Source organism: Phycicoccus sp. CSK15P-2, from assembly GCF_016888005.1.
Classification (GTDB): Bacteria; Actinomycetota; Actinomycetes; order Actinomycetales; family Dermatophilaceae; genus Phycicoccus.
Map to the genome: position 1 here is coordinate 115344 of NZ_JAFDVE010000002.1, position 113352 is coordinate 228695.

The 113352-nt window shown below is 72.9% G+C and carries 101 protein-coding genes (2 of these 101 running past the window's edge); 48 read left to right on the forward strand and 53 right to left on the reverse strand.

Annotated elements, in window-relative coordinates; genetic code table 11:
- Together JQN72_RS01195 and JQN72_RS01200 are read left to right on the forward strand one after the other, a co-directional pair.
- Window positions 1-61: the 3' end of a bifunctional methylenetetrahydrofolate dehydrogenase/methenyltetrahydrofolate cyclohydrolase gene (locus JQN72_RS01195; RefSeq protein ID WP_204133326.1), read on the forward strand. It extends 812 nt beyond the left edge of the window; 61 of the gene's 873 nt are visible here — the last part of the coding sequence; its start codon lies beyond the left edge, outside the window; the stop codon is at window positions 59-61.
- A 200-nt stretch (window positions 62-261) separates the two neighbouring features.
- A complete protein-coding gene (locus tag JQN72_RS01200; RefSeq protein ID WP_204133327.1) occupies window positions 262-1200 on the forward strand; it encodes a type IV toxin-antitoxin system AbiEi family antitoxin domain-containing protein in 939 nt (312 codons plus the stop codon).
- A gap of 269 nt (window positions 1201-1469) precedes the next feature.
- Here JQN72_RS01200 and JQN72_RS01205 read toward each other — a convergent pair whose 3' ends face one another.
- From JQN72_RS01205 to JQN72_RS01215, 3 genes are all read right to left on the reverse strand, one after another.
- The gene (locus tag JQN72_RS01205; protein WP_204133328.1) at window positions 1470-2390 is read right to left on the reverse strand and encodes a mechanosensitive ion channel family protein; all 921 of its coding nucleotides are present in this window, start codon (window positions 2388-2390) and stop codon (window positions 1470-1472) included.
- A 119-nt stretch (window positions 2391-2509) separates the two neighbouring features.
- The gene (locus JQN72_RS01210; protein WP_204133329.1) at window positions 2510-3499 is read right to left on the reverse strand and encodes a malate dehydrogenase; all 990 of its coding nucleotides are present in this window, start codon (window positions 3497-3499) and stop codon (window positions 2510-2512) included.
- Between the two features lie 83 nt (window positions 3500-3582).
- Window positions 3583-4422, reverse strand: a complete 840-nt coding sequence (locus tag JQN72_RS01215) for an aquaporin (RefSeq protein WP_239099931.1) — start codon at window positions 4420-4422, stop codon at window positions 3583-3585.
- Window positions 4423-4542: 120 nt separating this feature from the next.
- Here JQN72_RS01215 and JQN72_RS01220 point away from each other — a divergent pair, with 120 nt between their 5' ends.
- Window positions 4543-6393 (forward strand): hypothetical protein, encoded by a 1851-nt coding sequence (locus JQN72_RS01220; RefSeq protein ID WP_204133330.1) that lies wholly within the window; start codon window positions 4543-4545, stop codon window positions 6391-6393.
- 10 nt (window positions 6394-6403) lie between these two features.
- On the opposite strand, the gene JQN72_RS01225 is transcribed toward JQN72_RS01220, so the two are convergent.
- The 4 genes from JQN72_RS01225 to cysC all read right to left on the reverse strand — a co-directional run bounded on the left by JQN72_RS01225 (window position 6404) and on the right by cysC (window position 11544).
- Entirely contained in the window at window positions 6404-8614 is a 2211-nt protein-coding gene (locus JQN72_RS01225) for an NADP-dependent isocitrate dehydrogenase (RefSeq protein WP_204133331.1), read from the reverse strand.
- A 104-nt stretch (window positions 8615-8718) separates the two neighbouring features.
- Entirely contained in the window at window positions 8719-9477 is a 759-nt protein-coding gene (locus JQN72_RS01230; RefSeq protein WP_204133332.1) for a 3'(2'),5'-bisphosphate nucleotidase CysQ, read from the reverse strand.
- Window positions 9474-10412: a sulfite exporter TauE/SafE family protein gene (locus JQN72_RS01235; protein WP_204133333.1), complete on the reverse strand. Its 939-nt coding sequence runs from the start codon at window positions 10410-10412 to the stop codon at window positions 9474-9476. The genes JQN72_RS01230 and JQN72_RS01235 overlap by 4 nt, the downstream gene beginning before the upstream one ends.
- Window positions 10405-11544: an adenylyl-sulfate kinase gene (cysC, locus tag JQN72_RS18805; protein ID WP_204133334.1), complete on the reverse strand. Its 1140-nt coding sequence runs from the start codon at window positions 11542-11544 to the stop codon at window positions 10405-10407. The genes JQN72_RS01235 and cysC overlap by 8 nt, the downstream gene beginning before the upstream one ends.
- A 109-nt stretch (window positions 11545-11653) precedes the next feature.
- Between cysC and cysD the strand changes: the two genes are divergently transcribed.
- Genes cysD through JQN72_RS01255 form a run of 3 tightly spaced genes read left to right on the forward strand, consistent with a single transcriptional unit; the run spans window position 11654 to window position 14611 of the window.
- Window positions 11654-12565 carry a sulfate adenylyltransferase subunit CysD gene (cysD, locus tag JQN72_RS01245; protein ID WP_204133426.1) on the forward strand — a complete coding sequence of 304 codons (912 nt, stop codon included), beginning with the start codon at window positions 11654-11656 and terminating at the stop codon, window positions 12563-12565.
- A complete protein-coding gene (locus JQN72_RS01250) occupies window positions 12565-13806 on the forward strand; it encodes a sulfate adenylyltransferase subunit 1 (RefSeq protein WP_204133335.1) in 1242 nt (413 codons plus the stop codon). The genes cysD and JQN72_RS01250 overlap by 1 nt, the downstream gene beginning before the upstream one ends.
- Before the next feature lie 7 nt (window positions 13807-13813).
- The gene (locus JQN72_RS01255; RefSeq protein ID WP_204133336.1) at window positions 13814-14611 is read left to right on the forward strand and encodes an exodeoxyribonuclease III; all 798 of its coding nucleotides are present in this window, start codon (window positions 13814-13816) and stop codon (window positions 14609-14611) included.
- Window positions 14612-14845: 234 nt separating this feature from the next.
- Here the strand turns inward: JQN72_RS01255 and JQN72_RS01260 are convergent, their stop codons facing one another.
- Complete coding sequence (locus tag JQN72_RS01260) at window positions 14846-16345, reverse strand: HNH endonuclease signature motif containing protein (protein ID WP_204133337.1); 1500 nt, start codon at window positions 16343-16345, stop codon at window positions 14846-14848.
- A gap of 199 nt (window positions 16346-16544) precedes the next feature.
- The gene (galK, locus tag JQN72_RS01265; protein WP_204133338.1) at window positions 16545-17702 is read right to left on the reverse strand and encodes a galactokinase; all 1158 of its coding nucleotides are present in this window, start codon (window positions 17700-17702) and stop codon (window positions 16545-16547) included.
- A 41-nt stretch (window positions 17703-17743) separates the two neighbouring features.
- Here galK and trpS point away from each other — a divergent pair, with 41 nt between their 5' ends.
- From trpS to JQN72_RS01280, 3 genes are all read left to right on the forward strand, one after another.
- Window positions 17744-18769 carry a tryptophan--tRNA ligase gene (trpS, locus tag JQN72_RS01270; RefSeq protein WP_204133339.1) on the forward strand — a complete coding sequence of 342 codons (1026 nt, stop codon included), beginning with the start codon at window positions 17744-17746 and terminating at the stop codon, window positions 18767-18769.
- 9 nt (window positions 18770-18778) lie between these two features.
- Entirely contained in the window at window positions 18779-19291 is a 513-nt protein-coding gene (locus tag JQN72_RS01275; protein WP_204133340.1) for a 2'-5' RNA ligase family protein, read from the forward strand.
- A 293-nt stretch (window positions 19292-19584) separates the two neighbouring features.
- Window positions 19585-19926: a hypothetical protein gene (locus tag JQN72_RS01280; RefSeq protein WP_204133341.1), complete on the forward strand. Its 342-nt coding sequence runs from the start codon at window positions 19585-19587 to the stop codon at window positions 19924-19926.
- Between the two features lie 87 nt (window positions 19927-20013).
- On the opposite strand, the gene JQN72_RS01285 is transcribed toward JQN72_RS01280, so the two are convergent.
- Window positions 20014-21183 carry a glycosyltransferase family 1 protein gene (locus JQN72_RS01285; RefSeq protein ID WP_204133342.1) on the reverse strand — a complete coding sequence of 390 codons (1170 nt, stop codon included), beginning with the start codon at window positions 21181-21183 and terminating at the stop codon, window positions 20014-20016.
- 87 nt (window positions 21184-21270) lie between these two features.
- Between JQN72_RS01285 and JQN72_RS01290 the strand changes: the two genes are divergently transcribed.
- Window positions 21271-22347 (forward strand): mannose-1-phosphate guanylyltransferase, encoded by a 1077-nt coding sequence (locus tag JQN72_RS01290; protein WP_204133343.1) that lies wholly within the window; start codon window positions 21271-21273, stop codon window positions 22345-22347.
- A gap of 198 nt (window positions 22348-22545) precedes the next feature.
- A complete protein-coding gene (locus tag JQN72_RS01295; RefSeq protein WP_204133344.1) occupies window positions 22546-24399 on the forward strand; it encodes a ricin-type beta-trefoil lectin domain protein in 1854 nt (617 codons plus the stop codon).
- Between the two features lie 135 nt (window positions 24400-24534).
- Here JQN72_RS01295 and JQN72_RS01300 read toward each other — a convergent pair whose 3' ends face one another.
- Together JQN72_RS01300 and JQN72_RS01305 are read right to left on the reverse strand one after the other, a co-directional pair.
- Complete coding sequence (locus JQN72_RS01300) at window positions 24535-26148, reverse strand: polyketide antibiotic transporter (RefSeq protein WP_307812343.1); 1614 nt, start codon at window positions 26146-26148, stop codon at window positions 24535-24537.
- Entirely contained in the window at window positions 26145-27041 is an 897-nt protein-coding gene (locus tag JQN72_RS01305; RefSeq protein WP_204133345.1) for an ABC transporter ATP-binding protein, read from the reverse strand. The genes JQN72_RS01300 and JQN72_RS01305 overlap by 4 nt, the downstream gene beginning before the upstream one ends.
- A 53-nt stretch (window positions 27042-27094) precedes the next feature.
- On the opposite strand from JQN72_RS01305, the gene JQN72_RS01310 reads away from it, so the two are divergent.
- From JQN72_RS01310 to JQN72_RS01325, 4 genes are all read left to right on the forward strand, one after another.
- A complete protein-coding gene (locus JQN72_RS01310; RefSeq protein ID WP_204133346.1) occupies window positions 27095-27607 on the forward strand; it encodes a GbsR/MarR family transcriptional regulator in 513 nt (170 codons plus the stop codon).
- A gap of 39 nt (window positions 27608-27646) precedes the next feature.
- Entirely contained in the window at window positions 27647-28861 is a 1215-nt protein-coding gene (locus JQN72_RS01315) for an amidohydrolase (RefSeq protein WP_204133347.1), read from the forward strand.
- Window positions 28858-29265 carry a cytidine deaminase gene (locus tag JQN72_RS01320; protein ID WP_204133348.1) on the forward strand — a complete coding sequence of 136 codons (408 nt, stop codon included), beginning with the start codon at window positions 28858-28860 and terminating at the stop codon, window positions 29263-29265. Before JQN72_RS01315 ends, JQN72_RS01320 begins: the two co-directional genes overlap by 4 nt.
- Before the next feature lie 174 nt (window positions 29266-29439).
- A complete protein-coding gene (locus JQN72_RS01325; protein ID WP_204133349.1) occupies window positions 29440-30747 on the forward strand; it encodes a thymidine phosphorylase in 1308 nt (435 codons plus the stop codon).
- 88 nt (window positions 30748-30835) lie between these two features.
- Here the strand turns inward: JQN72_RS01325 and JQN72_RS01330 are convergent, their stop codons facing one another.
- The gene (locus JQN72_RS01330; protein ID WP_204133350.1) at window positions 30836-30991 is read right to left on the reverse strand and encodes a DUF6131 family protein; all 156 of its coding nucleotides are present in this window, start codon (window positions 30989-30991) and stop codon (window positions 30836-30838) included.
- Window positions 30992-31216: 225 nt separating this feature from the next.
- Between JQN72_RS01330 and JQN72_RS01335 the strand changes: the two genes are divergently transcribed.
- Complete coding sequence (locus JQN72_RS01335; protein WP_204133351.1) at window positions 31217-32305, forward strand: adenosine deaminase; 1089 nt, start codon at window positions 31217-31219, stop codon at window positions 32303-32305.
- 44 nt (window positions 32306-32349) lie between these two features.
- Here the strand turns inward: JQN72_RS01335 and JQN72_RS01340 are convergent, their stop codons facing one another.
- The 3 genes from JQN72_RS01340 to JQN72_RS01350 form a co-directional block, all read right to left on the reverse strand.
- Complete coding sequence (locus JQN72_RS01340) at window positions 32350-33177, reverse strand: RDD family protein (RefSeq protein ID WP_307812347.1); 828 nt, start codon at window positions 33175-33177, stop codon at window positions 32350-32352.
- A 61-nt stretch (window positions 33178-33238) separates the two neighbouring features.
- Entirely contained in the window at window positions 33239-34117 is an 879-nt protein-coding gene (locus tag JQN72_RS01345) for a hypothetical protein (RefSeq protein WP_204133352.1), read from the reverse strand.
- Window positions 34110-34598: an RNA polymerase sigma factor gene (locus tag JQN72_RS01350; RefSeq protein WP_204133353.1), complete on the reverse strand. Its 489-nt coding sequence runs from the start codon at window positions 34596-34598 to the stop codon at window positions 34110-34112. The genes JQN72_RS01345 and JQN72_RS01350 overlap by 8 nt, the downstream gene beginning before the upstream one ends.
- Window positions 34599-34714: 116 nt before the next feature.
- Here JQN72_RS01350 and JQN72_RS01355 point away from each other — a divergent pair, with 116 nt between their 5' ends.
- Window positions 34715-35710 carry a stage II sporulation protein M gene (locus tag JQN72_RS01355; RefSeq protein WP_204133354.1) on the forward strand — a complete coding sequence of 332 codons (996 nt, stop codon included), beginning with the start codon at window positions 34715-34717 and terminating at the stop codon, window positions 35708-35710.
- A gap of 122 nt (window positions 35711-35832) precedes the next feature.
- Here the strand turns inward: JQN72_RS01355 and JQN72_RS01360 are convergent, their stop codons facing one another.
- The 11 genes from JQN72_RS01360 to JQN72_RS01410 form a co-directional block, all read right to left on the reverse strand.
- Window positions 35833-37122, reverse strand: a complete 1290-nt coding sequence (locus tag JQN72_RS01360; RefSeq protein ID WP_204133355.1) for a DUF58 domain-containing protein — start codon at window positions 37120-37122, stop codon at window positions 35833-35835.
- Entirely contained in the window at window positions 37122-38147 is a 1026-nt protein-coding gene (locus tag JQN72_RS01365; RefSeq protein WP_204133356.1) for a MoxR family ATPase, read from the reverse strand. Before JQN72_RS01365 ends, JQN72_RS01360 begins: the two co-directional genes overlap by 1 nt.
- Window positions 38144-39397, reverse strand: coding sequence for a DUF4350 domain-containing protein (locus JQN72_RS01370; protein ID WP_204133357.1), 1254 nt, complete (start codon window positions 39395-39397; stop codon window positions 38144-38146). Before JQN72_RS01370 ends, JQN72_RS01365 begins: the two co-directional genes overlap by 4 nt.
- Window positions 39394-40041: a DUF4129 domain-containing protein gene (locus JQN72_RS01375; protein ID WP_204133358.1), complete on the reverse strand. Its 648-nt coding sequence runs from the start codon at window positions 40039-40041 to the stop codon at window positions 39394-39396. Before JQN72_RS01375 ends, JQN72_RS01370 begins: the two co-directional genes overlap by 4 nt.
- Window positions 40042-40052: 11 nt before the next feature.
- Window positions 40053-41228: a hypothetical protein gene (locus JQN72_RS01380; RefSeq protein ID WP_204133359.1), complete on the reverse strand. Its 1176-nt coding sequence runs from the start codon at window positions 41226-41228 to the stop codon at window positions 40053-40055.
- A gap of 32 nt (window positions 41229-41260) precedes the next feature.
- Window positions 41261-41899, reverse strand: coding sequence for a uridine kinase (locus JQN72_RS01385; RefSeq protein WP_204133360.1), 639 nt, complete (start codon window positions 41897-41899; stop codon window positions 41261-41263).
- Between the two features lie 101 nt (window positions 41900-42000).
- Window positions 42001-42909 (reverse strand): aldehyde dehydrogenase family protein, encoded by a 909-nt coding sequence (locus tag JQN72_RS01390; protein ID WP_204133361.1) that lies wholly within the window; start codon window positions 42907-42909, stop codon window positions 42001-42003.
- Window positions 42906-44354 (reverse strand): aldehyde dehydrogenase family protein, encoded by a 1449-nt coding sequence (locus tag JQN72_RS01395; protein WP_204133362.1) that lies wholly within the window; start codon window positions 44352-44354, stop codon window positions 42906-42908. Before JQN72_RS01395 ends, JQN72_RS01390 begins: the two co-directional genes overlap by 4 nt.
- 29 nt (window positions 44355-44383) lie before the next feature.
- On the reverse strand, window positions 44384-45328 hold the full coding sequence (gene deoC, locus JQN72_RS01400) for a deoxyribose-phosphate aldolase (RefSeq protein ID WP_307812363.1): 945 nt from the start codon (window positions 45326-45328) through the stop codon (window positions 44384-44386).
- Window positions 45329-45471: 143 nt separating this feature from the next.
- Entirely contained in the window at window positions 45472-47136 is a 1665-nt protein-coding gene (locus JQN72_RS01405; RefSeq protein ID WP_204133364.1) for a phospho-sugar mutase, read from the reverse strand.
- 8 nt (window positions 47137-47144) lie between these two features.
- Complete coding sequence (locus JQN72_RS01410) at window positions 47145-47984, reverse strand: purine-nucleoside phosphorylase (RefSeq protein ID WP_204133365.1); 840 nt, start codon at window positions 47982-47984, stop codon at window positions 47145-47147.
- Window positions 47985-48303: 319 nt separating this feature from the next.
- Here JQN72_RS01410 and JQN72_RS01415 point away from each other — a divergent pair, with 319 nt between their 5' ends.
- Together JQN72_RS01415 and JQN72_RS01420 are read left to right on the forward strand one after the other, a co-directional pair.
- Window positions 48304-49716, forward strand: coding sequence for an NAD(P)H-quinone dehydrogenase (locus JQN72_RS01415; protein ID WP_204133366.1), 1413 nt, complete (start codon window positions 48304-48306; stop codon window positions 49714-49716).
- 31 nt (window positions 49717-49747) lie between these two features.
- Complete coding sequence (locus JQN72_RS01420; protein WP_204133367.1) at window positions 49748-50128, forward strand: hypothetical protein; 381 nt, start codon at window positions 49748-49750, stop codon at window positions 50126-50128.
- A gap of 21 nt (window positions 50129-50149) precedes the next feature.
- Here JQN72_RS01420 and JQN72_RS01425 read toward each other — a convergent pair whose 3' ends face one another.
- Window positions 50150-51937, reverse strand: coding sequence for a biotin carboxylase N-terminal domain-containing protein (locus JQN72_RS01425; protein ID WP_204133368.1), 1788 nt, complete (start codon window positions 51935-51937; stop codon window positions 50150-50152).
- 52 nt (window positions 51938-51989) lie between these two features.
- Window positions 51990-52475 (reverse strand): MarR family winged helix-turn-helix transcriptional regulator, encoded by a 486-nt coding sequence (locus tag JQN72_RS01430; RefSeq protein WP_204133369.1) that lies wholly within the window; start codon window positions 52473-52475, stop codon window positions 51990-51992.
- A gap of 39 nt (window positions 52476-52514) precedes the next feature.
- On the opposite strand from JQN72_RS01430, the gene JQN72_RS01435 reads away from it, so the two are divergent.
- The 5 genes from JQN72_RS01435 to JQN72_RS01455 are packed head-to-tail and all read left to right on the forward strand — an operon-like array spanning window position 52515 to window position 57158.
- Complete coding sequence (locus JQN72_RS01435) at window positions 52515-53558, forward strand: EamA family transporter (protein WP_307812351.1); 1044 nt, start codon at window positions 52515-52517, stop codon at window positions 53556-53558.
- Entirely contained in the window at window positions 53555-54823 is a 1269-nt protein-coding gene (locus JQN72_RS01440; RefSeq protein ID WP_204133370.1) for a DUF2157 domain-containing protein, read from the forward strand. Before JQN72_RS01435 ends, JQN72_RS01440 begins: the two co-directional genes overlap by 4 nt.
- Entirely contained in the window at window positions 54820-55308 is a 489-nt protein-coding gene (locus JQN72_RS01445; RefSeq protein WP_204133371.1) for a GDYXXLXY domain-containing protein, read from the forward strand. The genes JQN72_RS01440 and JQN72_RS01445 overlap by 4 nt, the downstream gene beginning before the upstream one ends.
- A 37-nt stretch (window positions 55309-55345) precedes the next feature.
- Complete coding sequence (gene kynA / locus JQN72_RS01450; protein WP_204133372.1) at window positions 55346-56206, forward strand: tryptophan 2,3-dioxygenase; 861 nt, start codon at window positions 55346-55348, stop codon at window positions 56204-56206.
- Window positions 56207-56240: 34 nt separating this feature from the next.
- Entirely contained in the window at window positions 56241-57158 is a 918-nt protein-coding gene (locus JQN72_RS01455; RefSeq protein WP_204133373.1) for a PfkB family carbohydrate kinase, read from the forward strand.
- Between the two features lie 302 nt (window positions 57159-57460).
- Here JQN72_RS01455 and JQN72_RS01460 read toward each other — a convergent pair whose 3' ends face one another.
- A complete protein-coding gene (locus JQN72_RS01460) occupies window positions 57461-57886 on the reverse strand; it encodes a MerR family DNA-binding transcriptional regulator (RefSeq protein ID WP_204133374.1) in 426 nt (141 codons plus the stop codon).
- Between the two features lie 98 nt (window positions 57887-57984).
- On the opposite strand from JQN72_RS01460, the gene JQN72_RS01465 reads away from it, so the two are divergent.
- Together JQN72_RS01465 and JQN72_RS01470 are read left to right on the forward strand one after the other, a co-directional pair.
- Complete coding sequence (locus JQN72_RS01465; RefSeq protein ID WP_204133375.1) at window positions 57985-59178, forward strand: acyl-CoA dehydrogenase family protein; 1194 nt, start codon at window positions 57985-57987, stop codon at window positions 59176-59178.
- Window positions 59175-60731 carry an acyl-CoA carboxylase subunit beta gene (locus JQN72_RS01470; RefSeq protein WP_204133376.1) on the forward strand — a complete coding sequence of 519 codons (1557 nt, stop codon included), beginning with the start codon at window positions 59175-59177 and terminating at the stop codon, window positions 60729-60731. The genes JQN72_RS01465 and JQN72_RS01470 overlap by 4 nt, the downstream gene beginning before the upstream one ends.
- Window positions 60732-60742: 11 nt before the next feature.
- Here the strand turns inward: JQN72_RS01470 and JQN72_RS01475 are convergent, their stop codons facing one another.
- The 4 genes from JQN72_RS01475 to JQN72_RS01490 form a co-directional block, all read right to left on the reverse strand.
- Window positions 60743-61249: a gluconokinase gene (locus JQN72_RS01475; protein ID WP_239099932.1), complete on the reverse strand. Its 507-nt coding sequence runs from the start codon at window positions 61247-61249 to the stop codon at window positions 60743-60745.
- The gene (locus JQN72_RS01480) at window positions 61246-61914 is read right to left on the reverse strand and encodes a nucleoside triphosphate pyrophosphatase (RefSeq protein WP_204133377.1); all 669 of its coding nucleotides are present in this window, start codon (window positions 61912-61914) and stop codon (window positions 61246-61248) included. Before JQN72_RS01480 ends, JQN72_RS01475 begins: the two co-directional genes overlap by 4 nt.
- Before the next feature lie 16 nt (window positions 61915-61930).
- Complete coding sequence (locus JQN72_RS01485; RefSeq protein WP_204133378.1) at window positions 61931-62536, reverse strand: TetR family transcriptional regulator; 606 nt, start codon at window positions 62534-62536, stop codon at window positions 61931-61933.
- A 179-nt stretch (window positions 62537-62715) separates the two neighbouring features.
- Entirely contained in the window at window positions 62716-64407 is a 1692-nt protein-coding gene (locus JQN72_RS01490) for a DUF885 domain-containing protein (protein ID WP_307812352.1), read from the reverse strand.
- Window positions 64408-64943: 536 nt separating this feature from the next.
- Here JQN72_RS01490 and JQN72_RS01495 point away from each other — a divergent pair.
- The 3 genes from JQN72_RS01495 (at window position 64944) to JQN72_RS01505 (ending at window position 67112) form a co-directional block, all read left to right on the forward strand.
- On the forward strand, window positions 64944-65582 hold the full coding sequence (locus JQN72_RS01495; RefSeq protein ID WP_204133380.1) for a TetR/AcrR family transcriptional regulator: 639 nt from the start codon (window positions 64944-64946) through the stop codon (window positions 65580-65582).
- 139 nt (window positions 65583-65721) lie between these two features.
- On the forward strand, window positions 65722-66915 hold the full coding sequence (locus JQN72_RS01500; protein WP_204133381.1) for a cytochrome P450: 1194 nt from the start codon (window positions 65722-65724) through the stop codon (window positions 66913-66915).
- A complete protein-coding gene (locus JQN72_RS01505) occupies window positions 66912-67112 on the forward strand; it encodes a ferredoxin (protein WP_204133382.1) in 201 nt (66 codons plus the stop codon). The genes JQN72_RS01500 and JQN72_RS01505 overlap by 4 nt, the downstream gene beginning before the upstream one ends.
- Before the next feature lie 15 nt (window positions 67113-67127).
- On the opposite strand, the gene JQN72_RS01510 is transcribed toward JQN72_RS01505, so the two are convergent.
- The gene (locus JQN72_RS01510; protein ID WP_204133383.1) at window positions 67128-67343 is read right to left on the reverse strand and encodes an acyl-CoA carboxylase epsilon subunit; all 216 of its coding nucleotides are present in this window, start codon (window positions 67341-67343) and stop codon (window positions 67128-67130) included.
- A gap of 1 nt (window position 67344) precedes the next feature.
- The gene (locus JQN72_RS01515) at window positions 67345-68973 is read right to left on the reverse strand and encodes an acyl-CoA carboxylase subunit beta (RefSeq protein WP_239099933.1); all 1629 of its coding nucleotides are present in this window, start codon (window positions 68971-68973) and stop codon (window positions 67345-67347) included.
- 23 nt (window positions 68974-68996) lie between these two features.
- Here JQN72_RS01515 and JQN72_RS01520 point away from each other — a divergent pair, with 23 nt between their 5' ends.
- The 4 genes from JQN72_RS01520 to JQN72_RS01535 are packed head-to-tail and all read left to right on the forward strand — an operon-like array spanning window position 68997 to window position 72605.
- Entirely contained in the window at window positions 68997-69794 is a 798-nt protein-coding gene (locus tag JQN72_RS01520) for a biotin--[acetyl-CoA-carboxylase] ligase (RefSeq protein WP_204133384.1), read from the forward strand.
- Window positions 69784-70914: an adenylate/guanylate cyclase domain-containing protein gene (locus JQN72_RS01525; RefSeq protein ID WP_204133385.1), complete on the forward strand. Its 1131-nt coding sequence runs from the start codon at window positions 69784-69786 to the stop codon at window positions 70912-70914. Before JQN72_RS01520 ends, JQN72_RS01525 begins: the two co-directional genes overlap by 11 nt.
- Window positions 70915-70928: 14 nt before the next feature.
- The gene (locus tag JQN72_RS01530; protein ID WP_204133386.1) at window positions 70929-71609 is read left to right on the forward strand and encodes a response regulator transcription factor; all 681 of its coding nucleotides are present in this window, start codon (window positions 70929-70931) and stop codon (window positions 71607-71609) included.
- 6 nt (window positions 71610-71615) lie between these two features.
- Window positions 71616-72605 (forward strand): sensor histidine kinase KdpD, encoded by a 990-nt coding sequence (locus tag JQN72_RS01535; RefSeq protein WP_204133387.1) that lies wholly within the window; start codon window positions 71616-71618, stop codon window positions 72603-72605.
- A 16-nt stretch (window positions 72606-72621) separates the two neighbouring features.
- Here JQN72_RS01535 and JQN72_RS01540 read toward each other — a convergent pair whose 3' ends face one another.
- Entirely contained in the window at window positions 72622-73098 is a 477-nt protein-coding gene (locus JQN72_RS01540) for a GtrA family protein (RefSeq protein ID WP_307812353.1), read from the reverse strand.
- Between the two features lie 39 nt (window positions 73099-73137).
- On the opposite strand from JQN72_RS01540, the gene JQN72_RS01545 reads away from it, so the two are divergent.
- The gene (locus tag JQN72_RS01545) at window positions 73138-74352 is read left to right on the forward strand and encodes a 5-(carboxyamino)imidazole ribonucleotide synthase (protein ID WP_204133388.1); all 1215 of its coding nucleotides are present in this window, start codon (window positions 73138-73140) and stop codon (window positions 74350-74352) included.
- Entirely contained in the window at window positions 74349-74876 is a 528-nt protein-coding gene (gene purE, locus JQN72_RS01550; RefSeq protein WP_239099934.1) for a 5-(carboxyamino)imidazole ribonucleotide mutase, read from the forward strand. Before JQN72_RS01545 ends, purE begins: the two co-directional genes overlap by 4 nt.
- Before the next feature lie 21 nt (window positions 74877-74897).
- Here purE and JQN72_RS01555 read toward each other — a convergent pair whose 3' ends face one another.
- Complete coding sequence (locus JQN72_RS01555; protein ID WP_204133389.1) at window positions 74898-75353, reverse strand: CoA-binding protein; 456 nt, start codon at window positions 75351-75353, stop codon at window positions 74898-74900.
- Window positions 75354-75430: 77 nt separating this feature from the next.
- Window positions 75431-76600 carry a nucleotide sugar dehydrogenase gene (locus JQN72_RS01560; RefSeq protein ID WP_307812354.1) on the reverse strand — a complete coding sequence of 390 codons (1170 nt, stop codon included), beginning with the start codon at window positions 76598-76600 and terminating at the stop codon, window positions 75431-75433.
- A gap of 174 nt (window positions 76601-76774) precedes the next feature.
- Here JQN72_RS01560 and JQN72_RS01565 point away from each other — a divergent pair, with 174 nt between their 5' ends.
- Window positions 76775-77836: a TIGR03560 family F420-dependent LLM class oxidoreductase gene (locus JQN72_RS01565; protein ID WP_204133391.1), complete on the forward strand. Its 1062-nt coding sequence runs from the start codon at window positions 76775-76777 to the stop codon at window positions 77834-77836.
- Window positions 77837-77891: 55 nt separating this feature from the next.
- On the forward strand, window positions 77892-79058 hold the full coding sequence (locus JQN72_RS01570; RefSeq protein WP_204133392.1) for an acyl-CoA dehydrogenase family protein: 1167 nt from the start codon (window positions 77892-77894) through the stop codon (window positions 79056-79058).
- 45 nt (window positions 79059-79103) lie between these two features.
- Here JQN72_RS01570 and JQN72_RS01575 read toward each other — a convergent pair whose 3' ends face one another.
- Window positions 79104-80609 (reverse strand): LCP family protein, encoded by a 1506-nt coding sequence (locus tag JQN72_RS01575; RefSeq protein WP_307812356.1) that lies wholly within the window; start codon window positions 80607-80609, stop codon window positions 79104-79106.
- 108 nt (window positions 80610-80717) lie between these two features.
- Window positions 80718-81944: an LCP family protein gene (locus JQN72_RS01580; protein WP_204133393.1), complete on the reverse strand. Its 1227-nt coding sequence runs from the start codon at window positions 81942-81944 to the stop codon at window positions 80718-80720.
- A 142-nt stretch (window positions 81945-82086) separates the two neighbouring features.
- Here JQN72_RS01580 and JQN72_RS01585 point away from each other — a divergent pair, with 142 nt between their 5' ends.
- Both JQN72_RS01585 and JQN72_RS01590 read left to right on the forward strand, forming a co-directional pair.
- A complete protein-coding gene (locus JQN72_RS01585) occupies window positions 82087-83574 on the forward strand; it encodes an LCP family protein (RefSeq protein WP_204133394.1) in 1488 nt (495 codons plus the stop codon).
- A 68-nt stretch (window positions 83575-83642) separates the two neighbouring features.
- On the forward strand, window positions 83643-84602 hold the full coding sequence (locus JQN72_RS01590; protein ID WP_239099935.1) for a glycosyltransferase family 2 protein: 960 nt from the start codon (window positions 83643-83645) through the stop codon (window positions 84600-84602).
- On the opposite strand, the gene JQN72_RS01595 is transcribed toward JQN72_RS01590, so the two are convergent.
- Together JQN72_RS01595 and JQN72_RS01600 are read right to left on the reverse strand one after the other, a co-directional pair.
- Window positions 84568-87465 (reverse strand): glycosyltransferase, encoded by a 2898-nt coding sequence (locus tag JQN72_RS01595; protein WP_204133396.1) that lies wholly within the window; start codon window positions 87463-87465, stop codon window positions 84568-84570. The two genes, JQN72_RS01590 and JQN72_RS01595, sit on opposite strands and share 35 nt — an antisense overlap.
- Window positions 87462-87815, reverse strand: a complete 354-nt coding sequence (locus JQN72_RS01600) for a hypothetical protein (protein ID WP_204133397.1) — start codon at window positions 87813-87815, stop codon at window positions 87462-87464. The genes JQN72_RS01595 and JQN72_RS01600 overlap by 4 nt, the downstream gene beginning before the upstream one ends.
- A gap of 72 nt (window positions 87816-87887) precedes the next feature.
- On the opposite strand from JQN72_RS01600, the gene JQN72_RS01605 reads away from it, so the two are divergent.
- Window positions 87888-89942, forward strand: a complete 2055-nt coding sequence (locus JQN72_RS01605; protein WP_204133398.1) for a glycosyltransferase family 2 protein — start codon at window positions 87888-87890, stop codon at window positions 89940-89942.
- Here JQN72_RS01605 and JQN72_RS01610 read toward each other — a convergent pair.
- From JQN72_RS01610 to JQN72_RS01625, 4 genes are read right to left on the reverse strand one after another with little or no spacing between them, the layout of a single operon-like run.
- Window positions 89868-91934 (reverse strand): acyltransferase family protein, encoded by a 2067-nt coding sequence (locus JQN72_RS01610; protein ID WP_204133399.1) that lies wholly within the window; start codon window positions 91932-91934, stop codon window positions 89868-89870. The genes JQN72_RS01605 and JQN72_RS01610 overlap by 75 nt on opposite strands.
- The gene (locus JQN72_RS18810; protein ID WP_204133400.1) at window positions 91931-93970 is read right to left on the reverse strand and encodes a glycosyltransferase; all 2040 of its coding nucleotides are present in this window, start codon (window positions 93968-93970) and stop codon (window positions 91931-91933) included. Before JQN72_RS18810 ends, JQN72_RS01610 begins: the two co-directional genes overlap by 4 nt.
- On the reverse strand, window positions 93967-94575 hold the full coding sequence (locus JQN72_RS01620) for a hypothetical protein (protein ID WP_204133401.1): 609 nt from the start codon (window positions 94573-94575) through the stop codon (window positions 93967-93969). Before JQN72_RS01620 ends, JQN72_RS18810 begins: the two co-directional genes overlap by 4 nt.
- Window positions 94572-95657: a glycosyltransferase gene (locus JQN72_RS01625; protein WP_204133402.1), complete on the reverse strand. Its 1086-nt coding sequence runs from the start codon at window positions 95655-95657 to the stop codon at window positions 94572-94574. Before JQN72_RS01625 ends, JQN72_RS01620 begins: the two co-directional genes overlap by 4 nt.
- 103 nt (window positions 95658-95760) lie before the next feature.
- Here JQN72_RS01625 and JQN72_RS01630 point away from each other — a divergent pair, with 103 nt between their 5' ends.
- The 3 genes from JQN72_RS01630 to JQN72_RS01640 are packed head-to-tail and all read left to right on the forward strand — an operon-like array spanning window position 95761 to window position 99641.
- Entirely contained in the window at window positions 95761-97023 is a 1263-nt protein-coding gene (locus tag JQN72_RS01630; RefSeq protein WP_204133403.1) for a nucleotide sugar dehydrogenase, read from the forward strand.
- A complete protein-coding gene (locus tag JQN72_RS01635) occupies window positions 97001-97912 on the forward strand; it encodes an ABC transporter permease (RefSeq protein ID WP_204133404.1) in 912 nt (303 codons plus the stop codon). Before JQN72_RS01630 ends, JQN72_RS01635 begins: the two co-directional genes overlap by 23 nt.
- Window positions 97899-99641, forward strand: a complete 1743-nt coding sequence (locus JQN72_RS01640; protein WP_204133405.1) for an ATP-binding cassette domain-containing protein — start codon at window positions 97899-97901, stop codon at window positions 99639-99641. Before JQN72_RS01635 ends, JQN72_RS01640 begins: the two co-directional genes overlap by 14 nt.
- 3 nt (window positions 99642-99644) lie before the next feature.
- Here the strand turns inward: JQN72_RS01640 and JQN72_RS01645 are convergent, their stop codons facing one another.
- Genes JQN72_RS01645 through JQN72_RS01655 form a run of 3 tightly spaced genes read right to left on the reverse strand, consistent with a single transcriptional unit; the run spans window position 99645 to window position 102010 of the window.
- Window positions 99645-100577, reverse strand: a complete 933-nt coding sequence (locus tag JQN72_RS01645) for a glycosyltransferase family 2 protein (RefSeq protein WP_255541691.1) — start codon at window positions 100575-100577, stop codon at window positions 99645-99647.
- Window positions 100574-101227 carry a CoA transferase subunit B gene (locus JQN72_RS01650; RefSeq protein ID WP_204133406.1) on the reverse strand — a complete coding sequence of 218 codons (654 nt, stop codon included), beginning with the start codon at window positions 101225-101227 and terminating at the stop codon, window positions 100574-100576. The genes JQN72_RS01645 and JQN72_RS01650 overlap by 4 nt, the downstream gene beginning before the upstream one ends.
- Window positions 101228-101230: 3 nt before the next feature.
- Window positions 101231-102010, reverse strand: a complete 780-nt coding sequence (locus JQN72_RS01655) for a CoA transferase subunit A (protein ID WP_204133407.1) — start codon at window positions 102008-102010, stop codon at window positions 101231-101233.
- A gap of 322 nt (window positions 102011-102332) precedes the next feature.
- On the opposite strand from JQN72_RS01655, the gene JQN72_RS01660 reads away from it, so the two are divergent.
- The 3 genes from JQN72_RS01660 to JQN72_RS01670 all read left to right on the forward strand — a co-directional run bounded on the left by JQN72_RS01660 (window position 102333) and on the right by JQN72_RS01670 (window position 108913).
- Window positions 102333-104582: a cell wall-binding repeat-containing protein gene (locus JQN72_RS01660; RefSeq protein ID WP_204133408.1), complete on the forward strand. Its 2250-nt coding sequence runs from the start codon at window positions 102333-102335 to the stop codon at window positions 104580-104582.
- Complete coding sequence (locus JQN72_RS01665; protein WP_204133409.1) at window positions 104579-106777, forward strand: cell wall-binding repeat-containing protein; 2199 nt, start codon at window positions 104579-104581, stop codon at window positions 106775-106777. Before JQN72_RS01660 ends, JQN72_RS01665 begins: the two co-directional genes overlap by 4 nt.
- 198 nt (window positions 106778-106975) lie before the next feature.
- Window positions 106976-108913 (forward strand): peptidoglycan-binding protein, encoded by a 1938-nt coding sequence (locus JQN72_RS01670; protein ID WP_204133410.1) that lies wholly within the window; start codon window positions 106976-106978, stop codon window positions 108911-108913.
- Between the two features lie 26 nt (window positions 108914-108939).
- Here the strand turns inward: JQN72_RS01670 and JQN72_RS01675 are convergent, their stop codons facing one another.
- Window positions 108940-109641: a TIGR03089 family protein gene (locus JQN72_RS01675; RefSeq protein ID WP_307812360.1), complete on the reverse strand. Its 702-nt coding sequence runs from the start codon at window positions 109639-109641 to the stop codon at window positions 108940-108942.
- A 46-nt stretch (window positions 109642-109687) separates the two neighbouring features.
- On the opposite strand from JQN72_RS01675, the gene JQN72_RS01680 reads away from it, so the two are divergent.
- Window positions 109688-111742, forward strand: coding sequence for a hypothetical protein (locus JQN72_RS01680; RefSeq protein ID WP_204133412.1), 2055 nt, complete (start codon window positions 109688-109690; stop codon window positions 111740-111742).
- 3 nt (window positions 111743-111745) lie between these two features.
- Here the strand turns inward: JQN72_RS01680 and JQN72_RS01685 are convergent, their stop codons facing one another.
- On the reverse strand, window positions 111746-112543 hold the full coding sequence (locus JQN72_RS01685) for an inositol monophosphatase (protein WP_204133413.1): 798 nt from the start codon (window positions 112541-112543) through the stop codon (window positions 111746-111748).
- Between the two features lie 98 nt (window positions 112544-112641).
- Entirely contained in the window at window positions 112642-113325 is a 684-nt protein-coding gene (locus tag JQN72_RS01690; protein WP_204133414.1) for a discoidin domain-containing protein, read from the reverse strand.
- A 4-nt stretch (window positions 113326-113329) separates the two neighbouring features.
- Between JQN72_RS01690 and JQN72_RS18660 the strand changes: the two genes are divergently transcribed.
- A protein-coding gene (locus JQN72_RS18660; protein ID WP_255541692.1) for a hypothetical protein crosses the window boundary here: on the forward strand, window positions 113330-113352 show its 5' end (the start). The gene runs 106 nt beyond the window's last position; 23 of the gene's 129 nt are visible here — the first part of the coding sequence; the start codon lies at window positions 113330-113332; its stop codon lies beyond the right edge, outside the window.

Here is a 113352-nt window from a genome sequence, read left to right on the forward strand (position 1 = left end):
CGCGATGCTGCTGAGCAACGTCGTCGACGCCGCCGAGCGGCAGGCTGCCGCCATCGCCTGACCCGCCCCTCCACCTCCTCTTTTTCGCCTGGTGCCGGAAGGTTCGGTCACGCACCCCGAAGTTCGGGGGGTCCCACCGGAGGTTCCCGCCTGAAGCAGGCGTGGTCCTCGCGCTGTCCACAGTCGGCGGTGGGGCGGGGGTCGTCCACAGGCGTCCCGGCGGCACTGGGCCCGCAGAGCCGTCGGTTCCAGTGTTCCCCCATGGCTTCCGCTCCCACGACGTCGGCGACCGCGCTCGACCAGGCCCTGGTCGACCTCGCCACCAGCCAGCACGGTGTGCTGTCCACGGCACAGCTGCGCGCCGCCGGGCACGATGCCCGAGCGCTCGTCCATCTCGTCGCTACCGGGGCGCTCAGCCACCCTGGCCGCGGGCTGTACGTCGTGCGGTCGCAGGAGGAGACCGAAGACCTGGCGCGGCACCGTCAGCTGGTGGCCGGGGTGCCGCTGCTGTACGACGACGCCGTGCTCGTGGGCTCGTCGGCCGTGCTCGCCCATGGCGGCACGGTCTGGGGCGCCGACATCGGACGTCCGGCCCTGCGCCGACCCATCAAGCGGTCCGGCGGGATGAGTGCCTTCTGGGTCCGACCCGACGCCGACACGTCCGTGCCGACCGGATGGGGCGCGGCGGAGCCGCTGCCCGACGCGCTCGCCCAGCTCGCGCTCGACTACGGCATCGTCGCCGGTGTGGTGAGCGCCGACCGGGCGCTCCACGATGGCGCGGTGACCCCGGAGCAGCTCGGGACCGCCGTGCAGCGGGTCGCCGCCTGGCCGCTCGGCAGCAGGGCCGTGGCCATGCGCGAGCACTCGGACGGCAGGCGCGAGTCGGTCGGCGAGTCGCGGTGCGGTGTGGGCCTGGCCCTGGCCGGCATCGACGCGACACCACAGGTCGAGATCCACGCCCACGGGGGAAGGCTCGTCGCACGGGTCGACTTCCTCGTCGACGGGACGAACGTCGTCGTGGAGTTCGACGGTCGGGTGAAGTACGCGGACGGGGATCCCGAGGTGCTGTGGCGGGAGAAGCGTCGCGAGGACGAGCTGCGGGGCCTCGGATACGTGGTGGTCCGCGTCACCTGGGCGGACCTGGAACGTCCCGGTGCGCTGGTCGCCAAGGTCCGCGCCGCGTTGGGCCACACCGCGTAGCCCCGGCGTCCTGACGCGGCCGGGTGATCCGCGTGACCGGGGCTGTGCTCGCTGGCCGCGGGTGTGCGGTGCGGGGGGCTCGTCCGAGGGGACGATGCAGGAGGGCGCCGGCCATCCCGTCGGGATGTCGTGATCGATGGCAGGGACGCCAAGCAGCCGTGTGTCGGCTCGGGGCGGGAACCTTCGGTCAGACACCCCGAACTTCGGGGTGTCTGACCGAAGGTTCGGGCATCAGGCGAAAAAGGTCCGTCGGCGGTTCGGCTCGTGTGTCACGTGCCCGGCGACCGCCGCACCGCGCCACCGGGCGTGACCTCGGCATCCCCGTGGAGCGCCGCTCGGAAGCTGGGGGTGGCCTGCAGCGCGATGATCTCCGCCGGCATCTCGATGCCGGCGGCGTCGAGGGCGGACTTCACCGCGGTGACGGCGCGATGGAGCACCTGTTGGGACTCGTGCTGCTGCGGCACGGTCCAGAACCTGGCCTCGAGGTCGACCGTGCTCACCCCGAGCACCTGCACGAGCGCCTCGGGTGGTGGGGCCTCCAGCACACCCTCCACCTCGGAGAGCGCGGTGACGATGACGTCGGCGGCCTCCGCGGGGTCGTTCTCGTAGGCGACGCCGACGACGAAGGACAGGCGGCGCCGGTCGAAGTGCGTCTGGACCCGGATGACGCTCTTGTAGACGTCGCGGTTGGGGATGACCAGTAGCTGGCCGTCGAAGGTGCGGATCCGCGTCTCCCGGATGGTGATGGCCTGGACCGTCCCGGTATGGCCCTGCACCTCGATCTGGTCACCCGACCGGAACGGCTGGCGGAGGAGCATCAGCACCCCGGAGAGGGTGTTCTCGAGGATGTCCTGGAAGGCGAACCCGACGGCGATCGAGAAGAAGCCCAGGCCGGCGAGCAGGTCCACGGGCCGCACCGACGGGAACACGATGGTCACGGCGGCCAGCGCAGCCACCACGAGCACCACCCATCGTGCGAGCGTGCTCATGACGTTGGTGAAGCTCGGGGTCCGGCGGCCGGTGAGCCATCGCCTCAGCACCCATCGCAGCAGTCGCGCCAGGCTCCATCCCAGGAGGAGGACGAGGGCCGCCACACCCACGCGGGGCAGCGCTGCGACGACGGTCTCGAGCATCCGGGAGAGGACGGGAAGGATCTCGTCGGACCATGGCTCGAGGGTCGGGCGGGACACGGGGCACCACCTCACTGCGGGTCCGGCGGTTCAGGGCGGGAACCTCCGGTCAGGCTCCCCGAGCTTCGGGGTGTGTGACCGAAGGTTCCCGCATCAGGCGAAAAAGATGTGGGATGGCATCAGATGAGGCCGAGGCCCTTGACGGCGTCGCGCTCGCCGACGAGCTCCTCGACGGAGGCGTCGATCCGCCCGCGGGAGAAGTCGTCGATGTCGAGGCCCTGGACGACCTCCCACCGGCCGCCGGACACCGTGACGGGGAAGGAGGAGACGATGCCCTCCTGCACCCCGTAGGAGCCGTCGGAGCGCACGGACATCGAGACCCAGTCGCCCTCGGGCGTGCCCTCGACCCAGGTCCGGGCGTGGTCGATCGTCGCGGACGCGGCGGAGGCCGCGGACGACGCACCGCGCGCGTCGATGATCGCCGCGCCGCGCTTGGCGACCGTGGGGATGAAGGTGTTCTCGAGCCAGTCCTGGTCGCCCACGGCCTCGGCGGCGTTGCGCCCGCCGACCTCGCAGTGGAAGAGGTCGGGGTACTGGGTCGCGGAGTGGTTCCCCCAGATCGTCATCTTCGTGATGTCGGTGACCGGGACCGCGAGCTTGGCCGCGAGCTGGCTGATCGCGCGGTTGTGGTCGAGCCGGGTGAGGGCCGAGAACCGCTCGGTGGGGATGTCGGGGGCGTTGCTCATCGCGATGAGGGCGTTGGTGTTCGCCGGGTTGCCGGTGACGGTGACGCGGATGTCGTCCGCCGCGACCTCGTTCAGTGCCTTGCCCTGCGGCGCGAAGATGCCGCCGTTGGCCTCGAGGAGGTCGCCGCGCTCCATGCCGGGACCGCGCGGACGGGCGCCGACGAGCAGGGCGTGGTTGACGCCGTCGAAGACCTTCGTCGGGTCGTCGCCGATCTCGACGCCGGCGAGGGTGGGGAAGGCGCAGTCGTCGAGCTCCATGACGACGCCCTCGAGGGCCCCCAGGGCCGGGGTGATCTCGAGGAGCCGCAGCTCGACGGGGGTGTCCGGGCCGAGCAGCGCGCCGCTCGCGATGCGGAACAGGAGGCTGTAGCCGATCTGGCCGGCGGCGCCGGTGACGGCGACCTTGACGGGCGTGCTGCTCACGGTGAGACCCCTTCGGACGGGTGGTCAGGTTGTCGTCTCGACGCTATCAGCGGCCGTGTACCCGGGCGCAGCGGCTGCTGCGCCTAGCGGGGAGCGTCGGGGTCGACGCCCTCCGCGACGAGCGCGTCCTCGGGCACCTCGTGCCCGGTGATGTCGCGGTCGCGCCGGTCGACGCCGGTGACGAGGTGGAAGGTGGCGCCCGCGATGGCCGCCCCGACCAGTGGCGCGACCCAGAACAGCCACAGCTGCCCGAGGGCGCCGCTGCCGTCGTAGAGCGCCGAGGCGGTCGCCCGCGCCGGGTTCAGGCCCGCTCCCGACACCGGCAGGGCCACGAGGTGGGTGAGCGTGTAGGCGGCGCCGATCGCGAGCGGCTCGAAGCCGTCGGGGGAGCGGGCGTCGGTGACGCCGAGGACGACGTAGACGAGCACCGCGGTGAGCACGACCTCGAGGACGAGCACCGCCATGAACGTGTAGCCGCCGGGCGACAGCTCGCCCCACCCGGCGGCCGCCATCGAGCCCTCGGACAGCCCGCCGAGCCGGCCGCGCGCGACCCGCCACACGCTGAAGCCCGCGAGGAGCCCGCCGAGGAGCTGGGCCACGACGTAGAGGGGCACCTCACGCCAGACGAAGCGGCGGGCGACCGCGGCCCCGACGGTGACCGCGGGGTTGAGGTGCGCTCCGGAGACGTGACCGAGCGCGTACGCCATGGTCATCGCGCCGAGCCCCACGGCGAGGGCCACACCGAGGTTGCCGCCGCCGACCGCGACGGCCCCACCGGCGACGATGTTGGGGGATACGGCGCTCGCGGCGAGCACGGCAACCCCGGTCACGGCGAGCACGAGAACGAAGCTGCCGAGGAACTCGGCGGCGAGGCGGCGGCCCATCGGTGGTGTCGTCACGAGGCCCGTCGGTGGTGTCGTCATGAGGACAGTGTGCCGTTCGGCGACAAGCGGTGACATCCCGGCGCGCAGGGCTCCACCTGGGCCGGTTTCCTCGTTACGGTGGGAGGCGTCCTATGCAGGGGCATCAGGAGGACTCACCCCATGACCGAGCACCACGAAGGATCCGTCGAGCCCGAAACACCGTCCACCACACCGGCGGGCCCGCCCCGCAGACGGGTGCGGCGGCGGCGCCTGATCGGCGCCGGCATCGGTGCTGCTGCGGCAGCGGTCGCCGCCCGGCCGCTGCTGTCGTCCTCGGCGGCCGCGGCCACCCGCCCGGTGTCGATGGCGATGCACGTGCACTCGTGCTTCAGCGAGGGCGGCGCCACGTCCCGCGGCGGTGGTGGGGCCAGCATGATGTCGCAGCTCCAGCAGGCCACGAAGCACGGCGTCGACGTCGTCTGGTGGACCGACCACGACTGGCGGATGCAGGCGTACGGCTACGACACCGACATCCGCTTCGACGGCTCTCCCGAGGACGGCGCCCTCACCTGGGAGCCGCAGGACGAGGGCCCGGTCGAGGGCTCGAGCGAGTTCGTCACCCGTCCGCGCAGCCCCGACGAGCCGGGCAAGGCGATGCGCGTCACCGCGCGGGCCACGGGCTCGGCCCAGGGGAGTCATCTCGTCTGGGCGAAGGCCGGCAACAGCTTCTACTCGACGAACCTCAGCGACACCACGCTGCACGTCGACGTCCTTCCCGAGCAGGTCGGGCCGGACGCCGAGCTCGTCGTCCAGGTCGAGACCTCGTACCGTCCGGCGACGGCGGGCCGTCCCGCCGGGGTGTACGTCCTGGAGTACCGGGTCGGCGGGAAGCCGGGCCGCCGGCTCGAGTCGCCGCTCGTCGGCGTCGTCACCCAGGAGCCGAGCAGCGACTGGCAGACCCTCGTCCTCGAGCCGGTGGAGGACGTCCGCGCGCTGTGGCCCGACCTCGTCGCCGACGACAGCGGCGTGGCCCGGCTCCGGTTCGGGATGCGGGTGCGTGGAGGCGCCGAGGGCAGCGCGGTCTTCGACCGGCTCCGCATCGAACGCAGCCGGGACCTCACGGCCTGGCCGCTGGAGACGCAGCGGCGGCTCATGGAGGAGCTCGCGCCGCAGTACCCGGACGTCACCCAGCACCTGTCGTCCGAGGTCTCGATGGTCCGGCACATGAACGTGTTCATGGAGGACTTCGAGCTCTACCCGTACCCGGAGACCGAGACGGGGCCCACGCTCGACCGGTCCGTCGGGGCGGCGCGGCGCGTCGCCGCGTGGTACCAGCAGCGCGGCGGGGTGGTGCAGTACAACCACCCGGACGGTCTGAACCCGGCCGAGCTCGTGCAGACGCGGGCGCTCGGGATGGACCTCATGGAGCTCGGCTCCCCGCGGGGTGCCGACGAGACCCGGGCCCGCATCGACCTCTTCGACGTCGCGGCCCGCAACGGGATCTTCCTCACCGGCACGAGCCAGCTCGACGACCACAACGGGCGCGACTGGACGTCGTACAAGCGCTTCTGGCTGACGTCGGCCTGGGCGGCGTCGCCCACGCTCGGCGACCTGCTCGCGGCCATGCGGGCCGGCGCGTTGTGGTGGTGGGACCCGACGCGGTGGCCGGACGCGACGATGGACGTCCGGGTGGCGGGCAAGCGGGCGATGGGGCAGGTGCTCCTCCTCCCGCGGGGCTGGGCGAACGCCCGGGTGGAGGTCTCCTCGCTCCCGGACGACTCCCGGCTCGTCGTCGTCACCGGCGACTGCGACCTGTCCGGCGCGACGTCGCCGAGCACCAGCGAGTTCGCGTACCGGCCGTCCGACCTCGACGACGGCGGGGTCGAGCTCTCGGTGAAGCCCGGCACGTACATCCGCGCCGAGGTCCGGGACGCCGGTGGCGAGATCCTCGCGTTCGGCAACCCGATGTGGGTGCTGCCGGCCGACGCCTCGGTGGAGGTGCCGGCGACGCGTCGGTTCCGCTGGAGCTGAGCCCTACCCGTCAGCGGAGGGGGTCGATGATCCCGTTGAGCGTCCTGGACGGGCGCATGACGGATGCGGCCTTGGCCTCGTCCGGCCGGTAGTACCCGCCGATGTCGGCCGGCTTGCCCTGCACCCCGACGAGCTCGGACTCGATGGCGTCGGTCTGCTCGACGAGGGCCTCCGCCACCGGCGCGAAGATCTCGGCCAGGCGGGCGTCCTCGGTCTGCGACGCGAGCTCCTGGGCCCAGTAGCGGGCGAGCCAGAAGTGGCTGCCGCGGTTGTCGATGGAGCCGACCTTGCGGGCGGGCGACTTGTTCTCCTCGAGCAACGTGCCGGTGGCACGGTCGAGGGCGTCCCCGAGCACCTGGGCGCGGGCGTTGCCGTTGGCACCCTCGTGCCGGAAGGACTCGGCCAGCGCGAGGAACTCGCCCAGGCTGTCCCAGCGCAGGTAGTCCTGCTCGACCAGCTGCTGGACGTGCTTGGGCGCCGACCCGCCGGCACCGGTCTCGAAGAGGCCGCCACCGTTCATCAGGGGGACGACCGAGAGCATCTTGGCCGAGGTGCCGACCTCGAGGATGGGGAAGAGGTCGGTGTTGTAGTCGCGCAGGACGTTGCCGGTGACCGAGATGGTGTCCTCGCCGCGGCGGATGCGCTCGACCGACAGGGTGGCGGCGTCGACAGGCGACAGGACGCGGATGTCGAGGCCGCCGGTGTCGTGCTCGGGCAGGTAGGCCTGGACCTTCTCGATGAGGTTGCGGTCGTGGGCGCGGGTCTCGTCGAGCCAGAACACGGCGGGGGTCTGCGAGGCGCGGGCGCGGGTGACGGCGAGCTTGACCCAGTCGCGGATGGGGGCGTCCTTGGTCTGGCAGGCCCGCCAGATGTCGCCGGTCTCGACGTCGTGGCCCATGAGCACCTCGCCGGCGCCGTTCACGACCTCGACGCGCCCGGGGGCGGTCATCTCGAAGGTCTTGTCGTGGCTGCCGTACTCCTCGGCCTTCTGGGCCATGAGGCCGACGTTCGGGACCGAGCCCATCGTGGTCGGGTCGAAGGCGCCGTGGGCCTGGCAGTCCTCGATGACGGCCTGGTAGACGCCGGCGTACGAGGAGTCGGGGATGACCGCGAGGGTGTCGTGCTCGCCGCCGTCCGGGCCCCACATGTGGCCGGAGGTGCGGATCATCGCCGGCATCGAGGCGTCGATGATGACGTCGCTCGGGACGTGCAGGTTGGTGATGCCCTTGTCGGAGTCGACCATCGCCAGGCGCGGGCCGTCGGCCAGGCCCTGCTCGAAGGCGGCCTTGACCTCGGCGCCGTTCGGGAGGTCGCCCAGGCCGTCGAGGATGCCGCCGAGACCGTTGTTGGGGGAGAGGCCGGCCGCCGCGAGGTCGTCGCCGTGGCGGGCGAAGACGTCGGGGAAGAAGGCCCGCACGACGTGGCCGAAGATGATCGGGTCGCTGACCTTCATCATCGTCGCCTTGAGGTGCACCGAGAAGAGGACGTCGTCGGCCTTCGCCTGCGCGATCTGCTCGCGGAGGAAGGCCTCGAGGGCGGCGACGTGCATGACGGTGGCGTCGACGACCTCGCCCTCGAGCACGGTCAGGCCGTCCTTGAGCACGGTCTCGGTGCCGTCGGAGGCGACGTGGCGGATGGCCAGGGTGTCGTCGGCGGGGATGACGACGGACTGCTCGTTGCTGCGGAAGTCGTCGTGGCCCATCGTCGCGACGCGGGTCTTGCTGTCGGCGCTCCACTCACCCATCGAGTGCGGGTGGTTGCGGGCGTAGCTCTTGACCGCGTCGGGGGCGCGGCGGTCGGAGTTGCCCTCGCGGAGCACCGGGTTGACGGCGCTGCCCTTGACCTTGTCGTAGGCGGCGCGGATCTCGCGCTCCTCGTCCGTCGTGGGCTCGTCCGGGTAGTCGGGGACGGCGTAGCCCTGACCCTGGAGCTCGCGGACGGCCGCCTTGAGCTGCGGCATCGACGCCGAGATGTTGGGGAGCTTGATGATGTTGGCGTCGGGGGTGGTCGCGAGCTCCCCGAGCTCGGCGAGGGCGTCGCCGATCCGCTGGTCGTCGGTGAGCCGGTCCGGGAACTGGGCCAGGATGCGGCCGGCCAGCGAGATGTCACGGGTCTCGACGTCGACCTCGGCCTGGGCGGCGAACGCTTGGACCACCGGGAGGAACGAGTAGGTGGCCAGCATCGGGGCCTCGTCGGTGAGGGTGTAGATGATCGTCGCCATGGTCTGCCTCGGTGCTCCTCGCAGGTCGCGGATATCTTGACGTCAAGAGAAATCCTACCGGAGTGCAGGCCCCAGGTCACCCTCGGAGCCGGCTCCGAGGATCTTCAGCCCAGGGAGTCGAGCGCGGCGCGCAGCTCGTCGAGGACCTCCGGGCGGGCCACGACGAGGTCGGGCAGGTAAGGCTTCTCCCGGTTGTACTCCAGCGGCGAGCCGTCGACCCGGGTGGGGGCGAGGCCATGCCCGATCGCCACGGCGACCGGGGCGGCGGAGTCCCACTCGTACTGGCCACCGGCGTGCACGTAGGCGTCGACCGTGCCGTCGAGCACGGCCATCGCCTTGACACCCGCCGAGCCCATCGGGGTGAGCTCGGCGCCGAGCCGCCCGGCCAGCTCCACGACGAACTCCGGCGGGCGGCTGCGGCTCACCGCGAGCCGCACCGGCCCGTCCGGGCGCTCCGGGAGCGCGGCCGGGGCGTCCATCCGGTACACGAGGGCGCGAGCCGGCAGCGCCACGGCCCCGGCGACGAGCGTGCCGCCCTGCCACAGCGCGACGTGCACGGCCCAGTCGTCCCGGGGACGCTCGGAGAACTCACGGGTGCCGTCGAGCGGGTCGACGATCCACACCCGCGGTGCCGACAGCCGGCGGGCGTCGTCCGCCCCCTCCTCGCTGAGGACGGCGTCGTCGGGGCGCAGCTCGCCGAGCAGCGCCATGATCCGGTCGTGCGCCACCCGGTCGCCGTGGTCCTTGAGCTCGCGGCCCTCGAGGTCGGCGCGGTCGGCGCGCATCTCGACGAGCAGCCGTCCGGCCTGGTCGGCGACGTGGGCCGCGACGTCGTGGTCGGTGAGGGTCTGCGGGTCGGTCATGACGGGGTCCTGTCGTCGGGGCTCGGCGAGCTCTGGTCGCCGGGGGAGGAGAAGGCCGGCAGGCCGTGCGCGCGGCGCACCATGGCCCAGGCGAGCGGCCCGAGCACGAGCAGCGCCGCGCCGGTGGCGCCGACCACGAGCGGCGGGGTGCCGAGCAGGGCCAGACCGGTCAGGGTGAGGACGATGACGATGCCGCGCCGGATCGTCGAGTCGGGGACCCAGGAGGCCAGGCGCGCGCCGAGGACCGTGCCCGGGGTCCCGCCGACGACCAGAGGGACGAGCACCCCCCAGTCGACTCCGGAGACGATGACGTGTCCGACCGCCGCCGCGAGGACCAGTGGGACGGCCTGGACGAGGTCGGTGCCGACGAGTCGTCGAGCCGCGAGGCCGGGGTGCAGCACGAGCATCGCGACCATGATGATCGAGCCCGAGCCGACGCTGGTCAGGCCGACGAGCGTGCCGCCGACGGCTCCGACGAGGAGGGTCGGGACGGTGCGGATCCGCACCTCCCGGCCGTCGACGCGGCCCCACCGGTGGAACACCGACCCGTAGACGCGCAAGGTGTAGGTGAAGGCGGCGAGGAGCAGCGCGACGCCGATCGCCACCTTGAGCGCCTCCTCGCGCTGCTCGGGGGAGCCGAAGAGGTCGATGACGAACGCGCCGGCGAACGCGAACGGCACCGACCCGATGACGAGGAGCCGTGCGAGCCGCCAGTCGGGCGACCCGGAGCGGGCGTGCACGGTGGCCCCGACCGACTTGTTGACGGCGGCGGCGACGAGGTCGTTGGCCACCGCGGCCGTGGGCGGGATTCCCAGGAAGACCAGGGCCGGGGTCATCAGCGCCCCACCGCCCATGCCGGTCATCCCGACGACGATGCCGACGAGAAAGCTGACGACGAGGACGCCGAGCGCGGCCTGGCTGAGGACGTCATCCACCGGAGGCCTCCGTGCGTGCGGCGCGGACCAGGGTCATGACCTCGTCGGCGCACTCGCGCACGCCGCGGCCCGTGGTGTCGATGCGGGCGTCCGGTGCCTCGGGGACGTCGTAGGGGGCCGAGACGCCCGTGAAGTCCGGGATCTCGCCGCGGCGGGCAGCGGCGTAGAGGCCCTTGCGGTCGCGGCGCTCGCACTCCTCGACCGGGGTCGCGACGTGCACGAGGACGAAGCGGGCGCCACGGGCGCGCGCCATCTCGGCCACCTCGCGCCGCACGGAGTCCTTGGGCGCGATGGGGCTGCACACGGCGATGCCCCCGTGGTGCGCGACCTCGGCGGCGACCCAGCCGATCCGGCGGACGTTGGTGTCGCGGTCCTCGGGGGAGAAGCCCAGCCCGGCCGTCAGGTGGCGCCGGACGCGGTCGCCGTCGAGCAGGGTGACGGTCGTGCCCTCCTCGATGAGGCGGGTCGCGACGTCGCGGGCGATGGTCGACTTGCCGGATCCGGACAGCCCGGTACACAGCACGACGACGCCGGCCGGATGCCGCTCGTCGGGCCCGGGCGCCGCGGCCGTCAGCCCCGGGACGGCCGGCTGCACCCGCAGGGTGGCGAGCAGCGCGGACCGGCGCTCGTCGTCACCGGCCGGGACCGGCACGACGAGCATCCGGGCGCCCTGGGCGGCCGAGGCCGCTCGGGACGCGGCGCGGACGAGGTCGTTGCCCGCGGAGTCGCCGTCCAGGCTCGTCGAGGCGAGGACGAGCAGCGTGCCGCCGTCCGGTGCGGTGGCCGGGACGTCCGACGGCGCGGTCACGACGAGGAGGTCGGCGTCGGAGAGGTCGACCGGGGCGTCGAGGTGGGCGTCCTCGAAGGGGCGGCTCGACATGGGGGAGAGCCATATCGGCTCCCCGGCGAGCCGGCCGTCGGCGGTGCGGGTGACCGGTTCGAGGCGGACGACGGGGACACCCTCGGGGTCGACGACGGTCACCGAGCCGGCGCGCACGGCTGCCTCGGCAGCGGCCTCCGGCACCACCAGGGGACGGGGGGCCGCCTCGGGGCCGTAGAGCCCGCGGCGCAGGACGTCGAGGTCGTCGAGCTGCTCCGGGGACGGGCAGACGACGGGCGGGGCGTCGGTCACGGGCACAGTCTGCCAAGTCCGCCCCTCCCGAGGTTCGGTGCCGTGACCAGGTGGACGTCGCGCCGCCGGTAGGGTTTGCGGCGATGCCAGGACTGAAGGGGTGACCCGGGTGCAGACCAACACCGACTACCGGCTCTCGCAGCTCGACGAGCTCGAGGCCGAGTCGATCCACATCTTCCGGGAGGTGGCCGCGGAGCTCGAGAAGCCCGTGCTCATGTTCTCGGGTGGCAAGGACTCCATCGTCATGCTGCGGCTCGCCGAGAAGGCGTTCCACCCCGCACGCATCCCGTTCCCCGTCCTGCAGGTCGACACCGGCTACGACTTCCCCGAGGTTCTCGCCTGCCGGGACAGCTGGGTCGACCGGCTCGGCGTCCGGCTCATCGTCGCCTCGGTCGAGCAGGCGATCGCCGACGGTGTCGTCGTCGACGACGGCAAGACCACGCGCAACCGCCTCCAGATCGGCACGCTGCTCAACGCCATCGAGGAGAACGCCTTCACCGCGGCGTTCGGCGGCGGCCGGCGCGACGAGGAGAAGGCCCGCGCCAAGGAGCGCGTCTACTCCCACCGCGACGAGTTCGGGCAGTGGGACCCGAAGAACCAGCGCCCCGAGCTGTGGTCGCTCTACAACGGCCGGCTCCACGAGGGCGAGCACATGCGGGTCTTCCCGCTGTCCAACTGGACCGAGCTCGACATCTGGGACTACATCGCCCGCGAGGGCATCGAGATCCCGTCGATCTACTTCAGCCACCAGCGGCGCGTCTTCGAGCGCGACGGGATGCTGCTCTCCGAAAGCGAGTTCAACCCGCTGCGCGACGGCGAGACCGTCACCGAGCGCACGGTGCGCTTCCGCACCGTCGGTGACCTGACCCTGACCGGCTGCGTCGAGAGCAGCGCCGGCACGCTCCAGGAGATCGTCGAGGAGGTCGCGGCCTCGCGGATCACCGAGCGCGGCGCGACCCGCGGCGACGACCGGTTCTCCGAGGCCGCCATGGAGGACCGCAAGAAGGAAGGCTACTTCTGATGGACCTGCTGCGTTTCGCCACCGCCGGCTCGGTCGACGACGGCAAGTCCACCCTCATCGGGCGGCTGCTCCTGGACTCGAAGTCGATCTTCGAGGACCAGCTCGAGGCCGTCGAGGCCACGTCGAAGACTCGCGGCTACGACTACACCGACCTCGCGCTGCTCACCGACGGGCTGCGCTCCGAGCGCGAGCAGGGCATCACGATCGACGTCGCGTACCGCTACTTCGCCACGCCGCGGCGGAAGTTCATCATCGCCGACACGCCCGGCCACGTGCAGTACACCCGGAACATGGTGACGGGTGCCTCCACCGCCGACCTCGGGCTCGTCCTCGTCGACGCCCGTCAGGGCCTCACCGAGCAGTCCCGCAGGCACGCGGTCATCCTGTCGCTGCTGCGGGTCCCGCACCTGGTCCTCGCGGTGAACAAGATGGACCTCGTCGACTACGACGAGGCGACCTACGAGAAGATCCGCCAGGAGTTCGAGAACTTCACCCAGCGGCTCAACGTGCCCGACCTCGCCGTCATCCCCCTCTCGGCGCTCAAGGGCGACAACGTCGTGACGCGCAGCGAGGCGATGCCCTGGTACGAGGGCTCCTCGCTCATGCACCACCTCGAGAACGTGCACATCGCCTCCGACCGCGACCTGCGCGACGTCCGCTTCCCCGTGCAGTACGTCGTGCGGCCGAAGTCCGACGAGCACCACGACTACCGCGGGTACGCCGGCCAGGTGGCGAGCGGTGTCATGAGGCCCGGCGACGAGGTGATGGTCCTGCCGAGCGGCCTCACGAGCAAGATCGCCGGCATCGACCTCTACGACCAGGAGCTCGACGCCGCGTACCCGCCCATGTCGGTCGTGGTGCGGCTCGAGGACGACCTCGACGTCTCCCGGGGCGACATGATCTGCCGGGTCAAGAACGCGCCCGACGCGGGCCAGGACATCGACGCGATGGTCTGCTGGATGACCCGCGAGCCGCTGAGGCCGCGGCAGAAGCTGGCCATCAAGCACACGACGCGGCTCGCCCGCACGATGGTCAAGGACATCCAGTACCGCCTCGACATCAACACGCTGCACCGTGACCAGGAGACCCAGGAGCTCGGGCTCAACGAGATCGGACGGGTCACGCTGCGCACGACGCAGCAGGTGTTCACCGACCCGTACGAGCAGAACCGCGTCACGGGGTCGTTCATCCTCATCGACGAGGCCACAGGGGTTACCGTCGGTGCGGGCATGATCAACTGACCCACACGTGCTGCTCGCCTCCGCCAACGTCAACGGCATCCGGGCCGCGGTGCGCCGTGGCGGCCTCGGGTGGCTCGCCGCCACCGGGGCCGATGTCGTCACCCTCCAGGAGGTGCGTGCCGACCCCGACCAGCTGCGGGCCGCCCTCGCGGACACACCGTTCGCCGGCTGGGAGCTCGCCCACGAGCCGAGCACGGCGAAGGGACGGGCAGGGGTCGCGGTGCTCTCCCGGCATGCGTTCCAGGCCGTTCGCTCCGACCTCGGCGACGAGTTCGTCGGTGCCGGCCGGTGGGTGGAGGCCGACGTCCGGGTCGGTGATGCTGCCGTCACGGTCGCGTCCGCCTACGTCCACACCGGCGAGGCCGGCACCGAGCGCCAGGACGAGAAGTACCGCTTCCTCGACGCCGTGGGAGAGCGGGTGTCGGAGTGGGCCGCCGACGGGCGCGCGGCCGTGCTCACCGGCGACCTCAACATCGCGCACACCCAGGACGACCTGAAGAACTGGAAGGGCAACAGAGGCAAGTCCGGGTTCCTGCCCGACGAGCAGGCCGTGCTCGACCGATGGGCGACCCGGCACGGCCTCGTCGACGTCCAGCGGCGGCTGCACGGCCCGGGGCCGGGGCCGTACACGTGGTGGTCCTGGCGCGGCCAGGCGTTCGACAACGACGCCGGCTGGCGGATCGACTACCACTGGGCCACAGCGCCGCTCGCGGAGCGTGCGGTGCGGGCCGAGGTGGGGCGGGCAGCCAGCTACGCCGAGCGGTGGAGCGACCACGCCGCCGTCCTCGTCGACTACGACCTCTGACCGGCGGCCCTCTTCACGGTGACAGGCTGTGAGGCGCTCGCCGAGCGGCTGTCACGACTGGTGGTGCGTTCGGTGGCATCGGAATGGGGGCGATCACCCCCATTCCGATGCCACCGGACGCGTCAGGAACGGTCCGGGGTGCGACGAACTGGCCGGCCACTCCGGAGGCATCGCCGCTCACGCCGGCGAGCGTGGGCTCGGGCAATGAGTGCGGATCTAGGCGGCGGAACAGGCTCAGGCTGCAGGGCTGGCGTGGTCGACGGGTTCGGGCCACGACTCGTCGGGGCCGGGCCAGCAGTCGCCGGGGTCGGCCCACCACTCGTCGAGGGTCGGGTCGGCCGGTTCCGGGTCGCGCGGCCCGACGAGGGCGTCGAGCAGCCGCGCGGACGCGGGGACGGGTTGGGTGGCGGTGGCGAGCAACGCCAGCTGCCGGTCGTAGGAGCCGTCGGTGAGGTCCCACACGACGGAGCGGCCGTGGCCGTCCGGACGTTCTCGAACCTGCGCCCACAGACGCCGGCGATGCACGAGGGTGTGATGGCGCTGGCAGAGCAACGCGGCGTTCGAGACGTCCGTGGCGCCGCCGTCCGCCCAGTGCCGCACATGATGCGCACGGGCCCAGTCGGGAGGTGCCGAGCAGCCCGGATACGTACAGCCGCGGTCTCGGCGACGAAGGAGCCGCCGCTGCGCCCGGGTGAAGAGCCGAGCGACCCGGCCGACGTCGAGGACCTCGCCCTCGGTACCGAGGACATAGGGGACGAGGGCGGCATCGCAGGCGATCCGGCGCAGGGTCTCGGGGGAGAGCAGGGTGCCGTCGGCGGTGGAGCCGATGACCTCGCCCGCCCCCGTGCGGGCCTCGAGGTCGGTGAGCTCCATGCTGACGTGCAGCACCGCGGGGCAGGACGACGGGTCTCCGGCGACCTCGCCCGCAGCGGCGGAGGAGCGACGGCAGACCTCGGCGAGCGCCTCGACCCGGCGCTGCCCCGCGGGGCGGAGGTCGCGTTCCCCGGTCTCGGCGTTCGGGACCGGTGCGGACAGCGGCCCGATGGCGGCCTCGAGGGCCGCGGCCTGCTCGGGCGTCATCCAGAGCTGGTACTCGGTGAGGTCGGCGGACTCGACGAGCGGTGCCGACAACCGGGCCGCCGACGCCAGCCGCTCGTGCAGGTCGTCGACCACTCCGGGGCCGCCGTACTCCGCGAGCAGCTGGGGCCGGAGCCGGCGCATCATCGTCGGACCCCAGCGCTCGACGAGGTCGACGAGGCCGGTCGTCACGGTGGGGAGGGCCTCCGGCCGGAGCAACGGCTCGAGCCGGGCGGCCTCGCGGAGCACGGCGCATCCGGTGCCGGCCTCCAGCCGCGCGGACTCCACGGCCTTCCACACCAGCCCGACGGGCGATTCCGGGGCAGGGCCGGTGCCGGCGAGTCCACCGCCACCGCCCGCAACGTCGGAGGCCAGCCGCGCCACCGAGGCGGCGCCGCCCTGCCGTAGCGACGGTGCGTGCTCGCGCACCCACTCGTGGACCCCAGAGCCCTGGCACTCACCACGGCGAGCCGCCTCGACGGTGACCACTGCGCGGGCAGCGGACGCCCGGGACGTGACGTCGTCGAGCAGCCGCATGATCTCGGCCAGCTCCGGCCCGGAGGCGGAGACGATGGCCTCGCCGAACCCCGCCAGGGCGTCGCGGGCGGCCTCGACCGCGGTGCGGCGCTTCGCGAGGTCGAGGGTCGGGATGGCCATGCTGAAGTGTATCGAACACATGTACGAATAGCAACAGCGCAAGAGCGGCAGTCCCGCCCCCTGACCGCTCGGACGCCGGTACGTGCGTAGCCTCTCCCGGCTCGACGGACGTGGCGACCCGCGACCCCCGGCTCGTCGGGCGAGGTCGCCCTGCTCCGGGCTGGTCGAACGGGCGACCCCCAATACGTGCCCGTCCGGCTCAGGCGTCCCGGCGTGCCGGAGGCCCGGCAGTGACGGCGAAGCAGCTCGGCGCGGACCACCCGCGCTCGGCGAACGCCTCGCGCACGGCGCGTTCCGCCGCCTCGGCGGAGCCCTCGGGGACGAGCGCGATCGACGAGCCGCCGAACCCGCCACCGGTCATCCGCGCACCGAGCGCGCCGGCGCCCACCGCAGCCTCCACCGAGACGTCGAGCTCGGCACAGCTGACCTCGTAGTCGTCCCGCAGCGAGACGTGCGAGGCCCGGAAGAGCCGTCCGACCTCGTCGAGCTCGCCGCCCCGCAGCGCTGCGACGGCCTGCTCGACCCGGGCGATCTCGGTGACGACGTGCCGGGTCCGGCGACGCAGCTCGTCGTCCTCCAGCCGGGCCAGGGCGGCGTCCAGCCCGTCCGGGTCCACCTCGCGCAGCGTCCCGACGCCGAGCGCGGACGCCGCGCGCTCGCAGGCCCGTCGCCGCTGCTCGTACTGGCCGTCGGTCAGCTCGTGCGCGGCCCGGGTGTCGGTGACGAGGAGCACGTGCCCCGCGGCCGAGAGGTCGAACGGAATGTGCTCGGTGGCGCCGTCCCGGCAGTCGAGCAGCAGCGCCTCACCCTCGCGGCACAGCAGCGCCGCCGACTGGTCCATCCCACCGGTGGCCGCGCCGGCCACGTCGTTCTCGGCCCGGACACACGCCTCGGCGAGCCGGGCGCGGGCCGGGTCGTCCCCCAGCAGGCCGAGGCCGAAGAGGTCACTCGCCGCGGCCCCGACCGCGCACTCCAGGGCGGCGGACGAGGACAGCCCGGCACCGACCGGCACCTCGCTGTCGACGGTGACGTCGAGCCCGCGCACCGGGAGCCCGTCCTCGCGCAGCGCCCACAGCACGCCGGCGACGTACGCCGTCCACCCCTCGGGAGAGCCCGGCCCGACGTCCCCGAGCGGGACCTCGACGGTCTCCCCGGCCTGGACCGAATGGAGGCGCAGCAGGTCGTCCGTGCGGGCCGAGCAGGCCGCAGTCGTGCGCTGCGGCAACGCGATCGGGAGCGCGAGGCCACCGTTGTAGTCGGTGTGCTCGCCGATGAGGTTGACCCGGCCGGGTGCCGACCAGACCCCCTCAGGTGCGGACCCGAACACGTCGCGATGAGTGCCGGCGACGCTCGTCATGCTCGTCAGTCTACGAGCGGCCGGCAGGGCACAATGGGCCCATGCCCGCTCATGACGCACCCGATGGCGCACGCCCTCGCATCCTGTCCGGGATGCAGCCGACGAGCGACTCGCTCCACCTCGGCAACTACCTCGGGGCGCTCGTCAACTGGGTGGGGCTCCAGGAGGAGTTCGACGCCTACTACTTCGTCGCCGACCTCCACGCGCTCACCGTGCCCACCGACCCCGAGGTCCTGCGCCGCCGCACCCGCACCACCGCGGCGCAGTTCATCGCGGGCGGGGTCGACCCCGAGACGTCCGCGGTGTTCTGCCAGAGCCACGTCACCGCGCACGCCGAGCTCGGCTGGGTCATGAACTGCCTCACCGGTTTCGGCGAGGCCGGCCGGATGACCCAGTTCAAGGACAAGACCGCCCGCGGGCAGAGCGCGAACGTCGGGCTGTTCACCTACCCGATGCTCATGGCGGCCGACATCCTCATGTACGACGCCGCGTACGTGCCCGTCGGCGAGGACCAGCGCCAGCATCTCGAGATCACCCGCGACCTCGCCGAACGGTTCAACACCCGCTTCGGGGACACGCTCGTCGTGCCCGAGCCGTACATCGTCAAGGAGTCGGCGAAGATCATGGACCTCCAGGACCCGACGGCGAAGATGAGCAAGACCGGCTCGTCGCCGAAGGGGCTCATCGACCTCATGGAGGACCCGGCGAGGATCGCGAAGAACATCCGCTCCGCGGTCACCGACACCGACGCCGAGGTGCGTTACGACCCCGAGGGCAAGCCCGGGGTCTCGAACCTGCTCGCCATCCACTCGGTGCTCTCGGGCACCCCCGTGACCGAGGTCGCCGAGGCGTTCGCGGGACGCGGCTACGGAGACCTCAAGAAGGAGGTCGCCGAGGTCGTCCTCGCGGCCCTCGAACCGTTCCAGCAACGGATGCGCGAGCTGCTGGACGACCCCGCGGAGCTCGACCGCATCCTCGCCGACGGGGCTTCCCGCGCCGCCGAGGTCGCCGACGCCACGATGGCCCGGGTGAGGGACGCGGTGGGCCTCCTGCCGGCGGCCCGCTGAGGCGGCCCGATGCCGGTCCATGGCGTGGCCGTCACGGTCCCGCAGCCGTGGGGCGACGAGCTCCAGGAGGCGCGGGAGCGCTTCGGCGACCCCATGGCGTCGGCCATCCCGCCGCACGTGACGCTCCTGCCGCCCACCGAGATCGCGCCCGAGGACCTCGATGACTTCTTCTTCCACCTCGAGGACGTCTGCTCCGGTTTCGAGCCGTTCCCCATGGTGCTCTCCGGCACCGGGACGTTCCGCCCGATCTCGCCCGTGGTGTTCGTCCAGGTCTCGCGTGGGCTCGCGCACTGCGAGGTGCTCGAGCACGCCATCCGCTCCGGGCCCGTGATGCGGCCGCTCGACTTCCCGTACCACCCGCACGTGACGATCGCCCACCACCTCGAGGACGCCGCGCTCGACCGCGCCTTCGACGACCTCGCCGACTTCCGATGCGACTTCACGGTGGAGTCCGTCGAGTTCTACGCCCACGACGAGGGCGTCTGGCGGGCGGTGCACTCCTTTCCCCTCGCGCACCGGTGACCGGGCGCCGGGCCGGGTGCCGCCCAAGGCATTGACCGCCGTCTCGTCCGTCCGAGCGCGACACATCGTGGCCGCAGGGTAAAAGTTTGGTCAAGAGGCTTGTGGCCAATTGGCTGCTTCCTCTAGTTTTCACCTGCCGCGCATCAGTGCGGTTCGGGGTCATGGCTTTTCAGTTGCTCACAGACAGGGTCATCCAGGGTGGACAACTGGCTTGCCAAAAATCCTGAGGCTTCGTCTCACGACCGGCTCGTGGCTCAGAGTCTCGCCGACGAACTGCGTGGGGTGTTGCCACGATGAGCGCCGAAACTGTTGCCTTCATCGGCGCGCTAACGTATCAGAATCGCGAGCTGCTCCCAGTGCTGCAGGAACAGCTGGCCGACAATGACGATCAGGTGCTCCCTCATTTGGTGATGGCTGACGTCGTCCGATGGCTCGTCGTGCATAGATCAGACGAAGAAGTCGTACGCTCGATCATCGATTGGCTCGAAAGGGCCTACGAGAGAGGGGACGACGACGTACGCGACGTTATCGCGGTCAGTGGCGTAGAGATGATTCCCGACCCAGGCCAGCCCGGGGCAGAGTTGCGCACCTACCTCGGACCGCAACTATCGACAGTCGACCCGTGGCCCGCGTGAGCATTCGCACGGCTATTCGGGCTCTTCACCAATGAGCGGTGGGAAACAGTGTGGCTCGCTGACGCGGCGGTGGCGCTGGACGAGGTGTTACGCGGCGCGCTCCACGGCGATGCGGTGGGCTGCGACGACGTGCTCGTAGTGGCCGACGAGCTCACCGACGACGGCCGCCCACGTCCGACCCTCCACCGCGAGGCGACCGGCTCGCCCCATCCGCTCGCGCGTAGGCGCGTCCGCGACGAGCCGCGTCACGTGACGGGCGAGGTCGGCGGGGTCGTCCGGGTCGAAGAGCCACCCGGTGACGCCGTGCGCGACGAGGTCGACCGGCCCGCCCCGCGCCGGTGCCACGACGGGCAGGCCGCTCGCCGCCGCCTCCTGCAGCGTCTGGCCGAAGGTCTCGCGCGTCCCGGGGTGGACGAACACGTCGAGCAGCCCGTAGGCATCCGCAAGGGCCTCACCCGAGCGCTGCCCGAGGAACACCGGCGGGCGGTTCGGGCGGCCGGGCATCCCCGCCACCGCCTCCGCCAGCCGGGTCGCGACCCGTGAACGGCTCGGCCCGTCACCCGTGATGACGAGCCGGGTGCCCGGGACGCCCGCCACGGCAGCGAGCCGCCCGAGCTCCTTCTCCGGGGCGATCCGGCCGACGTACCCGACGAGCACCTCCCCGTCCGGCGCGAGCTCGGCCCGCGCCCCGGCCGCCCGCTCGCGACGTGACGGGTCGAAGAGTGCCGTGTCGACGCCCCGCCCCCACCGTGCCGTCCGTCCGATGCCGTGCGACGCCAGCTCGGCGAGCGTGGGAGTGGAGGGTGCGAGGGTGAGGTCGGCGAGCTCGTGCACCCGCCGGATCCACCGCCACGCGGCGCCGGCGGCCTGGACACCGACGACGCCCGGGCCGTGCTGGGCGAGGTAGCTGGGCATGTCGGTCTGGTAGACGGCCACGGACGGGATGTCGAGCTGCCGGGCCACCGACAGCGCCCGTGCCCCGAGGACGAACGGCGACGCCACGTGGACGACGTCCGGCGAGGTCGCGCGCAGCAGGGCGCGAACGGCCCGGGTCGGGACGCCCATCGGGAAGGCGCGCACCGCCACCGACGGCACCTGGTGCACCGGGACACCCCGATGGGTGACCGGCGCCGGGCCGGGGCAGAGGACGGACACCTCGTGACCGCTCGCGCTCAGGCACTCGACGGCACGGCACACGCTGGTCGTGACGCCGTTGAGCGTCGGGAGGAAGGACTCGGTGACGACGACGATGCGCACACGTCCAGCGTCGAGGCCCCAGGGAGACTCCAGGCGACGTCCCGTCGTGTGTCGGGTGACCGCTGGGTGACGGGATACCCTCGGACCATGCCGGACGTCGAGGGGTTCTGGGCGGTCGTCCCCGCCGGCGGGGCCGGCACGCGCCTCTGGCCGCTCAGCCGCGCAGGCCACCCCAAGTTCCTCCTCGACCTCACCGGCAGCGGGCGCACCCTGCTCCAGGCCACCGTCGACCGCCTCACCCCGCTCACCGCCGACCGCGTCGTCGTCGTCACCGGGGCCGCGCACGCCGACTCCGTCCGCGGCCAGCTGCCCGGCCTCCCGCGGGACCGCGTCCTCGCCGAGCCGTCCCCGCGTGACTCGATGGCGGCCATCGGGCTCGCCGCCGCCGTCGTCGAGCGGATCGACCCGGACGCCGTCGTCGGCTCCTTCGCCGCCGACCACGTCATCCCCGACACCGGCGCCTTCCACACCGCCGTCCGGGAGGCCGTCGAGGTCGCACGCGACGGCCATCTCGTCACCCTCGGGGTGGAGCCCACCCACCCGGCCACGGGCTTCGGCTACATCCGGGCCGGCGAGCCGCTGGACGGCGCGTCCACCGCCCTGCGCGCGCTGGAGTTCGTCGAGAAGCCCGACGCCGAGCGCGCCGCCGCGTACCTGGAGACCGGCGGGTACCGCTGGAACGCCGGGATGTTCGTCGCCCGTGCCGGCACCCTCCTCGACCTCCTCACCCGATGGCATCCCGCGCTCGCCGCGGGGCTGCGGGAGATCGCCGCCGAACCGGCACGGCTGGACGACCTCTGGCCGCAGCTCGAGCGGATCGCCATCGACCACGCCGTCGCCGAGCCCGCCGCCGCGGACGGGCGGGTGGTCGTCGTCCCGGCGCCGTTTACCTGGGACGACATCGGCGACTTCGCGAGTCTCGGTTCGCTGCTGCCGGTGGAGGAGGGCGTCGCCGTCCTCGGGGACCGCGACCTGGTCCACGCCGCCGACACGCGCGGACTCGTCGTCCCCGCGGGTGGCCGCCGCGTCGCGGTCGTCGGGATGGACGACGTCGTCGTCGTCGACACCCCCGACGCCCTCCTCGTGACCACGCGGGCCCGGGCACAGGAGGTCAAGGGTGTCGTCGAGGCGCTGCGCGCCGAGGGGCGCACCCACCTGCTCTGAACGGGTTCGGCCGTCGACGAGCAGCTGTCGGGGCACCCGCGCGCCAAGACCGGGACCCGAATATGTTAGGAAACTTTACGCGTTCTGACCTGCGTAAACGTCGATATTTCCTCACTTGGGGATTGACAGCCATGGTGACGTGCCGATTGATTGTCGTCCGTCAGATGCAGCTCACCATCTCGGTAGGGGAAGTCTCGGATGATGCACAGGCGCGTTCTCGGGGCCGTCGCGGCGGCGTTCGCTCTGGTCGGTGGTGGCCTGGCCGCACCACCGGCCGCGGCGGCGGGCGAGCAGGTGCATATCTACCTCACCACCACCAGTGACGCCGGTGGCCGCACGGTCACTCGTGGCCTGCAGCAGCAGTCGCCCGTGTCGTTCGCCTCCGGCAGCGCGGGGGCCGACCAGACCATCAGGGTCGACGAGTCCGTCCAGTACCAGCAGTTCGAGGGAGCAGGGGCGTCGTTCACCGACACCGCGGCATGGCTCATGAGGGGTAGCGGTGCCCTCAGCCAGTCCACCCGGGACGAGGTGATGACGAAGCTCTTCAGCCCCACGTCCGGCATCGGCGTCAGCGCCGTCCGCAACGTGATCGGCTCCTCGGACCTGGCGCGGTCGAGCTACTCCTACGACAACACCTGCTGCGACCTCAACGACTTCTCGCTGGCTCGCGACGCCGACGTTCTCGCACTGACCGGACAGGCCGCGGACCTCAACCCGCAGCTGACGGTGTTCGCGTCGCCGTGGTCGGCTCCCCCCTGGATGAAGGACAACAACTCCCACCAGCAGGGCTACCTACGCGCCGAGTACTACAAGACCTACGCGCAGTACTTCGTCAAGTACATCCAGGGCTACCAGGCACGCGGCATCGACATCGACTACGTGACCGAGCAGAACGAGCCCGGCTGCTGCGAGAGCTACCCGTCCATGCAGTGGCCGATCTCCGGACTGCAGTCCTTCGCCAAGAACGACCTGCTCCCGGCCCTGCAGAGCGCCGGGCTGGGCACCAAGGTGCTGGTGCACGACTGGAACTACAGCGACTACGACAGGTGGGCCGCTCCTCTGGTCGACGACCCCGCCATCCGCAACCACCCGAACTTCGGCGGCGTGGCGTGGCACGGGTACGGAGGCAACCCGAGCAAGGCCACCTCGGTCCACCAGCAGTACCCGGCGATGAACCAGTACTTCACCGAGCACTCCGGCGGTACCTGGGTCGGCAACCAGCACGCCGAGGACGTCACCTCGATGATCGACTACACCCGCAACTGGGCCCGGTCGTGGACCAAGTGGAGTCTCGCGGTCGACCAGAACCGGGGCCCGCACAACGGCGGCTGTGGCACCTGCACCGGGCTGATCACCGTCCACAACGGCGACGGCCGTAGCGGCCAGGTCGACTACACCATCGAGTACTACACGATGGGACACCTGACCAAGTTCGTGAGGCCCGGCGCGCGGCGCATCGACTCCACCGCGAGCTCGACGGTCCCCAACGTGGCGTGGCAGAACCCCGACGGGTCCAAGGCCCTGATCGCGCACAACACCAGCGGAAGCACCCAGTCGGTGAAGGTGCAGTGGGGTGGGCAGTCCTTCACGTACGACCTTCCCACCCGCACCTCCGCGACCTTCACCTGGAACGGCACCCCGTCCGGTGGCGGGGGCGGGGGAGGCAGCGCCGGTCAGATCAGCGGACTCGGTGGGAAGTGCCTCGACGTCACGGAGGGCTCGACGGCCAACGGCACCCCGGCCCAGATGTGGACCTGCTACGCCGGCAGCCGCAACCAGACGTGGACGCTGGCATCCGACCAGACCGTGCGGGCCCTGGGCAAGTGCCTGGACATCGAGGGTCGGGGAGTCACGAACGGTTCGGTGGTTCAGATGTGGGACTGCCACGGAGGTGAGAACCAGCGGTGGGTCCACACCTCGGCCGGTGACCTGGTGAACCCGGCGTCCGACAAGTGTCTGGACGTCACCGACAAGAGCTCGGCCAACGGTGCGAGGCTGCAGATCTGGACGTGCACCGGCACGTCCAACCAGAAGTGGACGGTGCGTCGCTGACGAACCCTTCTGTGGTCCTCGACCACGGCGGCCCCGGCAGGCGCGATCCTGCCGGGGCCGCCGTGTTGGGTCACGGACGTCACCAGAGCATCCGCCGGGGTCGCCCTGGCCACCACGCGCATCGACGCGCAGGGCTCACGCGACGTCGCGGCGGGAGTAGGCGACCGCTCCTGCCGCGACGAGCGCGACGGCGACGGCGGTGAGGCCCACGGCCTCCGCGACGGCGAACGTCCCGCCGGGCAGCTGGGACAGGTGGGCGAACGGCGAGAGGTCGACCACCCATCCGGGGATCTGCATCGTCGGCCCGAGCTCGCCCACGAGGAACGCGACGAGCCCGACGCCCCACGCCGCGGCGGCGTACCGCGGCGCTGCTCCGACGAGCAGCGCCGCGACGCCGACGAGCACCCACACCGCCGGCAGCGTGGAGAGCGCGGCCGCCATCGTCTCGCGGAAACCGGGCGCCGCGTTGCTCGTGCGCGGGCCGAGCAGCCCGACGACGGAGCCGAGGACCACGAGAAGCATCGTCGGCAGGGCGACGCCGAGCGCCACGTGCGATCCGTACCAGGCGGTCCGGGTCGTCGGGGTCGTGAGCACGGACTCACCGGTTCCGCTTCGCTCCGCCGCGGCGAGCCGGAGGACGAGCGCGATGCCCGCCGCCGCGACGAGCGCGGCCACGAACTTCGTCTCGGTCGCGAGGAAGATGTCCTCGACCGTGCCCGCGGAGCCGCCGAGGGCCTCGAGCATCGACTGCATCTGCGGGTTGTCCGCGAGATCGCCGACCGATCCGAGCAGGGACCCGATGACGACACCGCCGACGACGAGCCCCACCGTCCAGCCGACGATCGACCCCGTCGCGAGCCGCGTGACGAGCCCGCCGGGGCCGGAGAGCAGGGAGCCGGCGCGCCGCGGACCGTTGCGCGCGGGCAGCAGGCCGGCGCCGAGGTCCCGGCGGCCGTTGACCAGCACCGCCACGGCGAGCCCGACCACGAGGACGAGTGCGCCCGCGCCGAGGAGCCACGTCCGGTCCGCGCCGTACGCCTCGACCCGACCCGCCCAGCCGAGGGGCGAGACCCAGCCGAGGCCCCGCAGTACGGAACCGTCGTCGACGGCGTCGTCGACGGCGCGCAGCACGTAGGCGGCCCCGAGCGTGCCGAAGGCCAGGCCGCCGGCCCCGCGCGTCGTCGAGGCGACCTGCGTGGCCACCGCCGCGATGCCCACGGCGGAGAGCCCGGCCGTGAGCCAGGCGGCCCCGAACGCCACGGAGCCGGCGGCATCCATCCCGAGACCCGCGAGACCGGCGGCGGAGAGCCCGGATGCGAGGAGCACCGCGGCGACGGCGAGGACGACCGCGGAGGCGAGCGGTGCCCAACGGCCCACCGCACCCGCCGCGAGGAGCTCGAGGCGGCCGTCCTCCTCCTCGGTGCGGGTGTGCCGCCGGACGACGACGATCGCGAGCACCGAGGTGAGCACCGCACCCATCATCACCGTCTTGAAGACGGCGAACGCGTCGGCCGTCTGGGACGACACCGGTCCGTAGAGCGCGAGCACCGCGGGGTTGGCGATGATGCCCGCGAGCTCGCCGGCGACCGACTCGTCGTCCGGGTAGAGGTCGAGCGTGGCCCGGGCGGAGCCGACCGACAGCAGGACCAGACCGAGGAGGCTCGCCGGGACGAGCACCCGGTCGCGCCGCAGCGCGAAGCGCAGCAGCCGGCCGGTGCCGGCGAGGCCGGTCACGACGTGGCCGGTCACGGGGCGGCTCCGTCGTAGCGCGCGAGGAACAGCTCCTCGAGCGACGGGGGCTGGCAGGTGAGGTCGGCGAGCCCACGCGCGGAGAGCTCGGCGACCAGTGCGCCGAGGTGCTCGGCCGCGACCGTGCAGGAGAGGTGGTCGCCGTCCAGCTCGACGTCGTCGACCCCCGGCCAGGCGGCGGCCTCGGTGGTGGTCGGGGGAGCGGCGAGCCGGGCGCGGACCCGGCTGCGGGTCAGGTGCCGGAGCTCGGCGAGGGTGCCGGTCTCGACGACGCGCCCGGAACGCACGATGCTCACCCGGTCGCAGACCGCCTCGACCTCGTTCAGCAGGTGGCTGGAGAGCAGGACGGTCCGGCCTGCCCGCCGGGCCTCGGCGAGCTCCTCCTGGAAGACCCGCTCCATCAGCGGGTCGAGCCCGGCCGTCGGCTCGTCGAGGAGCAGGAGAGGGACGTCGCTCGCCAGGGCCGACACGAGCGCCACCTTCTGCCGGTTGCCCTTGCTGTACGCCTTGCCCTTCTTCGTCTCGTCGAGGTCGAACCGCTCGACGAGGTGACGGCGGCGCTCCTCGTCGACTCCGCCGCGGAGCCGGGCCATGAGGTCGATCGTCTCGCCGCCGGAGAGGGTCGGCCAGAGGACGACGTCGCCGGGGACGTAGGCGAGCCGGCGGTGCAGCTCAGTGGCGTCCCGCCAGGGGTCGCTGCCGAGCACGGTCGCGCTGCCGGCGTCAGGCCGCAGGAGACCGAGGAGCGCCCGCAGGGTCGTCGACTTGCCGGCGCCGTTGGGGCCGAGGAAGCCGTGCACCTCGCCCTGGGCCACCGTGAGGTCGAGCCCGTCGAGGGCGACGGTGCGTCCGAAGGTCTTGCGGAGCCCGGAGACGGTGACGGCGTCGGTCATGCCATCGACCGTACACCTGGTTCAGAAGTTTGTGAATGTTGTAACCTTCCGACATGTCCGCCGCCGACGAGCATCCATCCACCGGCCACGAGCTGCCGTCGGTCGACGTCGTCGAGGCCCTCGGGGCGGGCATCGCCGCGGCCGGCGTCGCGTTGCTCCCGGCCCGGGTTTTCGCCGCGCTGCTCGCCACCGAGGACGGCCGGCTCACCTCCGCCGAGCTGGTCGACCTGCTCGAGGTCAGCCCCGCCGCCGTCTCGGGCGCGGTGAAGTACCTCGGCCAGGTACGGATGATCCGCCGTGAGCGGGAGCGCGGCTCTCGCCGGGACGTCTACGTCGTCCGGGACGACGCCTGGCACGACGTCCTCATGCAGAAGGACCAGATCTACGCGCCGATGCTCACCGCCCTCGTCGCCGCCCGGCACTCGGTCGGCGACACCACGCGCGCGGGCGAGCGCATCCAGCTGTCCGTCGAGTTCCTCGAGTTCATCCAGGCCGAGATGGATGCCATCGCCGAGCGCTGGGAGCGGTACAAGAAGGAGCGCTCGGACCGAGCATCACGCCCGTAGCCACGGCCCGAGCGGCACGGCGATAGAATCGGCCACCTCATGAACGACGATGCCCTTCTCGCTGCCCTCGGCGAGCGCATCGCCTCGCTGTCACCCGAGCTCATCGACCTCCGGCGGGACCTCCACGCCCACCCCGAGCTGTCCCGCGAGGAGACGCGCACGACCGAGGTCGTCGCTCGACGTCTCGACGCCGCGGGCGTCGCGGTCCGCCTGCTGCCGGGCACCGGCCTGGTCGCCGACCTCGGTGCCCCCGAGCCCGTGTTCCGTGTCGCGCTGCGCGCCGACATGGATGCCCTGCCGGTCCGCGAGCGCTCCGGGCTGGAGTTCTCCTCGAAGGCCCCGGGCGTCTGCCACGCGTGCGGGCACGACGTCCACGTGGCCGGCCTGGTCGGCGCGGTGCTCGCGCTCGCCACCGTGCAGGACGTCCTCGTCGAGCGCGGCATCGCCGTGCGTGCGGTCGTCCAAGCCGCCGAGGAGGTCATGCCGGGGGGCGCGCTCGACGCCATCACCGCCGGAGCGCTCGAGGGCGTCGACACCATCTTCGCCGTCCACTGCGACCCGAGCATCGACGCCGGCGAGGTCGGCCTGCGCGAGGGCGCACTCACCGCCGCCGCGGACCAGGTCATCGTCTCGCTGCACGGCCGTGGAGGTCACACCTCCCGTCCGCAGCTCACCGAGGACCTCGTCTTCGCGCTCGCCAAGGTCGTCACCGACGTCCCGGCCGTGCTCGGGCGCCGGCTCGACCCGCGCACCGGCGCGGCGCTCGTCTGGGGCACCGTGCAGGCCGGGCAGGTCGCCAACGTCATCCCGTCGAGCGGCGAGTGCCGCGGCACCCTCCGGATGCTCGACGCCGAGTCCTGGCTCACCGTCGGGCCGCTGCTCGAGGAGATCGTCCAGGGGGTCGTCCAGCCCTACGGGGTCCAGGCGAAGGTCGAGCGCCGCAAGGGCGTGCCGCCGGTGGTCAACACGGCCGACGCCATCTCGGCACTGCGGCGGGCCGCACTCGCCAGCCATGTCACCCCGGTCCCCACCGCGCAGTCGCTCGGGGGCGAGGACTTCTCGTGGTACCTCGACCACTGCACCGGGGCGATGGCCCGGCTCGGCACCCGCACGGCCGGCGGCCCCACGTACGACCTCCACCAGGGTGACCTCGTCGTCGACGAGAGCGCCGTGGCCCACGCCGCGCGGCTGCTCGCCACGGTCGCGGTGGTCCGCGGCCTGGACGCCCGGCGCGAGGTCGAGGAGGGGCGATGACCACGCCGGAGGTCGACTGGGGCGCGCTGCACGCCGAGGCCGTCCGGATGACCGAGCGGGCCTACTGCCCGTACAGCGGCTTCCCGGTCGGGGTCGCGGGGCTCGTCGACGACGGCCGCGTCGTGTCGGGCTGCAACGTCGAGAACGCCGGCTACGGCGTGACGCTGTGCGCCGAGTGCGGGATGGTCTCGTCGCTGCACGCCACCGGTGGGGGGCGGCTCGTGGCGGTCTGGTGCGTCGACGGCCGCGGCGAGACCCTCATGCCGTGCGGTCGCTGCCGCCAGCTGCTGTGGGAGAACGGCACCGCCGAGACCCTGCTGCGTACCCCGGAGGGCGACCTCCCGATGCGTCAGGTGCTGCCGCAGGCGTTCGGCGCCGAGGACCTCGAGACCCGCCGCCCCTGACGCGTCGCCCCGGGTGCCCGCAGCGTGCCCCGGGCGCGCTCGACACACGAGTTCGTCCACGAGACACGCCCTCCGAACCCGTGTCTCGTGGACATTTCGGGGTCACCCCGAAATGTCCAGCGGGGCTGGGGAGGGGTGGCGGGGTGGCCGGCGGATGGCTGCCATGATGACGGGGTGAGCGAACCCTTCGACGCCGTCGACGTCATCACCCACAAGCGAGACCGCCACGAGCTCGCCGACGACGAGATCCGCTGGGTCGTCGACGCCTACACCCGCGGCGCCGTGGCCGACGAGCAGATGAGCGCGCTCGCGATGGCCGTCCTCCTCAACGGGATGACCCGCCGCGAGATCTCCACGTGGACCACCGCGATGATCGCCAGCGGCGAGCGGATGGACTTCTCCGCGCTCTCGCGCCCGACCGCCGACAAGCACTCCACCGGCGGTGTCGGCGACAAGATCACCCTCCCGCTGGCCCCGCTCGTCGCGGTGTTCGGCGTCGCCGTTCCGCAGCTCTCCGGCCGCGGCCTCGGCCACACCGGCGGCACCCTCGACAAGCTCGAGTCGATCGCCGGCTGGCAGGCATCGCTCTCGGGCGACGCGATGCTCCGCCAGCTCGACGACGTCGGCGCGGTCGTGTGCGCCGCCGGCTCCGGGCTCGCCCCGGCCGACAAGAAGCTCTACGCGCTGCGCGACGTCACCGGCACGGTCGAGGCCATCCCGCTCATCGCCTCGTCGATCATGAGCAAGAAGATCGCCGAGGGCACCGGTGCGCTCGTCCTCGACGTCAAGGTCGGCAGCGGCGCATTCATGAAGACCCAGGAGGACGCCACCGAGCTCGCCCGCACGATGGTCGACCTCGGCACCGACGCCGGCGTCACGACGGTCGCGCTGCTCACCGACATGTCGACCCCCCTCGGGCTGACCGCCGGCAACGCGCTCGAGGTCCGCGAGTCGGTCGAGGTCCTCGCGGGTGGCGGTCCGCCCGACGTCGTCGAGCTCACCGTCCGGCTCGCCGAGGAGATGCTCGAGGCCGCCGGACGCGGAGGCCAGGACGTCGCCGCCGCGCTCGCCGACGGCCGCGCGATGGACGTCTGGCGTCGGATGGTCGCGGCCCAGGGCGGCGACCCGGACGCCGCCCTGCCGACGGCGAAGCACACCGACGACGTCCTCGCCCCCGCGGACGGCGTCATCACGTCGATGGACGCCTACGCCGTGGGCGTCGCGGCGTGGAGGCTCGGGGCCGGCCGGGCCCGCAAGGAGGACCCCGTGCAGGCCGGCGCCGGGGTCGAGCTGCACGTCAAACCCGGCGCGAGCGTCCGGGCAGGAGAGCGGATGATGACGCTGCACACCGACACCCCCGACCGGTTCGAGCGGGCGAGAGCAGCGCTCGAGGGCGCCGTGTTCGTCGCGCCCGAGGGCTCGCGCCCGGTGCTCGGCCCGGTCGTCATCGACCGGATCGGCGGTGCGGACGCCGGCCGCTGAGGGCCTCCAGGGCGCGGCCGACGACGCCTCCCGGACGCGCGGACGCCGCCCGCCGTGAGGGGCGAGCGGCGTCCGGTACCTGCCTGGCTCAGAACCAGTGCTTGCGCCCTCCGATGGCGCGCCCCGTCGACCCGAGGACCGCGAGGACGGCGCCGACGACGACGAGGATGACCCCCAGCGTCGTGAGGATCGAGATGCCGGCGATGAGCCCGATGACGAGCAGGATGAGGCCGAGGACGATCACGTGGTGTCTCCTTGAGGTGGTGTCACGTCTCTGTCGAGAGTTTGTCCAACGTATCGGGTCTCGGGGTCGATGGCCAGCCTCCGGTGCAGACGGGATCCGACCGTCCCGCCGGGAGCTGCTCGGGCAGGGCTTCCCCGGCAGAGCTCCACCGGGAGGGCTCGGTAGGGTCTCCGGTGTGACGCGTACGCCGAGGACCCACCCCCGCCCCGCGGACCGGCGCGCGTGATGGCCATCTCCTCCGACATCGTCCGGCGCGTCCCCAAGGCGCTGCTGCACGACCACCTCGACGGCGGTCTCCGACCGTCGACGGTCGTCGAGCTCGCCGAGTCCGGCGGCTACGCGGGCCTGCCGACCACCGACCCCGAGGCGCTCGGTACCTGGTTCCGGGACGCCGCCGACTCCGGGTCGCTCGAGCGCTACCTCGAGACCTTCGCGCACACCGTCGCGGTGATGCAGACCGAGGAGCAGCTGACCCGCGTGGCTCGCGAGTGCGCGCTCGACCTCGCGGCCGACGGCGTCGTCTACGCGGAGTCCCGCTTCGCCCCCGAGCTGCACCTCGCGGGCGGCCTGCCGCTCGACCGTGTCGTCGACGCCGTCCTCGCCGGGTTCCGCGAGGGTGAGCAGGAGGCCGCCGCGGCCGGCACCCCCATCCGGGTGCGGGCCCTGCTCACCGCGATGCGGCACGCCGCGAACAGCCGTGAGATCGCCGAGCTGGCCGTCACCTACCGCGACCGCGGCGTCGGGGGCTTCGACATCGCCGGCGCGGAGGCCGGCTTCCCGCCCACCCGGCACCTCGACGCCTTCGAGTACCTCCGCCGCGAGAACGCGCACTTCACCATCCACGCAGGCGAGGCCTTCGGGCTGCCGAGCATCTGGGAGGCCATCCAGTGGTGCGGCGCCGACCGGCTCGGGCACGGCGTGCGGATCGTCGACGACGTCGAGCAGGGTGGGGACGGCCGCCCGCTGCTCGGCCGGCTCGCCGCGTACGTCCGAGACCGCCGCATCCCGCTCGAGATGTGCCCGAGCTCGAACATCCAGACCGGCGCGGCCGAGTCCGTCGCCGGCCATCCGATCACCCTCCTCAAGGACCTCCGCTTCCGGGTGACGGTCAACACCGACAACCGGCTCATGAGCGGGACGTCGATGAGCCGCGAGATGCAGCTGCTCGTCGACGAGGCCGGGTGGACGCTCGAGGACCTGCGGTGGGTGACGACCAACGCGATGAAGTCGGCGTTCCTCCCCTTCGACGAGCGGCTCGACCTCATCGAGAGCGTCGTCAAGCCGGGCTACGCCGCACTCGGCTCGGCCCGCTGACGACCGGACGGGCCCGACGGGTCCGACGGGACCGGCCCGACCACTCAGCCCAGCGGGTCGTCGGCGACGACGCGGGACCGCAGGGCCCGCTCGCGGGCGAGCCGGTCGCCGTCCCGGCGCCGCCGCTCGGCGACCACCGCGGCCAGCACGTACTCGCCGTGGAAGCCCGGCGGCGGGGCGGGTGCGACGAACCGCAGCACCTCGCCGAGCAGCTCGGCGCCGATCACCTGGCGGGAGTGCGGGTCGAGCACGGGCGAGCGCGCGAGGAACTGGCGCACGGAGACGGTCAGCCCTGACGGAAGCGCCGCGACGTCGGCGTTCGCCGCCCAGGCCGCGAGTGGCGGAGGCATCTGCGGCGGGTACGGCAGGTGCATCCGGGAGCGCTGCGTCACGACGTACGTGCCGGCCGCCATGTCCCCGAGCCGCTTGGACCGGGAGCTGACGACCGACGCGATGAGCGCGGGGACCCCGGCGAAGAGCGGGAACCAGATCTCGACGAAGCCCACCAGCGCGCGGGCCACGGCGTGCCGCGAGGTGATGGGGCCGCCGTCGTCACGCACCACCCGCAGCCCGAGGGCCAGCTTGCCGAGCGTCCGGCCCCGGGTCAGGGTCTCGACCGTCGCCGGCAGCCCGACGAGCACGGCCACGACGGCCACGAGCGTCACCGCGGTGCCGGCTGCCTCCGAGACGTCCGAGACCAGCCAGCCCACGCCCCACGTCACGCCGATGAGGAGGACGACCGCGACGACGATGTCGATGAGCCCGCTCGCCGCGCGCACCATGGTCGAGGCCACGGGCAGCTCGACGGCCACGCCCTCACCGGTGACGACGTCCTCGGACGCGTACGCCCGGTACCCGGTCTCGGTCTCCACGGAGGCAAGGCTAGCCGGAGCACCCGGTCCGGCACCGGCCCTCGGCCCGACGAGGGTGCGCTCAACCCTCTTCGTAGACGGCCATGGCCTCGACGACCGGCGCGACCGCATTCCGCGTGGAGGTGACCTGCTCGTCGTCCTTCGACGTGGCCGGGCCGGACGCCTCGCCGCCGGTCGTGTCGAGCAGGACGGCGTTGCCGACCCGGACGAGGCGGAAGAGGTCGGTGGCGATCGCCGGACCGCCCTCGCCCATCGCGTACGCCTTCGACCACAGGAGGCTGTCGGCGCCCTCGACGGCACCGAGGACCGTGACGGCCTCGCCCTCCGGGCTCCCCGCGCAGGCGTCGACCGTCCGCGCCGTCCAGTCCATCGCCGCCTCGGCCTCGGCGACGTCGCCGAAGACCATGAGCGTCCGGCTGCGGAAGTCCTCCCCGCCGAGGAAGCGCACCGAGGCGACCGACGCGGCGTCGCCGCCGGTGAGGATGCGCTGGTCGCACACCATGACCCCCTCGCCGGGGCCGCGCTCCACGACGACCTCCGTGCCGTCCTCGTTGATGTCCGGGTAGCCCACCGCGAGGGGGATGTCGTCCGCGATGGTCGTGGTCTCCGACGGCTCGGCCTCGGTCGGCGACTCCGACGGGCTCGGGGTCGGCGTGCTCGGGGCGGCGCTCGGGCTCGGGCTGGGGGTGGCCGTCGCCGACGGGGACGTCGCGGGCAGGGGGGCCGCCTCGTCGCTGCCGGTCAGCAGCACGGCCGAGCCGACGGCGGCGGCAGCCACGACGGCGACGAGGCCACCCGCGGCCGCCTGACGACGGCGGCGGCGCCGGTCGCCGAGACCACGCACGGACGCGGCGTCGAGGGCGGGCCAGACGTGGTCGGGCTGCCGGAGGTCGTCGAGGGCGTCGAGGACGTCGCGCTCACGGGGGTCGAGGTCAGCCATGGTGGGCTCCTTCGTGGAGAAGGGTGGCGAGAGCGGTGCGGCCGCGCGCGAGGCGGGCCTTGACGGTGCCGACGGGGACGCCGGTCTCGGCGGCGACCTCGGCGACGGGCAGGTCCGCGAGGTGGTGCAGCACGATGGCCCGCCGCTGCGCCTCCGGCAGGGCCCGCAGTGCCGTGACGACGGCGACCCGGGTCTCGTCCGGCGGTCCCTCATGGGTGGCGAGGCCGAGGGCGCGGTCCGGGTCACGCCGGCCGCGGACCATCCGGCGCCAGCGCGACACGGCCAGCCGGTAGGCGGTGGTGCGGATCCAGGCGTCCCGCCCGCCGTCCGAGCTGAGGTCGCGACGGCGGGACCAGGCGCGCACGAACGCCTCCTGGACGCAGTCCGCGGCCTCCTCCCGGTCACCGATCATGGCGTGGATCTGGTGGACGAGGCGGGGATACGCCTGGTCGTACCAGGCGTCGAACTCGGCGGGGTCCATCACGCTCCTGCAGGCGCTCGGGTGGGGCGGTCTCGACAGGGATACGCTCTCGCGGCCCGGTCGGTTGCATCCCATCCTGTGCCCGACCGGCGAACGGAGCACCTAGGCTGACGCCCGTGGACCTGGACGCGTACGTCGCCGCGCACCTCGCCCAGTGGCAGCGGCTCGAAGAGCTGGTCGGCCGGCGGCACCTCACGGGGGCGGAGGCCGACGAGCTCATCGACCTCTACCAGCGCGTCTCCACCCACCTGTCGGTCGTCCGCTCGGCGAGTCCCGACCCGTCCGTCGTCGCCCACCTGTCCTCGCTGCTCGCCCGCGCCCGGCTCTCCGCCGGCGGGCGCCGTTCCACCGCGTGGAGCGACCTGCGCGGGTTCTTCACGACGACCTTCCCCGCCGCGCTGTACCGGCTGCGCTGGTGGTGGGTCACGACGGCCCTGCTCAACGTCGCCGTCGCGTTCGGGGTCGGCTGGTACGCCTACCTCCATCCTCGGGTGTGGACCTCGCGGATGACGCCGGAGCAGATCGAGTCCTTCGTCGGCACCGACTTCGAGGGCTACTACTCGGAGTACGCACACCTCGACTTCGCGGGCATGGTCTGGACGAACAACGCCTGGGTGGCGGCACTGTGCGTGGCCACCGGCATCCTCGGCCTGCCGGTGCTCTACATCCTCGTCTCCAACGTCGTCAACGTCGGGATCGCCGGGGCACTCATGGCCTACCACGACCGGACCGGCCTGTTCTTCGGGCTGATCCTGCCGCACGGCCTCCTCGAGCTCACGGCCGTGTTCGTCGCCGCCGCGGTCGGCCTGCGGATCTTCTGGTCGTGGGTGAGCCCGGGCCCGCGGCCCCGGCTCGAGTCGCTCGCGCACGAGGTCCGCTCGGCGATGGCGGTCGTCTTCGGCCTGGCCGTCGTGCTGTTCGTCAGCGGTGTCATCGAGGGGTTCGTCACCCCGTCCGGCCTGCCCACCTGGGCCCGCATCACGATCGGCGTCGTCGCCGAGCTCGTCTTCGTCCTCTACGTCTTCGTCGTCGGCCGCGCCGCGGCGGCTCGCGGGGCGACCGGGGACCTCGACGCGCGGGACGTCGGAGCGCTCGTCCCCGTCGCCGGCTGAGTCCTGCCAACCTCCCGTCCCCTTCCCGCCCGAGAACGTGGGTGAACACGCCGCCGCGGAAGGTGCGGCGTGTTCACCCACGTTCGCGAAGAGGGGCAGCGCGCAGAGCCAAGAGGGCTCGGTCAGAGCAGACCCTGGCGCTTCAGCGCGAGGTAGTGGTCGGCGAGGCGGACGGGGAGCTCGTCGGGAGGAGCGTCGAGGACGTCCACCCCGACCCGCCCCAGGGCCTCTGCCGCGGCGTCGCGCAGCGACCTGGTGCGCTCGGCCGCAGCGGCGTCCCAGACCTCCGCGGAGCCGTCGCGGGACCGGCTCATGGCGTCGATCGCGGGGTCGGCGACGGACGCCAGGACCACCCGGTGGTGCGCGACGAGCGAGGGCAGTACCGGGATGAGGCCCTCCTCGACGGCGGCGGGCTCGAGCGGGCTCAGGAGGACGACGAGCGAGCGCTGGGTGCTCCGCGCGACCTCGCCGGCGAGCACGCCCCAGTCGGTCTCGACGAGCCGCGGGTCCACCGGGGCGAGCCTGCTGATGGCGTCGTGCAGCAGCGTGGCGCGGTCGGCGCCGGAGATCCGGGCACGCACGGTACGGTCGCCGGCGACCACCTGCACGCGGTCGCGGGCGTGCCCGGCGAGCGCGGTGAGGAGCAGCGCGGCGTCCATCGCCGCGTCCAGCCGGGGCGCGTCGCCCACCCGGCCGGCGCTGGTCCGGCCGGTGTCGAGGACGACGAGGATCCGGCGGTGCTGCTCGGGCTGCCAGGTGCGCACGACGAGCGCGCGGCGGCGGGCGGTCGCGCGCCAGTCGATCGAGCGGACGTCGTCGCCCTCCACGTAGTCGCGCAGGCTGTCGAACTCGGTGCCCTGGCCCCTCGTGCGGACGGCGGCCCGGCCGTCGATCTGGCGAAGCATCGCGAGGCGGCTCGGCAGGTGCTTGCGGGCCGGGAACGGGTGCAGCACCCGCACCCGGCCGGGCACCTCGACCGACCGCTGCCGGGCCAGCAGCCGCAGCGGCCCGACGGTCCGTGCCGTGACGCGGTCGGCGAGCCGGTCGCCGCGGCGGGTGGGGGAGAGGACGGTCGTGACGCGTCGGCGCTCGCCGGGCGGCACCGTGAGCCGGTGGCTGCCCGGCCGGCTGCCGGCGGACGGCGGCCAGGCGTCCCGGACCAGACCCCGGAGGGTCCGCCGACCGGTGTTCTCGACGACGAGGTGGGTCCGTGCCGACTCCCCGAGACGCACCTGGTCGTCCCCCTCGCGGGTGATCGCCAGGGCGGTCGGGGACGCCGCGAGGAGGGCGTCGAGGGCGCACAGCACGACGACGACGCCGATCCACGCCCAGACGGTCGACTCCGCGGGCCGGAGCACCACGGGGACGACGCCGAGCAGGACCAGCGCCGCGGCGCGCGTCGTCGGGACCATCAGCGCGGAACGGGCACCGAGGTGAGGACGCTGTGCAGGACGGAGGTGACGGACGTCCCCTCGAGCTCGGCCTCCGGCCGGAGCATCAGACGGTGCGCCAGCGTGGAGACGGCGAGGGACTTCACGTCGTCCGGCGTGACGTACCCGCGCCCACTGAGCCAGGCCCAGGCCCGGCTCGTCGCGAGCAGCGCGGTGGCGCCACGGGGCGAGACCCCGAGGGCGAGGGAGGGCGAGACCCGGGTGGCCCGGGCGATGTCGACGATGTAGCCGAGCACCTCGGGCGCCACCTCCACGGCACGGACGGCCGCCGCGCCGGCCTCCAGGTCGGCGGCGCTCGCCACCGGCCGGATGCCCGCGGCGCCGAGGTCGCGCGGGTCGAAGCCGGAGGCGTGGCGCCGGAGCACCGAGACCTCGTCCTCGCGCTCGGGCACCGGCAGCACGACCTTGAGGAGGAAGCGGTCGAGCTGGGCCTCCGGCAGCGGGTAGGTGCCCTCGTACTCGACCGGGTTCTGGGTCGCGGCGACGAGGAACGGCGTGGTCAGGGTGTGCGGCGTTCCGTCGACGGTGACCTGCCGCTCCTCCATGGCCTCGAGCAGGGCGGACTGCGTCTTCGGGGGCGTGCGGTTGATCTCGTCGGCGAGGAGGAGGTTGGTGAAGACCGGGCCTGGCCGGAACTCGAACTCGCCGTCCTTGGCGTCGTAGACGAGCGACCCGGTGAGGTCGCCGGGCATGAGGTCGGGGGTGAACTGCACCCGCTTGGTGCCGACGTCGAGCGCCGCCGACAGGGAGCGCACGAGCAGCGTCTTGGCGACTCCCGGCACCCCCTCGAGGAGGATGTGGCCGCGGCAGAGCAGGGCGACGAGCAGGCCGGCGACCGCGGCGTCCTGCCCGACGACGGCCTTGCCGACCTCCTCCCGGACCCGGACGAGCGCGGCGCGGGCGTCGGCGGCCTGGGGCGCGGGGGCCTGCGGCTCGGCGGCCTGGGGCTCGGCGGCCTCGGGCGCGGGGGTGCTGGGTTCGCTCATGGGGTGCTGACCTTCTCCTCGAGGCTGGTGAGCTGTTGGGCGAGGGTGACGAGGGCGGCCTCGTCGGCGGGGGCGGCCCCGCGGAGCAGGAGGTCGACCGCGGCGGCGTCCAGACCGGTGGCGGCGGCTGCCGCTCGCGCGACGTCGTCGGTCGGTGCGCCCCGGGTCAGCCCGAGGCGGGTCGCCAGGCGGGTGGCCGTGGCGCGGCGGAGGACGGCGGCCGCGCGGGACCGGTCGGCGGCGCTGCGGTACATCCGGGCGCGGTCCTCGGTGGTCTCCGTGGCCCGGACGACGACCGGCAGCGGCTCCGGGACGAGCCGGCCGAGCCGGCGCCCACGGGCCACCGCGAAGACGACGAATGCCAGCGAGACGACGACCGCGGCCGTGGTGGTCCACGCCGGCCAGACGGCCTCGGCCTCCTCGCCCGTGGGCGGGTTCTCGGTGACGTCGGCGGCGGTCGGGTGGTACCAGACGAGGTGCGGCGAGGCGCCGAGGAGCCGGACGACGAGGCCGGCGTGCTCGGACTCGACGACGAAGCGGTTCGTGGCGGCGTCGGGGAAGCCGACGACGGTGACGGGTGCGTGGGTGCTGCCGGCCGGGAGGTCGACCACGGCGTAGCCGCTGGGTGGGCGCTCGGACTGGGGGACGTCGTCGGGGACCTCGAGGGGGTAGCAGCCGGTGGCGCCCTGGGGCAGGGACGGGCCGTCGGCCACGATGCTCCACGTCACGCGGCTCACCCGGTCGTCGGGGCGCACCCAGGGGAGCGAGCAACGGGGGATGTCGGCGTCGACGGGTGCGTAGGTGATGCCCAGCCCGAGCCCGAGGTCGCCGAGCACGTCCGGTGCGCCGTCGAGGAAGACGACACGGTCCGCGTCGCGGGTCCGCTCCAGCATTCGCCGGGCGGCCGCGGTGGTCAGCATCTCGGTGTTGCCCACGACGACGGTGCTCCCGGGCCGGTCACCGCCGGCGTCGAGCACCTCTCCCGCCGTCTCGGCGACGTCGACGTCGATGCCGCGGTCGCGGAGCACCTCGACGAGCGCCCCCGTGCCGCGCTGGCCCGTGCCGTCGGGGTGCAGGTAGTCCTGCGGCGCGGGCGACCCCGCGACGAGGGCCAGCACGATGCCGCCGAGGACGAGGAGGACGACCCACCCGACGACCCCCCGGACGCGGCGGAGCGTCGGGTCGGTGTGCGCGGCGGGCCGGACCCCCTCGGTCGCCGACGATCCGGCCGGGGTCGCGGTCGTCGTCATCCGACGGTCTCCACGACGGCGGGGGCACGCCGTGGCCCGGCCGTGCCGAGGCGGTCGTCGAGGCCGAGGAGCTCGCGGGCCTGCTCCTCGGTGGCTCGGCGGTCCCCGTAGCGGACGGCGTCGAAGGCGTCGGCCGCGGCCAGGAGGGCGGGCTGCTCGTCGGGGAACGGGGCGGTGAGCGCCACCGCGACCTCGTGGGCGGTCCGTCCCGGGGCGTCGTCGAGGACGACCCGCTCGACGGCACGCCGGGCGACGGCCCGCAGCCCGTCGAGGACCGCGGTGTCCCAGTCGCCGGCGGCGAGGGCGTCCCGGGCCTGCCGGCGGAGGGTGTCGGCCGGGACGTCCGGCACGTCGAGCTCACCCGACCGGTCGCCCGGTCCGGTGCGGCCGACCTCGCGGCGGAGCACCACGGCCAGGACGGCGGCGACGGCCGCGAGCACCAGACCGATGGCGATCGGCAGCACCACGGACGGCAGCTCGCCGGACGGGCCGCTCTCGAGGAGCTGCTGTAGCCACTCACGGAGCCGGTCGAGCAGGCCCGGTTGGGACTGGTACCGGCCACTCGTGAGCTCGTCGGCGAGCCAGCGGCGGGCGTCGTCCGAGGACGGGTCGAGCGGGGCGTCGAGCGGCGCGGCGAGAGGCATGGGAGCGGCGGTCAGGACGTCGTGACCGGCCACGGCGGTGGCGCGGCGCCCTGGGCGGTCTGGACGAGCTGGACGTCCAGGCCCTCGGAGCGGATCCGCCCGTCGACGTACAGGAGAGCGTCGATGCCGGCGCTGAACGGGGTGGTGAGCGCGCCGGTGATGAGCGCGGCGATGCCGGCGGTCACGGTCTGGAGCACGAAGAAGTTCCCGCCCGAGGGGTCGTCGGCGACCGTCACCATCATCACCATCATGAGCGCGAACGAGATGGGCATCGTGATGACCGACCCGGCCACGCCGACGATGATCCCGGTGAGCAGCCGGATGCCGAGGACCCGCCAGAAGGGGCCTTTCAGGGGGCTGCCCACGAGGTGCATCGACCGGCGGAGGGCGTGGACGACGCCGACGCGCTCGAGGACGATGGCGGGCGTGGCGAACGCCCAGGCCGTGGAGAGGTAGCCGAGCACGAGGAACGCGACGAGCGCGGCGCCGAGGATGAGCAGGGCGGCCAGGGCGATGCTGCCGTCGTCCGACGCGCCGACGGCGATCACGAACGCGAGGGGGAGGCCGACGAGACCGCCGAGGACGACGACCCCGGCCAGCATGCTGACGAGGACGGCGCCGACGAGGGCCGGGACGCGGCTCCGCGTGGCACGCCACGTCCCGCCCATCCCGACCTTGCGTCCGAGCACCGCCTGGCCGACGACCTGCGCGAGGAAGCCCGCGAGGAGGATCGCCGACAGGAGCTGCCCGATGTACGGCAGGTACATCCCGACGATGCCGAGGCCGAAACCGTCCGGGAAGGTGTCCGACGCGCCGCTCGACCCGGTCTCGAGCATGGTGATCTCGCTCTGCGAGGCGAGCCAGGTGCCGAGCGCGGTCGTGGGCAGGAGGAACGCGAAGGAGGTGAGGGTGGCGAGCCCGATCGTGGCGCCGGGGTTGCCGCGGACCGCCTTGAGGACGGCACCGTAGAGGTCGCCGAGGGCGAGCGGCCGCAGCGGGATGATGCCGGGACGGACGTCCATCCGCGCGTAGGGCGCGGCCGTGGGCGCCCCGGGCGGGGGCGGCAGGTGGCCCGCAGGTGCCGGGCCGGGGCCGGCTCCGGGTGGAGGGGGCGGCGCGTACGGTGCCGGGGGCGCAGGGGGCTGCGCCACTCCGGACCCCGGGGCCACCCAGGGCTGGTCGCTCATCGGTCGGTCCCCCTTGTCGGCACGGCGACACCCTAACCGAGGAGCACCCCCTCGATGGCCGAGGGGCGGGAAACCGAGGCACCCAGGGCGGTCTGCCGGGCGACGGTTCCGGGCTGGTCGCGCATGAGCCGCCAGCCGCGCCGGACGAGGACGGCAGGGGGCTTGCGGCGTTCGCGCAGGTCCCGGACCAGCCGTCGCACGAAGACGACCGCCGGGTGGTGGTGGACGCACCAGGCGCTGTGCAGCATCCCTTCGGCCTCGAGCATGCGGACGACCTCGGCGGCGAAGATCCCCTCGGCGAGGACGAGGTCGTCCGGCCGGGCGGTCAGCGTCCGGGTGTCGACGGCACGGCTCTGCGCGATGTCGTAGACCGGCGTCACGCACTCGCCGGAGTCGAGGAGGTGCCGGAGGGCGTCCATGGCGCGGTCGGCGTCCCAGCTGCCCGGGTGGTCCCAGTCGACGATGCCGAGGTCGGGATGCCGGGGGGCGGCGGGGTCGTCCTCGTCGCGGTAGAAGTCGTCGAGCCGGAACACCGGCCAGCCGCGGGCGGCGTGGAGGCGCTCGGCGAGCCGGGACTTGCCGGCCCCGCTCGGGCCGGCGAGGACGACGACCCGCCGACGGCTCTGCGGAGGGGTGGCGGCAGCCTCGGACCCGGTCGCCTGCTCACCCACGGACCGGCAGTCTAGGCACCGCTGACCGCACGTCGCCGGACGTGGGTGAAGAACGTGCAGCAGGTAGCCACCCCTCACCCACGTTCGGGGTCGGCGAGGGGTCAGCGGCCCTTGGGGTGCCAGACGGTCTTCGTCTCGAGGAAGGCCGACAGGCGTGACAGGTCGGGGACCGGCTCGAAGTCGGGCTCGACCGCCGTCACCCCGGTGCCACCCGGCCGGAGCACCCGCTTGAGGTTCTCGGCGGCGGCGAGCTCGAGCTCGCCCCAGTCGACACCGTCGGCGTCCGCGGCCCCGGTGAGGTCGATGGCGCCCACGTCCCGGTGCGAGGCCAGCCACGGCGCGATCTCGGCGGTGCGGCCGGTCACGATGTTGACGACCCCACCGGGGACGTCGGACGTCGCGAGGCACTCGGCGAGGTCGACGGCCGGTAGCGGCCGCTCCTCGGACGCCAGCACGACGCACGTGTTGCCGGACACGACGACCGGCGCCACGACCGACACGAGACCGAGGAGCGACGAGGCCTGCGGCGCGAGGACGGCCACCACCCCCGTCGGCTCCGGCGCGGAGATGTCGAAGTACGGCCCGGCGACCGGGTTGAGCCCGCCGAGCACCTGCGGGTACTTGTCGGACCAGCCCGCGTACCAGACCCAGCGGTCGACGGCGGCGGACACGACGGCCTCGGCCCGGGCGGCCGTGAGGCCCTCGGCGTCGCGCACGTCCTGCACGAGCTGCGCTCGACGACCCTCCATGACCTCCGCCACGCGGTAGAGGACCTGGCCGCGGTTGTACGCGGTGGCCCCGGCCCAGCCCGGCTGGGCCTTGCGGGCGGCGACGACGGCGTCCCGGGCGTCCTTGCGCGAGCCCAGCGCGGCGTTGGCGAGGAAGCGGGGGGTCGTCCGGCGGCCGGTCGGGGCCGCCATCACCTCGTAGGAGCGGCCGCTTTCGGAGCGGGGGAACTTCCCGCCGATGTACAGCTTGTACGTCTTGCGGACGTCGACCCGCGCGCTCACTGCCCGTCCCCCGTCTGCACGTACGCCTCGAGCCCGTGCCGCCCGCCCTCACGGCCGTAGCCCGACTCCTTGTAGCCGCCGAACGGCGAGGTCGGGTCGAACTTGTTGAACGTGTTCGCCCAGACCACCCCGGCGCGCAGCTGGTCGGCCATCCACAGGATGCGGCTGCCCTTCTCGGTCCAGATGCCGGCGGACAGCCCGTACGGCGTGTTGTTCGCCTTCGCGACGGCCTCCCCGGGGGTGCGGAAGGTGAGCACCGACACGACCGGCCCGAAGATCTCCTCCTGGGCGATCCGGTGGGTCTGCGCGACGTCGCTGAAGACGGTCGGGCGGAACCAGAAGCCCTTGCGCGGCAGCTCGCACCCGGAGTCCCAGCGCTGGGCGCCCTCGGCCTCGCCGGCGGCCGCGAGCTCGGTGATCCGCTCGAGCTGGGCCTTGCTGTTGATGGCACCGACGTCGGTGTTCTTGTCCATCGGGTCGCCGACCCGCAGGGTGCCGAGCCGCCGCTTGAGCCGCCGGAGCACCTCGTCGGCGACGTTCTCCTGGACGAGCAGCCGGCTGCCCGCGCAGCACACGTGGCCCTGGTTGAAGAAGATGCCGGTGACGATGCCCTCGACGGCCTGGTCGATCGCCGCGTCGTCGAAGACGATGTTCGCGCCCTTGCCCCCGAGCTCGAGCGTGGCCTTCTTGCGGGTGCCGGCGATCGAGCGGGCGATCATCTTGCCGACGCCGGTGGAGCCGGTGAAGGCGAGCTTGTCGATGCCCGGGTGGTCGACGATCGCCTGGCCGGTCGCGCCGGCACCGGTCACGATGTTGACGACCCCGGGCGGAAGGTCGGCCTGGCGGCAGATCTCCGCGAACGCCAGCGCCGTGAGCGGGGTCGTCTCGGCGGGCTTGAGGACGACCGTGTTGCCGGTGGCGAGGGCCGGGGCGACCTTCCACGCGAGCATGAGGAGCGGGAAGTTCCACGGGATGACCTGCCCGACGACCCCGATGCCGCGCGGGTTCGGACCGAGCGCGGCGTACTCGAGCTTGTCGGCCCAGCCCGCGTGGTAGAAGAAGTGCGCCGCGACGAGAGGGACGTCGACGTCGCGGCTCTCCTTGATCGGCTTGCCGTTGTCGAGCGTCTCGAGGACGGCGAGCTCGCGGGAGCGCTCCTGGATGATCCGCGCGATGCGGTAGAGGTATTTGCCGCGGTCGGCGCCGCTCATCCGGGACCAGATGCGGGTGTAGGCGGTGCGGGCCGCGCGGACGGCGGCGTCGACGTCGTCGGCGGTGGCCTCGGAGACCTCGGAGAGGACCTCCTCGGTGGCCGGGTTGACCGTCTTGAACGGCGTGCCGCCGGTGGCCTCGACGAGCTCGCCGCCGATGAACAGCCCGTGGCTGCTCGCGATGTCGACGACGGCCCGGGACTCGGGAGACGGTGCGTACTCGAAGGTGGGCATGCGCTGCTGTCCTTGGTCTGCAGGGGTGGTCAGTAGCCGCTCGGGGCGTCGTCGGCGACGTAGTCGGCACCGGAGTAGGCGCCGGTCGCCATCCGCTGCCGCTGGAGCACGAGATCGTTCAGCAGGCTGGAGGCGCCGAAGCGGAACCAGTGGTTGTCGAGCCAGTCCTCACCGGCGACCTCGTGGACGGTGACGAGGTAGCGGATGGCGTCCTTGCTCGTCCGGATGCCGCCGGCCGGCTTGACCCCGACCATCTCGCCGGTGAGGTCGCGCCAGTCGCGCACCGCCTCGAGCATCGTCAGGGTGACCGGGAGCGTCGCCGCGGGGGAGATCTTGCCGGTGGAGGTCTTGACGAAGTCGCCGCCTGCGAGCATCGAGAGCCACGACGCGCGGCGGACGTTGTCGTACGTGGCGAGCTCACCGGTCTCCATGATGACCTTGAGCCGGGCGTCGCCGCAGGCCTCCTTGGTCTCGGCGATCTCGCGGAAGACCGTGAGGTAGTCGCCGGCGAGGAACGCGCCGCGGTCGATGACCATGTCGATCTCGTCGGCGCCGGCCTCGACCGCGTCCCGGGTGTCGGCGAGCTTGACGGCCCGGCTCGCCCGGCCGCTGGGGAAGGCGGTGGCGACGGCGGCGACCTTGACGCCGGAGTCGCCGAGGACGTCCCTGGCGATGCCGACCATGTCTCCGTAGACGCAGACGGCCGCCGGGCTCGGGGTGTCCGGGGCGGTCGGGTCCGGGACGAGGGCCCGGGTGGCGAGGCCGCGGACCTTGCCCGGGGTGTCGGCGCCCTCGAGGGTCGTGAGGTCGATCATCGAGATGGCGAGGTCGATCGCCCACGCCTTGCTCGTGGTCTTGATCGACCGGGTGGACAGCCCCGCGGCGCGGGTCTCGCAGCCGACCTGGTCGACTCCGGGGAGGCCGTGCAGCCAGCGGGTCAGGGCCTGGTTCGTCAGGCGCGAGACGCCGAGGATCTCCCGGGCGCGCGCCGTCGCGTCGACATCGGTGGCGGTGCTCACCCGGCGAGTCTAGGAGCACCGGTCGAGAGTGGAGAACATGCCGCCGGCGACGACCTGTTCGCGGCGTGCTCTCGACTCTCGACCGGACGAGAGGGGCGTCAGGGGGTCGTGAGGCGCTCGAGCTCGGCGCGTAGGTCGGCCAGGCGGTCCCGGGCGCGGATGCGGGCGGCGGCGAGGTCGTCGGTGGGCTCCTCCACGACCTCGAGGTACACCTTGAGCTTGGGCTCGGTGCCCGACGGCCGGACGACGACCCGCGAGCCGTCCGCGAGGTACCACCGCAGCCCTTCGGTGGGCGGCAGCCCGCCGTCGCCCCGGGCGAGGTCGTCGACGCGCCCGACCTCGATGCCGGCGACCGTGGCGGGCGGCGCCGACCGCAGCCGAGCCATGACGTCCGCGATCACGGAGAGGTCCTCGACCCGGACCGAGAAGGCGTCCGTGGCGTGCACGCCGTGCGCCCGGGCCAGGTCGTCCAGGCGGTCGAGCAGGGTGCGGCCTGCGGCCTTGAGCGTCGCCGCGAGCTCGGCGACGAGGAGCGCGGCCGACACCCCGTCCTTGTCGCGGACGCGCCCCGGGTCGACGCAGTAGCCGAGCGCCTCCTCGTAGCCGTACCGCAGGCCCTCCACCCGCCCGATCCACTTGAAGCCGGTGAGCGTCTCCTCGTGCCGGACCCCGGCCGAGCGGCACATCGCGGCGAGCAGCCGGGAGGAGACGATCGAGCAGGCGAAGACGGCGTCGTGTGCGACCCCGCGTGCCAGGACGTGTGAGCCGAGCAGCGCACCGACCTCGTCGCCGCGGAGCATCCGCCAGCCGCCCGGCGCGGGCACGGCGACGGCGCACCGGTCGGCGTCCGGGTCGTTGGCGACGACGAGGTCCGGTCCGGTCTGCTCGGCGAGCTCGAGGGCGGCGTCCATCGCCCCCGGCTCCTCGGGGTTGGGGAACGACACGGTGGGGAAGCGGGGGTCGGGCTCGGCCTGGGAGGGCACCGGCACCGGTGGCTCGAAGCCGGCGGCTCCGAAGGCGCGGCGGACCGTCTCGGACCCGACGCCGTGCAGCGCGGTGTGGACGACGGTGAGGTCACGCGGTGAACCGGGGTCGACGACCGTCGCGACGTCGCGCAGGTAGGCCTCGAGCACGTCGTCGCCGAGGGCGTCCCATCCGTCCGCCGCCCGCGGGACGGATGCGACCGACGCGACTGCGGCGATCTGCTCGGCGATGAGCCCGTCGACCGGCGGCACGATCTGCGAGCCGTCGCCCACGTACACCTTGTAGCCGTTGTCCTCGGGCGGGTTGTGCGACGCGGTGACCATGACCCCCGCGTCCGCGCCGAGGTGGCGGATCGCGTACGCGAGCACCGGCGTCGGCAGCGGACGGGGGAGGAGGGCCGCCCGGCCGCCCATGCCCGTGACGACCGCGCACGTGTCGCGGGCGAAGACGTCGCTGTTCGTGCGGGCGTCGAAGCCGACGACGACGAACGGTGCGGGGGAGTTTGTGCGCAGGTGGGCGGTGAGCCCGGTAGCCGCGCGGATGACGACCGCCCGGTTCATCCGGTTCGGGCCGCCCCCGAGGCGTCCGCGCAGCCCCGCGGTGCCGAACGCGAGCATCCCGGACATCGCGTCGGCGAGCTCGGCGGTGGCGCCGGGGTCACCCACGGCGGCGCGCTCGACGAGGGACCCGAGCTCGGCCCGGGTGACGGGGTCGGGGTCGTCGGCCGCCCAGGCGCGGGCGTGGTCGAGGAGGGCGGCGAGGTCCTCTGTCGGCGGCACGGTGGGTCTCAGATGCGGGCGACGACGGTGGCGAGCAGGCGGCCGCAGCGGTCGGCGGCGGCCGCCCCGGCCTCGAGGACCTCCTCGTGGCTCAGCGGGTTCGGCGAGATGCCCGCCGCCGCGTTCGTCACGAGGGAGATGCCGAGCACCTCGAGCCCGACGTGCCGGGCCGCCACGGCCTCGAGTGCGGTCGACATGCCGACGAGGTCCCCGCCGAGGGTCCGCGCCATCCGGACCTCGGCCGGCGTCTCGTACTGCGGGCCGCGGAACTGGACGTAGACGCCCTCGTCGAGGGTCGGGTCGACCTCCTGGGCCACCGCGCGCAGCCGGGGGGAGTAGAGGTCGGTGAGGTCGACGAAGGTCGCGCCCTCGAGCGGGGTCGCGGAGGTCAGGTTGATGTGGTCCGAGATGAGGACCGGTGTACCCGGCATCCACTCGGGATCGAGCCCACCGCAGCCGTTGGTGAGGACGACCGCCGAGCAGCCCGCGGCCGCGGCGGTGCGGATGCCGTGGACGACCGAGCGGACGCCCCGGCCCTCGTAGAAGTGGGTCCGAGTGCCGTAGACGAGGGCGCGCCGGCCGGTGTCGCCGATGGCGACCGAGCGCATCGTGCCGCTGTGCCCCTCGACGGCGGCCTTCGCGAACCCCGGGACGTCGGTGTTGTCGATCGTCGCGAGCGTCTCGCCGACGAGGTCGCCGGCCTGGCCCCACCCCGAACCGAGGACGAGGGCGACGTCGTGACGCGCGGCGCCGGTGCGCTCGCGGATGACCTCCGCGGCCGCCTCGGCGACCGCGAACGGGTCGGCGGCGGGGTCGGTGAGGTCGTGGACGGCAGCGGTGTCGGTCACCCCGGCAGCCTACCGACGGCCGGGTCGCGTCCCGCGGCAGCGGCGGGCGGGGCAGCGGACGAGGCGGAAGCGGCGCACCGGGATGCGGCTCGCACCGGGTGGCAGACGCGCATCGAGTGGTAGCGGCGCCCGGGGAGGCAGACGCACACCGTGTCGTCATCCGCACAGCACATTGCCGGTGCGGATGACGACAGCTTGTGCGTCTCTCGGTGTAGAGGTTGCTCCTGGCGATCCGGCGCGGGTCGGTGCAGCACCACCGCGGCAACATGGTCGGCTCGTGGGCTGAGCCGCGGCCGGCCGGCCGGGCCCGGGTGGTTGGATGGAACCCGTGAGCGCGCGGAGCAGCAGAGTCGTCATCCTCGGCGGCGGCCCGGGCGGCTACGAGGCCGCCCTCGTCGCCGCGCACCTCGGCGCCGAGGTGACGGTCGTCGAGCGCAGCGGGATGGGTGGTGCGGCGGTCCTCACGGACTGCGTGCCGAGCAAGACGCTCATCTCGACCGCCGACTACATGAGCGACTTCGGCACCGCCGCCGACCTCGGCGTCCGGCTCGAGGACGACGACGGTGACCGGATCACCGACGCCCTCGCCGACCTCCCCGAGGTCAACCGGCGCGTCATGGCGCTCGCCGGGGCCCAGAGCGAGGACATCCGCAGCCGCCTGGTGGAGGTGGGCGTCCGGATCGTCGAGGGCGAGGGGGCGCTCGCGTCGCCCACCGCCGTGGCCGTCCGCTCCGCAGAGGGCTCCGAGGAGCTCGAGGCCGACGTCGTCCTCGTCGCCACCGGTGCGGCGCCGCGGGTGATGGACACCGCCGTGCCCGACGGCGAGCGCATCCTCACCTGGCAGCAGATCTACGACCTCGGCGAGCTCCCGCAGCGGCTCGTCGTCGTCGGGTCCGGCGTCACCGGTGCCGAGCTGGCCCAGGCCTACCTCGGGCTCGGGTCCGAGGTCGTGCTCGTCTCCTCCCGCGACCGCGTCCTGCCGGGCGAGGACCCCGACGCCGCGACGGTCATCGAGGACGTCTTCCGCAAGCGGGGGATGGAGGTGCTCGGTCGCTCGCGGATGGCGGCGGTCGAGCGCGCCGGGGAGGGCGTGGTCGTGCGGCTCGAGGACGGGCGCGAGGTCACCGGCACGCACGCCCTGCTGGCCGTCGGCTCGGTGCCGCAGACCCAGGGCCTCGGTCTGGAGTCGGTCGGTGTCGAGCTCCTGCCCTCGGGCCACGTCGCCGTCGACAAGGTCTCGCGTACGTCGGTCCGGGGCGTGTACGCGGCCGGCGACTGCACGGGCGTGCTGCCGCTGGCGTCCGTCGCGGCGATGCAGGGCCGGATCGCCATGTCGCACGCCCTGGGGGACGCCGTCGCGCCGCTCAACCTCGGGGTCGTCTCGGCGAACATCTTCACCGACCCCGAGATCGCCACGGTGGGGGTGAGCCAGAAGGACCTCGACGAGGAGAAGGTCGACGCCGAGGTCCTCACCCTGGCGCTGTCGCGCAACCCGCGGGCGAAGATGCTCGGCATCACCGACGGCTTCGTCAAGCTCTTCGCCCAGAAGGGCTCGGGCGCGGTCATCGGCGGCGTGGTCGTCGCACCTCGGGCCTCCGAGCTCATCTTCCCCGTGACCCTCGCCGTGCAGCACCGGCTGAACGTCGACCAGGTGGCCTCGACGTTCACCGTCTACCCCTCGCTCTCCGGTTCGGTGGCCGAGGCCGCCCGCCGGCTGCACCCCACCGACTGACCCATCCAGCGTCCGAGCCCCAGGAGGACCCGTGAAGAAGATCCAGGCGGCGGCCGTGGCCGCCCTCGTGACGAGCGTGGTGCGTCAGGTCCGCGAGTACGCGCGGGACAACCCCGAGCAGGCCGCGAAGGCCGTCGACGCCGCGGAGGCCTTCCTGCGCGAGCGCGTCCCGGCCGAGCGGATGCGTTACGTCACGAAGGGGATGGCCGGGCTGCGGTCGGGGCTGGGTCTCCCGCAGCGTCCGGCGGGCAGCGCGCTGGCCGACCCCGACCCCGACACGGACGAGCCGTGGGCCCCGCACGACCCGCACGCTGCGACCGCGGTGGCCCCCAACCCGACGCCCGGGACGGGGGACGACCCGCAGCCTCGGCGCGGGGCGGGCGACCCCTTCCCGATGACCCCCGGGGAGTAGCGCCGGGGGCGCCGGCGGTGCTCAGCCCTCGGGGGCGTCCGCGATCTCGCAGATGACGGCGCCGTTGGTCACGGTGGCGCCGACCTCGGCCTGGAGCCCGGTCACGGTGCCGGCCTTGTGCGCGGTGATCGGCTGTTCCATCTTCATCGCCTCGAGGACGACCACCTGGTCGCCGGCGGCGACGGTTGCGCCCTCCTCGACGCTGACCTTGACGATGGTGCCCTGCATGGGCGCGGTGAGGGCGTCCCCGGAGACCGCGGCCCCGCCGCCGGTCCTGCCGCTGCGGCGCGGTGCCTTCTTCTTCGTGCCACCTCCGCCACCGCCGCCGCCGCCGAAGGACAGGCCGCCGGGCACCGAGACCTCGAGCCGCTTGCCGCCGACCTCGACGACGACGGTCTGCCGCTCCTCGGGCTCGGGGGCCTCACCCGTCGGGCCGCTGTAGGGCTCGATGTCGTTGTCCATCTCGGTCTCGATCCACCGGGTGTGCACCGAGAACGGCGCGTCGGCGTCGGACGGCGCGAACGCGGGGTCGGAGACGACCTTGCGGTGGAAGGGGACGACGGTGGGCATCCCCTCGACGACGAGCTCGTCGAGGGCGCGGCGCGAGCGTTCCAGGGCCTGCCGGCGGGTGCGGCCGGTGACGACGAGCTTGGCGATCATCGAGTCGAACGCGCCCGCCACGGTGTCGCCCTCGACGATCCCGGCGTCCCAGCGCACGCCCGGTCCCTGGGGGACGACCATCCGCGTCACGGTGCCGGGGGCCGGCATGAAGTTCCGGCCGGCGTCCTCGCCGTTGATCCGGAACTCGAACGAGTGCGCGTGCGGCTCGGGGTCGGGGTAGTCGAGGTGCTCGCCGTCGGCGATGCGCAGCTGCTCGCGGACGAGGTCGATGCCGGTGACCTCCTCGGAGACCGGGTGCTCGACCTGGAGGCGGGTGTTGACCTCGAGGAAGCTGATGTCGCCCTGCGGCCCGACGAGGAACTCGCAGGTGCCGGCGCCGACGTACCCGGCCTTGGTGAGGATGGCCTTCGACGCGCGCAGCAGCTCGGTGTGCTGCTCCTCGGTGAGGAACGGCGCGGGCGCCTCCTCGACGAGCTTCTGGTTGCGCCGCTGGAGCGAGCAGTCGCGGGTGGAGACGACGACGACGTTGCCGTGCTGGTCGGCGAGGCACTGCGTCTCGACGTGGCGCGGGTGGTCGAGGAAGCGCTCGACGAAGCACTCGCCGCGCCCGAACGCGGTGACGGCCTCGCGGACCGCGGAGTCGAAGAGCTCGGGGATCTCCTCGATCGTCCGGGCGACCTTGAGCCCCCGGCCGCCGCCGCCGTACGCGGCCTTGATGGCGACCGGCAGGCCGTGCTCCTCGGCGAACGCGACGACCTCGTCCGGGCCGTCGACCGGGTCCTTGGTGCCGGGCACGAGCGGTGCGTCCGCGTCCAGCGCGATGTGCCGCGCCTTGACCTTGTCGCCGAGGCTGTCGATGGCCTCCGGACCGGGACCGATCCAGACCAGGCCGGCGTCGATGACCTTCCGGGCGAAGTCGGCGTTCTCGGCAAGGAAGCCGTAGCCGGGGTGGACGGCGTCGGCGCCCACGGCGCGGGCGACCTCGATGAGCTTGTCCTGCAGCAGGTAGGACTCGCCCGGGGTCGACCCGCCGAGGGCGTGGGCCTCGTCGGCGACCTTGACGTGCAGCGCGTCCCGGTCGGGGTCGGCGTACACGGCCACGGAGCCGATGCCACTGTCCTTGCAGGCGCGGGCGATGCGGACGGCGATCTCGCCTCGGTTCGCGATGAGGACCTTGCTGATGGGCATGGCTCGGACTCTAGCGGGCGGCGCGGTGACGGGCTCGGGGCCGTCGGCAGGGTCAAGCGCCGAGAGACTCGGCGAGCCGGGCGAGGAGGCGGGCCAGCTGCTCGCGGTCCCGGGTCGTGAGGGCGGCGAGCAGCCGCTCCTCGTTGGCCATGTGCGCGGTCATCGCGTCGTCGACGAGCTCGCGGCCGGCGGGCGTGAGGTGCACCGAGCGGGATCGTCCGTCGCTGGCGTCCGCCCGGCGCTCGACCAGCCCGCGGGCCTCGAGCCGGTCGAGCCGCTTGCTCACGGCTCCGGACGTGACCATCGTCCGCTGCGCGAGCTCACCCGGGGTCAGGGTGAAGGGGGCACCGTGACGACGCAGCGTCGCGAGGACGTCGAACTCGCCCTCTCCGAGACCGAACCGCGCGAAGACGTCCTCGAGCTCCGGGGTGAGGGCGGCCGCGACCCGGTGGATGCGGCCGACGACGAGCATCGGGGAGGTGTCGAGGTCCGGCCGCTCGGTGAGCCACTGCTCGTGGACGGTGCGCACGTGGTCCATGACCGGACGATAACTTCCGTGGAAGGTATTGTGTCTTCCGTGGAAGATACCTCGCCGCGGCTGCGCACCGCCCTCGTCACCGCGGTCGCGCCCGTCGCCTGGGGATCGACGTACGCGGTGACCCAGCTGTGGCTGCCGCCGGACCGGCCGATGTTCGCCGCGGCCGCGCGCATCCTGCCCGCCGGGGTCCTCATGCTCCTCTGGCTGCGCCGTCTGCCCCGCGGTGCCTGGTGGGGGCGGGCGGCCGTCCTCGGCACGCTCAACCACGCGGTCTTCTTCGGGCTGCTCTACGTCGCCGCGTACCGGCTGCCGAGCGGGCTCGCCTCGACGCTCACCGCACTCTCGCCGCTCGTTGTCATGGCGGTCGCGTGGCTCGCGCTGCGGGAGCGGCAGCCGCCCGTCACCGTGCTCGCCGCGCTCGCCGGCATCGCGGGCGTCGTGCTCCTCGTCTGGCAGAACGACCGCAGCGGGCCGGTCGACCCGGCCGGGGTCGCAGCCGCCGTCGGGGCGATCGTGTCGGCGTCCACCGGCTTCGTCCTCGTCAAGCGCTGGACGCGTCCCGGCGAGGTGCTCGTCACCACCTCCTGGCAGCTCGTCGCCGGCGGGCTGGCCCTCGTCCCGGTCGCGCTCCTCGTCGAGGGGCCGCCACCGGCCCTCGACGTCCCGGGGGCGCTCGCCCTGACCTACCTCGGCCTCGTCGGCTCCGTCCTCGCGTACACCGTGTGGTTCCGGGGGCTGACCCGGATGGATGCCGGCGCGGTCGCCGTCGTCGGCCTCGTCAACCCCGTCGTCGGCACGGTGCTCGGCGTCGTCCTCCTCGGCGAGGCTTTCGGGCCGGTCCACCTCGCCGCGATGGTCCTCGTCCTCGGCAGCGTCCTCGTGGCCCAGGAGCCGGTGCGTCGCTCGGCCGTGCGCTTCGCCGGACGCTCGGCCGGCCGGGCGCGGAGGTGGTCCGAGGAGGCCGTCTCCTGCCCGCCGCGAGGCGCCCGGCTGAGTAGCGCACCTCATGGCGGTCGCGCCGGCACGGCGGGAGACTGGGGCCGTGCCCGCAGCGGCACATCGGCCCCGAGGAGGACGCGATGACGGCCCCGCCCACGACGACCACCGACCCGGTGCCGCCCGGCCCGGGCGACGGGTCCGCCACCGCCCACCCGGCCACGCCCGCCCAGCTCGCGTGGCTCGAGGGCGAGCTCCCGCGCTGGCAGGCCGAAGGGCTCGTCGACGCCACCGCCGTGGCAGCCATCCGCGGGCGCTACGTCGCCCACCGCCGGTTCACCCTCGCCCGGATCGTCCTGACGCTCGGCGCGGCCTTCGTCGGGCTCGGGCTCGTCTGGCTCGTCGCCGCCAACCTCGACGCCCTCCCGCCCGCCCTGCGCTTCGCGGTCGTCGCGGCGGTCTGGCTCGGCCTCACCGCGGGCGCCGAGCTGCTCGCCACGCGCAAGGAGCACGGCGGCGGCGTCGCCTCGCCGGTCGTCGGGGCCGTCCGGCTGCTCGCGGCCGGGGCCTTCGGCGCCGTCGTCTTCCAGGCGGCACAGAGCCTCCAGGTGCCGGCCTACGAGCCGCTGCTCGTCGGGGTCTGGGCGCTCGGCGTGCTCGCCTACGCGTACGCCGTCGCGGGCATCGGCCCGGTCGTGCTCGGCGTCGTGCTCGGGGCGTACTGGCTCGTGTGGCACGTCGTGAGCACCGCCGACGACGTCGTGTCCGTGCTCCTCGCGGTCGGCGCGGCGGGGCTCGCCTCGGTCGCGGTCGGCGTCCTCCACCACCGGCTCGCGGGCGGCGCAGGTGTCTGGCGCTCGCTCGGTCTCCCCTGGCGGGAGGTCGGCGCCGTGCTCGTGCTCGGCGGGCTGTTCGCCGCCGCCCTGCCGTACGCCGCCGAGGTCGAGCTCGGGGCGCCGCTGCCGCTCGTCGTGCTCGGTCTCGCTGCGCTCCTCGCGGGGCTCGCCGTGCTCCGCGGCGACCGTCTCGACCGGCTCGAGGTGGGGCTCGCGACCGGCGCGACCGTGCTCGTCGTGCTTCTCGCGGTCTGGCGCGCGGACGAGGACCCGACCTCGACCGCCGACCTCGCCGTCGGCGACTGGGCCCGGGCCGCCGTGGCCGTCGGCGTGTACCTCCTCGTCGCGAGCGGCTACGCGGTCCTCGGCGGCATGCGGGACTCCGGCCGGCTCACCTGGCTCGCCACCGCCGCGCTCGTCGTCTTCGTGACCACCCAGGCGCTCGCGGTGTTCGCGCCGATCCTCAGCGGGGCCTGGCTGTTCCTCCTCGTCGGCGTCGTGCTCCTCGCCACCGGTGTCCTCGCCGACCGCGGCCGGCGACGGCTCGCGGCTCAGGGTCGGGAGGTGCTCTCGTGACCACCTCGCGGACCACGCGGGTGCTCGCCGCCCTCGTCGCCCAGGTCGTCCTCCTCGGCGTGGCGGTGTGGGCGCCGCTCTCGGCGCGGCTCACCGGCGAGGAGGTCCGGCTGCGCGTCGAGCCGGTGGACCCGCTCGACCCCTTCCGCGGGGCCTACGTCGAGCTCGGCTACCCCGACCTGCCCGATCCCGCTGACCGCTTCGACCCATCCTCCGACGAGGCTCCGGAGGGGCCGGTCTTCGTCCCACTGCGCCGGGAGGGCGACCTTTGGGTGGGGACGACGGTCGAGACGCGCCGGCCGGACGACCAGCCGTACCTCGCCTGCCGGGCCGACTGGCGGCTGACCTGCGGCATCGAGTCGTACTTCCTCCCGCAGGACGAAGCGGCCGCCGTGGAGGGCTCGGTGCGCGACGGGACGGTCGTCGCCGTCGTGCGGGTCGACGCCCGGGGGCACGCCGCCCTCGTCGGGCTGGAGGTGCGCTGACACCGGCCCGGCTTCGCGCGGTGGCACGATGACGGCCATGAGCGATGGTGCGGTCGACCGGGCGAAGCGAGCCCTCGAGGAGGGCATCAGACGGGACTTCGGGAAGGCGATGTCGTACGGGGCGTACCTCGACCTCGACACGCTGCTCTCGGCCCAGCACCCGCGCAGCGAGCCGCCCCAGCACGACGAGCTGCTCTTCATCGTCCAGCACCAGGTGTCCGAGCTGTGGCTCACGCTGCTGCTCCACGAGCTGCGCTCGGCGCGCGGCCTGCTGGCCTCCGACGACCTGGCCCCGGCGCTGAAGCGGCTGGCGCGGGTCAAGCACGTGCAGCGCCAGCTCGTCGAGATGTGGGACGTCCTCGCCACGCTGACCCCCAGCGAGTACGCGCAGATCCGCCCGTTCCTCGCCACCAGCTCGGGCTTCCAGAGCGACCAGTACCGGGCCGTCGAGTTCCTCCTCGGCAACAAGAACGCCGAGATGCTGCGGGTCTTCGAGCACGACGAGCGGGCGCGCGCGGGGCTCGAGCAGCTGCTCGCCGAACCGACGCTCTACGACGAGCTCCTCCGGCTGCTCGCGCGCCGCGGCTACGCCGTCCCGGCCGAGGTGCTCGAGCGGGACGTCCGGGAGCCCTACCGGCTCGTCCCGGCCCTCGTCGACGTCTTCGCCGAGGTGTACGCCGCGCCCGACGAGCACTGGGGCGTGTACGAGACGTGCGAGGAGCTCGTCGACGTCGAGGACCTCTTCCAGCAGTGGCGGTTCCGCCACCTGCAGGTCGTCACCCGCACGATCGGGCACAAGGTGGGCACCGGCGGGTCCAGCGGGGTCGACTTCCTCCGCCGGGCCCTGGACCTCACCTTCTTCCCCGAGCTGTACGAGGTCCGCACCCGCGTCGGCTGACCTCCCCCGGCGAGGCGTCGCTAGGGTCCGGGACATGGCCGGACGCGTCATCCACACCGCCCAGGCGCTCGTCGACGCCGTGCTCGAGGTGCCACGGCTGCCGCCGCCCGGCGGGAACGTCATGGCGTCGGGGTACGAGCGGTACGCCGGGGGAGCGGCGACCGTCCTGGTCGCCGCGGCCCGGACGGGTGCCCGGGCGGTGCACGCCGGGGCAGTCGGCACCGGCCCGAACGGTGACCTCGTGCGCGCCGTCCTCGGCGCGGAGGGCGTCGAGATGTCCGCCCCGCGCGTGCCGGACCTCGACACGGGCGTCTGCGTCGTCCTCGTCGAGCCGGGCGGGGAGCGCACGTTCGTCACGACCCAGGGGGCCGAGCGGCGCGTGACCGTGGAGTCCTTCGCGACGAGCGCGCCCGAGCCGGGGGACCACGTCTGCGTCAGCGGCTACTCGCTGCTCGGCCGCCCCCGTGACCCGCTCGTCGCCTGGCTCGGCTCGCTCGACGAGGCCGTGCACGTCGTCCTCGACCCCGGTGCGGGCTTCCCCGAGGTCGACCCGGACGTGCGGGACGCGGTGCTGCGCCGGACGACGGTGTGGACCGGCAACGCCGCGGAGTCCGCGGCCCTCGCGGGTGTCGACGGCGTGCGCGAGAGCGCGCACATCATCGCTGGGCTGCTCCCGGAGGGTGCCGTGGTCGTCGTCCGGGACGGTCCCCGCGGCTGCCTGGTGCGCGAGCGCGGCGCCGAGACCGTCCTTCCCGGCCATCCGCAGCGGCCCGTCGACACCAACGGGGCGGGGGACACCCACACGGGGGTGCTGCTCGCGTCCCGGACGGCCGGACTCGCCTGGGCGCAGGCCGCGGCGCGGGCCAACGCCGCCGCGGCGCTCACCGTGACGCGCAAGGGTCCGGACACCTGCCCGACCCCCGACGAGGTCGACACGCTGCTCGCCCGGTGAGCGCACCGGACGTCGGCGCGGCGAGGGGTCGGACGTGACGGATGGGGCGCGGCGCGGGTGCTGCGACGGGTGGGGCGTGAGATGTGGTTCGTGGACAACGATGTCAGCCGAAAGATGGCTCGAGCCGGTCATGACCGGGTGATGCCACGTCGTGAGGATGTGCGCCATCGTCGAACCGGTCGAGCTGGGCGGTCGACGTTCGATTCGGCCGACGGGCCCTCCGCCACACCGGCAGGGGATGGGACGGCGGCCCGTCGGCAGGGTCGACCACGCCCGGCGCCATCAGGCTGCGTCGTCGATCCTCACAGTCGGCCGAGCCGATCGAGGTCGTCGCGACAGCGCCGCTCGAACGTCTCGAGCTCGGCGAGGGCGGCGTCGAGGTCCCGGCGCCGCTGCTCGAGGTCGGTGCGGCGCTCGTCGATCTGGGACAGGACGTACTCGAGCTGGCTGCGCCGGCCCCGCGGTGCGTCGTAGAGGTCGATGATCGTGCGGATCTCGTCGAGGGGGAAGCCGAGCCGTCGTCCACGCAGCACGAGGGCGAGCCGGGTGCGGTCGCGCCGGTGGTACACGCGGGTCGTCCCGCGGCGGTCGGGGGAGATGAGGCCGAGCTCCTCGTAGTGCCGCACCGTGCGGTGGGTGACGCCGAACTCCTCCGCGACCTCCGCGATCGTCCACGTGCGGGACGGGTCGTCGGGCGCGGCGGGCGAGCCGGTCGTCTGGCTTGTCACGCGCCGAGTATTGCTTTACGTTGACGTCAACGTCAAGAACGTGACCGACGGCCGTCCACCGCGACCCGGGGGCGGGCCCACTGCGTGAAGGAGCGTCCATGTTCGAGCTGGGGAAGGACCACGAGGAGTTCCGGGCGGTCGTCCGGGACTTCGCGACGGAGGCCGTCGAGCCGTACGTGGCGGACTGGGACCGCGAGCACCACTTCCCGACCGCGCTCGTGCCGGTCATGGGGGAGCTCGGGCTCTTCGGGCTCGTCGTCCCCGAGGCCTACGGCGGCTCGCTCGAGCACTCCGAGGGTGGCGCGTTCACGAGCCTGTGCATCGCGATCGAGGAGCTGGGGCGGGTCGACCAGTCGATCGGGATCACCCTCTCGGCCGGCGTCGGCCTCGGGATCAACCCGGTCCTCACCTACGGCACGGACGAGCAGAAGGAGCGCTTCCTCCCCGACCTCGTCGCCGGGCGCGCGCTCGCCGGGTTCGGGCTCACCGAGCCGGACGCCGGCTCCGACGCGGGGGCGACCCGGACCAGGGCGGTGCTCGACGAGGCGGCCGGAGAGTGGGTCCTCGACGGCGCGAAGGCGTTCATCACGAACTCCGGCACGGAGATCACATCGGTCGTCACCGTCACCGCGCGCACGGGCACCCGCGAGGACGGGCGTCCGGAGATCTCCGCGGTCATGGTCCCCTCCGGCACGCCCGGCTTCACCGTCGAGCCCGCCTACCGGAAGATGGGCTGGAACATCTCGGACACCCATGGGCTCTCGTTCTCGGGCTGTCGGGTCCCCGCCGACCACCTGCTCGGCGAGCGGGGGCGGGGCTTCCACCAGTTCCTCAAGACGCTCGACGACGGCCGCATCGCGATCAGTGCGCTCGCGGTCGGGCTCATCACCCGGATGCGCGAGGAGGCCGCCGGGTACGCCCGTACGCGGACCGCCTTCGGGCGGCCGATCGGAGCCAACCAGGGCGTCGCGTTCCCCGTCGCCGATCTCGCCGTCATGGAGGACGCCGCCCGGCTGCTCACCTACCGCGCCGCCTGGCTCAAGGACGAGCACGAGGCGGGCCGCCGGTCGGCCGAGGAGGTGTCGCAGGCGGCGGCGAAGGCCAAGCTGTACACCTCGGAGGCCGCGGTCACCGCGACGCGCATCGCCACACAGGTGTTCGGCGGCAACGGGTTCATGGAGGAGTACCCCGTCGCGCGCTTCTACCGCGACGCGAAGATCCTCGAGATCGGCGAGGGCACCTCCGAGGTGCAGCGGATGGTGCTCGCGAAGGGTCTGGGCCTCTCGGCATGAGCGACACCGACCCCCGCGTCGAGGACGTCCGGAGCCGGCTCCACGAGGCACGGGCGGCGTCGGCGGCACCCACCGAGAAGGCCGCGGCCAAGCTCGAGGCCCAGGGCAAGCTCTACGTCCGCGACCGGCTGGCCCTGCTCCTCGACGACGGGTCGTTCGTCGAGGACGGCCGGTACGCCAACGCCCTCGCGCCCGGGCTCCCCGCGGACGGGGTCGTCACCGGCCGGGGCACGGTCGAGGACCGGCCGGTCGTCGTCATCGCGAACGACCCCACGGTCAAGGCGGGCTCGTGGGGGGCACGCACCGTCGAGAAGATCGTCCGCGCCACCGAGACCGCGCTGCGTGAGGAGCTGCCCGTCTTCTGGCTCGTCGACTCCGCGGGTGCCCGGATCACCGACCAGGTCGAGATGTTCCCGGGCCGGCGGGGCGCGGGCCGGATCTTCCACAACCAGGTCGCGCTGTCGGGCAAGGTGCCGCAGGTCTGCTGCCTCTTCGGGCCGTCCGCCGCCGGCGGCGCGTACATCCCGAGCTTCTGCGACGTCATCGTCATGGTCGAGGGCAACGCGTCGATGTACCTCGGCAGCCCCCGGATGGCCGAGATGGTCGTCGGGGAGAAGGTCTCGCTCGAGGAGATGGGCGGCGCCCGGATGCACTGCACGGTCTCGGGGGTCGGTGACCTCCTCGCGGCCGACGACGCCGAGGCGATCGAGCTCGCACGCCTCTGGTTCTCGTACCTGCCGGACTCCTGGCGCACCCCACCGCCGGGCTACCACCCCGAGGAGCCGGCCGTGCCCCTCACCCGGCGGTCCGTGCCCGAGCGCGAGAGCCAGCCCTTCGACGTGCACGGGCTGATCGACGGCCTCGTCGACGACGACAGCTTCTTCGAGGTCAAGCCGCTCTTCGCGCCCGAGCTCGTCGTCGGCTTCGCCCGGATGGGCGGCGAGAGCGTCGGCATCGTGGCGAACAACTCCGCGGTCAAGGGCGGGGTCCTCTTCAGCGACTCCGCGGACAAGGCCGCACGGTTCATCTGGCTGTGCGACGCGTTCTCGGTCCCGCTGGTCTACCTCGCCGACGTCCCCGGCTTCATGATCGGCTCCGAGGTCGAGCGCGGCGGGATCATCCGGCACGGCGCGAAGATGGTCTCGGCGGTCGCGTCGGCCACCGTGCCGCAGCTCTGCGTCGTCGTCCGCAAGGCCTACGGGGCCGGGCTGTACGCGATGGGCGGACCGGGCTTCGGCCCGGACGCGACGATCGCCCTGCCCACGGCACGGATCGCCGTGATGGGTCCCGAGGCGGCCGTCAACGCCGTGTACGCCAACAAGATCGCCGAGGTCGAGGCGGCCGAGGGAGAGCAGGCGCGGGACCGGTTCGTCGCCGAGCGACGGGCCGAGTACCTCGAGGACGTCGACCTCGAGCGGCTCGCGGCGGACCTCGTCGTGGACCAGGTGGTCGAGCCCGAGGAGCTGCGCACCGAGCTGCTGCACCGGCTGCGGTACGCGGCCCGGCGCGACCGGCACTTCGCGGACAAGCGCCGCGACGTCCCGCCCGTCTGAGACGCGCCGCCTCAGCCGGTGTGCAGCCGGCGCAGCGCGTCGTCGACGACGTCGTCCGGCGCCGCGACGTTCTCGACCGTCGTCCCGGGCTCGTCCTCCTCGAGCGGCTCGAACGCCTCCAGCTGCGAGCGCAGCAGGGCCGGCGGCATGAAGTGCTCGCGGCCGGTCATCCGGCGCTCGAGCTCCTCGACCGGCACGGCGAGCGCGACGAACCGCACCTCCGGCTCGGCCTCGCGCAGCCGGTCCCGGTGGGCACGCCGCAGCGCGGAGCACGCGACGACGACGTCCCGGCCGCGCATCGCCGCGCCGACCGCGTCCAGCCAGGGCCACCGGTCGGCATCGGTGAGCGGCACCCCGGACCTCATCTTCTCGACGTTGGCCGCCGGGTGGAGGTCGTCGGCGTCCACCATCGGCCACCCGAGGACGTCCGCGAGCCGGGCCGCGAGGGCCGACTTGCCGCTGCCGCTCGGGCCCATGACGACGAGGGGGCCGGCCGGACGTCCCGGGGCGCCGCTCATGCCGGACCGCGCAGGTCGTGCCAGCGGATGCCGAGCTCCGCGGTGAGGTCGCGCAGGAGGGGGAGCGAGACGCCGACCACCGTGCTCGGGTCGCCCTCGATGCCCGCGACGTACGGCCCGCCGAGGCCGTCGATCGTGAACGCCCCGGCGACCCGGAGCGGCTCGCCGGTCGCGACGTAGGCGTCGATCTCCTCGTCGGTGAGGTCGGCGAAGTGGACGGTGGTGGACGCCGTCGCGCCGACCAGGCCGCCACTGCCGCCGGAGGCGCCGTCGCGGCGGTCGACGAGCCAGTGGCCGGTGTGCAGCACCCCCGACCGGCCGCGCATCCGGCGCCAGCGTGCCCTCGCCTCCGAGGCGTCGGCGGGCTTGCCGTGCACCTCGGTGTCGAGCTCGAGGACCGAGTCGCAGCCCAGGACGAGGTCGGTCCGTGAGGCGTCGGCCCCGGGCGCGGCGTCGAGCGCCGCGACGACGTCGTCGGCCTTCGCTCGGGCGAGGAGCAGCGCGACGTCCGCGGGGGCGAGCGGGCCGTGCGTCTCCTCGGCCTCGTCGAGCGCGGCGTCCTCGTCGACCGACGAGACCTGCACGACCGGCTCGACCCCCGCGGCGCGGAGGGTGGTGAGCCGGGCAGGGCTGGCGGAGGCGAGGAGGAGGGTCACGGCGGGCATGGCGCCACCGTAGAGGTCAGGCGAGCCGTGCACTGCCGAGGTCGCCGGTGAGGTAGTGCTGGAGGACGGGTGCGACCGTTTCGGCCAGCACCTCGCGGTCGACGTCCTGCATCCCGGGCAGCTCCAGCACGTACCGGCTGAAGACGTAGCCGCTCAGCTGTGTGCCGATCAGCGCCGCCCGCAGCTCGGGTCGGTCGGCACCGAGCAGCTGCGCCAGGGGGACGAGCAGGCGCTCGGTCAGCAGCTGCCGGACGAGCACCGAGGCCTCGTCCTCGGACGCGGCGGCCCGCAGCAGCCCGGTCATCATCCGCATCGTGTCCGGTGACTCCAGCGTGCGGATGACCCAGCGGGCCAGGCGGCGCCCGATGTCCTGCCCGCCGCCGCTGATGAGGTCGCCGATCACGAGGTCCGGCTGGAAGGGGAACTCGACGACCGTGACGAAGAGGTTCTGCTTGCTGCCGAAGTAGTGGGTGACGAGGCGGGTGTCGACGTCCGCCTCCCGCGCGATGCCCCGCAGGGTCGTCCGCGGGTAGCCGAGCTCGGCGAACTGGCGCGCCGCGGCCTCGGCGATGGCCTCGCGGGTGTTGCTCCCCGCCGGACGACGCCCTCTCGCTCGACTCACGGCACCTCCTCCCGGATCGTGTGTGCGACCCAGTATGACGGGGACGTCGGGGGCCGCCACTCACCGCAGGCGCGGTGTCGAGAGTGGTTCGTGCCCTCCTGGTGGGGGTGTCCTGGCAGGTCAGCGGCTCGCAGACTCCTCTGCGCGGCCGAGCCCGGGATCCTGCGTCGTCAACGATGTCATCGGGAGAGGACGGCCTCGCGCAGCACGTCCAGCCCCACGGACCCGACGTCGAGCGCCCGGCGGTGGAAGTCCTCGAGGGAGAAGGCGGCACCCTCACGGGCCCGGACCTCGTCGCGCATCTGCATCCAGAGGCGCTCGCCGATCTTGTAGCTCGGGGCCTGTCCGGGCCAGCCGAGGTAGCGGTCCAGCTCGAAGCGCAGCATCCCCTCGCTCTCGTTCGAGTGGGCGGTGAGGAACTGCCAGGCCTTCTCGTAGGTCCACTCGCCACCGCCGACCTCGGCCGGAGCCTCGAAGCCGCAGTGCACGCCGATGTCGAGGACGACGCGGGCGGCCCGCAGGGACTGGCCGTCGAGCATCCCGAGGTAGGTGCCCGGGTCGTCGAGGTACCCGAGCTCGGCCATGAGGCGCTCGGCGTAGAGCGCCCAGCCCTCGCCGTGCCCGCTGACCCAGCACATCATCCGCCGCCATCGGTTGAGCAGGTCACTGCGGTACACGGTCTGGGCGACCTGGAGATGGTGGCCGGGTACGCCCTCGTGGTAGACGGTGGTCAGCTCGCTCCAGGTACGGAACTCGGTGACGCCCTTGGGGACCGACCACCACATCCGGCCGGGGCGCGAGAAGTCCTCGCTCGGCCCGGTGTAGTAGATGCCGCCGGTCTGGGTGGGGGCGATCCGGCACTCGATGGTGCGGACCGGCTCGGGGATGTCGAAGTGGACGTCGGCCAGGTCGGCGATGACGGCGTCGGCCTTGACCTGCATCCACTCGCGCAGGGCGTCCGTGCCGAGGAGGCGGTAGGAGTCGTCCCGGCCGAGGACCTCGACGGCCTCGGCGACACTCGCCCCGGGGGAGATGCGGTGCGCGGTGGCCCGCATCTCGGCGACGATCCGGGCGAGCTCCTCCTGACCCCAGGCGTAGGTCTCCTCGAGGTCGATGGTGGCGCCGAGGAACAGCCGCGAGGCCAGCTGGTAGCGCTCGCGCCCGGCGGCGTCCGAGGCGGGGGCGTGGTCCAGGAGGTCGGCGGCCAGGGCGGTGCCGGCGTCCTGGTAGGCCGCGGCGGCCGCCTCCACGGCACGGCGCAGGTCGGTGGCGACGCTGTCGTCGAGCGGGTCGTTCCCGGCCCGGGCCGAGGCGAGCAGACCGGTGAAGTAGCCGTCCGGGGTGGTGAGCTCCTCGCACTGCCGGATGCACGCCTCCACCTGCCGGCGCGGTGTGACGAGCCCGCGGTCCGCGGACTCACGCAGCGTGCCGAGGTACTGCCCGAGCGCGCGGGGGACCTGCGACAGGCGCGCCGCGATGGTCGCCCAGTGCTCCTGCGTGTCGGTGGGCATGAGGTCGACGACGTCGCGGCATCCCTGGAGCGGTGACGCGATGACGTTGAGCTCCATGCGGTCGAAGCCCGCGTCGTGGGTCTCGACGGCGAGGCCGAGACGCTCGCGCATCGCGGCGACGGTGACCCGGTCGACGTCGTCGACCGGGTCGACGGTGTCGAGTCGCGCGAGGGTGTCGCGAGCGAGCTGTGCGTGGTGGGCGTAGCCGTCGGGGGAGAGGTCGTCGAGCTCGGTGTCGTGGCCTGGGACGCCGAGATAGGTGGCCTCGATGGGGCTGGCCGCGACGACGGCGTCGAAGTGGTCCTCGGCCACGGCGTCGACGGGGGTGGGTGGGCGGGTCGGGCTGCTTGCGGCGCTCACCCGCCGGACGGTACCCGACACCACGGACGGTCGTCCCCGGGGTTTTCCGGACCGCGGGGAGGCCCGGTGTCGGGCGAGAAGGTCGGCGTCCAGTTGTGGCATGGGTCCGCCTGCTGCACAACGAGATCAGTCTCCAAGGCAAAGGCGACAGAAGGTAAAGGAATCGCAATATCGGGCTGTTTCGGGGCGGGGCGGGGTTGGTCCCGCGAGGGTCGGTGCCCATTCGGAGTGGGTCGTGTCGGTCGTTCGGGGGGTGGGTGTGTCGCGCGTCAAGACTCTTGGCAGGACCGACGGGGCCGCCGGCGGTGGGGTGTCTGGCGCACCACGGTCATGAGGGCCCGAAATGCGCGGCTTGGTCCGTACGGCCCGGATCTCCGGGTGGAGCGAGGCCCTGTTCGGCGGCGACACGGACGGGCATGATGAGCCCGTCAACCCGAGAACGCCGCCATGGCCCCACCAGACGTCGCGCAGCCGAGCCTCCGGGATGGGGCGAGGTGAGCCCGGTCCGGACCCGCCGGGAGCGCGGGAAGGAACCGATGGAGAGCGAGAGCGGGCGACTGCGCGCCGATGCGCAGCGCAACCGCGACCAGATCGTGCACGTCGCCAGGCTGGCGTTCGCCGAGGTCGGGCCGGGCGTGCCGATGGACGAGATCGCCCGCCGCGCCGGGGTCGGGGTCGGCACCCTCTACCGCCGCTTCCCGGACCGGAGCGCGCTGCAGCAGGCCGTCGCGCTCGAGACCCTCACGACGTTTCTCGCCGACGCACGCACCGTTCTCGCCGAGGAGGCCGTCGCCTGGGACGCCTTGGTGCGCATCGTGAACCGGGCGGTGGGCCTGCGGCTCGGGACGCAGCTGACCTCGATGGACAAGCCCTCCCGACACGCCGTGCTGGGAGCGCCCGCGTTCATGCAGGCCCGATCGGAGGCCATCGGGATCATCGAGGAGCTGGTGGTCCGCGCCCAGGAGGAGGGGTCGATGCGCACGGACGTCGGCCCCGGTGATGTCTTCGCCGTGGTGTCGCTGCTGCTCAAGCCACCTCCGAGCCCGTCCGAGGCGATGTCCGACCTGCTGGCCCGCCGGTGCCTGACCCTGGTCCTCGACGGCCTGGCGGCCGAGGGGCGACACGCGTTGCCGGGCAGGCCGGTCAGCGCGGTCGACCTCAGCCTCCCCGGCTGACGCCAGCCTTCCCGGCTGACGCCGCGTGGCCCCGTCCGGGCCGGTCGAACCTCTCGAGTGGCGGGGCCCCGGGGTCAGTCCTACGCTCGAGATAAGCGGAAGAATTGCTTCCGTTTAATCCGAGCGACAGGGGATCTCGATGGCTACGCCACCCGCTCTGCAGACTGCCCGCCACTGTCCGTACGCGCCACCGCAGGAGCACACCCGGATCCGCGACGCCGACGGGGGAGTCGGCCGAGTGACCCTCGGCAGCGGCCAGGAGGCGTGGGTGCTGAGCAGACTCGACCAGATCCGCACGATGTTGACCGACGCCCGGTTCAGCTCCGACCGTCAGGACCCGAACTTCCCGCGGTTCTCTCCCGGCGGCCGCCCCACCGGCGGGATGCGTCCGTCGCTCATCGAGCTCGACCCACCCGCACACGGCGCTGCTCGCAGGGCCGTCGTCGGCGAGTTCACGGTGCGTCGCATGGCCGACCTGCGTCCGAGGATCCAGGAGATCGTCGACGAGCACATCGACGCCATGCTGGCCGGCCCACGCCCCGCCGACCTCGTGCGCGATCTTGCGCTCCCGGTGCCGTCCCTGGTCATCTGCGAGCAGCTGGGCGTGCCGTATGCGGACCACGACTTCTTCCAGGTGCGCAGTGCGGCCGTGTTGCGCCGCGACACCTCCGCCGAGGACAGGGACCGCGTCGTCCACGAGCTGGTGGGCTACCTGAAGGACCTCATCGCCAGCAAGGCGGAGGACCCACCCGACGACCTGCTGGGCCGCCAGCTCGCCCAGGGCCGGGACCCCGAGGACGTCCTGTCGCTGGCCTTCCTGCTGCTCATCGCCGGGCACGAGACGACCGCCAACATGATCTCCCTCGGCGTGGTGACCCTCCTCGAACGCCCCGACGAGCTCGCCCGCATGCTCGAGGACCCGGAACGTACATTGCCCGCCATCGAGGAGCTGCTGCGGGTCTACACGATCGCCGAGTTCGCCAACGCTCGGGTCACGACCGAGGACGTCGAGATCGACGGGGTGGTCATCCCGGCGGGCGAGCCGGTCGTCGCCCTCAGCAACGCGGCGAACCACGACCCGTCGGCCTTCCCCGACGCCGAGCGGATCCAGCTCGACCGCGGGGCGCGCAACCACGTCGCGTTCGGCTTCGGCATCCACCAGTGCCTCGGCCAGAACCTCGCACGGATGGAGCTGCAGGTCGTCTTCGACACCCTGTTCCGCCGGGTCCCGACCCTGCGGCTGGCCACGCCCGCCGACGAGCTGCCGTACAAGGACGACGCGTTCATCTACGGCATCCACGAGCTCCCGGTGACCTGGGGCGAGGCCGCGTGACCCGGATCGTGGCCGAGCTCGACCGGTGCATCGGGGCGGGGCAGTGCGTGCTGGCCGACCCCGGCGCGTTCGACCAGCGCGAGGACGACGGCACCGTCGTGGTCCTCGAGGAGCATCCCGCGGACGACACCGCGGTCCAGCGCGCGAGGACCGCGGTCGACACCTGTCCGAGCCGCACCCTGTCGCTCGTGGAGTAGGCCGCCCAGCAGGCGTCAGCGGCGGTAGGTCCACTGCCAGGCGCCGGGGCCGGGGGCGAGGCCGTGCCGGAGCAGCGCCCGGTGCGAGGCCCACGAGGAGGAGGGACGGTCCGGTGCGTCCGGCGCGCCGCCGGTGGCCGCGAGCACGGCGACCACCGCGGCGACCTCCTCGGCCGTCGCGCCTCCCTCGACCCGGATGGCCGGGCGCTCCGCACGCTCGTCGGTCGCCATGTCAGAGCGGGATGTTGCCGTGCTTCTTGGGCGGGAGCGTGGCGCGTTTCGTGCGCAGCGCCCGCAAGGCCTTCGTGACGTTCATCCGGGTGTTCGACGGGGTGATGACGGTGTCGACGTAGCCCCGCTCGGCCGCGACGTACGGGTTGGCCAGCGCCTCCTCGTACTGCGCGACGAACGTGGCGCGTGCCTCGTCGACCGACTCGCCCTTGTCCGCGGCCTCCGTGAGCTGCTTGCGGTACAGGATGTTGACCGCCCCCTGGGCTCCCATGACCGCGATCTGCGCGGTGGGCCAGGCGAGGTTGATGTCTGCCCCGAGGTGCTTGGACCCCATGACGTCGTACGCGCCGCCGTACGCCTTGCGGGTGATGACGGTGACGAGCGGGACCGTGGCCTCCGAGTACGCGTAGATGAGCTTCGCCCCCCGACGGATGATGCCGTCCCACTCCTGGTCGGTCCCCGGCAGGAAGCCCGGCACGTCGACGAAGGTGAGCACCGGGACGTTGAAGGCGTCGCACGTGCGCACGAAGCGGGCGGCCTTCTCGGAGGCGTCGATGTCGAGGGTGCCGGCGAACTGCATCGGGTTGTTCGCGACGACCCCCACCGAGCGGCCCTCGACCCGCCCGAAGCCGGTGACGATGTTCGGGGCGAACAGCGGCTGGACCTCGAGGAACTCGCCGTCGTCGAGAACCCGGGTGATGACCTCGTGCATGTCGTAGGGCACGTTCGGGCTGTCCGGGACGATCGTGTCGAGGACGCGGTCGTCGTCGGTGACGTCGAGGTCGAGCTCCTCGCCGAAGACCGGAGGTTCCTCCATGTTGTTGCTCGGCAGGTAGGACAGCAGCGCCTTGACGTACTCGACGGCGTCCTCCTCGTCGGTGCCCATGTAGTGCGCGACGCCGGACTTCGTGTTGTGCGTCTTCGCGCCGCCGAGCTCCTCGAAGCCGACGTCCTCGCCGGTGACGGTCTTGATGACGTCCGGCCCGGTGATGAACATGTGGGAGGTCTGGTCGACCATCACCGTGAAGTCGGTGACGGCGGGGGAGTAGACGGCCCCGCCGGCGCACGGGCCCATGACGAGCGAGATCTGCGGGACGACCCCGCTCGCGTGGACGTTGCGCCGGAAGATCTCGCCGTAGAGTCCGAGCGAGACGACTCCCTCCTGGATGCGTGCCCCGCCGGAGTCGTTGAGGCCCACGACCGGGCAGCCGACCTTCATCGCGAAGTCCATGACCTTGCAGATCTTCTCGCCGAAGACCTCGCCGAGCGACCCGCCGAAGACCGTGAAGTCCTGCGCGAAGACCGCGACCGTGCGGCCGTCGACCGTGCCGTACCCGGTGACGACGCCGTCGCCGTAGGGGCGGTTGCGGTCCTGGCCGAAGGCGACCGAGCGGTGCCGGGCGTACTTGTCCATCTCGACGAACGAGCCCTCGTCGAGCAGCAGCTCGAGGCGTTCGCGCGCGGTCTTCTTGCCGCGCTTGTGCTGGGTCTCGACGGCCCGGTCGGAGCCGGCGTTCGCGACCTCCGCGACGCGCCGCTTGAGGTCGGCCAGCTTGCCCGCGGTCGTCGTCGTGTCGATGTCCTCCGGGACGTCCGTCCCGCCGATGGAGTGCAGGTCGCTCGTCGACATGCGCCGAGCCTAGCCTTGGGCCCATGTCCCGGGAGCCCGCCGACCGACCGCTCGGCGCGGTGTCGGTCACACCGGGCGACCCGTGGCTCCCGGTCGAGGTCTTCGACCGGCTGGGGTCGACGAACGACGAGCTGCGGCGGGACCCGCGGCCGTACCGGGTCGTCGTCGCCGACGTGCAGGAGAGCGGCCGGGGCCGCCTCGGGCGGGTCTGGACCACCACGCCGGGCACCGCCCTCGCCGTGTCCGCGCTCGTCCCGCAACCGCCCTCCGGCGCCTCCTGGGTGCCGTTGTTCGCCGGCCTCGCGGTGCAGCGCGCGGTGGCCGAGGTGGCGGGGGTGCCGACCGGCCTGAAGTGGCCCAACGACGTCCTCGTCCCGGGGGACGACGGCCGCAAGCTCGCCGGCGTGCTCTGCGAGTGGCTGCCGGTGGGCGTCGTCGTCGGGGTGGGGGTGAACGTCGACACCGCGCGCGCGGACCTGCCCCTCGACACCGCCACGTCGCTGCGGGCCGCGGGGCACCCGGGAGTCCACCGCACGGCGCTGCTCGAGGCCTACCTGCGCCACCTCGCAGCGGTGCTGCGCGAGGACACCGGCCCGTCGGGGGCCTCGGTCCGCGCCTACCGCGACGCCTGCGCCACGGTGGGCCAGGACGTCGAGGTGCACGAGCCCGCGGGCGCGATCCGCAGGGGCAGGGCGACAGGCGTCGACGAGGCGGGCAGACTGAGGGTACGCACCGACGGCGGGACGGCCCAGGTCTCGGCGGGCGACGTCGTCCACGTGCGCCTTCAGGGAACGGAGAGAGGTGGCGCGGATGGCGGGTGAGCCCGTCCCCGGGACTGCGCCCGAGAACCCGCGCGGGACCGGTGAGGGTCCGGGGCTGCCCGCCGCTCCGGACACCGACGACCTCCCGGAGCGCGTCGAGCGCTCCCTCCTCGGCCGCTCCGCGACGATGGGCCGGCTCGAGGTCAGCGAGGGTGCCGGGGTCGACGCCGGTGACGCGCGACGCTTCTGGCACGCGATGGGCTTCCAGGTCGTCGACGACGACGAGGCGATGTTCACCGAGGCCGACGCCGCAGCCCTGCGCCGGGTCACCGAGATGGTGCGCCGCGGCGAGGTGAGCGAGGAGCTCGCGCTCGGGATGACCCGCGCGTTCGCCCGCACGGCCGACCGGCTCGCCGTCTGGCAGACCCAGCTCGTCGCCGAGTCGCTCACGCCCGACCTCGCCGACGAGCTCGAGGGCAAGGACACCCGGTCCGTCCCGGACCTCGGGGTCGCGGCCGACGCGGCGAACCTGCTGTCCCGGACGATCGACGAGATCGAGCCGCTGCTCGTCTACGTGTGGCGGCGGCACCTCACCAACGCCATCCAGCGCATGCTGGCCGACGCCGACCCGGCCGTCCGCTCCGACCCGTCGGCACCGCTGCGCGCCGTCGGGTTCGCCGACCTCGTCGCCTTCACCTCCTTCGTCCGCCGGATGAGCGAGCGGCAGCTCGCCAAGCTCGTCCAGCGTTTCGAGCTCCTCGCGACCGACGTCGTGGCCGAGCACGGCGGCCGGGTCATCAAGACCGTCGGCGACGAGGTCCTCTTCGTGCACAGCGAGGCCGCGGCGGCGTCGGCGATCGCCCTCGACCTCGTCGACGCGATGGCCGAGGACGAGCTCCTCCCCCCGGTGCGGGTCGGCCTGGCCCACGGGCGGGTCGTGTCCCGGCTCGGCGACGTCTTCGGGATGACGGTCAACAAGGCGAGCCGGATCACCGCCGTCACCCCCTCGGGGACCGTCTACGTCGACGACGACATGGCCCGCGCCCTCGGAGCGGTCTCCGGGTTCAGTGCCATCGAGCGGCGGCGACGGATGCTGCGGGGCATCGGCGTCGTGACCCTCCACGAGCTTCGACGTGCCCCCGGCGGACGTCGTCACCCGACGATGGTGGCCTCGACGTGACTACGATCGGCTCCATGACCAAGGTGCTCCTGGCAGAGGACGATCCGGCCATCTCCGACCCGCTCGCCCGCGCGCTGCGCCGGGAGGGGTACGACGTCGAGGTGTGCGTCGACGGCCAGTCAGCGCTCGACCACGCACTGCGGCAGCCGGACCTCGTCGTCCTGGACCTCGGGCTGCCGACGATGGACGGCCTCGAGGTCTGCCGTCGGCTGCGTCAGGAGGGCAGTACCGTGCCGGTGCTCGTCCTCACGGCGCGCGCCGACGAGGTCGACACCGTCGTGGGGCTCGACGCCGGCGCCGACGACTACGTCACCAAGCCCTTCCGGCTGGCCGAGCTGCTGGCCCGGGCGCGCGCCCTCCTGCGCCGCGGGGTCACCGAGAGCGCCGACGCCGAGACCCAGCCGCTGCTCGACATCGACCCGGAGGGCCGCCGGGTCTTCCTGCGCGGCGAGGAGGTCCAGCTCACCGGCAAGGAGTTCGAGCTCCTCCGGGTGCTGGTCTCCAACAGCGGCAAGGTCGTGTCGCGGGAGAAGCTCATGCGGGACGTCTGGGACAGCGCGTGGTACGGCTCGACCAAGACTCTCGACATGCACATCTCCGTGCTGCGGCGGAAGCTCGGGGACGACGCGGCCCATCCCCGCTACATCACGACGATCCGCGGCCTCGGCTTCCGGTTCGACGCCCCGGAGGACTGACCCCCGGTGCGCAGGACCGTCGTCGCGGTCGCCCTGCAGGCTGCGGCGGTCACCGCGCTCCTGCTCGGTGTCTGCGTGACGGTGCTCGTCGTCCAGGGCTACCTGCCCGGCGCCCTCGTGGGGTCGGCCCGGTGGGTCGTCCCACTGACCTTCCTCGGCGCGGTCGTCGTCGGCGTGGCCGTCTCCCTGTGGCTGGCCGACCGCAGCGCCGCGCGCCTCCTGGGGCTGGTCGGCGCCCTGCGGGACCACGCGGAGCGGCTCGCGGCCGGTGACACCCGGCCGGTGCCGCTGTCCTCGGGCATCGACGAGCTCGACCGCCTCGACGCCGCCCTGGTCCGGGGCGCCCAGCAGGGCGCCAAGCGGCTCGCGTCCGAGCGCGACTTCGCCGCGGACGCCTCGCACCAGCTCCGCACCCCGCTCACGGCCCTCCTCATGCGGCTCGAGGAGATCTCGATGACCGAGGACCTCGAGGTCGTCGCCGAGGAGTCCGCCATCGCCATCGGGCAGGTCGAGCGGCTGAGCAAGGTCGTCGACGACCTCATGAGCCGCACCCGCAGCGGCGTCGACTCCAACCCCTCGGTGTCGCTCGACTCCGTCCTGGCCTCGTTGCAGCGCGAGTGGCAGCCGGCGTTCGAGTCGGCCCGGCGCAGCGTCCACGTCAGCGGCGAGCGGGGCGTCGTCGTCCGTGCCACCCCGGTCGCGCTCGGCCAGATCCTCACGACCCTGCTCGAGAACTCGCTCGCCCACGGCCGTGGCACGGTCGAGGTCAACGCCCGTCGTGCCGGGCCGTCGGTCGTCATCGAGGTCAGCGACGCCGGCGACGGCGTACCGGCGACGCTCGCACCGCACATCTTCGAGCGTTCGGTGTCGTCGTCCGGCTCCGGTCTGGGCCTCTCGCTCGCCCGCGACCTCGCGGAGGCCGCCGGCGGTCGTCTGGAGCTCGCACGGTCGGCCCCGCCGGTGTTCGCGCTGTTCCTCTCGGCGAGCGAGGACTGAGCCGTCCGCCGGACGCTCAGAGCGGTTCGCGGGCGAAGACGAACCGGCGGTAGGCCCAGAACCGGAAGAGCGTCCCGAGACCGATGCCGACGACCGTGGCGACGTTGTCGGCCAGCCGCGAGGTGAAGTCGAGCCCGTAGTGGGAGACCGCGAGGGTGGCGGCCGAGATGCCGAGGGCGACGAGGTTGACACCGAAGAACAGGGCGACCTCGTGGTGCACCGGCCGGCTGCGGCGGTGCCGGAAGGTCCACTGCCGGTTGCCCACCCACGCGACGAACGTCGCCACCGCCCCGGAGATGACCTTCGCGGTCGTCACCTTGTCCTCGAGCACGGTGTGCCAGAGGAGGTTGGCGAGCCCGAGGTCGACGACGAAGGCGACGGCGCCGACGACGCCGAACTTGATCATCTCGCGGTAGAGGACGTCGACCGCGCCGCGGACGAGGTCGAGGCCCCGTGCGACGAGGTTGCGCGGTGGTGCGTCCTGGGCGGTCACCCGTGCAGCCTAACGACAGGCCCTCGATATCCTCGCCCGGTGACCATCCCGCGCAAGGCACCCGGAGGGTTCCCCGTCGTCGGTATCGTCGGAGGTGGTCAGCTCGCCCGGATGTGCGCCGGCCCCGCCGCCGAGCTCGGCGTCACGCTGAGCGTCCTCGCCGAGGCCGAGGACTCCAGCGCAGCCCTCGTCATCCCCTCCGCCCCGGTCGGGGCGCACACCGACGTCGACGCCGTGCGGCGGTTCGCCGCGTCCTGCGACGTCGTCACCTTCGACCACGAGCACGTGCCGCCGGAGGTCCTGGCCCACCTCGTCGAGGACGGTGTCACGCTCCATCCGTCGCCCGAGGCGCTGCGGTACGCGCAGGACAAGCTCGCGATGCGCCAGCGGCTCACCTCCCTCGGTGTGCCGTGCCCGCGCTGGGTCCGGGCCGACACCGCCGCCGACGTCGAGGCCTTCGCGGACGAGGTCGGCCGGCCCGTCGTGGCGAAGACCCCGCGCGGCGGCTATGACGGCAAGGGCGTCCGGGTGGTCCGATCGGCCGACGAGCTCACCGACTGGCTCGAGCGTGCCGCGGACGCCGGCACCGGACTGCTCCTCGAGGAGCGGGTCCCCTTCCGCCGCGAGCTCGCGGTGCTCCTCGCGCGCAGCCCGTCCGGCCAGGCCGCGGTGTGGCCGGTCGTCGAGACCGTGCAGACCGACGGCGTCTGCACGGAGGTCCTGGCCCCCGCGCCAGGTCTCGACCCCGACCTCTCGGCCGCCGCGGTCGAGGCCGGGCTGCGGGTGGCCGGCGAGCTCGGGGTCACCGGCGTGCTCGCCGTCGAGCTCTTCGAGCTGGAGCGTGGGTCGCCACGCGGGGTCGAGGTCACGGGCGCGGACGGCACGCCGTCGTTCGTCGTCAACGAGCTCGCGATGCGGCCGCACAACTCCGGCCACTGGTCGATGGACGGCGCGGTCACCGGGCAGTTCGAGCAGCACCTGCGGGCCGTGCTCGACCTCCCGCTCGGCTCGCCCCGGCCGCGGGCGCCGTGGACGGTCATGGCGAACGTCCTCGGGGGCGACCTCCCGGACCTCTACCCGGCGTACCGGCACGTCATGGCGCGCGACCCGGAGGCCAAGGTCCACCTCTACGGCAAGGGTGTGCGGCCGGGCCGCAAGATCGGGCACGTCAACCTCTCCGGCGACGACCTGGACGACCTGCGCGAGCGGGCCGGGCACGCGGCGGACTACATCCAGGGAAAGGTCACGGAATGAGCGGGACGACGGACGCGACGCCGGTCGTCGGCGTCGTCATGGGGTCCGACTCCGACTGGCCGGTCATGGAGGCCGCCGTCACCGCACTGGACGAGCTCGGCGTCGCCTGCGAGGTCGACGTCGTCTCGGCACACCGGATGCCCGAGGAGATGCTCGAGTACGGGCGCAGCGCGGAGGGTCGCGGGCTGCGCGTCGTCATCGCCGGCGCCGGTGGTGCGGCGCACCTGCCGGGGATGCTCGCATCGGTCACGTCGCTACCGGTCATCGGGGTACCGGTGCCGCTCGCGCACCTCGACGGGATGGACTCGCTGCTCTCGATCGTCCAGATGCCCGCGGGGGTGCCGGTGGCGACGGTGTCGGTCGGGGGGGCGCGCAACGCCGGGCTCCTTGCGGCGCGGGTCCTCGGGGCCGGTGAGGGGCCGGAGGCCGTGCGGCTGCGGGCGGCGATGGCCGAGTTCCGCACGTCCCTGCGGGACCAGGCACACGCCAAGGGCGCAGCACTGCGGGAGCGGCGCGGCCGCTGAGCGCGTCGCCGGTGCGGCCGGTCAGCGCCCCATGCCGTCGCGGCGGATCTTGGGCCACTCGATCTTCGGGCAGGTGTCCATGATGACGCCGAGCCCCGCTTCGCGGGCACGGTCCGCGGCCGCCGGGTCGACGACGCCCACCTGCATCCAGACCGCGTCGATCATCAGCCGGTCCTTGTGCTCGATCGCCTCGTCGACGACCGCCCCGACGGTGTCGGAGTTGACGAAGCAGTCGACGACCTTGAGGTTCTGGTCGGGGATGTCCGCGAGGGAGGCGTAGCCCTGGCAGCCGTGCACGGTCTCGGCGCCGGGGTGCACCGGGACGATCGGCTTGCCGAGCTCGACGTGCAGCCAGCGCGAGACCGACCACGCCGGACGGGCCTCGTTGGTGGACAGGCCGACGACCGCCCAGATGCCCGGGTCCATGAGCAGCTCACGGATCAGGGTGGGGTCGTTCTGGTGCTGCAGTGCGCCCATGGGCACCATCATGCCCGGTCGGCCGCCCGGGGAAACGGACATCCGGCGGCCGGTCCGCAGTCGCTGCGTGGCGGCTCTCAGTCGCCGCCGAAGAGGTCGCGGGTGTACACCTTGTCGGCGACGTCCGCGAGCTCCGGCGTGAGCCGGTTGGCGACGATGACGTCACAGCGCTCCTTGAGCTCCTCGAGCGAGACCAGCTCGGAGCCGAAGAAGTGCGTCTCCTGCAGCTCGGGCTCGTGGACGAGCACGGGGACACCCTTGGCCTTGATGCGCTTCATGACGCCCTGGATGCTGCTGCTCCGGAAGTTGTCCGAGCCGGCCTTCATGATGAGCCGGTGCACGCCGACGACCTGCGGCTTGCGGTCGAGGATGTCGAAGGCGACGAAGTCCTTGCGGGTCGTGTTGGCGTCGACGATCGCCTTGATCAGGGTCTGCGGCACGTCGGCGTAGTTGGCGAGCAGCTGCTTGGTGTCCTTCGGCAGGCAGTAGCCGCCGTAGCCGAAGCTCGGGTTGTTGTAGTGCGTCCCGATCCGGGGGTCCAGCCCGACGCCCTCGATGATCTGCCGGGTGTCCAGCCCGTGCCGCGAGGCGTAGGTGTCGAGCTCGTTGAAGTACGCCACCCGCATCGCGAGGTAGGTGTTGGCGAACAGCTTGATGGCCTCGGCCTCGGTGCTGTCGGTGAGGAGCACCGGCACGTCGTCGTCCTCCGCGGCGTCGGCGAGCAGCCGGGCGAACGCCTCGCCCTGCGACCCGCGGTCGCCCACGACGATGCGCGAGGGGTGCAGGTTGTCGTACAGCGCACGGCCCTCGCGGAGGAACTCGGGAGAGAAGACCACGCGGTCGGTGCCGAGGCGCTCGCGCAGCCCCGCGGTGAACCCGACGGGCACGGTGGACTTGATGACCGCGGTCGCCCCGGGCGCGATCTCGCGGACGTCGGCCACGACCTGCTCGACGCTGCTCGTGTCGAAGAAGTTGGTCCGCTCGTCGTAGTTCGTCGGGGTGGCGACGACGACGAACTCCGCCCCGGGGTAGGCCTCCTCCTTGTCGGTGGTCGCCCGGAGCCGGAGGTCGCCCCGGGACAGGTGCGCCTCGATGTCCGGGTCGGTGATGGGGCTGCGCCCGGCGCGGACGTCCTCGACGCGGGAGGCGTCGATGTCGTACGCCATGACGTCGTGGTGGCGGGCGAGGAGGACGGCGAGGGAGAGGCCGACGTAGGAGGTGCCGACGACACAGATCGTGTGGGTCACGGCGCCCAGCCTACGGTCTCCGCGCGCTGTCCTCGCGCCGGGAGCCGATGCGCCGCAACGGCACCGCGAACGCCCCCGGTGGTCGTCGACGGGGGTGTCCGGGGGGCGCACCACACCCGGGAGCCGGCTCTGAGGCATGATCGGGACGATCGGTACCACCGACGAGGAGACCGCATGAAGTTCGGACTGTTCATCCCCCAGGGGTGGCGCCACGACCTGGTCGGCATCGACCCGGCCCAGCACTGGGGGGCGATGGCGGGGATGGCCCGCCGTGCCGACGGCATTGAGGACTGGACCTCCATCTGGGTCTACGACCATGTCCACCCGGTGCCGCGGCCCACGGAGGCCGGCGTCCACGAGGCCTGGTCGCTCATGGCGGCGTTCGCCGGGGTGACCGGCCGGGTCCGGCTCGGCCAGATGTGCACCTGCATGGGGTACCGCAACCCGGCGTACCTCGCGAAGGTCGCCGCGACCGTCGACGTCGTGTCCGAGGGCCGCCTCGAGATGGGCATCGGCGCCGGCTGGTACGAGCACGAGTGGCGGGCCTACGGCTACGGGTTCCCGGGCGCGGGGGACCGGATCGCCGCGCTGCGCGAGGGTGTCGAGGTCATGCGGCAGATGTGGACCACCGGTTCGGCGATGTTCGACGGCGAGCACTTCCGGGCCGACGGCGCCCTGTGCTTCCCGCGGCCGCTGCAGGGCGACTCGCTGCCCGGGTCCCGGACCAACGGCATCCCGATGTGGGTCGCGGGCGGGGGCGAGCGCAAGACGCTGCGGGTCGCGGCGGAGTACGCCGACTACACGAACTTCTCCGGGATGCCCGACGAGTTCTCGCACAAGTCCGAGGTGCTCGAACAGCACTGCCGGGACATCGGGCGGGACGTCGGCGAGATCGTCCGCAGCGCCAACTTCAACGTCGTCATCGGCCGCGACGAGCGCGAGGTGCAGGAGCGTCTGGCGTGGATCCGCGACCACTACGCCTCGGCCGGGCTGCCCGACGACGTCGTCGAGTCCACCGTCAAGAGCTTCGAGGACGGTCCGCTCGTCGGCACGCCCGAGCAGGTCGTCGAGACGTTGCAGGACATGGAGCGACGCGGGATGACCTACGCGATCACGTACTTCGTCGAGCAGGCCTACGACCTCTCCGGCGTCCAGCTGTTCGAGCGCGAGGTGCTGCCCGAGCTCGTCGACCGGGAGCGGCACGGCCACCTGTGGCACCTGCTGCACGGGGAGTGAGCCCACCCGGCACCTGTTCGTCAGCCTGCCGTTACCGCCGAGTAGCATTCTCGGCATGAGCAGTCGACCCGACTTCGACACCTACCGGCTCTCCGAAGACCACGAGGCCATCCGTGAGGCCGTCCGAACGGTGGCCGAGAACAGGATCAAGCCCCATGCGGCCGCGGTCGACGAGGAGTCACGGTACCCCCAGGAGGCCCACGACGCCCTCGTGGCGTCCGACTTCTTCGCCCCCCACGTGGCCGAGGAGTATGGCGGCGTCGGCGCCGACGCGCTCGCGACATGCATCGTCATCGAGGAGGTGGCCCGAGCGTGTGCGTCGTCGAGCCTCATCCCGGCGGTCAACAAGCTCGGCTCGATGCCGCTCGTCTTGGCGGCGGACGACCACGTGAAGCAGCGCTATCTCCCGCCGCTGGCGGCGGGCGAGACGACGTTCTCCTACGGCCTGTCCGAGCGCGAGGCTGGGTCCGACACCGCGGCGATGAGGTGCAGGGCGGTCAGGGAGGGCGACGACTGGGCGCTCAGCGGCCAGAAATCCTGGATCACGAACGCGGGCGTCTCCGAGTTCTACACCGTCCTCGCGGTGACGGACCCCGACGGTCCGAGGGGCAACAACATCACGGCGTTTGTTGTCGAGAAGGAGGACGAGGGCTTCACGTTCGGCGAGAAGGAGCGCAAGCTCGGCATCAAGGGCAGTCCCACACGGGAGCTGCACTTCGACCGTTGCCGTATCCCCGGAGACCGTGTGGTCGGCGACGTCGGCGCCGGTCTGAAGATCGCGCTGGCCACCCTCGACCACACGCGGGTCACGATCGGGGCCCAGGCGGTCGGCATCGCCCAGGGCGCTCTCGACGAGGCCCTCGCCTATGTCACGGAGCGCAAGCAGTTCGGTCAGCGCATCGCCGAGTTCCAAGGAGTCCAGTTCATGCTCGCCGATATGGCCATGCAGCTCGAGGCCGCGCGCCAGCTGGTGTATGTCGCTGCGGCGAAGTCCGAGCGCTCCGACGGAGATCTCCGGTTCTTCGGTGCGGCCGCCAAGGCGTACGCGTCCGATGTCGCCATGCAGGTCACGACGGATGCGGTCCAGCTGCTCGGCGGCGCCGGGTACACCCGTGACTTCCCGCTGGAGCGGATGATGCGGGACGCGAAGATCACCCAGATCTACGAAGGCACGAACCAGGTCCAGCGCCTCGTCATGGCGCGTCAGCTGCTCGGGGCGTGAGCCCGGGCGGTCGGTCTCGGTGACCCGGCGAGCTCGGGCCTGGAGTCAGGAGCAGATGTCCTGGTCCGCGGGCCGGGCCTCGATGCTCGGGGTCGGGGACGGCGTGGGGCTCGGTGCCGAAATGCTGGGTGACGGCAGAGGCTCCGCCCCGACCCGGTTGGGTACCTCGACCGGGTTCTGCGAGCCCGGCCCCAGCGTGACCCGCACACTCTCTCCGATGTCGGACGACTCCTCTAGGGTCGAGTCCGGGAACGCGGCTGCCACCGTACGGGCGGCCTCCTCCTGCCCCACCGCGTACTCCACGAGGGTGCCCTCACCGACGTCGTAGGCGTTTCCCGTGCCGTTCACGGTGAACCCCTGCGCCGTGAGGAGGTCAGCGGTCTGTGCGGCGAGACCGGAGGTGCCGGTGCCGTTGAGGACCTCGACGGAGATGTCGGCGGGGGAGACGGTGAGCGGAGTGCCGGTGGGTGTCGTAGCCGACGGCTCCGACACCTCGCCGATCCGGCGGTCCTCGCGCAAGGAGGCCCAGATGACATCGGCGGACTGCTGCCACTGCACTCTGTTCGTGTCGGCCGGGTAGGGCTCGTTGGGCACCGTGATGAACTCGATGTTGTCCAGTCCGATGCCCCGCACGCTCTCGGCCAGGTCCTTCATCGTGCCGAGCCCGAACTCGGTGTCGGTCGTCAAGGACTTCGTGGCGGCGTCGAGGAAGCCGTAGAGCCTCGTCGGCTGGAACAGGAGCTCGGTGGACGTGGCTTCCTGCGCGATCGAGGACAGGAACGCCTGCTGGCGCTCGATACGTCCGAGGTCGGACCCGTCGCCGAGTGACTTGCGGGTACGCACGTACGCGAGCGCCTGTTCACCCTGGAGTCGGTGCCTCCCGGCGTCGAGCTGCAGCTTTGAGTTCGAGTCGTCGATGGGCTGAGAGGTGCAGACCTCGACGCCACCCAGGGCGTCGACCATGGACTGGAAACCGCGGAAGTCCACGACGGCGTAGTGGTCGACGAACACGCCGGTGTTGCCCTCCAGGGTGCGGATGAGACAGCCGGTGCCACCGTCCCGGTAGTTCCAGTTCCACTGCTTCATCGCCCATTGGTCCCTGGGTGCGGTGACGGAGCACTCCGGTGGTGCCGGGACCATCGAGTCCCGGGGGATCGAGACCACCGTCGCCCACTGACGGTCCGCGGACAGGTGGACGAGCAGGTTGGTGTCCGAGTGCTGGCCGGGATCCTCCTCGACCTCGCCGATCGCGTCGTTGCCCTCGCCCTCCCTGGTGTCCGAGCCGACCAGCAGGAGGTTGACGGCGGCCGTCGCCTCCGGCTCACGAGTGGGTCGGTCGTCCCCGACCGCGTCGGAGACGTCGACCTTGCGGATGTTGCCGTTGAGACGCCAGGCAGCGAAGAGGCCGCCGACGACGACGACGAGGGTGACGACGACGAGGCCCACACCCAGACGCCGGCGCCAGGGATGTTGCGGTGGTGCGTGCAGCTCCCGACGTCGTGGGTGGGCCTCGTCGTCCGAGCCGTCGGGGCCCACGTGCACGCCGTTCACTCCTGCTCCTGCTTCCTCGACAGCCGTCAACCCCTGAACCCCTTGGCCCCCGGGGTCGGTCCAGTCTACCTGCCCGTGGCTGAACGCCCGCTGAGTACGGGGTGGGTATCAGCCGGGAAGGCCTTCGGTCCCCGGTGGGGGAGTATCGAGCGGGGTCCCTTCGCGCAGCATGGTGAAGAGTCCGGCCGCTTGCTGATCATTCCACAACACCGAGCTACCCGCTGACGTCGTGGCGTTGACGTCCGCGATCGGCACCACCAGGCTGAGGGTCTCCTCCGAGGACACCCCGCGTAGCGCCAGCAGCAGCCGCGCCGAGTCGGTGGGCCCGGTCTCCTCACCGACGGCCACCGCCGAGGAGGCCGCATGGGTGAACCCCCACCAGCGCCACGGCAGGAGCACGGTCGAGGGCGTGGCCGCCTGCTTCATGACGGCACCGAGGAACTGGCGCTGCCGCTCGGCCCGGCCGATGTCACCCTTCGGGTCGGAGTACCTCGCCCGCACGTAGCCGAGGGAGTCGGGGCCGTCCAGCGTCTGGCACCCCTCCTCGAGGTCGATGTGTGCCTTGTCGTCCTTCATGTCCCGCGGGACGCAGATGTCGACGCCACCGAGGCTGTCCACGACCCCGGCGAAGCCGCCGAAGCCGATCTCCGCGTAGCCGTCGATGCGCAGCCCACTCGCCTGCTCGAGGGTCTCGACGAGGAGCTCAGGGCCGCCGATGGCGAACGCTGCGTTGACCTTGTTCTCGCCCTGGCCGGGAATGGGCAGGTAGCTGTCTCGCGGGACGGAGACCAGGGCCGCCTTCCCGGCCCCCGACGGGACGTGGACGAGGATGATGGTGTCGGTGCGACGGCCTTCGGCGCTTCCGGTGCCGAGCTCTCTGCGCTCGTCGGCGGAGAGGTCCTCGCGACCGTCCGAGCCGACGAGCAGGTAGGTGTGGCCGGCACTCGCGGGCGGACGGTTGCCGTCGGGGGCGGCGTCCACGCGGGCGACGGTGGACCAGGCGTGCAGTGGGGTTGCCAGGAGGAAGAGGCCCCACAGGAGCAGGGCGAGCACGGTCCAGCGCGCGGCTCCGCGCCCGCCGGAGCGTCGGCCGCGCCGCGGACGGGGCGCCGAGGGGGGTGAGGGTGTGGCGGCAGGCAGGGGCCGTCCGAGCTCGTCGTACCGGGTGCCGTCGGGGGGTGGGGATGTCGCCCTGGACCGGCCCGCCCGTGCGGCCGCGTGTCCGGCGCGGGGGGCCACACCGCCGCCTCGGCGGGACCGGGTGTCGACGACGTAGACGTCGTCGCCCCCACGTGCCGGGCGGCGCGGGATCGGTCGCACGTGGTCGTCAGTCATCTCGATCCTCTCGGTGGGGCGACCGCACAGTCTGCCAAGACTCCCCGATGGTGGCAGAACCCTGCAGGTCACGGGCGGCGCGCCTCGCACGCACCGGCGCCCAAGGCGCCGATACTGGTCGACCATGGGACGAGGCTCCGCTGTGCTCGAACGTCCCGGCGAGGCCGCCCGCCGCCCGCCGGACCGGCGCGTCGTTCCGGTGAACCCCAGGGGGCGGCGGCGCGCCGTCGCCCTGCTTCTCCTCACCCTCGTCCTCCCCGGGTCGGCGCAGCTGGCCTCCGGGAACAGGGCGGTGGGCCGCCTGGCGTTGCGTGTCTGGCTCGCCGTGCTGGGTCTGACTCTGGCGATCGCTCTTCTCGGTCTGGTGAGTCGCGAGCCGGTGCTGTGGCTCGTCACCCGAAGCTGGGTGCTCGGAGGAGTCCAGGTCCTGCTCGTCGCACTCGCTCTGGGGTGGGCGGCCCTCCTCGTCGATTCCTGGCGGCTCGGCCGGCCGGACCTGCTGCCCCAGCGGGACCGGCGAGGCCTCCTGGCCGGGCTGCTCGTCCTGCTGCTCGTTCCCGCGGTGCTCGGCTGGGCGGGCACCGGAGTCGGCCGCGCGAGAGGGGCCATGACGTCGGTCTTCGGAGCCGGGGCGGCCGAGAAGGCCGTCGCCGGCCGGTACAACATCCTGCTGCTCGGCGGCGACAGCGGCTCCGGGCGGGTCGGGCTGCGCCCGGACAGTATCCAACTCGCGAGCGTGGATGCGAGCACCGGCCGGGCAGTGCTCTTCGGCTTCTCGCGAGAGACGGAGAATATCCGGTTCCGGCCGGGGTCGGTGATGGCGGGAGTCATGCCCGAGGGGTGGACCTGCGGTGACGAGTGCCTGCTCAACGCCCTCTACACCTGGGGCGAGGACCACGCCGACCGGTTCCCTGCCGGGACCGAGGAGCCGGGCCTGCTCGCGACCACCGAGGCGGTGGAGGCGCTGAGTGGGCTGGACGTCCAGTACTACGTCATGGTCGACCTCCAGGGGTTCAAGAACGTCGTCGACGCAGTCGGCGGCCTCGAGATCACCGTCCAGCGGCGAACCCCCATCGGTGGCGGGAAGTCCCCGGTCTTCGGCTGGATCGAGCCGGGCCGCCAGCACCTGGACGGCTACCACGCCCTCTGGTATGCGCGAAGCCGCGAGGGGTCGACGAACTACGAGCGGATGGCACGACAGCGCTGTGTCGTCACCGCGCTCGTCAAGCAGCTCGACCCGCAGACCGTGCTGCTCAACTTCGGTGACATCGCCGCGGCCACGACTGGGGTGGTACGCACCGACATCCCGCACGACGGGCTGGCACAGCTGGCCGACATCGCGGTGCGGACGAAGGAGCAGAAGATCACCTCGGTCAACTTCGTGCCACCGCTCATCAAGCCGTGGGACTACGACCCCGAGGTGGTGCGGTCCGAGGTGGCGAGAGCAATCGCCGAGAGCGAGAACGCCCCGAACCCGTCCGCGAGCGGACCGTCGACGCCGGAGCCCGTCACGGAGGCGTCCGGGAGCAGCGCGGCACCCTCACCATCGACCCCGGCAGTCATGGAGCGCCCGGGCACGGACCCGGATGCCGACACCGGTGACCTGGCGAGTGTGTGCTCCGCGGGATGATGGCGCGGATGCCCTCCGACACCGTATCCGAGCCTCAGCCGAGCCGCCCCATCCGGGACGTGAAACCCATGGTCAGCGTCGTCATGCCGATCCTCGACGAGGAGCGCCACCTGGCCGATGCCGTCGCCATGGTACTGAGTCAGGACTGGGACGGCCCCCTCGAGGTCGTCCTCGCGCTCGGGCCGTCCGAGGACAACACCGACGCCGTGGCCGAACGACTCACCGAGGCGGACAGTCGGGTCCGCCTCGTGCGCAACCCCTCGGGGCGCACGCCGGATGCGCTCAACGCCGCGATCGACACGTCCCGGGGCGACGTGGTCGTGCGGGTCGACGGCCACGCAGAGATCCCTCCCGGCTACGTGTCCACCGCGGTGTCCACGCTCGAGGCCACCGGAGCGGACAACGTCGGGGGCCTGATGGACGCGCGAGGCGTCTCCGCTGTCGAGCGGGCGGTGGCCACGGCGATGCGTAGCCCACTGGGCGTCGGGTCGTCGCGGTTCCACACCGGAGGAGCAGCCGGTCCGGTTGACACTGTGTACCTCGGTTGTTTCCGCCGGTCGGCCCTCGAGCGGGTCGGCGGGTACGATCCCCGCTTCACCCGGACCCAGGACTGGGAGCTCAACCACCGCATCCGGGACACCGGCGGCACCGTGTGGTTCACGCCGGATCTGGTCGTGACGTACCGTCCGCGATCCACGCTGCGGGCCCTCGCGCGCCAGTACCGCGAGTACGGACAGTGGCGGCGGGTCGTCGCGTCGATGCACGGCGGCACCCTCAACGCCCGCTATCTCGCCCCACCCGCGATGGTGGTGGGGACGACGGCGGCTGCGGTCGTCGGTCTGGTGTGGTGGCCGGCGCTGGCCGTGCCCGGCGCCTATGCCGCGGCGGTGGTCGTGGGCGGTGTAGCCATCTCCCGTGGTGAGCGGGTACGGACCCGGCTGCTCGCAGCACCCGTGCTGGCGACGATGCACTGGTCGTGGGGGTGGGGCTTCCTCACCTCGCGACCGCAGCGGTTGCTGGGGGAGTGACCGTCACCGGCACCACGACGCCGTCCCGGTAGGTGACGACGGCGACTACCCCGTACTCCGCGGCCCCCGCGGCCAGGGTCTCGTCGAGAACCCCGTCCGCGGTGTCCCTGACCGCCGCCAGGAGCCAGGCACAGACGACCCCGGCGTCCGTCGTGGGGTCGAGGGCCAGCGCGACCCCGTCCGCGCGTTCCCCGTCAGCCAAGCTGCGCACCGTTGTCGAGAGCACCCGCTGCCCCGCGTATTCCTCCGGGAGCCACGCAGGGGTGGCGAGGAACGGTTCGGCATCCATGGAGGGTCGGGCTTCTGCCTCACCCAAGAGCTCCCGGACGTCGCCCAGGAACCGCTCGTGGCCGAACCGGGTGCGCACGCCGTCGAGGGTCCGCCGGACGCGGTCGTGGAAGGCGGCCGGGTCGCGGTAGCGCTCGACGAGCGCCGGGACATCGCGGGGCAGGGCGTAGTCGAGGATCGGCCCGAAGGTCGGCTCATGCTTCGGATGGGCGATGACGACGGTGCCGCTCGCCGCCGCCTCGAGCAGGACGCGCCCGAAGGCCTCGTGGGCGCCCGGGTTGTCCATGTAGACGAACACGTCGAGCCCGGCGAGAAAGTCTCGGGTGTCCTCACCGCGGTGCGGCACGACCTCCCACTCCGCGGGGTAGGGACGCAGCCCGGCGCCCGCGGCCTTGGACAACCGGCGCAGCTGGGTTCGCGCCCCCATGATCCGTACCCGGTGGCCGGGTCCGAGGTCGTAGGCCGCGAGGACATCGGCCCAGGTCTGCGGGAACTTGATGACGTCGTCGCGCGAGTAGCGACCGACGACGAGCGGGCCGCCCCCGGCCGCAGGGTCCCGGCCGTCGCGGACGTGCCAGTGCCCGACGTCGATGAGCCCGAGGTCGTCGCGAGGGAGGAGCACGGCGCCGGGGTCCTGTGCCTCGAGCAGCTCGCGGACGGTGGGGCCCTGAGGCCACCACCGCGGCTCGGTTCCGAACAGATCGGCCGCCCGCTCGGTGACGTCTCGGACGACGTAGCGCTGGTCGGTCCCGTCCTGCTCGAGGGGTGCCTGGTTCGCGACGATGACGACGCGGCGGGGGCGGATCGCGGCCGGGTTCGAGGGTGGGTACTGGAGGATGGGCGGGTAGCGGACGAGCAGAAGGTCGACCTCGACGTCGTCGTCGAGCTGGAGCAGCGTGACGTCGCCGTCACGGACGAGCTCGACGAGCGGCGCGCAGAGGGGCGGGTCGTCGGTGGACATGAACCGCAGCGCCTCGATGTGGAGGACCCCGACCCGCAGTCCGCCGTCGAGACAGGCCCGGATCTCCTCGAGCATCGAGCGTTGCGGGCCCCCGAAGCGTCGCCAGTCGCCACCGAAGACGACGTCGAACCGGCGTGGGCCTGCCGCCGGGCGGGTGTTCCACCGCAGCGGCTGGGGAAAGGCGCGGGGAGCGCCGGGGTCGAGCCAGGGGTCGGCCTCGCCGCGTCGGACTGCCCGGTGCCAGGCGGCGTACACGCTCTTGTACTCGTGCCGCGCGCCGTGCCGCCAGCCGCGGGAGAACTCCTCCGCGGACAGCGACCCGGCGAGCGTGCGATTGAAGGTCATGACGTGTGGGAGGGTACGGATCCGCTGGCCGAAGGATGCCTCGATGCGGCGGGCGTACTCGGTGTCTGCACCTTTGCGGGTCGGGTCGAAGAAGCCGATCCGGGCGAACGTCGGGTGGACCGGGACCATGAGCGAGGCGGCCGACGGGTAGCGGTGCGTGTACCCGGGGCGGGTCAGCCGAAGGTCCTCGCCGATCCGCACCCCCTGGGTCCGCACCGCGACCCGGGTGGGGAGCTCGAGAAGGTGCCTCACGGCGACCTCGACCATCTGGGGGTGCACCCAGTCGTCGGAGTCGACGACGGTGAAGTAGTCCCCGGTCATGAGCCGCAGCGCCGTGTTCCGTGCCCGGTACGTGCCGCCGTTCACCGCCTTGCGGATGACCGTGACCCGGGCGTCACGGGCAGCGACGTCGTCGAACACGGAGTCGTACTCGGGGCCGGAGGCGTCGTCGACGACGAGGAGCTCGATGTTGCTCCAGGTCTGGGCGAGGACGGAGTCGACCGCGGTGAGGACGTCGCTGCGGCGTGGTCGGTAGGCGCTCATGAGGACGCTGACCCGGACCGGTGAGTCGACCGTCGGCGCGTCGGCGGTCAGCCGGTCGTACGGGCGCGTGGCGGCGCCGTCCCGGAGCCGTACCGGGGCGACGTCGCCACCCCCGACCGCGATCGCGAAGGCTCCGGCCCAGTCGTCGGGCGGGGGAGCCCCGAGCCCGGTGGTGTCCTGCCCGGTGTCCGGCTCCGGCGGGCCGCCGGGGCCGGGAGCCTGGTCGACGAACGGGTTGAGAGCGTCGGCACGCGCAGCGGTGAGGACGTCGGCGCGGACCGAGGAGTGCCCGAGGAGGCGCATCGCTCCCTCGACGTCGCCACGGACGAGACGTTGCTGCCCGAGCGCCTCGACGGTCCGCGGCGGCAGGTCGCCGACCCGCCCGGCCCGCTCGACGGCGCCTGCGATCGCGAGCGCGACGTCGACCTCGTCGTGGGGGGCGCGCTGGACGGCGATGACCATCGCGAGCCGGCCGAGGCCGTCGACGTCCATCCCGTCCTCGAGCCGCGCCTCCGGATCGGTGGCCCACCGGACGACGTCCTCGGGGGAGTGGCTTGGCCAGGCGAGGCCCGCGAGGATCTCACGGCTGTGCACCGACCGCGTCCGCATCGCGGTGACGAGGAGGCGGTCGCGGTCGCGCTCGGCGCGGGCGGCGTGGTCGCGGGCCACCGAGATCCGGTCCGCGACGGGTACCTCCGGGCCGGTGGACGGATCGCGCGTGGTCACGGAGCGGCGTGGTCGCGGCGCGACGCAGCGGCGAGCTCCTCGACCGCATGCTGGAGACGGTCCAGACGGCCGGTGTACTGCGCTTGGAGGAGCCGGACCGTCCCGAGGACGTCGGCCTCGGTGACCTCGGTCGTCGCGGGCGGCGCGTCCGGGAGCCCGCCGCGGGCGATGACGGTCTGCAGCCGGCGCACCCGCCGGTTGGTGTCCGCGAGGAGGACGAGGACGGCAAGGCCCAGGCCCGCACCCGCCAGCGCGGCGAGCCACGGCGCCCCGACGGCCACGCCGACGACGAACACGAGGCCGAGGACGATCCCGCTCCCGGCGCCGGCCTGTACGATTCTGGACTTCATGGAACTCCTCTGGCTGGGCGGACGTGCATGACAGCGTATTCGCTCCGACGTCGCCCCTCGCGTCCGGCGCCTATGCGGACCGCGGCCGCGCGGTACTCGGGCGCAGCGGCCTCGGCGGTCGGCGCTGCCACCGCGGGCCGGTGGACGACCTCCGCTCTGCTCCCGTCCGTCCGCAGGCGGCCGGACCGCCTCGCGCAGTACGCCATCCGTGTGCAGTCGCGTCTCGTCCGGGACGCCCTCGCCCTGGCCGCGACCGCCGGGACCTGCGACGACGCCGCACTCGTCGACCTCGTGCTCTCCGGAGACGACGTCCTGGAGCGTTGGCCCGGGACACCGTCCTCCGCGTGGGCGGCCTGTGCGCTCGCCTGGGCGGGGCGGACCGACGGCTCCGGGCTCACCGCGGGGGCCGACCTCTACGCGCTCCTCGCCATGTACCGCGACCCGGCCGAGCTCGCCGTGGCGCACCATGTCCTCGCCCCGCAGGCGCAGTACCTCGGCGGCCGTCGGGAGCGGGTCAAGCCCGTCCTCGACCGCTACGCCGGCACGCCGCCACTCGTCCAGGGTTTCCTCGGGCTCGACCTCGAACGGCCGGACTGCTGGGACACGGGCGCGGGCTCTGAGCCCCACGCCGAGCAGTCGTGGTCCGACCACCTCCGGCAGCTCGTGTTCGGGCATCACCCGGACGTCGCGGTCGGTGTGTCCGGACGGGTCGGAGAGGTCGCCCCGTTCGACCGGCTCGACGCGAGTGGGCACGTCCCGGCGTCGGTGTCCGGTGACCTCGTCAGTGTCATCGTCCCGAGCTTCCGGCCCGAGGCGGCGGGCATGCGACTCGCCGTCCGCTCGATGCTCGAGCAGACCTGGGCCGACCTCGAGGTCCTCGTCGTCGACGACGCCTCCGGACCGGAGTGGGACGACCTCTACGCCGAGGTGGAGGCCTCCGACCCGCGGGTACGCGTCGTCCGCATGCCCGACAACGGGGGCAGCTACGTCGGCCGGAACGCCGCCATGCGGCTGGCCCGCGGGAGCGCCGTCACCTTCCAGGACAGCGACGACTGGTCCCACCCTCGCCGCCTCGAGGACCAGATGACCGCGCTCGCGAGCTCCCCGGCGGTGGGCGCGAGTCGGAGCGACGCCCTCCGGGCCCGTGAGGACCTGAGCCACCAGTGGCTCGGCTACCTGCCGGTCCGTCCGAACGCGAGCTCGCTCATGCTGCGGCGCAGCGCTGTCGACGCGCTCGGCGACTTCCTCCCGATCCGGCGGGGAGCCGACTCCGAGTACGCCGAGCGGGTGCGCGCTGCGGGGGGCGAGATCATCGACACCCAGACGGTCCTCGCGATCACCCGGCTACGGTCGGGGTCCTTGTCCCGCGGTGACTTCTCCTACCAATGGACGACACCGCAGCGCCTCGCCTTCAAGGGTCTCTTCCGGTCCTGGCACGCGTCCTCCGGGCCAGTGGGGCTCACGGTCGACGAGACCAGCCCACTGCCCTTCCCGGTCCCGGCGGCCTTCGACGTCCGGCCACGCGAGCGGTGCTTCGACCTCGTCGTCTCCGCGGACCTCTCGCTCCCCGTGGCCGAGGTCGTCGACCCGGGTGTCGAGACTGGGACGCGGGTCCCGTCGAGCGACGCTCTCACCCTCGACCACGAGGCGATGGGTCTGCGAGCCGCCACGTTCGGCGCGGCTCTCGAGGCCGCACACGCCGGGGCGCGGGTCGCGGTCTGGCACGTCGAGGCCCCGAGCCGTCGCAAGGGACGCTCGGAGATGGACGCCTCCTGGTTCGACCTCGTGACCAGTGGGCTCCTCTCGGCCGCCGTCAGCGGCAACGAGCCCGTCCGCGCCCGCCGTCTCGTCGTCCCCGACCCGCGCCACCTCGCCGTCGCCCCGGCCGAGGCCGTGCGGATCGAGGCCGACGTCGTCGAGCTGCTCGTCGCCGACCCGGCGCGCGTGGGGCGCGACGTCGCCGCGACCGACGTCGACCGGATGGTCGTCGACGACGCGCTGAGCACGGCGGGGCGATGCTTCGCCGGTCCGGTCCGGGTGGTCGAGGTCGCGTCAGCGGACGAGTGGCGCCAGGAGCTCCTCGAGCGGGTCCGCGAGGACGCCGATGAACGTCAGGGTGATGTGTGACCCCTGCCGGTACGTGAGGACGTTGCGGTAGACCCCGACGCAGGTCCCGCCGGGGCAGACCCACGGGTCCATGTCCACGTAGTGCGCCCCGATCTCGTCCGCGACCTCTCGCATCACCGCGCTCGCGTCGCTCGGCTCGTACGGCCACGAACAGGCCGCGACGTCGTTCCCGTGGTCGGCGACGCACTCGTAGACGGGGGAGATGTCGCCGGGCGGACTCGGGGTGTTCGACAGCGCGACCACGGTGACCCCGGCGTCCTGGAGCCTCTGCCACGCCGAGCGCAGCCCGGCGGCGAAGGGTGCGGACGCCGGGTCGCCGTCCGGCCCCAGCGCACGGCTGTAGACGGTCGAGGTGATGACGACGTCCGGTCGGTCCGGGCCGGTGAGCCGTTCCAGCATCTCCTCGCCCCACGCCCGGCAGGCGTCGTAGGGCCTCTCGTCGTAGGTGACGGTGGCGTCGACGAAGGGACAGGAGCTCTTCGTCCAGCTCGTGACCTTCCAGCCGCGGCGCGACCCGATCTCGTCGAGTGCCGGAACCCACTGGGCCACCTTGGAGTCGCCGACGACGGCCACCGATGTCGCGCCGTCCGGGTCCCCTCCCGGGCACGGCCTCGGAATGCTCACCTCGATCTCGGTCTGGCAGCCCTTGGCGTACAGCGCGGGCACGTCGGCGGTCGCCCCCTCGGGCGTCGGAGTCAGCTCGTCGAAGAAGGGCTCGTCGGCGGGGCTCTGCGCCGCGGGTGGCTCGGTGAGTGACGAGAAGCCCGCTCCCGTCGGCGTCCCCTCGGTCGTGGCTGCCGCGCGGCCGAGACCCCACATGGCCAGCCCGGCGACGAGGCACACCGCCGAGACGGCCGCGCCCACCCGAAGCGCCCGGCCAGGGTGCTCGCCGAGCCACGTGCTGTGACGCAGCGGGTTCTCCACGAGGCGGTAGGACAACCACGCCGGCACGACGGACAGGAGCACGGCGATCGTCCCGCTCGCGGCGTCCAGTGGTCCGAGAGTCCACTCGGCCGCTCGGAGGACGGGCCAGTGCCACAGGTACAGGGAGTACGACAGCCCGCCGACCCAGCGCAGCGGCCGGGTGCCGAGAACCACCTCGGGCCCGGCGCGATGCGCCGAGAAGCCGGCGACGACGACGGCAGCGGTCGAGAGCGTGGGGAGGAGGGCGGCGTGACCCGGCCAGGCCGTCGCGGAGGAGTAACCGACCGCGGCCACCCCCAGCCCGGCGACGCCGAGCCAGCCGAGGGCCGTGGCCGGCCCCGGGGATAGCCGGTCCCAGCGCCGGGCTCCGAGAGCGACGAAGGCGCCGATGCCCATCTCCCAGAGCCGCGTCGTCGTAACGAAGAACGCACGCGCCGGGTCCTCGGCCGTCAGCACCATCGACCACACGAAGGTCGGGACGATGATGAGGACGGCGAGGCCGGCGGCGAGCGCGAGCCGGATGCTGCCGTACGGGAGGCGGCGCCGGACGAGGAGCACGCCGAGGATGGCGAGCGGCCAGACGAGGTAGAACTGTTCCTCGACCGCGAGCGACCAGAAGTGGAGCACCGGTGACGGCTCGAGGTCTTCGGCCAGGTAGTCGACCGAGCGTCCGGCGAAGACCCAGTTGACGACGTAGCCGGCGGCGCCGGCGATGTCGAGACCGAAGACGCCCCGCTGGGTCCTCGGGGCGAGGAACCAGGTGAGGGCCGCCGTCGTGAGGAGCACCAGGCCCGCGGCGGGGAGCAGACGCTTGGCCCGACGGGCGTAGAACGTCCTTAATGACAGCCGGCTGTCGCGCTCGACCTCGCGGACAACCTGCGTGGTGATGACGAAGCCGCTGACGACGAAGAAGACGTCGACCCCGATGAACCCGCCTGAGGGCCCGAGCCCCGCGTGGTACGTGAGGACGAGCCCGACCGCGACGGCCCGCAGACCCTCGACGTCGCTGCGCCAGCGCTTCGCGGTGCGGGTGGTCGCCGGGACGGCCCGGGTGCCGGTGCTGGTCATGGTCGCTCTCCCAGGACCGCCTCGACGTATGCGGCGTCCGCCGCGCGTCCGTCGAAGATCCGGGCCGCCGTCGTGGCCGTCGACTCCGACTCCTCTGGCCAGCGGTCGGGGGCGGTGACCTCGCGGATCCGGGCCGCGGCCTGGGCGACGTCACGGACGACCCATTCCGCGGGGACGAGACCGGCGGCCCCCACCCGGGACGCGAGGAGCGGCCAGTCGCGGACGACGGCCACGGCTCCCGACGCCGAGCCCTCGATGAGCCCGCGGTGGCAGCCCTCGCGTCGGCTGGTGCTGAGGACCACCCCGACCCGCCTCAGCGCGTCGGGCACGTCGTCGGTCCAGCCGAGGACCTCGACCCGGCCGGCGAGCGCCGGGTCGGCCAGGCGTCGTCGGAGCTCCTCGAGATAGACGGCTTCTGAGGCCGACGCGGGGCTCCCCGGGGGCGGTCCGATGAGGAGGAGGGTCCAGGCGTCGTCCGTCTCGAGCACGTCGAGCGCCCACAGCGGGTCCTTGACCCGACGCCCCCAGCCGACCATCCCGAGCCGGGTGCGGGCGTCATCGGCCTTGGGGAGACGCAGCCCGGAGACGTCGCCGAAGCTCGGGACGACGCGGACCGGGACGTCGTGGCCGAGCACGGCCAGCTCGTCACGGACGAGGGAGCGCATGGCCTCGCTGACGACGACGACCTCGTCGACGGCGGCCCAGCGCACGAGCGGCAGCCAGGGGGACAGCGCGTCGACGGCGTGGACCCGCACGGTGAGACGGACGTCGTCGGGACAGAGATGGCTCGCCCACACCGTGCTGCGATCCAGCCAGTCACAGAAGACCGCGCGGCGTCCGGTGAGGAGCCGGCAGGTGGCCTCGAGGACGCGGCGTTCCGTGGTGCGCAGCGCACTGCGGTCGCCGACACCGGACTTCGCATCCCAGCGGCTGAGGTGGGCGAGCGCGACGAGGAACTCGGGGTCGACCACCGTCCGGGTGAAGAGTGCGTACTGCTCATGGAGGGCGACGGTGTCGACCTCGTGACCGGCGCCCGTCAGCGCGTTGACGACCTCGGTGTGGAAGGACGCGTACGGGCTCGTGAGGACGAGAACCGGGGCGGTGTCCTCGAGCGCTCGACCAGGGCGGGCCCGGCGGCGCGCGAGACGGTCGACCGTCGAGGACGCCACGAACGGTGCGAGGACCGACCGGGGGTCCTCGATGAGCGCGGAACGCAAGGACTCGCTGTGCCTCTCGCGGTGGAAGGCGAGGCCGAGTGCGTCCGAGACCAGCCCGAGGGCCCGACCGGCGCGACCGCCACCGAGCGCCGCGTCGGCCGCCTGTAGCGTGCCGGTGACGACGTCGGCGATGTCGTCGTCCGGTACGGCGGCGGGGTCCTCGTCGGTCCGGAGGCGCAACGACAGCCGGAGGGCGTCCAGGCCCGACCCGAGCCGGGCGGTCGGGGTCCACGGGTCGTCGTCGACGGCCCGGAGCACGGCGACGGCCAGCGCAGCGTCCCTGCGGGAGGCGTGGTGGACGGCGTCGACGACGACGAACGCCGCGCCCGGGGCCTCGAGGGCGGGCCCGGTCGGCCTGGTCGGCTCCGTCTCGCTCGTCCCCGCGGCGGCGAGCCAGGCGTCGAGGTCCTCGTGAGCCGCGCGGAACGCGTCGAGGTCCCCCGAGGCGGTCCAGGGGCAGCCCCGGAGCACCTGGGGGACGGCCCGGAGCGCGGCGTCGGTGACCGGGTCGGTGGAGAGGACATGGTCGGCGCCACGCAGCGCGGTACGGAGCGCGGGTGATCGCTTGAGCGCGATGAGACGGCGGACGAGGGCGGGTCGTGGGCCCGCCGCGAGAGTGGCCCGTGCCGTGGTCGCGAGGACCCGCGCGCGCGTGGTGCCGGGGTCGTCGTCGAGGTGGACGGGCTCGAGCGAGACCCGCGCGACGGTGAGGTCGAGACGGACGGACTCCGAGCCGTCGCCGATGACAAGCACGCGCACCGCGGGCCCGGACGTCGAGGCGAACCACGGCGGGGAGAGGGGATGGGGTGTCGTGGTCACGCCGGGGCCTCCGGGAACGGGGTCCGCGACCCCGGCGCCGACATCGCACCCCGGATGCTGCGGATCACGAGCTCGTCCCGCTCGGGCACGGTGCCGTCCGCTCCCAGGTGGACGACGTACCAGGCCCGGAACCCCTGGACGGCCGAGACCAGTCTGCGTCCGACGTAGGCGGTGTGGTCCTCCGCGGCGCCGTACCAGTCCTCGGCAGGGATGATGTGGTCAGCGACGAACCCGGCCTGTCGGACCGCGACGAGGTCCGGGCGGTCGACGACGACCACACCACGGAAGGCTCGGGTCTCCTCGTGGAGAGCGACCAGAGTCGTGAGGGCGCGGTCCAGGGTCGCGGCGTCGACGCCGAGGACGGTGAAGACGACGACAGGGAGGAGGTCGGGCTCGGGGACCTGGAGACGGTCGGCGCGGAAGCTGCGGCGGGCCACGCCGACCCCGTGCGGGGGGGTGAAGACGCGCCACACGATGTCGGTGAGGACCCTGCTGCCACGGACCCGGGGAAGCAGCTCCTCGACCGTGAACCGGTAGCCCGGGAGACGTCGCACCCGCGCGGCGAACCGCTGGCGGCGGTCGGCCCGCCGGTCGTAGGGGCTCACCGGACGACCCCGGCGAGCTCGCCGAGAAGGGCTGCGGCGTCGGCGGCACCGTTGCCGGGGTCGGCCGCGCGGGCGGCCTCGGCGAGGGAGGGGCCGCGGTCGAGAAGGGCATCGACGGCGGCATCACCCGCGGGGCCGGTGAGCGTGCGTACGGAGAGTGCCCACCCCCGGGCCGCGGCGTGCTCCGCACGGGTCACCTGGTCGTCGAGCGAGGTCTCGTCGTTGGGCACGAAAAGGGTCGGGAGCCCGAACCGCAGGTGTTCGTGGAAGGAGTTGTAGCCGGCGGCGGCGACCGCGACGTCGAAGGCCGCGAGGTGCTGTGAGATGGGGAAGCGCCGGACGAGGTGGACGTCGCCACGGGAACCGGCCTGCTCGGCGATGCTCGGCTGGGTGACGCAGACCCCGACGCCGCGCGCACCGAGGGCGCTGACCGCCGCGCCGACCTCGTCGCTCGTGTCGTTGATGTTCCCTGCGCCCAGCGAGACGAGGGCGAGCGGGCCGTCGGGCGGGAGCCCGAGCGCGATGCGCGCGCCCGCCCGGTCCGAGCACTCCTCGGGGTCGAGCAGCGTGACCGGCCCGACCCGGTGCGCGTCGGTGCCGACCGTCGCTCCGCGGTCGGCTGCCGCCGCGAGGTCCCCGGGCTCGAGCACGGCATCGAACCACTCCACCTTCGAGAGCTGGTGGCTGTTGTGCCGGGGCTTCCACATCGCACGCCGTGACCACACGGCGCGGGTCCCGGGTGACGCCGCGACGGCGTCATCGAGCCCGGAGTACGGGTGGGTGCCGTCGAACACGAGGACCGCGGGGCGCAGCCGGAGGACCGCCTCGCGCATCCGCTCGGCGAACAGCCAGCGCCACTCGCCGGAGTCCATACCCGTCGCCTGTGCGCTCGGCAGGTACTCCCACGGCACGTCGTAGGCTGCGACCACGGGCACCGCCTGGCTCAGCGAGACGATGTGCGGCCGCAGACCGGTACCCAGCCGCCGACCGTAGGCGAGCAGCCGCGTGAGGTGCCCCATGCCCGCGCCGTTGCTCGACACCAGGAGGACGACGGGGGCGTCTCCTCCCACTGCGCGCGACATGGTGAACGATCATGCCACGCGTGGGAGTGGCCCGAAGGCCTGGGCTAGACTCCTGGCTGCTCTCGGTCCGGGGGCGCCTTCCCAAGAGCAGCAGGAGATGTGCATGTCCGTGGACGTCACCGTCATCGGCCTCGGGTACGTGGGGCTGCCTCTGGTCCAGGAGGCGGTGCGGGCCGGCCTGGTCGTTCGTGGTTTCGACATCAACGGCGGCGTCGTCGACGCTCTCAACGCGGGGCACTCACACATCGACGACATCAGCGACGACGAGCTCGCCGAGATCCTCTCCGGCGGTTTCGAGGCCTCCACCGACGAGGCCGTCATCGCGGATGCCGACACCGTCGTCATCTGCGTACCGACCCCGCTCGGCGAGGACGGAGGTCCCGACCTCCAGGCGGTCGAGGGCTCGGTGCACGCCATTGCCCGTAACCTCACGCCCGGGACACTCGTCATTCTCGAGTCCACGACCTACCCTGGCACGACCGACGAGGTCGTCCGGCCGATCCTCGAGGCCGGAGGGCTCACGGCGGGCACGGACTTCCACCTCGCGTTCTCTCCGGAGCGCATTGACCCCGGCAACGCGCAGTTCGGCGCGAAGAACACCCCGAAGGTCGTCGGCGGCTACACGCCGGAGTGCGGCGACATGGCTGCTGCCTTCTACGGCCGTTTCGTCGACACCGTGGTGCGGGCCAAGGGCACCCGTGAGGCCGAGACGGCCAAGCTGCTCGAGAACACGTACCGTCACATCAACATCGCGCTCGTCAACGAGATGGCGCGGTTCTGCCACGACCTCGGGATCGACCTCTGGGACGTCATCGACGCCGCGAAGACCAAGCCGTTCGGGTTCCAGGCGTTCTACCCGGGTCCCGGCGTCGGCGGTCACTGCATCCCCATCGACCCGAACTACCTCTCCTACAACGTGCGCGCCAAGCTGGGCTACCCGTTCCGCTTCGTCGAGCTCGCCCAGGAGATCAACACGACCATGCCGGCCTACGTCGTCCAGCGGGCCCAGGACCTCCTCAACGAGGACGCCAGGGCGATGCGTGGCGCGACCGTCCTCCTCCTCGGTGTCACGTACAAGCCGAACATCGCCGACCAGCGCGAGTCGCCGGCCGTCCCCGTGGCACGGCAGCTGCTCGACAAGGGCGCGGACGTGCGGTTCCACGACCCGCACGTCTCCTCGTGGTCGGCGTTCGGCGACGTCGTTCCGTGCGTGCCCGACCTCGACGCCGCCGTTCGAGAGGCCGACCTCGTCGTTCTCCTCCAGAACCACCGGGCCTACGACGTGGCGGCCCTGGCGGCCGCGTCGCACCGGTTCTTCGACACTCGCGGCGTCGCGGCCCCAGGTGACCGGGTCCACCGTCTCTGAGGGCGGCGGTCTCCCGCTGCCTTCACCCCTCAGCCCTGCCGAGGCGGCCGACCTCGCGCGACGTCACGGCCTGACCCCCCTCGCCGGACGTCCCCGGCTGCGGTCTTACGTCGCGCAGGTGTGGGAAAGGCGCCAGTTCATCCTCACCCTCTCCTCGGGACAGTCCACGGCGCGCTACCAGAGCAACCGGCTGGGACAGCTGTGGTCGCTGCTCAACCCGGCGCTTCTCGTCGTCAGCTACTTCCTCATCTTCGGGGTGCTGTTGCGCACGAGCAGGGGCGTCGACAACTTCGTCGGGTTCCTGTCGATCGGCGTGGTCCTCTTCGGGTTCAGCGCAGCGGTCATCGGGGCCGGTTCCAAGGCGTTGTCCAGCAATGTCGCCCTCGTACGGGCCCTGCGCTTCCCACGAGCGGCGCTGCCGATCTCGGTCGCCATGACCGAGCTCATCGCGGCGCTTCCGGCCTTGGGTCTGCTCCTCGTTCTCATGCCCGTCCTCGGGGAGCCGATCCGTGTGCAGTGGCTGCTCCTCCCGGTCTCCGTCCTCCTCCAGGTCCTCCAGATCACGGGGCTGTCCCTGGTGGGGGCCAGGCTCGTCGACATCTCCCGCGACCTCGCCAACCTCATTCCCCTGTTCCTGCGCATCTCGCGGTATCTCTCGGGCGTCTTCTTCAGCATCGCCACCTTCTCGGCCGGCTTCCCAGAGCCCGTGGGAGCTGTGCTGCGGTACCAGCCCTTCGCGGTGCAGCTCGAGACGGCGCGACAGTCGCTGATGGCCGAGTTCCCGTTCGAACCCCAGGTGTGGCTGGCCTCGGCGGGGTGGTCCGTGGGCCTCTTCGTGGTCGGCTTCGTGGTGTTCTGGCGGGGGGAGGGCTCCTATGGGCGAGGCTGAGGCGACGCCATCGGTCGTCGTCAGCCACGTCGACATCGTCTACCGCGTCTTCGCCGGTCGCAGGCCGGGCTCGCGTGGACCGCGGTCATGGCTCTCCCGCGACGAGGAGAACCGCTCGGTCCGGACGGTGCACGCCGTGAAGGACGTGTCCTTCGTGGCTCGGCACGGGGAGTCGATCGGGATCATCGGGCGGAACGGCTCGGGCAAGTCGACGTTGCTGCGCGCCGTGGCCGGGCTCATGCCGCCGACCAACGGTCACGTCTGGAGCGACGGCACCCCGTCACTCCTCGGGGTCAACGCGGTCCTCGTCAAGCAGCTCTCCGGAGCGCGCAACATCTACATCGGCGCCCAGGCGCTCGGGCTGTCCAGGGAGGAGGTCGACGACGTCTACGCCGACATCGTCGAGTTCTCCGGTATCGGTGATGCCATCGACCTTCCGATGTCGGCGTACTCGTCGGGGATGGCGGCGCGGCTGCGGTTTGCGATCTCGACCGCGGCGGTCCCGCCGGTGTTGGTCGTCGACGAGGCCCTGGCCACTGGGGATGCCGACTTCCGGGCTCGCAGCAGGGAGCGCATCGAGGGCCTCCGAGAGCGTGCCGGCACGGTGTTCCTGGTGTCCCATTCGGCGGCGTCCATTCGGTCGATGTGCGACCGTGCCATCTGGCTGGACAGCGGAGAGCTGGTCGCCGACGGGCCCGTCGACCTGGTGCTGGAGGCCTACCAGTCGAGCAGCAAGCGCCCACCGAGATCCCATCCGCCGGCCGAGCCGGACGTTCCCGGTGTCGAACGGTGGTCGGGCGACACCAGGTACCACACCTCGGCCCTGACCTCGAGGCGCGGGCTGCAGGACCAGACGGACACGGTCGTGCTCGCGTCCGGTGCCGACCTGGCCCTGGCGCTGGCGTGCGTTCCCGGCGGTGCGTCGGTGGCCGCGCCCGTGCTGCTCACCCACCCGACCCGGCTCATGCGGACGACCCGCGCGGAGATCGAGCGGCTGGGGCCCCAGCAGGTCGTTCTCGCGGGTGGCCCCGGCATCATCGGTGCCGAGGTCGCCGAGGCCGTCGACGCCCTCGGCGTGGTCGTCCACCGGCTCGGCGGCGACGACTCCGTGGCGACCTCACGGGTCATGCTGACCGACCTCACGGAGGTCACGACCCTGGACGTCGTCTACCTTGCCCCCGTCGGGGAGAGCGGCGCGGTGCTGACCGCCGCGATCTCCTCCGAGCCCGGGACGAGCAGGGTCCTCCTGGTGGGAGAAGACGGTCTGACCGCCGAGACGGAAGCGGCTCTGGAGCAACTGTCGGTGCGTGTCATCCGGGTGTTGGCCGACGACGACACCCTCGACGGGGCAGCGCTGGAGCGACTGCGGTCGCTGGCACGCGAGGGGGTGCAGAGAGTCCTGACGCCGACGGCAGCCGCGGCGGCTGCTGCCGTCTCGCAGGACTCGCACGGGCGCGGGGTGGACGTCGTGTACGTTGCCTCCGCGGACGACACCGCGGTCGGCGACGCCGTCACGGGCGCAGGCGTCGCCGAGATGGCGGGCGCACCCTTCCTCCTCGTGGAGCGTGATGACGTCCCCCAGGTGACCCACGAGGAGCTCGAGCGGCTGGCGCCGAGCCACATCGTGCTGCTGGGCGGACCGGCCACCATCACCCCGGCGGTGCGTGCCCGGCTCGCCGACTACCTGGTGTCCGACGCCGACGACGCCGGACCGGCTCCGGCGCTTTGAGGTTCACCTCCCGGCCGGCCTGCGGTACTCCTCGTATCGGTGACCGGACAGGCCGGCGATGGTCCCGACACCCGAGGCCAGCCGCCGGACCGCGAGTGGCCGCAGGTCGGGGCGCAAGAGGGCCAGCGGGGCCAGGACCGCACCGTGCCCAGCTCGCAACACTGCTCTGGCGACCACTCCCGGGACGGCCGACCACCCGCCGATCATCCGCCGGGCCACGGCGTCACCGGCACCGGACCGGTACGCCCGGCGCACGTACCAGTGCCAGGTGAGCCGAGAGGCGTCCACATGCTCGTCGACGACGGCCTCCTCGCACCACTCGATCGTGTGGCCCGCACGTCGCGCTCTGATCGAGAAGTGCAGGTCGCTGGAGCCGGTGTACCGGAAGGCGTCGTCGAACGGCTCCGGCAGGGCCTGCAGAGCCTGCCGCGAGACGAGCAGGTTGTTGGTGTACGCCTTGCTCATCCGTTCGCCGGTTGGCCTTCGGCCCGTGGGGTCGAAGAGGTCGCTGTGCCGTGCCCATGCCGGGGCGTCGTCGGGCAGCAGCCGGTGCGACGGGCCGGTGACGAGGTCGGCACCCGACGCCCGCCAGTGCTCGACGAGCCGGTGGAGCCAGTCGGGGCGGGCGATCTCGTCGTCGTCGATGAACACGACGGCGTCGGCGCCGATGCCGAGGGCCTCCCTGACCACTCGTCGACGCGCCGCGGGGATGCCGGGGTCATCCTCGACCACGTAGGTGGTGGGCCACCCGGTGACCGCCGCGGCATCGGTGGCGGCCGCCCCGCCCGAGCCATCGGCGTCGTTGTCGACGACGACGAGCCCGAGGCGGGCGCCAGGGACCGGGTCGAGGGAGGCCAGACTATCGGCGAGCCGGCGCAGGCCGTCCGGTCGACGGCACGTGGCGACACCGACAACGACGAAGGCATCGGTGCTCAGTGGTCCACCTCCCGGGCGGTTCCTACGGTCAGCGCGGCGCCGGTGGCCTCGCGGACACGCTCCTCGGTGACACCCGGTGCCAGCTCGCGCAGCACGAAGCCGTCCGGGGTGACGTCGATGACGGCGAGATCGGTGATGACCCTGTGGACGACGGCCCGGCCGGTCAGCGGCAGGGAGCACTCCTCGACGAGCTTGGGCGAGCCGTCTCTGGCGACGTGCTCCATGAGAACGATCACCCGCCTCGCGCCGTGCACGAGGTCCATCGCGCCTCCCATGCCCTTGACCATCTTGCCGGGGATCATCCAGTTGGCGATGTCCCCGGTGGAGGACACCTGCATCGCGCCGAGGACGGCGGCGTCCACCTTGCCGCCCCGGATCATCCCGAAGGACGTCGCGGAGTCGAAGTACGAGGCACCTCGGCGGACGGTGACGGTCTCCTTGCCCGCGTTGACGAGGTCGGGGTCGACGGCGTCCTCGGTGGGGTAAGGCCCGACGCCGAGGATGCCGTTCTCGGACTGCAGGACGATCTCGACGTCGTCGGGGATGTGGCCGGGCACGAGGGTCGGCAGGCCGATGCCGAGGTTGACGTAGGCGCCGTCCTCGAGTTCGGCGGCGGCGCGTGCGGCCATCTGCTCGCGGGTCAGGGGCATGTGTCAGGACTCCTCGACGTGTCGCACGGTGCGCTTCTCGATGCGCTTGTCGGCCGCCTGCTCGGGAGTCAGTGCCAGTACCCGGTGGACGTAGACACCCGGCAGGTGGACATCGTCCGGGTCGATCTCGCCCGGCTCCACCAGCTCTTCGACCTCCGCCAGGGTGGTCCGGCCGGACATCGCGCAGAGCGGGTTGAAGTTGCGGCTGGACTTACGGAAGACGAGGTTGCCGTGCCGGTCCCCTTTCCATGCTCGCACGAGGCCGAAGTCGGCGGCGATCGCGTGCTCGAGGACGCACTCTCTTTCTTGTCCGTCCGTGACGAAGACCCGCAGCTCCTTGGCGGGGGAAGCGACGGCCACTCCGCCGGCGCCGTCATAGCGCCACGGCAGCCCACCGTCGGCGACCTGGGAGCCGACACCGGTGGGGGTGAAGAACGCAGGGATGCCGGCGCCACCTGCCCTGAGGCGCTCCGCGAGCGTGCCTTGGGGGGTGAGCTCGACCTCGAGCTCACCCTCGAGGTACTGCCGGGCGAACTCCGTGTTCTCCCCGACGTACGAGGCGATGATCCTGCGGATGCGGTGCGCGCGCAGCAGGATGCCGAGCCCCCAGTCGTCGACCCCGCAGTTGTTGGAGACGACCTCGAGATCCGTCGTACCGGCCCGGTGGATCTCGTCGATGAGGACCGAGGGGATGCCGCAGAGCCCGAAGCCGCCCACGGCAAGGGTGGAGCCGTCGGGTATGCCGGCCACGGCCTCGGTTGCGGTGGCGACGACCTTGTCCATGGCGCGAACTCTAGTGCGGTTGTCGCAAGTCGAGGGTCGCTCCGCACGTTCTCGTGGAACGGTAGGGCTCCGTGGGTCGACCGGCCGCTGAGAAGGGCTCAGATTAAGTGGCTTCTCGTGTGACTCCAGTGTCCTCACGGTGCTTGTGTGTCATTCTGTTGGCGTCCGTGTACCCCTGCTTGCTTGGACATTCCCCATGATCTCGTCTGTTCTGCGGCGCGCTCCTGCCGCTGCCCTCTCCCTCTCCCTGGCGGTTGCGGTGCCTGTCGCACTGACCGGACCCGACCACGCCTCGGCGGAGCCGCGCCCGGTGAGGGCGGGAATGACGTCCTACCCGCTATCCCCGCTCCCCGAGGTCTCCGCGCTCCGGGAGTCCAGGCCCCCCGCGGCCCCGGCCCAGGAGGACGAGTCCCGTTCCACCGAGGTCGAGCTGGGTGGCCGTCCGCACGTCGTCGGCGTCACCTGGCCGGCCGGTGCTGTGGACGAGGGCGCCGAGGTCGAGCTGCGTGAGCAGGTGGACGGCCGGTGGGGGGACTGGCAAGACCTCGAGGCCGACCTCGACGAGGGCCCCGACCCCGGTACGGCCGAGGAGGAGGGCGCACGGGCCGGCACCGCGCCGTGGGTCTCGATGGCCGAGTCGGTCCAGGTGCGGATCGTCGGCGTCGAGGGAGCGGGGGAGGGCGCCCGGCTGGATGTCGTCGACACGACGGTCACCGACGGGGACCGGAGCGTCACCTCAGATGTCCGCGGAGGGGCCTCTGCGGCTGCCACTCGGCCGACGATCTACTCACGGGCCTCGTGGGGCGCGGACGAGAGGATCCGCAAGGGCTCTCCGTCGACCGGCACGGTCAAGGCCGCCATCGTCCACCACACGGCCGGGGCCAACGGGTACTCGTCCTCGCAGGTCCCCGGCATCATCCGGGGGATCTACTCGTACCACGTCAACGGCAACGGTTGGAACGACATCGGGTACAACTTCCTCGTCGACCGCTTCGGCCGGACCTGGGAGGGCCGCTACGGCGGGACAACGAAGGACATCATCGGTGCGCACGCCGCTCCGTACAACAGCTCCACGTTCGGCATCAGCGTCATCGGAGACTTCAGCTCCGTCGAGCCGCCGTCGGCCGTCCCCACGGCCCTGTCGAAGGTCATCGCCTGGCGGCTCGGTCTCAAGCGTGTCAACCCGGCCGGTAGCACGTCGCTCGAGGGCATGGGGACCTCGCCCACCGTCATCGGGCATCGCGACGTCAATCAGACGTCCTGCCCGGGCGCTCGCCTGTACGCCAAGCTCGGTGCGATCCGCACCAGGGCCAAGAGCTACCAGGGTGTGATGCTCTACGGCTCGAGCATCGACCGCTCCTCTTTCTCCTACGGGGGCTCGGGCATTCGTGCCAAGAGCGTCGCGAGCCGTGGACTGACCTGGAGGCTGACCATCACCAGCCCCTGCCGCAGTGAGATGGTGCGGCGGGTTACGGGCACGGTCTCCGGTGCGGGGTCCTTCACCGCGTCGTGGAACGGCCGGATGACCGACGGCCGCCAGGCGCCGCCCGGTGAGTACCGCTTGGCGCTGGGCGCGAGCTCCGGGAGCGGAACGGTGAACACCGCCGTCTCGAAGACCTGGACGGTACGGGTCACCGGGACCACCGCAGCACCGCCCGGCTACTGTCCACCCCGGCTGTCCGGCCCCAGCCGGTACGACGTCGCGGTGGCCACGGCGTTCGAGAAGACCCCGAACAGCCCGCGAGTGGTGCTGGTCAGCGGTGAGGAGAAGGGGATGACCGACGCCCTCGTCGCCGCCCCGCTCGCCCAACGGCGCTCCGCGGCGCTGCTCCTCACCGCGGCGAACGCCTTGCCGGACGTCACCGCCGGGGAGATCTCGCGGCGGAAGGCCACCGAGGTCACCATCGTCGGTGGCCCGGCCACGGTGTCCGCGGCGGTCGTGAGCCAGCTGAGGTACCTCGGCGTGCGGACGATCGACCGCGTGAGCGGCGAGGACCGCTACGAGGTCGCCGCGAGGGTCGCGTCGCGTGTGACGCAGGGTGGCGCGGCTCCCGACGTCTTCGTCGCCAGCGGTTCGCGGGCCGCGGCCGCGGACGGCCTCGTCCTGTCCGGGCCTGCGACCGCACTGACCCGGCCGATCCTCCTCGTGGGATCCGGTGTTCCCGAGCCCACTCGGAAGGCTCTGAGCGAGCTAGGCACCACGCGCACCGTGGTGGCGGGAGGCCCGCGGACCGTCTCGGCCGCGACGCTCTCCGCGCTGCCACGCGCGACCAGGCTCGGCGGCGAGGACCGGTACGCGGTGTCCGGCGCGGTGGCCACCTGGGCGAGGAAGAACGGTGTCGCGGAGAACCGGGTCCTGGTGTCGTCCGGCCAGACCGAGTCCCTCGCCGACACGCTGTCCGGTGGACAGCTCCGCCGGGTGATCCTCTACGTGCGGAGCACCTCGGCCCCGTCCGTGACGAGACAGTGGCTGGCGGACGCCGATGGTCTGGACTCGATCACCGTCCTCGGCGGGCCCGACAGCGTCTCCCTCCTCGTCGGGGGTACCGTGCAACGAGCGCTGACCGGATGACGCACGACCGGCTGCGCAAGGCTCTGGCGGTGCTCGCGCTGGTGAGCGCGGCGAGCACGGTCCCGGCCGCTGCGGACACCCCGTGGGGTGCCGACCAGGCCAGGCCGAACCCGGGCGCGCCGTCGCCCGAGGACGGGCCGGCGGTGGCGGCGGCCGAGGGCGCCGGCGTCGCCGCCGCGGACTCCTCGACGTGGCGCCTGTCCGGCGCAGGCTGGGGCCACGGGGTCGGCATGAGCCAGTACGGCGCCATGGAGATGGCCAAGGACGGGTACTCCGCCGCCCAGATCCTCGGGCACTACTACACGGACACCGGCTACACGACCGTCGACGACACCGCCCCCGTGCACGTCAACCTCCGGCACGGCGTCTCCTCGACCACCGTCTCGACCTCCTCGCTCTCCGCCGGGGGAGGGACGCTGCGGGTCGTCGCCGGCGGCACGTCGATGGTCGGACCCTCCGGTGCGTCGGCGACGGTCAGGCCCTCCGGCAGCGGTGTGGTGGTCTCGTGCTCGCGCTGCACCCCCACCTCGCTGACCGGTGGCTCGGCGTCGGTCTACTGGGACGACGGGAGGACCCTGCTGACGAACGACGGCACCCGCTACCGTGACGGCTCCGTGACGGTGTCCCGCACGCCGTCCGCCTCGACGCTCGAGGTGGTCGCCCGGGTCCGGCTGCACGACGAGTACCTCGACTACATCCGCGAGGTGCCGTGGTCCTGGCCGTCGGCTGCGCTCCAGGCCCAGGCCGCGGCCGCGCGGGGCTACGCGTACGCCGCGGTACGGTCGGGCATCCGCCCGTCGTGCAGTTGTCATGTCTACGACACCACCGAGAGCCAGGTCTTCGGCGGCTACCCGTCCGGGAGCGACCTCAACTACTGGTCCAGATGGACTGACGCGGTGCGTGCCGCCGGCTCGGCCGGCCGGGGCTATGTGGTGACCTACGGGGGTGAGGTCGTCCAGGCCTTCTACTCCTCCTCGACCGGTGGACGGACCCAGAACAGCGAGGACGGTTTCAGTGCCGCGCTGCCGTACCTGCGTAGTGTCGACGACCACTGGTCGCTCCGCTCCAGCAACCCACGTCGGTCCTGGTCCTCGGCGCCCGCTCGCAGCACGCTGGCCGGGGTATTCGGCCTCTCCGACGTCGCCCGGCTGGACCTGTCCTCGAGATACGTCTCGGGGGCGGTACGGTCCGCACGCGCGACCTCGGCGTCAGGGGCGACCGCCGCGGTCTCGGGAGCGACGCTGCAGTCCCGGCTCGGTCTGTCCTCGACCTACGTCCAGCGGCCGGTGACCCGCTACGGGGGCGCGACGAGGTACTCGGTCGCCGCAGCCGTCTCGGCCTCGCACCTGCCGTCGGCCACCACGGTCGTCATCGCGAGTGGAGAGGATGGAGGCCGCGCCGACGCTGCGGTGAGCGGACCGCTCGCCCAGGCGTTGGCCGCGCCCCTGCTCCTCACCCGGTCCGCGGGCCTGCCGTCGGAGACCCGCCGTGAGCTGACGCGTCGTACCGCCTTGAGGCAGGCCGTGGTCGTCGGTGGTGAGACCACGGTGAGTGCGGACGTCGTCCGTCAGCTGCAGGCGCTCGGGCTCACCGTGACCCGGATCGGCGGAGCGGACCGTTACGAGGTCTCCGCCAGGGTCGCGAGTCGTGTCGGCCGCAGCGCCTCGGTCGGCGCGGTCGTGGTCGCCTCGGGCTCCGCCCTGGCCGACGCGCTCGGTGCCGGCGGCCCGGCGGGCGCAGAGCGGGAGCCGATCCTGCTCACCCGCCAGGACAGCGTGCCCGGTCCGCTCCTCGATGCGCTCGACGAGCTGGAGGTGAACGCGGTGCGGGTGCTCGGGGGCACGGCCTCGGTCGGGGACGCCGTGGTCGGCGCGCTCGACGACCGGCCGGGCACGTCCGTCCTCCGCCTGTCCGGGAGGGACCGATACGACGTCGCGGCCGAGGTCGCGGGGTTCTACCGGCCCCGGCTGGCCGCAGTGACGCGGGCGTCCGTGACGAGTGGTACCGACGCCGCGCTCACCGATGCCCTCACGGCCGGAAGCCTGCCGCAGATCGCCTTGCTGACCAGGCCGAACGGCTTTCCCGGCTCCTCCGCCGAGGTGCTCCAGCGGTCCGGGGACCTCGCGGGTCTCGATGTCCTCGGGGGCACGACATCCGTGCCCTCGTGGGTGGCGACGGCAGCTGCCCGGTCCTGACGTCACGCCGTGCTCCGCAGTGGTGGCGGAGAAGTACACCGCTGTAATTCGGCCGAATGGGTTGCGACGCGCCCGTAACGGGTGAGAAAACTGTGATGCCTGGTGAGCAGATGTGACGTGTGATGCGGATGTGATGCTGGCCTGGCGGCGCTGGAATCCCTGCCTCCGGCGCCCCTCACGTTCGGATGGAGCTCTCGCGTGTCCCTGCCCAAACCCGAGTCACTGCCGTCCTGGCGCGGTCCGGTCCGTGTCCTCGGTGCACTGTCGGCCACCGTCGTCGCCCTCCCGCTGGCGGGCGGGAGCGCGCAGGCCGCGAGCGTGCCGCTGCCGAAACCGAGCCGGTCGCTGCCGAGCGCCCTCGACGTCGCACCCCCGTACCAGAAGGGCACGCGCTGCCTCAACGAGAGCCAGCCGGGTCCCGTCGCGTTCGCCAAGCTCCTCAACGCCACCTACGGCTCGCACACCTACGGTGTCCTGCGCAAGTGCGACCAGGAGCACGGAGAGGGCCGAGCCCTGGACTGGATGCTCGACGCGCGCCGCTCCGGCGACCTCGCGATCGGCAACACGGTGACGCGGTGGCTCGCGGCGCCCGACTCCCAAGGGCGCCAGGGGGCCATGGCGCGCCGGTTCGGCATCAACTACATCGTCTGGAACCGTCAGATCTGGAAGGCCTGGGCCCCGGAGCGCGGTTGGCAGGCTTACACCGGGTCCTCTCCCCACACCGACCACATCCACCTGTCCTTCACCTGGGACGGTGCCTACCAGCGGACGTCGTGGTGGACCGGCACGGCCGTGGTCGACTACCTGACCGGTCCGAAGAGTGGCGGGAGCGCCGGTGGCTCGACCTCGTCGAGCCCGAAGCCCACCGCGGCCGAGCTGCGGCCGTTCGTGAGCGTCGGGCTCCAGCGAGGGTCGCGCGGGGCTGCCGTCGCGATGCTCCAACGGGCTCTCGGTGGGATCGCCGTGGACGGGGACTTCGGCCCTATCACCGAGCACGCGGTCAAGATCTACCAGAAGAACCACGGCATGTGGCAGAACGGCCGGGTCGGGCGGACCGTGTGGAGACAGCTCGTCACGGAGGCCGAGGAGCGGGCAGGCTCCTCCGGCTCGGTCTCGACCCCGCCGGCCACCCTCACCTCGGCGCAGCTCGCGAGGTATGTCGGAGTGCCGCTGAGCCGGGGCTCGCGGGGTGAGGCCGTCCGAGTGCTCCAACGGGCTCTCGGTGGGATCACCGTGGACGGGGACTTCGGCCCCATCACCGAGCGTGCCGTGAAGCTCTTCCAGAAGAAGCACGGCATCTCGCAGAGCGGTCGGGTCGGCCGGACGGTGTGGCGTGCCCTCGCCGGCCAGAAGCCGGGCTCCTCGGGGTCCGGTTCCTCTTCCTCCTCGTCATCCTCGACCGCGACGAGCCCACTCGCGCAGTACGCGAAGATCACCCTTCGCCTGTGGAGCCGCGGTGAGGCGGTCAAGGCGGTACAGCGGAGCATCGGCGGGCTGGTCGTCGACGGCAGCTTCGGGCCGAAGACGCTCGCGCGGGTGAAGGCGTGGCAGAAGTCCCGCGGCCTCGCGGTCGACGGTGTGATCGACGCCAAGGACTGGAAGGTCCTCATCGCGCGGTCCACCTCCGACGGCGCGTCGTCGTCGTCGTCGAAGGGAGGCTCCTCATCCTCGTCATCCACGACGTCATCGGCCATGACCACCCGGTTCACCGCGCTGAAGTCGACGACCCTGAGGAAGGGCTCAAAGGGGTCGGCGGTGCGGACCCTCCAGGCCACGATCCGCGGCGGGGTGAACGTCGACAGCACGTACGGGACGGCGACGGAACGCCGGGTCAAGGCTGTGCAGAAGGCGGCCGGCCTCCCGGTGACCGGGGTCGTCGACCGCAAGACGTGGGACGCCGTGGAGCGCATGGCCCACCCGCTCCTGCCCTACTGGGGCACGGTCCTCAAGCGCGGTTCGGCGGGCAAGGCCGTCACGGCCCTGCAGCAGGCGATGGGCGGTGACGTCAACGTCGACGGGACCTTCGGGACGGCCACCGAGCGCCGGGTGAAGGAAGTGCAGAAGGCGGCGAAGATCGCCCGGACCGGCGTCGTCGGCACCGTCACGTGGAAGGCCGTCGAGGCGCAGATGCGCTGACCGACCACTCCACGGCGCCGAGGGTGTCACGCGTCGCGCGTGACACCCTCGGCGCGCAGACGGGCCGCCAGGGCCCGTCTGTCCGGTGTGCCCCGGGTGAGCACCAGTGACCCGTCCCCGGCCCAGGCGCCCAGGGCCAGCCGCAGCAGCGTCTCGGTGTCGGACGTCGCCGTGTGGACCCGCTCGGTGGGGCCGGCAGCCGGGACGAGGTCGCCGAACGTCGTGGTCCCGTCGGGGTCGACCAGGGCGTCGTGCGTGGGGCCTGGTACGTCCCACGGCACGAGGACGTCGCCGTGCGCCGAGAGGTCGCGAGCCTCGTCGAGGGCTCCCGGAGGGACCGGTCCCGACGCCGACCTCGAGAGTGCGGCCAGGGTGACCAGGACCGTCCCGCGCCCGGTGGCGCGCACCGGGTCGTCGGTGACGACGACGTCGGCGTCGGCATCCGGGAGCACGACGCACGCGCCGACCGACCAGGCCGCCAAGGCCCAGTAGAGCGTGCGCCAGTGCGGGGGCAGGGCGAGGAGGACCCGTGTCCCGGGGCCGGCGTCGAGCTCGTCCTGGAGCAGGTTGCCGGCCTTGGCGACCCAGTTGCCGAGCACCCGAGCGGACAGCTCGATGCGTTCACCACGGGTCGGGCCGTCGGTGTCGTCGTACGCGGTGACCCGGGGGCGGCCGGGGTCGGACGCGAGGAGCCGGGCGAGCAGGGCGGGCACAGTCTCGATGGTCACCGCCCGCACGCTAGCAACGCGCCCGCCGCGGCTAGGCTCGCGTGCCATGACCGATGCCCCGCGCCGCCGTGACGTGGGCTCGTTCCTCACGGCCGTGGGCCTCGGGGCGGGGGTGTGGGTCGTCGTCGTGACGGCGTCCGGTGGCGTCCTCGGCGCGCTCGGCTGGTGGACCCCGGTGCTCGGCTGGCCGGTGGCGCTCGCCGGAGTCCCCCTGGCGCTCTGGACGCTGCGCCGGGTGCCGGGCGTCCCGATGGGCTCCGCCGCGGCCACTGCCATGGTCGCGCTCTGCCTCGGGTTCGCCGGCTACGCGGCGGCGACGCACTCCGAGCACGTCCTGCCCCGCCGCGATGCCGCGAGCAACCTCCAGGCGGCCATCTCCCTGGCCGGCACCCACGAGCGGGTCGTCCCCGTCGACGTCTCGGTCATCGGCGGAGCCGGGCCGCTCGAGCGCGGCGACGTCACCGTCGCCAGCGCCGCGTTCTACGAGGTCGGCAGCGCGTCCGACCCGGCGGTCCAGCCACAGTTCCTCCTCGCCCCGGCGGTGGTCTACGGCTACGGGGTCTGGCTGGGCGGGCCCGGGTTCGCCCAGCTGCTGCCGGCGGTGGTCATGGCGCTCGCGCTGCTGCTCGTCGGTCTCGTGACCGCCCGGCTGACGCGGCCCTGGTGGGGGGTGGCCGCCGCCGGTCTCACCGGCCTGCTCTTCCCGGTCCTCAACGTCGCCCGCGGCACGTACTCCGAGCCGCTGGCGCTCGTGACGCTGCTCGGCGGGCTGCTCGCCGTGACCCTCGTGGCCGCCGAGGACGACGACGGCCGAGCCCGCCGGCTCGCGCTGGTCGGTGGGGTACTGGTCGGCGGCACCGGCCTGTCCCGGATCGACTTCCTCCGCGAGGCGATGCTCCTCCTGCCCCTCCTCGCGGTCGCGGCGGCGCTGGGGCGGCGGTGGGTACGGCCCGCGCTGCTCGGCCTCGGCCTCGCGACCCTCGTCTCCATGGCGCTCGCGTGGGGCCTGTCGTACCGGTACCTCGGCGACATCCACGCCAGCCTCGTGCCGCTGCTCGTCATCTTCGCGGTCGTCGGCGCGGGGTCGTGGGCCGGCCTGAGGCTCTGGCGGTCCGGGCGACGCCTGCCCGGGGCCGTGGTGCGGCGGGCGCCGGACGTCGCTGCGGGCCTGGTCGTCCTCGTCGGCCTCGTCCTGTGGTCCCGGCCGTGGTGGATGACCGTCCGGCAGGACCCGGACGACCCCGGCGCGCGGTACGTCGCCGGGATGCAGCGCCGCCAGGGGCTGCCCGTCGACGGCGGCCGCACCTACGCCGAGCACACCGTCGACTGGCTCTCCTGGTACGTCGGATGGGCCGCGCTCGTCGTCGCCCTCGTCACCCTGGCTCTGGCCCTGCGGACGGCCCTGCGCTCGCTCGCCGTTGGGCGGCTGGAGCCGTGGGCCCCGGCGCTCGTCGTCGCCGCCGGGTCCACCGTCCTCACCCTGCTCCGGCCGGGCATCACCCCGGACCACCCCTGGGCCGACCGGCGCCTGCTGGTCGCCCTGCCGTTCGTCGTCGTCCTCGTCTGTGTCGCGGCCGCATGGGGCGCCCGCCGGCTCGAGGCGGCAGGGGGGCGGTGGGGGGTACCGGCCGTCGCCGCGGTGCTCGTCGCCGGGGTCGGCGTGCCGGCGGGCCTGGCCACCTGGCCCTTCCGCGGGGTCGGGGTCGAGCGGGGGTCGCTGGCGGCCGCCGCCGACGTCTGCGCGGTGCTGGACCGGGACGTCGTCGTGCTCGGGATCGACAGCCGGGCGTCGACCGAGTGGCCGCAGGTCGTGCGCGGGATGTGCGGGAGTCCCTCGTTCGTCGCGACCACATCCGTGCGCGAGGACCCGGAGCGGCTCGCGGCGGTCGTCGACGAGCTGGCCAGCGGGGCCGCGGCCGGAGGAGGCCGGCTCGTGCTGCTCGCGGCGGACGGCCCGGAGGCCATCGAGGAGCTCGGGCTCACGCCACGGCCGGTCGTCGATATCCGCTTCCCGGAGGAGGAGCACGCGCTCGACCGCCCGCCCCGGCGGACCGACCTCGGCGGCATCCGGGTGTCCGTCGCGGACGTGCCGGCCCCGTGAGCGTCAGGCCCGGGTGAAGGCCTCCGCGACCCGGCGTTGTACGGCGTTGCAGGTGTGGGCGTCGACGGCGACGACGAGCCCGGGGCGGGTGGAGCGCGGAGAGTACGGCGTGCCGTCCGGATGCCCGACGGCGCCGCCGGCCTCGGTGACCATGAGCGTCCCAGGCGCATGGTCCCAAGGGTTGGAGCGGGAGTAGACGATGTAGTCGGTCTCGCCCTCCATGAGCTTGGGGTAGTCGACGCCGCAGCACACCCAGGACAGCCGCATCGGGGGGAGACCGTCCAGGGCGTGCCCGCGCAGCGACCACATCGAGGTCGCCCCCCGTGGCTCGGCGTCCTCGGCGACCGGCGTGCACGTCATCCGCTCGTCGTCGCGGAAGGTCCCGGCGCCCCGCTCGGCGGTCCAGGTGACGCCGTGCTCGGGTTGGTGGATCCAGGCCCGGACGGTTTCGCCGCCGACGACCTCGGCGACCATGACGGCGTGGTCGGGCGAGCCGTTCACGAAGTTCTTCGTGCCGTCGACGGGGTCGACGGTGAAGGCGTGCTCGGCCGCGAGGTAGCGGTCCAGGAGCGTGTGGTCCAGCGCGAAGGCCTCCTCGCCGAGCACGGCGGCGTCGGGGTAGGCGTCGCGCAGGGCGGCGGACAGGAGGACCTCGGCCTCGCGGTCGGCGACGGTCACGAGGTCGCCGGGGTTCTTCTCCATCACCTCGCCCTCGCCGAGCGAGCGGAACCGGGGGGTGATGACCTCGGCAGCGACCTCCTGGAGGAGGTCGCGGACGGCGTCGGTCGAGAGGCCGGGCATGGCGTCAACAGTTCCACATCGGTGCGCGAGCACCAAAACGGGAGACTTCTCTTCGGCAGGCGCAGAGTTGGGACCGGAAGGCTCTTGACTGCCACGGGTCAGGACGCTGCGGTAGTGAACACCTCCGCCTCGGCGAAGTGAAGATAGTTGGCCCCGGCCAGCTGCACCATCACGTAGCGACCGGATGTTGGAACGTCGATGACTGTCGGTGCACCCATCTGACCGGACTGGTGACTCGACCACACCCCAGGCTGCGTAGCCTGCTCGCCAGGCGAAAGTGCTGTATCGAAGGGCTCTTCTGACACGAACAACCAGAAGTCGGTGGTGCGGTCCGAGCAGCAGTCAGTTCGGTTCCAGAGATGCACGGACTCGATATCGGCGACGTCACCGAGGTCCACCTGCCACCAGGCGTGCTCCTCGTAGTTGGTGTGAATCACCGACCCGACACCCCAGTTGCCATCGGTGACGCCATCTACCGCCCTCCCCGGAACTCCGCCGGCGGCGGTGGACGAGGAGGTGGCAGTCTTGCCGCGAGCCACGTTGTCCAGGCCGCTGGTGTCCGGGAGAGCATCCACGTTCACCGTGTAGGTGCCTACGTACCCGGGCCGTTCCACCACGAGCTGGTACTCACCTGCCGGTAGCTCCTTGACCTGGTGGCCACCTACCGTCCCTAGGCTGGTTCCTGAGGCGTCCAGCACCTTGGAGAACGTTCCATCGACGGCGTGGCCGGACCCGTCGAACACGACTGTGCGGCCGCCCTCGGGGACGGTGAAGGAGTACACGTCCTTGGATGCGGTGGTCTCCAGGCT

Excerpts from the sequence above, each read along its gene's own strand:
- JQN72_RS01200 (WP_204133327.1), top strand. The coding sequence starts at position 262 with ATGGCTTCCGCTCCCACGACGTCGGCGACCGCGCTCGACCAGGCCCTG.
- JQN72_RS01215 (WP_239099931.1), bottom strand. The coding sequence starts at position 4,422 with ATGACGACACCACCGACGGGCCTCGTGACGACACCACCGATGGGCCGC.
- JQN72_RS01220 (WP_204133330.1), top strand. The coding sequence starts at position 4,543 with ATGACCGAGCACCACGAAGGATCCGTCGAGCCCGAAACACCGTCCACC.
- JQN72_RS01225 (WP_204133331.1), bottom strand. The coding sequence starts at position 8,614 with ATGGCGACGATCATCTACACCCTCACCGACGAGGCCCCGATGCTGGCC.
- JQN72_RS01230 (WP_204133332.1), bottom strand. The coding sequence starts at position 9,477 with ATGACCGACCCGCAGACCCTCACCGACCACGACGTCGCGGCCCACGTC.
- JQN72_RS01250 (WP_204133335.1), top strand. The coding sequence starts at position 12,565 with ATGGACCTGCTGCGTTTCGCCACCGCCGGCTCGGTCGACGACGGCAAG.
- JQN72_RS01260 (WP_204133337.1), bottom strand. The coding sequence starts at position 16,345 with ATGGCCATCCCGACCCTCGACCTCGCGAAGCGCCGCACCGCGGTCGAG.
- galK (WP_204133338.1), bottom strand. The coding sequence starts at position 17,702 with ATGACGAGCGTCGCCGGCACTCATCGCGACGTGTTCGGGTCCGCACCT.
- trpS (WP_204133339.1), top strand. The coding sequence starts at position 17,744 with ATGCCCGCTCATGACGCACCCGATGGCGCACGCCCTCGCATCCTGTCC.
- JQN72_RS01275 (WP_204133340.1), top strand. The coding sequence starts at position 18,779 with ATGCCGGTCCATGGCGTGGCCGTCACGGTCCCGCAGCCGTGGGGCGAC.
- JQN72_RS01280 (WP_204133341.1), top strand. The coding sequence starts at position 19,585 with ATGAGCGCCGAAACTGTTGCCTTCATCGGCGCGCTAACGTATCAGAAT.
- JQN72_RS01290 (WP_204133343.1), top strand. The coding sequence starts at position 21,271 with ATGCCGGACGTCGAGGGGTTCTGGGCGGTCGTCCCCGCCGGCGGGGCC.
- JQN72_RS01295 (WP_204133344.1), top strand. The coding sequence starts at position 22,546 with ATGATGCACAGGCGCGTTCTCGGGGCCGTCGCGGCGGCGTTCGCTCTG.
- JQN72_RS01305 (WP_204133345.1), bottom strand. The coding sequence starts at position 27,041 with ATGACCGACGCCGTCACCGTCTCCGGGCTCCGCAAGACCTTCGGACGC.
- JQN72_RS01310 (WP_204133346.1), top strand. The coding sequence starts at position 27,095 with ATGTCCGCCGCCGACGAGCATCCATCCACCGGCCACGAGCTGCCGTCG.
- JQN72_RS01315 (WP_204133347.1), top strand. The coding sequence starts at position 27,647 with ATGAACGACGATGCCCTTCTCGCTGCCCTCGGCGAGCGCATCGCCTCG.
- JQN72_RS01320 (WP_204133348.1), top strand. The coding sequence starts at position 28,858 with ATGACCACGCCGGAGGTCGACTGGGGCGCGCTGCACGCCGAGGCCGTC.
- JQN72_RS01335 (WP_204133351.1), top strand. The coding sequence starts at position 31,217 with ATGGCCATCTCCTCCGACATCGTCCGGCGCGTCCCCAAGGCGCTGCTG.
- JQN72_RS01345 (WP_204133352.1), bottom strand. The coding sequence starts at position 34,117 with ATGGCTGACCTCGACCCCCGTGAGCGCGACGTCCTCGACGCCCTCGAC.
- JQN72_RS01350 (WP_204133353.1), bottom strand. The coding sequence starts at position 34,598 with ATGGACCCCGCCGAGTTCGACGCCTGGTACGACCAGGCGTATCCCCGC.
- JQN72_RS01360 (WP_204133355.1), bottom strand. The coding sequence starts at position 37,122 with ATGGTCCCGACGACGCGCGCCGCGGCGCTGGTCCTGCTCGGCGTCGTC.
- JQN72_RS01365 (WP_204133356.1), bottom strand. The coding sequence starts at position 38,147 with ATGAGCGAACCCAGCACCCCCGCGCCCGAGGCCGCCGAGCCCCAGGCC.
- JQN72_RS01370 (WP_204133357.1), bottom strand. The coding sequence starts at position 39,397 with ATGACGACGACCGCGACCCCGGCCGGATCGTCGGCGACCGAGGGGGTC.
- JQN72_RS01375 (WP_204133358.1), bottom strand. The coding sequence starts at position 40,041 with ATGCCTCTCGCCGCGCCGCTCGACGCCCCGCTCGACCCGTCCTCGGAC.
- JQN72_RS01380 (WP_204133359.1), bottom strand. The coding sequence starts at position 41,228 with ATGAGCGACCAGCCCTGGGTGGCCCCGGGGTCCGGAGTGGCGCAGCCC.
- JQN72_RS01395 (WP_204133362.1), bottom strand. The coding sequence starts at position 44,354 with ATGCCCACCTTCGAGTACGCACCGTCTCCCGAGTCCCGGGCCGTCGTC.
- JQN72_RS01415 (WP_204133366.1), top strand. The coding sequence starts at position 48,304 with ATGGAACCCGTGAGCGCGCGGAGCAGCAGAGTCGTCATCCTCGGCGGC.
- JQN72_RS01425 (WP_204133368.1), bottom strand. The coding sequence starts at position 51,937 with ATGCCCATCAGCAAGGTCCTCATCGCGAACCGAGGCGAGATCGCCGTC.
- JQN72_RS01430 (WP_204133369.1), bottom strand. The coding sequence starts at position 52,475 with ATGGACCACGTGCGCACCGTCCACGAGCAGTGGCTCACCGAGCGGCCG.
- JQN72_RS01440 (WP_204133370.1), top strand. The coding sequence starts at position 53,555 with ATGACGGCCCCGCCCACGACGACCACCGACCCGGTGCCGCCCGGCCCG.
- kynA (WP_204133372.1), top strand. The coding sequence starts at position 55,346 with ATGAGCGATGGTGCGGTCGACCGGGCGAAGCGAGCCCTCGAGGAGGGC.
- JQN72_RS01455 (WP_204133373.1), top strand. The coding sequence starts at position 56,241 with ATGGCCGGACGCGTCATCCACACCGCCCAGGCGCTCGTCGACGCCGTG.
- JQN72_RS01465 (WP_204133375.1), top strand. The coding sequence starts at position 57,985 with ATGTTCGAGCTGGGGAAGGACCACGAGGAGTTCCGGGCGGTCGTCCGG.
- JQN72_RS01470 (WP_204133376.1), top strand. The coding sequence starts at position 59,175 with ATGAGCGACACCGACCCCCGCGTCGAGGACGTCCGGAGCCGGCTCCAC.
- JQN72_RS01475 (WP_239099932.1), bottom strand. The coding sequence starts at position 61,249 with ATGAGCGGCGCCCCGGGACGTCCGGCCGGCCCCCTCGTCGTCATGGGC.
- JQN72_RS01480 (WP_204133377.1), bottom strand. The coding sequence starts at position 61,914 with ATGCCCGCCGTGACCCTCCTCCTCGCCTCCGCCAGCCCTGCCCGGCTC.
- JQN72_RS01495 (WP_204133380.1), top strand. The coding sequence starts at position 64,944 with ATGGAGAGCGAGAGCGGGCGACTGCGCGCCGATGCGCAGCGCAACCGC.
- JQN72_RS01500 (WP_204133381.1), top strand. The coding sequence starts at position 65,722 with ATGGCTACGCCACCCGCTCTGCAGACTGCCCGCCACTGTCCGTACGCG.
- JQN72_RS01510 (WP_204133383.1), bottom strand. The coding sequence starts at position 67,343 with ATGGCGACCGACGAGCGTGCGGAGCGCCCGGCCATCCGGGTCGAGGGA.
- JQN72_RS01515 (WP_239099933.1), bottom strand. The coding sequence starts at position 68,973 with ATGTCGACGAGCGACCTGCACTCCATCGGCGGGACGGACGTCCCGGAG.
- JQN72_RS01520 (WP_204133384.1), top strand. The coding sequence starts at position 68,997 with ATGTCCCGGGAGCCCGCCGACCGACCGCTCGGCGCGGTGTCGGTCACA.
- JQN72_RS01525 (WP_204133385.1), top strand. The coding sequence starts at position 69,784 with ATGGCGGGTGAGCCCGTCCCCGGGACTGCGCCCGAGAACCCGCGCGGG.
- JQN72_RS01530 (WP_204133386.1), top strand. The coding sequence starts at position 70,929 with ATGACCAAGGTGCTCCTGGCAGAGGACGATCCGGCCATCTCCGACCCG.
- purE (WP_239099934.1), top strand. The coding sequence starts at position 74,349 with ATGAGCGGGACGACGGACGCGACGCCGGTCGTCGGCGTCGTCATGGGG.
- JQN72_RS01555 (WP_204133389.1), bottom strand. The coding sequence starts at position 75,353 with ATGGGCGCACTGCAGCACCAGAACGACCCCACCCTGATCCGTGAGCTG.
- JQN72_RS01565 (WP_204133391.1), top strand. The coding sequence starts at position 76,775 with ATGAAGTTCGGACTGTTCATCCCCCAGGGGTGGCGCCACGACCTGGTC.
- JQN72_RS01570 (WP_204133392.1), top strand. The coding sequence starts at position 77,892 with ATGAGCAGTCGACCCGACTTCGACACCTACCGGCTCTCCGAAGACCAC.
- JQN72_RS01580 (WP_204133393.1), bottom strand. The coding sequence starts at position 81,944 with ATGACTGACGACCACGTGCGACCGATCCCGCGCCGCCCGGCACGTGGG.
- JQN72_RS01590 (WP_239099935.1), top strand. The coding sequence starts at position 83,643 with ATGGTCAGCGTCGTCATGCCGATCCTCGACGAGGAGCGCCACCTGGCC.
- JQN72_RS01600 (WP_204133397.1), bottom strand. The coding sequence starts at position 87,815 with ATGAAGTCCAGAATCGTACAGGCCGGCGCCGGGAGCGGGATCGTCCTC.
- JQN72_RS01605 (WP_204133398.1), top strand. The coding sequence starts at position 87,888 with ATGCGGACCGCGGCCGCGCGGTACTCGGGCGCAGCGGCCTCGGCGGTC.
- JQN72_RS01610 (WP_204133399.1), bottom strand. The coding sequence starts at position 91,934 with ATGACCAGCACCGGCACCCGGGCCGTCCCGGCGACCACCCGCACCGCG.
- JQN72_RS01625 (WP_204133402.1), bottom strand. The coding sequence starts at position 95,657 with ATGTCGCGCGCAGTGGGAGGAGACGCCCCCGTCGTCCTCCTGGTGTCG.
- JQN72_RS01630 (WP_204133403.1), top strand. The coding sequence starts at position 95,761 with ATGTCCGTGGACGTCACCGTCATCGGCCTCGGGTACGTGGGGCTGCCT.
- JQN72_RS01640 (WP_204133405.1), top strand. The coding sequence starts at position 97,899 with ATGGGCGAGGCTGAGGCGACGCCATCGGTCGTCGTCAGCCACGTCGAC.
- JQN72_RS01650 (WP_204133406.1), bottom strand. The coding sequence starts at position 101,227 with ATGCCCCTGACCCGCGAGCAGATGGCCGCACGCGCCGCCGCCGAACTC.
- JQN72_RS01655 (WP_204133407.1), bottom strand. The coding sequence starts at position 102,010 with ATGGACAAGGTCGTCGCCACCGCAACCGAGGCCGTGGCCGGCATACCC.
- JQN72_RS01660 (WP_204133408.1), top strand. The coding sequence starts at position 102,333 with ATGACGTCCTACCCGCTATCCCCGCTCCCCGAGGTCTCCGCGCTCCGG.
- JQN72_RS01665 (WP_204133409.1), top strand. The coding sequence starts at position 104,579 with ATGACGCACGACCGGCTGCGCAAGGCTCTGGCGGTGCTCGCGCTGGTG.
- JQN72_RS01680 (WP_204133412.1), top strand. The coding sequence starts at position 109,688 with ATGACCGATGCCCCGCGCCGCCGTGACGTGGGCTCGTTCCTCACGGCC.
- JQN72_RS01685 (WP_204133413.1), bottom strand. The coding sequence starts at position 112,543 with ATGCCCGGCCTCTCGACCGACGCCGTCCGCGACCTCCTCCAGGAGGTC.